The organism is Pseudomonas sp. MPR-R2A5 (assembly GCF_058793055.1).
Genome location: NZ_JBXAFK010000008.1, coordinates 56984 through 172326 on the forward strand (window position 1 = coordinate 56984; position 115343 = coordinate 172326).

The window sequence follows — 115343 nt, forward strand, 5'->3', positions numbered from 1 at the left end:
CGCTGTTAATGCGAATAGATCGCAGTTTCAAGCACTACACGGATGGGCTGTCGAAAAACCTCACATTTATTTGCAGATATTTTTTATTTATTGCGCCTGAATGCGGAAACCCATGCGTGGGAAATGCACATGCACGGTGCCAGCGCGTTCATCGGTACGCCGCAGGATCAGCTCTTCGCGCCCGACAAACCGCAGCTCGCCGGCCACCGGGTCAACGCCATAATCCGTGGCGCTGATCGTCACCGGCTGCCCGGCCTTGAAACCATTCAGGTCGTCGAACAGTTCATCGGGCAGCGCGGCTGGCGTGGCGTTTCGCGCCACCTCCAAGGCGTGCTCGGCAGTCATCTCACTGGCGGTGCCATGACCAACGCTCAGCACCCGCTCCAGCCAGGCCGCGACAGCGGGGTACGTATCCACCAGCGGCGCCGTCACCGTCGAGCCTTTGAGGAACCACAGCGGATGGGCCAGGGCGAAGTCGGCAATCGAAGGCTCACCGAACAGGAAATCCCCCACCGAGTGCTGCAACTGCTGCTCAATGCGACCGGCCAGCGCCGGCCATTGATGCAAGGCCACCTCCAAGGACACCCGCGCCGCACTGCCACCGCTGAACAGTTTGCTGCGGTCGTCCACCAGCACCTGGAGCAGGTGCGGCGGCACCTTGGCAAACTTGACCGCCAGGGATTCAGGCTGGAACACCAGCGCCACGGCATGGGCGAATACCACCGAATCCGCCCAGGCCGCAAAGCCCTGGGTGACCAGTTCCAGGCCCTGGGGAAACAGCGTCGGTGCCACTTTTTCCTGCTCCAGGCGGCGGGCGATCAAGGCGGTGTCGCAGTAAATATCGGCGCCGACCTGCAACACCGGCGTCTTGCGATAGCCCCCGGTCAAGGCGGTCAGATCAGGCTTGGGCATCACCGGCGAGATAAGCACCGAGCGCCACGACAACCCCTTGAACCCCAGGAGCAGGCGGGCTTTTTCAGCAAAGGGGGACTGCGGGTAGTGGTGCAGGATCAACTCAGACATGCCAGGCTCCGCTCAATGGAATGAACCGCTAGCTTAGCCCGCAAAACCGTACGTGGGGACGATGGGAACCCATCACTCAAATCAATGAACCACTCGCGGCCAGGCACTCCTTGGCACTTTTTTTCAGCTTCTTGATCAGCCGTTCCTGGCGCAGCGCCTCGCCCTTGCTCGCGCACTGCTCGGTGTAGACCAACGCCACGGCGGGGCTGGACAAAAAGAACCGCGCGCCCTTGCCGCTTTGATGAGAAGCAAAGCGGCGCACCGGGTCGTTGCTGATGCCGCAATAGAGTGAGCCATTGGCGGCACGCACCAGGTACACGAACCAGGGTTTGGCTTGAGTGGGAGTCATCATGAATCGATTTCGGCAAACCAGAAGAGCGCTGATCTTATCAACGACCGGCCTGGAATGCCTTCAAGCCTTTGAGCGCTTGGGCACGCACCGCGTTTTTCAATGCCGGCGACCAGCCCAGCAACAGCCCCTTGAGGCCCAGGGCCTGGCGCGACCAACGCCACAGGTCGAAATGGTCGTGGTGCTCGCAGATCTTGCCGTCGCGAAACACAAACCGCGCGCCGATGTCGTTGACCACGGTATTGCCGGTCGCGCTGAACAGGTAAGTCGCCACCCAATGCGCGCTGCCGGTGCGCTCATCGCTGCGCACATGGTCGAACGTCAGGGAAAAGTCCTTGGCCCGCGTGGTGAGCATGCGCCACATATCCCCGGCATCACGCCCGCGTAACTCGCCGAACGCCGGGTCGCTGAAGACCACATCGTCGGTGTAGCAGGCGGCCATGGCTTCGGCATCCAGGCGCTGGAAGGCGCTGTAGAACTCGGTGATCAGGGCGTTATGGGCATCACTCATGGGCGGGGTCCTTTGGCGTCAGAAGAGTTGACGCACGATAAGCCGGTCGCGCCGCCAAGGCTACTGTCATTCACTGTGCAAATGAGTGGGCTTGCTTAATGCCAGTCAGTCAAGGAGGAACACTGTAACTGTGGCGAGCGGGCTTGCCCTAATGCCGTTCAGTTAAGGCTTTTTTGTAGGAGCGAGCTTGCTCGCGAAGAACTCACAGGCGCCGCGTTGATTCAGGAAACACGCGTGATCGTTGACGTTTTTCGCGAGCAAGCTCGCTCCTACAAGAAGGCGATGTACGCTTAACTGAACGGCATTAGGGCTTGCCCCGCGTTGGGCTGCGCAGCAGCCCCAAAACCTCAGGCCGCAGTCCATCTGAAACAGCGCGGTGATCTTAGTGGGGCTGCTTCGCAGCCCAACGCGGGGCAAGCCCGCTCGCCACAGCTAGCCCGCTCGCCACGGGATTTGTCCGTTCTATCTCTTAACTGGCTGGCATCAGGGCACCATCCCACTGCTGCGGGCGTAGGCGAACAAATCCACGTCAGTGGAAATACACAACCGGTTCATCGCGGTGCTTTTCTGCTTGCTGATCGTCGAGATACTCCGGTTGACCCGCGCGGCGATCTGGCTGACGGTCATGCCGCTGGCGAGCATGCGCACCACCTCGCGCTCCTTGCCGGACAATTGCGGCACGGCTTGCTGATCCCCGGTACCCGCCTCCACCAGTTGCTGACGCAGGCATTCGCTGATGAACGTCTTGCCGGTGCTGATCGATTGAATGGCTTGAGGCAACTCCCTGGCCGATGCACTTTTAGCAATGATGGCCCGGGCGCCGTGGGCGAAGGACGTGCGCAATGTCGCGACGTTGGCGAACATGGTGACCAGAATCACCGGGAGCTCGGGGTGCTTGCGATGCATCAGGCTCAGCAGGCTATAACCATCGGCCTGCTGGTTACCCGGCATGGCGAAATCAGTCACCACGATATCGCAGGGTGTGCTGTCGATCAGCGCCAGCAATTGATCGGGCCCGTCGGCCTCGCCCACCACTTTGCAGCGACCGTTGGCTTCAATCACCACTTTTTGGCCGATACGTACAATCGGATGGTCGTCGGCAATAATTACTCGAAGCATTAGAACCACCATGATGGCAACTTGATTCGGGCAAAAATAGCGCCGGATGCAACCCGCAACAACCGGCAAAAACAGCAGTAGCAGCAGGTGGCCCAGCAATCTATGAGAGCAAGATTTTCACCTACAAAACAAAAAGAACACGGCTACAGAAAAAACCTACGCAAACCTTAATAAAAGTCCTACACATCAACACTAAAGAGCTTTCAGATATTCCACATAACGAACCAAGTCTTGCCGTAACCCAAACAACGCCCTGGCATGCAACGCCACCCCATCACGCGTCACGGCGCTGATCAACTGGATGCCGCGCGCCTCCAGCGGAGTGCCCCCCAGGAACGCCACGCTTCCGATCAGGCGGTGCAAGTGCTGTGCTGTCTGGTCCGCATCCACATGCGCCATGGCATGGGACAAGGCTTGCAAATCCTGGCGTACCTCCTGCACCAGGCTGGCCAGCATCCCATCCAGCACTTGCGCACTACCAAACAGTTGCACCAGCCTGGCGCGCGTCGGCCAATCCTCTTCTCGGGTGCGCGGCACGTCTGTCACCAGTGGGGTGCCGTCCGCCAACCAATACAGCAAGACATTGCGCAGTTGACCGAACGTCAGGGGCTTGATCAGCCAGGCATTGATGCCCGCGTCCAGGCATTGGTGGACTTCATTCGGCCCAAGGTTGGAGGTCAAGGCAACGATCGGTACGGGCTCGGCCATCGACTCACGCTCTCGACGGCGCACTTCATGGGCCAAGGCATAACCATTCATGACCGGCATCTGGCAGTCCGTGAGGATCAGGTCGAACGGTTGCCCATCGAGCGCGGCAAGCGCGGCCTGGCCATCACCGCAGGTCTCGCAGCCCAACCCCAACTGCTGCAGCATCGCGCTCATCATCATGCGATAGGCAGGATGGTCGTCGACTACCAGCACTGTGCAATCCTGCCAATGGGCAGGCGAGGCATTTGACGGCAGCGGATCATCCCCAGCGCCGTCGACTGGGCGAATGTCCGATGACATGACTACCTCGACTTACCGCAATGCGCGGGCCTGGATGGAACGCCCCTACAAAACAGGCATAGATCGGCGGCAGTGGCCCGCACGCCTATATCGGCAAGGCGAGCCATCCTGTTGAGAATCTTTTTTACTAATCAGAGGGAAGAAAATATTTGAAGCGAGGCGTGCCGGCGATACAACAACTACGAAAAGTTAATAAAACCTACACATAGACAAGCCCGTTCCGACATCAGTTATTGCACGTGCGCAAGATCCACTCACTCTCGTAATTGTTGTATTTGCGCCAACACCGACGACCGATAAATTGCGCCGCATCCCACGGAGAGGGACGACCAGCCATCACGCCGGTCGCTGAAAACCAGACGGCATCTCCTGTTTTCCTGCCGTCAGCAAGCCTTGCACCGGAACTTCAAAACATGAAAAAGCCCCTAGCAGCACTCGCCACTCTCGTCATGCTCGCCACCTCAGGTGCTGCGGTTGCCGCCAGCAGTGTGGACCTGACCGTCACTGGCCTGATCACCCCGACGGCGTGCACGCCATCCTTGTCCGCTAATGGCGTCGTCGATCACGGCAAGATTTCGGCCAAGGACCTCAGCCCGACCAATTGGACCCGTCTCCCTACATCCGTCTTGAAACTGACCATCGGCTGCGACGCCCATACCCTGTTCGCGGTCCAGGCAACCGATAACCGGGCAGGCTCGGCCACCTACTCGAATAGTTTCGGCCTGGGCTTCGTCAACGGTACGCAAAAACTCGGCCAGTACGATCTGGAGTATGGGAACCCTGTCAACGGCGACGGCGGCCCCCTCTACCCGATTCTCTCGAGGGATGGCGGCCTGACCTGGATGAACAATGAAGAAGCCATCACCAGTCCTTTGGAGCTGCTGGGGTTTCGTGACAGGCCAACCGGTCGAGAGGGCCCTATCCCCCTCAAAAACGTCACTGCAGACCTGATGGTCACTACCTTTATCAACGCCACCAACAGTTGGGACATGGGCCAGGAAGAGGTTGAAATCGACGGCCTCGCCACGCTTGAAGTCAAGTACCTGTAGCACGCAGGCATGAAGCATACCGCCCTCCTCCCTGCCCTGCATGGGAGCCCCCCTATCGACGGTTGCGCCACACTGCCAGCGGCCGGCTTGCAGATGGTTCCCGTCTTCAATCAGGACGATTACCCATGGATAGATTCACCTCAGGCCTCGTGGCCAGCCTGCTGATTGCCTGCGCACCCGCGACTTTCGCGGCCAGCAGCACCAGTTTGAGTGTCGGCGGGACCATCACGCCCAGTTCCTGCACACCGACGTTGTCCAGCGGCGGCATCGTCGACCACGGCAAGCTGACGGTAAAGGACCTCAACCCAGAGCAGCCCACCCGCCTGCCAACCGGCGAGTTGCTACTGGAAGTCAATTGCGAGGCGGCCACCTTCTTTACCCTGACCACCGTCGACAACCGCGCCGGTACGTCGGCCATTCACCCCGCCAGCCATGGCCTGGGCACCATCAACGACGACCAAATGCTGGGCAGCGCCGCCTTCAGCGTGTTCGACGCGGTGGCCGACACTCAACCGGTGCACGCCATCATATCCAGCAACGGCGGCAGCAGTTGGCGGATCTCGTCATACCTGGGCCACGCCGGTATCACAGCCTTTGCCGCCCCGGCAGACCTCTATACGCCCATCGCCATCAAGGTGCTGAACGCCCGCTTGAGCGCCTTCACCACCCTGGTACCGGCCAAGGACCTGCCCCTGGTGGACGAAGTGCCCATCGATGGCAGCGCCACCCTTCAAGTGAAGTACCTGTAATTCCCTGACCCTGATCCCTTCTACCAAGAATATTCCTCATCATGAAGACCACACTTAAAAGCCTGATCAGCTGTTGCTTGCTCGGCAGTCTTGCACCTGCATTCGCCGCCTCCACTGTCGACCTGAGCGTCAAGGGGTTGATCACCCCCAGCTCCTGCACACCCAGCCTATCGGCGGGTGGGCAGATCGATTACGGCAAGGTGGCGGCGAAAGACCTGAACCAGACCTCAACAACAAAGCTGGCAGAGAACCGGTTACTGCTGAAAATCGACTGCGAGGGCCCGACCGCCATGGCGTTCAAGCTCATCGACAATCAGCCGGATACCAGCAGTAATTATTGGTATCTGGGGCTGGGCCTGACACCGGCCCAAGAGAAGATCGGCCTGGTCCGTATCACCTTTGAAAACTCCACGACCGATAACCAAACCGTACACATCAGCGAGTCGGAAGACGGTGGCAAAACCTGGAGCCGTAACAATGGCCAAGGGTTTTACATCGGCGACTCACTGCATGCCCCCAGCAATCCGACTGACCCGACACAGCCTATCCCCAGCACGCACTTTGCGACCGACTTGAAGATCTATGCGGAGATTGCCCGTGCCGACGGCCTGACCCTGACAGAAGAAGTCGCCTTCCGGGCCAGCGGTACCGTTGAAGTCCATTACCTCTAAAACCCCCACAGGGATTTTGCCCGATGAATCGACCTATCCACTGTTTGGCACTTACCTTGCTCGCCTTGCACCTGACGCCCTCCTTCGCCAGATCCGCCGTGGACTTGGATATAGCCGGTCGCATCACGCCCCAGGCCTGCTCGGTTTCGCTGTCTGACAGCGGCCTGGTCGATTACGGCAAGATCCCGGCACGCACGCTGAACCTGACTGACTTCACCGTGCTGCCCAACCAGCAAATGGGGCTGAGCATCAGTTGCGAAGGCCCAACCCTGTTTGCCCTCACAGGCATCGACAACCAGGGCAATTCGTCCCCGGACCCGCAGGTGTTCTACGGCTTGGGCATGAACATCCATGCGCCGAGCGAACGCCTGGGGCACGTCAGTTTGTCACTGCGCGGCCCAGTGGGGGACAACGCCACCTTGCAGACCCTGACCTCGGCGGACAATGGCGCCACCTGGACACCCGAGCCCCACGCCTACCCACGCAAACTCATGGCATTCGCCCCGGCCGGCGTGCTGTTGCCCGGGCCCTTGCGCCAACTGGTGGCGAGCCTGCGGGTGGACACGTCCATCAGCCCGGCCAACACCCTGACCCTGAAAGAAGAAGTCCCCCTCGACGGTTCGATCACCCTGGACCTCAAGTACCTCTAATCCTCGCGAGTAATGACGATGTACAGCTCTTTATCAACCTGGCATTGGATCGGCCTTACCCTTGGCCTCTTGTGCGTTGCCACCGCCAGCCTGGCCGATGGCATGGTGCCGGACACGTCGGTGGTGCTCGTCTATGAAGCAGATGGCGAAGCCTCTGTGTCAGTGAGCAACACCGATAACAAAGTGGCCCTGATGCACGTGACCCTTGAGAACATCCCCGAGGACCCCGAAACCCTGTTGTTCGTCACCCCGCCCCTGAGCCGGGTCGAAGCGTCCAAAAGCCAGCTGGTGCGTTTCATCCTGCAAAGCCAGGAACCGTTGAAGACCCAGCGCCTCAAGCGGGTGATTTTCGAAGGCATGCCTGCCCAGCAGGACCGCAACCGGGCCGGGCGCGCCCAAGTGGGTGTGACCGTGCGCCAGAACCTGCCGGTGATCATTCACCCCAAAGGCCTGGCGCGTAACCGCGAGCCTTGGCTGGGCCTGACCTGGCATTTGGACAATGACCAACTGAGCGTGCGTAACCCCACGCCGTACGTGGTACGCCTGGCCCAGGAGCTGCAATTGCTGCCTGGTAACGGCTCGGCCATGTTGCCGCGCACCTACGTGTTGCCAGGCGAAACACTGACGGTGACGACCAATGGCGCGGCAGCCACCACCGTACGCCTGCAACCGGCCACGGTGTATGGCTTTGCAGTACCGGCTCACGACGCCGCGATCAGCCTGTAACTCAGCGCCGCCCAGGGACGTAACGGCGCCAATAAAAACGAAGTGGCCACCCCTAAGGCCACCAGGAAACGACCTGCAGCGATAGGAAATCGTGGCGGTTTTTCCATCCTATGAGTGCACTTGTGTGAACACAGTCATGAACATCCGTGACGGCAAAGCCGTGCCCGGCATTTCACCACGCCGGGCATTTATCCCATTGTTCCTGGGGCAGATACTGCTGTCGAACGCCGCCTGGGCGGACACCCCATCAACGGCCAGCGCCTTCGACCCGCAGACGTTGCGTCAGCGGGGAATCGACCCCGAGCTTGCCAGCCTGTTGATGCAGGCACCGCGGTTCGCCCCAGGGCGCCATGCGCTCAGCCTGAGCGTCAACGGCCAGCGCCGTGGCCGCGTGGACGTGAGCTTCGATCAGCACGGCGCGCTGTGCTTCGACCCACCGTTGCTCGACGCCGGCCAGTTGGTTATGCCGTCAACCGGCCCGGCAGAGGAAAGCAGCTGCTACGGCTTCCTCCAGGACTACCCACAAACCGTGATCGATGCGGACCCGGCCAGCCTGAGCCTGGCCCTGGTGGTACCGACCCAGGCGCTGCGTCCGCTGACGCAGGACATTTCCGGTTATTCAACCGGCGGTTTTGCCGCGCTGATCAATTACGACATCACCGGGCTATACAGCCAATACAGCGACGACACCAGCCGTTTTGCCTCGGCCAATACCGAGGTCGGTTTCAATGCGGGCGACTGGATCGTACGCAGTCGCCAGGTACAAACCTGGCAAGACCGTGCCTCGCGCACCACCCACCTGGACGCCTACGCCCAACGCACCTTCGCCAGTCAACAGGCGGTGCTGCAGGCCGGGCAGATCAACCTCTACAACCCGGTACTCGCCGGCGCGCAAATCACCGGCGTACAAGTGCTCAATGAACAGGCCCTGCAAGAGCAGAACCAGGGCGCGACGATCAACGGCATCGCCAATGGGCCGGCGCAGGTCGAAGTTCGCCAGAACGGCACCTTGATCCACTCCACCGTGGTGCCCGCCGGGCCCTTTTCGTTGAGCAATGTGCCGCGCCTGAACGGGCGCTCCGACGTTGAAGTGACCGTCAAGGAAGCCACCGGCGAGGAACGCCGCTTCACCGTACCCGCGGCCATGCTTGGCCTGGACCTGCCTGCGCCCGGCTACTCGGTGGCCGCCGGGCGGGTACGTAGCATAGGCGATGGCCAGGCCGCCGAGCCGTGGGTGGTGAGCGCCGGCTGGAGTGCATCACTCCATCCGCAAGTCAGCTTCGGCAGCGGCGTACTGGCGGCCGAAGATTATCGTTCGGCGGGCCTGAGCCTGGGGTTGTTGCCCTGGCAGGACAGCCAGGTGCAAGTGGCCGTGGTGGGCGCAGAGGCGACGCGCCGAATCCGCGAGCGCGGTGTGCAGACCGACCTGTCCTGGTCGCAGAAGTTGAACGAGCGCTGGGCGGTCAGCGCCGCCAACTCCTGGCGCACTGAGGGGTACCGCGACCTGACCGAGTCGACGTACGTCACCGACACCGAGCCACAGCAACGCTCACGCTACCGCGACCAGCAAAGCGCCACGGTTTCCTGGTCCCACCCAGGGTGGGGTGCGTTCAGTGCGGGCATGTCCCGGTCGTCTTCGTTCCAGGGCGACAGCAGCAGCCGTGCCCTGGCGTCGTGGGGCACCCAGGTACGCGGTGTGTCCGTTTCCGCCACGGCCGAATGGCAAGTCAGTGGCCGCCAGCACAATGACAACAGCCTGTACCTGAATCTCAGCGTGCCGCTTGGGGACAGTCGCCGTGGCCGGGCATGGGTGCGCAACTCGAGGGGTGAACACCGCACCGGGCTGGGCCTCAACGAACAGATCAATGAGCAGTTGGCTTACCGGGTCGCCGTGGAACACGACACCCGCGACCGTGAGGTGGAGTCGTCCCTCGGCCTTTCTGCCTTGCCGTATTACAGCCAGCTGGATTTCAACTACACCCGCTCCGATGCCGAGCGCTCAAGCTACCAGGGCGGTGCCCGTGGCGCAGTGGTCATGCATGGCGGTGGGGTGACGTTCTCGCCCTACCCGGTGCGCGACACCTTCGCCGTGGTGTCGGTGGGCGAGATGGCCGGCGTGCAGGTGAGTACCCCCAGTGGCCCGGTATGGACCGACTGGCAAGGCCACGCCGTGGCGTCCCAGCTCAGCCCCTATGGCCGTAGCCCGGTGGAAGTCCAAACCCGTTCATTGCCGCGCAATGCCGACATCAGCAATGGACTGGCCGTGGTATCGGCGGGGCGCGGCGCGGTAGACCGGGTTGAATTCGGCGTATCGCTGACCCGTCGCGCACTGCTGACCCTGGACCGACCCGTGCCCCGTGGCGCAGCGGTGACCACCGAAGACGGCGAGTTCATCACGCTGGTCCAGGAAAACAACCAGGTATTTATCCCCAACGTGCTCGACACCCGCACGCTGTGGATCAAGGCCCCCGGCCAGCCACGCTGCCACTTGCGCTTTGAACTGCCCGCCAAGGCCGACCCCCACGTGTACTACGAAACCGCCCCGGCGCGCTGCCAGACTCCTTGAGGACACCATCATGAACCTTCACTACGCCCTGGCCGCCTTGGCGCTCCTGGCCGGCACCGTCCACGCACAGGACGACTGCCGCCTGGACCTCAGCCAGTCGCGCCTGGATTTCGGCTTGATGAAACGCGCCAGCGGCCCCGCATCTGCGCCAGAGCGATTGCTCGGCGAACGCCGTCTGTCGCTGACCTTGAACTGCCCGCAACCCAGTGACATGCGCCTGTTTTACCGCGCCCTGGCCGCCGGTACCGAGCGCTTGCGCTTCACCGAAGGCGGCAGCTACCGCGTGCAGGTGCGGGACGGGGTGCTGGATGGCCGGGCCGTGGAACTCGGCCTGCTGCCAGCACAAGACCAGGCGCCAGCGGCGGTCGCCTCGACGCTGACGTGGCGGGCTGACCACGGCATCGTGCCGATGTACAACGGCCAGCCCGCAACCGGCAGCAGTTTTTCCGTGCAACTGGACGTCAGCGCCTGGGCCCTCGATGCAGCCACTCATGTGCGCGACGCCGTCACTTGGGAAACGGAGGGGCTGGTGGACGCGCCCGCATCGGGCCGTTCACGGGCGTTGCATCTGCAAGCCAGCTTCGCCCCGGCCGCCTGCACGCCAACCCTGTCCAACAGCGGGACAGTGGATTTTGGCAAGTTATCGATCGGCGACCTGCACAACGACAGGGATACGCCCCTGCCCTCCCGACCGCTGACCCTCACCGTCGCGTGTGACGGGCCTACGCCTTTTGCCTTGGTGATGCACGACAACCGCAGCGGCTCAGCCACCGGCGGCGTCGACGAGACCGCCTACGGCCTGGGCCATGACGCGCGCGGGCAGAAAATCGGCCGTTACGCGTTGACCGTCGACCCGGCCCTGGTCACCGCCGACAGCCTGCCCCAAATGTACCGTACCGACTCCACCACCAGCGGCAACGCCTGGAGCGGCGCCAGCGCCACCCCCATCGCCTTGGGTGCCCGCAGCTTGCTGGGCTTTACCGCGACCGCCGGCAGCACGGAGGGGCCCAACGCCCTGCAGAACCTGAGCGCGCTGCTGACCCTGAACGCCGTGATCGCGCCACTCGTAGACCTGGACCTCAGCGGCGAAATCGAACTCGACGGTTCAGCCACCCTGGAAATCATCTACTTCTAAGTGCCACAGGAATCCTCATGTTCAATCGCTATTTGCTCCTCACGACGCTATTGCTCAACTCACTGGCGCAGGCCGCCTCCACTGTTGACCTGGGCGTCAGCGGCCAGCTCACCCCCAGTGCCTGTGAACCCAGCCTGTCCAATGGTGGCGTGTATGACGTAGGCAAGATCGCCGCCAAGGACCTGAACGCCCATCAACCCACCCGGCTGCCGCCTCATAGCCTGAAATTGGCGATCGACTGCCAGGCGTCGACCCTGCTGGCCCTGGAACCCCGGGATAACCGACAGGGCTCCAGTTATTCCGGTGATCAAAGCCATTCGTTCGGCCTGGGCTTGATCAACGACAACCAAAGGCTGGGCGCCTTGAATTTGAGTTTCGATTCAGCCGTGGCCGACGGCGTCGAGATGTACACGCTCATCTCAAGCGGCCCTTCTACGTGGGCGCCGTCGGTAATTCTGTCACCGCACGCCCTGAGCGCGTTCACCCCCATCAGGAACGTGACCGTCCCGGCGCCGGTACAACAACTGAGCGCCCGCTTGTCGATCCAGCCGATCATCGCCCCGACCGACACGTTGCTGCTGATAAAAGAAGCGCCTATAGACGGCTCCGTGACCCTGACCGTGAAGTACTTATAGGAGTCAAACCATGAAAACGTTACTGCTCGCCCTAACCGCCGGTGCGTGGCTGGCCCCTGTATCGACAGCCCAGGCCGCCTCCACCGTCGACTTGCGCGTGACAGGCCTGATCACCCCCATGGCCTGCACCCCGGTGTTTTCCGGCGGTGGGTTGGTCGAATTCGGCAAGATATCCCAACAAGACCTCAACCAGGCCACAGGCACCCGGCTGCCGCTCAAATCCCTGACGTTGACCGTCAGTTGCAACGCACCGGGTCGCTACGCGTTGCGCATGCGCGACAACCGCGAAGGTTCGGCCCACGTCAACAGCGAGATCTATTACGGGTTGGGGTACGACAACAGTGGCAACAAGGTCGGGGTCTACTCACTCAAGTTCGACCCGAAGCAGACCGTGGCCAGCCCGTTGCCACAGGTGTTCGGCACCGAATCCACCACCGGCGGCGCGGCCTGGCGCACGGCCAATCAAAACCCGATCGACATCGGCGCCCGAAGCCTGCTGGGGTTCACCGACATCGAGGGCAGCACCGACGGCCCGGCCGCCATCCAAACCCTGACCAGCACGCTGACCCTGGAGGCGGTGATCAATGCCAAGCAGAACCTGGACCTGAGCACCGACATTCCCCTGGACGGTTCCGCGACCCTGGAGGTGGTGTATCTCTAGACGGCTTCGCTGCTGACACCCACGTATTTCGCCCGCCCCGCACCGAGACCGGCGACGACGGCGCCCAGGCCGAGGACCGCGAACACCCAGCCGGTGGCAGCCCAGCCGCCGGTCCAATCGTGTATCAGCCCCACCGCGAGCGGGCCGGCGGATGCCAGGGTGTAGCCGATGCCCTGGGCCATGCTCGACAGGTTCGCGGCCACATGGGAATCCCGTGAGCGCAGCACGATCAAGGTCAACGCCAGGCTGAACGTCCCGCCCTGGCCCAGCCCCAACAGAATGGCCCAGCCCCACAGCCCGTCGAGTGGCGCATACAGGCAGCCGAACAGGCCGCCGAGGGTCAGCAGCATCACCACCACAATGGCCAGGCGCTGATCCTTACCGCGCGTGGCCAGCCAGGGCGCGGCCAGTGAACTGAACAATTGCACGATGATGGAGCCGGACAGCGCCAACCCGGCTTCGGTGGCACTCAAGCCACGGCCGATCAGGATCGACGGCAGCCAGCCAAACACGATGTACGCCAGGGACGATTGCAGGCCCATGTACAAGGTCACCTGCCAGGCCAGCGGGTCGCGCAGCAAGCCTTTGACCTGATAGGCGACCTGGTGGGCACTCTGCTTCTGGCCGACCTGGGGCCACCAGAACAACGCCGCCACCAGCGCCGGCACAATCCAGAAGCCCAGGCCGAAGGTCCAGCGATCGCCGAAATAATGACTGAGGGGCACCGTTGCACCTGCCGCCAGCGCTGCCCCCAGGCACAGGGCCATGGTGTAGACCCCGGTCATGGCGCCGGCCTGCCTGGCGAAATCACGCTTGACGATGCCCGGCAGCAACACGCCGATGATGCCGATACTCGCGCCCGCGACCAGGCTGCCGACGAACAGACCCACTTCGCCAAAAGCACTGCGCAGGAGGATGCCGGCGGCCAAGGTCAGCAAAATCCCCAGCACCACGCGCTCGGCGCCAAAACGCCGGGCCAGGATCGGCGCCATGGGTGCGAACAGGCCCAGGCACAGCACCGGCAAGGTGGTAAGCAAACCGGCCCTGGCCGCCGACAACCCCAGGCTGCTGGAAACGTCTGCCAGCAACGGCGCCATGCTCGACAGCGCCGGGCGCAAGTTCAAGGCCACCAGGATCAGGCCCAACAGCAACAGCCACGGGCGATTCACCACCGGGTGGCGGTGTTGCACCACCTCGTCGTCGGCTTCGGCATCGATCAACAGTTCTTCGAGTTCGGGCGTGCGTTTGGCTTCAAGGCTCATTAATCAACTGCCGGCAGATGGATTTGGCGCGTTCCGGGTCCTGGTGTTCCACGGCGTCGAGCAGGGCGATATGCAGGTCGAACACCGCCTGGCGGCGCGGCGAAATGTTCAGGGTCTGGCGCAACTGGGCGCCGATGACCGCCGAAAAATACTGGTACAGCTCGCTCAAGGCGGGGTTGTGCGCGGCGTCCACCAGCCGTGCGTGGAACACCAGGTCAGCACTGATATAGGCCTCCAGGTCACCGTGGTACAGCTCGGCGCTGGCCTTGAGTGCCTCATGCAGGCCGTTGAGATCGTCCTCGGTACGGCGCGCGGCAGCGAGGCCGACGGCCTCCACTTCGAGAATCTGCCGCGTCTCCTGCGCCTGTCCCAGGGTGCAATGGGATAACGCCCGCATCGCCCCCAGCGGGTCAGTCATCGAACGCAGGTAACTGCCGTCGCCCTGGCGGATGTCGATCAACCCGCAGAACGCCAGCACGCGCATGGCTTCGCGCACGGTATTGCGGCTGATGCCCAACTCGGCCGACAGCTCCGGCTCGGTGGGCAGGCGCTCGCCGATGGCCCACTTGCCTTCGGTAATGCGCCAGCGCAACTGCTCCAGGGCCTGGTCCACCAGGGAGCGTTTGATCAGGGGGGCGATGTCTGTCATGGAATGTTGGCTTTCGTCCAATCATAGGATGAATTTTCCTACAGCCTATTCAGAGTTACCTACAAAGGCAACGCACTAGGGTTCTTAGGCAGGAAAAGGAGCAGTATTTTCGATTAGTAAAATTACCCTTAGAGGGTAATTATCCGGCTCAGGTGTCTTATGGAAAAGTACACACCTCATTACGATCTGGCGGTGATCAAGGCGGATGTCAGGCGGCTTAAGGAAAAAGCATTTACCTCAACGGCGAAGAGCGCAGGAAGGAAACTCGGCTTTGAGATCCATGAAATGCAAGAAGTCGTTTTTCAATTGCAAACCAGGATGTTGTACAAATCAATGACTACCTATGCAGACCATAAGGTCTGGCAGGACGTGTACCACATCAGTTCACACGGCATGGAGATTTACATAAAGGTCTCTTACCGCTCAGGCGGTAACCCACCGGTAATCTCCTTCAAGGAGTGCAACTCATGAAGACTCAACAGTGCTTTATATGCGGTACGCCCGACGGCATGACTCGGTTCGAGGGCCGTAGCGAGACCATCAGCGTCAAAGGGATGGAGCGTCGTGTCGATGACCTTTCTGGCTGGGAATGCCATGCATGCAGCGACGGCATGTATGACCCGGATAGTGCGGAACGCCACGCAAAAGCAGGGGATGAACTCGTCCACGCCGCACGGACAATGATCGGCAACGAGATGAAACGCATCCGTCGCAAGCTGCACCTTACGCAAAAAGAAACCGTGCAACTCTTGTCGGGTGGCGGCCACAACGCTTTTTCACGTTATGAACGCGGTGAGCTTCTGCCACCGAAGCCACTGGTTCTGTTGATGCGATTATTGGACCGTTACCCTCATTTGCTCGCCGACGCCAAGGTATTGGCCGAAGGCGCTGACCTGCGGGGGTTCACTGATACCGTGAACACAGAAGATGAGGCGCTCAAGGCCTCATGAACAGACAAAAATAAACCCGGCCAGGCCGGGTTTATTTTTTCAAACATCGATCAATGCAGGATCTGGCTCAAGAACAACTTGGTCCGGTCATTCTGCGGGTTGTCGAAGAAGTCATTCGGCGCCGCCTGCTCCACGATCTCGCCCTTGTCCATGAAGATCACGCGGTTGGCCACGGTACGGGCGAAGCCCATTTCGTGGGTCACGCACAACATGGTCATGCCGTCTTCGGCCAGGCCGATCATGGTGTCGAGTACTTCCTTGACCATTTCTGGGTCGAGGGCCGAGGTCGGTTCGTCGAACAGCATGATTTTCGGCTTCATGCACAGCGCACGGGCGATGGCCACCCGCTGTTGCTGGCCGCCCGAGAGCTGGCCCGGAAACTTGTGGGCCTGCTCTGGAATGCGCACGCGCTCCAGGTAGTGCATGGCAATTTCTTCAGCCTTGCGCTTGGGCATCTTGCGCACCCACATCGGCGCCAGCGTGCAGTTCTGCAGGATGGTCAGGTGCGGGAACAGGTTGAAATGCTGGAACACCATGCCGACTTCACGGCGGATCGCTTCGATCTGCTTGAGGTCGTTGGTCAGTTCCACGCCGTCGACCACGATGCGGCCCTGCTGGTGTTCTTCCAGGCGGTTGAGGCAGCGGATGGTGGTGGACTTGCCGGAACCCGACGGGCCGCACAGCACGATACGCTCGCCCTGCTTGACGTTGAGGTTGATGTCTTTCAACACGTGGAACTGGCCGTACCACTTGTTGACGCCCTGCATCTGGATAATGCCTTCAGGGCTCACAGGCTGTTTGATCGCTTCGCTCATAACAACAACTCCTAACGCTTGTGGCCTGTGTCGAGCTTGTGTTCCAAATGAATGGAATAGCGCGACATACCAAAACAGAAAATCCAGAACACCAGGGCGGCGAACACGTAGCCTTCGGTGGCCATGCCCAGCCATTTCGGGTCGGCGGCGGCTTGCTTGACGCTGTTGAGCAGGTCGAACAGGCCGATGATGATCACCAGGCTGGTGTCCTTGAACAGCGCAATAAACGTGTTGACGATGCCAGGGATCACCATCTTCAGGGCCTGCGGCAAAATCACCAGGCCCATGCTGCGCCAGTAGCCCAGGCCCATCGCCGCGGCCGCTTCGTACTGGCCCTTGGGAATCGCCTGCAAACCACCGCGCACCACTTCAGCCACATAGGCCGACTGGAACAGGATCACGCCGATCAACGCCCGCAGCAGCTTGTCGATGCCCATGCCTTCGGGCAGGAACAACGGCAACATCACCGAAGACATGAACAGCACGGTGATCAACGGCACGCCGCGCCAGAACTCGATAAAGGTCACGCAGACCACCCGGATCGCCGGCATGTTCGAGCGCCGCCCCAAGGCCAGCACAATGCCCAGCGGCAACGCGCCGGCGATACCGACGGTGGCGATGACCAGAGTCAGCATCAGGCCGCCCCATTGGCTGGTCGCCACGTTGCTCAGGCCAAAGATGCCGCCGTGCAACAGGAAGTAGGCAATGATCGGGTACAGCACCAGGAAGCCCAGGCCATAGATCGCCTTGCGCGGGAAACGCGAGATGAACAACGGTGCCACGCCGACGATGGCCAGCCACACGGTCAGGTCCACGCGCCAGCGCAGGTCGCCGGGGTAGTAGCCGTACATGAACTGCCCGAAGCGCTGTTGGATAAACACCCAGCACGCGCCCTCTTTCGTGCAATCGGCGCGCGTGGTGCCGACCCAGTTGGCATCGAGGATGGCCCAGTGCAGGATTGGCGGCACCACCAGGTAGATCAGGTAAAACGCCAACAGCGTCAGCAGGGTATTGAGCCAGCTGGAGAACAGGTTGGCGCGCATCCATGCCATCGGCCCGAAGACTTTGCTCGGCGGCGGCATATCAGGTTTGAACGTATGCGAACTCATGTGCGTTTCCTCACCGCTCGATCAGCGCAATGCGCTTGTTGTACCAGTTCATCAGCAGGGAAATGCTGATGCTGATCGCCAGGTACACGCTCATGGTGATGGCAATGACTTCGATGGCCTGGCCGGTCTGGTTGAGCACCGTGCCGGCAAACAGCGAAACCATTTCCGGATAACCGATACCAGCGGCCAGCGAAGAGTTTTTCGCCAGGTTCAGGTATTGGCTGGTCAGCGGCGGAATGATCACCCGCAAGGCTTGCGGGATGATGACCTTGCGCAGCGTCGGCCCCGGGCGCAGGCCCAGGGAGCGCGCGGCTTCGGTCTGGCCGTGGCTGACGGACTTGATGCCCGAGCGCACGATCTCGGCGATAAACGCCGCCGTGTACACCGTCAACGCCAGGGTCAGCGCCAGCAGTTCAGGGATCAGTACCCAGCCGCCGACGAAGTTGAAGCCCTGCAGCTTGGGCATTTCCCAGTGCAGCGGCGCGCCGAAGACCAAGGCGCACAACGCCGGGATCAGGATGAACAGCGCCAGGCCCGCCCAGAACTTGTGGAACGGTACGCCGGTGGCTTCAAAGCGTTTGTTGGCCCAACGCGCCATCAGCACGATCGCCACGATGGCAAGCACCACACTGGCCACAAACGGCCAGAAACCATCAGCGGTCAGCGCGGCCGGCATATTCAGGCCACGGCTGCTGACAAAGAAGGTATCGCCGAAGTTGTGGCTGTTACGCGGCCCCGGCATGGTCAGGAACACCGCGAAGTACCAGAACAGGATCTGCAGCAGCGGCGGGATGTTGCGGAACACTTCCACATACACGGTCGCCAGCTTGTTGATCATCCAGTTGGGCGACAAACGCGCCACGCCGATGATGAAGCCGAGCAGGGTCGCCAGGACCACACCGATCACGGTCACCAGCAAGGTGTTGAGCAGGCCGATGACAAACACCCGGGCATAGCTGTCCGATTCGGTGTAGTCGATCAGGTGCTGAGCGATGCCGAAGCCGGCACTGCGCTCAAGAAAGTCGAAACCCGAGGTAATGCCCCGGTGTTGAAGGTTGGTCTGGGTATTGTTGAACAGGTACCAGCCCAGCGAGACCACCGCCACAATCGTGACGATCTGGAATAGCCACGCACGCACCTTGGGATCGCTGAAGCTGAGCTTCTGCTTGTGTGCGCCGATTTGATTTTGCATGGAGTGCCCCGGAAATAATGGAACAGAACATCACCCGGCGGTTGGCCCACCGGGTGATAGAACCATCAGCGATCAGCGCACAGGTGGTGCGTATTGAATGCCGCCGTTGTTCCACAGCGCGTTCAGGCCACGGTCGATTTCCAACGGGGTGCTCTTGCCCAGGTTGCGCTCGAACACTTCGCCGTAGTTACCAACTTGCTTGACGATCTGTACGACCCAGTCTTTCTTCACTTTCAAGTCTTTGCCGTATTCGCCGTCAGCACCGAGCAGACGCGCGACGTCCGGGTTCTTGGTGGACTTGGCTTCAGCTTCGACGTTCTTCGAGGTGATACCGGCTTCTTCAGCGTTGAGCATGGCGTAGCCAACCCAGCGCACGATAGCCAGCCACTCGTCGTCGCCGTTACGCACGACCGGGCCCAGCGGTTCCTTGGAGATGGTTTCCGGCAGAACCACGTAGTCCTTCGGCGAGGCCAGCTTGCTGCGCTGGGCGAACAGTTGGGACTTGTCGGAGGTCAGCACGTCGCAACGACCCGATTCCAGCGACTTGGCGCTTTCGTCGGAGGTGTCGAAGGTGATGGGGGTGTATTTCAGGTTGTTACCACGGAAGTAGTCGGAAACGTTCAGCTCAGTGGTGGTACCGGCCTGGATGCAGATGGTTGCACCGTCCAGTTCCTTGGCACTTTTAACGCCCAGCTTGTTGTTCACCAGGAAGCCGATGCCATCGTAGTAGGTGATGAAGCCTGGGAATTTCAGGCCCATGCCCGCATCGCGGGAGCTGGTCATGGTGGTGTTACGCGACAGGATGTCGACTTCGCCGGACTGAAGCGCGGTGAAACGCTCCTTGGCGTTCAACTGGCTGAATTTGACCTTGGTGGCGTCGCCAAACACGGCAGCGGCCACAGCGCGGCAATAGTCAGCATCGATCCCGAGGATCTTGCCGCTGGCATCCGGTACCGAGAAACCCGGCAGGCCGTCACTCACGCCACATTGCACAAAGCCTTTCTTCTGTACGGCGTCCAGGGTGGCGCCGGCTTGGGCAAAACCACTGACACCCAGTACAGCGGCCGCGGTTACGATGGCCAGGGTGGATTTCAATACCTTCATTCAAACCTCCAGTTGCTCTTGTTGTGTCGGAGCTAAAACTTCAGCGCACCCTTGTGAGGCGATATTGACCCGTGTTGGCTTTTTTTGGGGCCAAGCAGCATGAAGTTGTCGCAGTAATTCCAGTTGCTATCCCACAGGCGGCAGTCACTGATAGTGTTACCGCCCTAGGAAAGTTCTGACATCGACCTACACATAGCAAGGCGCGTACCAGAGTACCGGCTGAGTCGTTTCAGCCCATGGTCAATAGCAAAACATTCAACCTTGCGACATTCTCTTAACAGATCAACCTGTCGCGCACCGTTCCGATGCACTCAATCGGAGCGCACGCACATAGATGGAGCAACCATGACCGAACCCCTGATTATTCAGCCCGCCAAGCCCGCAGACGCCTGCGTAATCTGGTTGCATGGCCTGGGTGCCGATCGCTACGACTTTTTGCCGGTGGCCGAGGCACTCCAGGAAACCTTGTCGTCGACCCGCTTTGTATTGCCCCAGGCGCCCACTCGCCCGGTGACCATCAACGGTGGTTACGAAATGCCAAGCTGGTACGACATCAAGGCCATGAGCCCGGCCCGTTCGATCAGCCTGGAAGAGCTGGACGAATCAGCCAACATGCTCATGGGCTTGATCGAAACGCAGAAGAGAGGCGGAATAGACGCTTCGCGGGTTTTCCTCGCAGGTTTTTCCCAAGGCGGTGCGGTGGTATTCCACACGGCGTTCAAGCAATGGCAGGGGCCATTGGGCGGCGTAATAGCACTCTCCACCTATGCTCCAACCTTTGGGGATGAGCTGGAGTTATCCGCCAGCCAGCAGCGCATTCCCACCCTGTGCCTGCACGGCCAGTACGACGACGTCGTACAGAACGCCATGGGCCGCAGCGCTTATGAGCATTTGAAAAGCCGTGGTGTCACCGTGACATGGCAGGAATACCCAATGGGCCACGAAGTGTTACCTGAGGAGATACACGACATCGGCACCTGGTTGACCGCCCGCCTGGGCTGAAAGCCAGCGTTTATGTAGCCGTATGACAGACGCACTACGCCGCGCCCGATTCTTGCATTACACTGGCCGGCGTACATTCCTTAACCAATTAATGAGATGACCGTGCTCAAAGCACTTAAGAAGATGTTCGGCAAAAGCGAGGCTGAGCCGCTCGCGCCTGTTCCCAGTGCTCCTGTCCCCACGCCCGGCAGCCGCCATGACGGTCAACAGCCAGGCCGGCCCGCACCTGTCGCCTCGCAAAAAAAGCCAGCGGTGACGCCGCCTGAACAGGCAAAACCTGCCGAGGCCGCCCCCGAGCCGGCGCCCCAGCCAAAAGCACCCCGCCGCGAACGCGCGCCAAAACCGCCTGTCACCCCTTGGAAACTCGAAGACTTCGTCGTCGAACCCCAGGAAGGCAAGACCCGCTTCCACGATTTCAAACTCGCCCCGGAACTGATGCACGCCATCCAGGACCTGGGTTTCCCGTACTGCACGCCGATCCAGGCAGAGGTGCTGGGCTTCACCCTGGCGGGCAAAGACGCCATCGGTCGCGCCCAGACCGGTACCGGCAAGACCGCCGCGTTCCTGATCTCGATCATCACCCAGCTGCTGCAAACCCCGCCGCCGAAAGAGCGCTACATGGGTGAACCGCGCGCACTGATCATCGCCCCGACCCGGGAGCTGGTGGTGCAGATCGCCAAGGACGCCGCCGACCTGACCAAGTACACCGGCCTCAATGTCATGACGTTCGTCGGTGGCATGGACTTCGACAAGCAGCTCAAGCACCTCGAAGCCCGCCATTGCGACATCCTGGTCGCCACTCCGGGCCGCCTGCTGGACTTCAACCAGCGCGGCGACGTGCACCTGGACATGGTCGAAGTGATGGTGCTCGACGAAGCCGACCGCATGCTCGACATGGGTTTTATCCCGCAAGTACGCCAGATCATTCGCCAGACCCCGCCGAAAAACGAGCGCCAGACCCTGCTGTTCTCCGCGACCTTCACCGAAGACGTGATGAACCTCGCCAAGCAGTGGACCACCGACCCGTCCATCGTCGAGATCGAAGCGCTGAACGTGGCCAGCGAAAACGTCGAACAGCACATCTATGCCGTGGCCGGTGCCGACAAGTACAAGCTGCTCTATAACCTGGTCAACGACAACGGCTGGGAGCGCGTGATGGTGTTCGCCAACCGCAAGGACGAAGTGCGCCGCATCGAAGAGCGCCTGGTGCGCGATGGTGTCAACGCCGCGCAACTGTCGGGCGATGTGCCACAGCACAAGCGCATCAAGACCCTGGAAGGCTTTCGCGAAGGCAAGATTCGCGTGCTGGTGGCCACCGACGTGGCGGGGCGCGGGATTCACATCGATGGCATCAGCCACGTGATCAACTTCACCCTGCCGGAAGTGCCGGACGACTACGTGCACCGTATCGGCCGTACCGGTCGCGCAGGCGCGGCGGGTGTGTCGATCAGCTTTGCCGGCGAAGATGACTCGTATCAGTTGCCGTCGATCGAGGCGCTGCTGGGTCGCAAGATCAGCTGTGAGACACCGCCGACGCACTTGCTGCGGGCTGTAGAGCGCAAACGCCCTTAAGCTGAAATGCAATAAAAAATGTGGGAGGGGGCTTGCCCCCTCCCACATTTGCATCTGTGTTCGGCTGGTTATTTCCAGCGATCGGCAGCAGCGTGATCACTGCTGCGCCCTTCCACCCAGCGCGCGCCTTCAGGGGTGCTTTCCTTCTTCCAGAACGGCGCACGGGTCTTCAGGTAATCCATCACAAACGCACAGGCATCGAACGCGGCCTGGCGGTGGGCGCTGGCGGCCGCCACAAACACAATCGGTTCGCCCGGCTCCAGCGCGCCGATGCGGTGCAGCACTTCGAGCTTGAGCAGCGGCCAGCGTTGTTCGGCTTCGACGGCGATCTTGGCCAGGGCTTTCTCGGTCATGCCGGGATAATGCTCCAGGAACATCCCCGCCACCTCGCGCCCATCGTTGAAGTCGCGTACATAGCCGACAAAACTCACCACTGCGCCCACGCCGACATTCGCCGCATGCATCGCGTTGACTTCGGCACCCGGATCAAACGGCTCGGGCTGCACACGAATGGCCATGCTCAGCCTCCGGTCACGGGCGGGAAGAACGCGACTTCATCCCCGGCGTGCAGCGGTTCGTCGAGATTGCACAGCTCCTGGTTACGGGCACACATCAAGCTGGCTTCGTTGAGCACTTCAAAGCCCGGATCACTGGCCAACGCCTGGCGCACAGCGTCGACGGTGGCGAAGTCGCCCTCCATCTCCAGCGAGTCCAGGCCCACCGCTTCGCTGTAGCGCGCAAAAAACAGTACGTTGATGCTCATGCCTGATCCGCCTTGAAATGCCCGCTTTTACCGCCAAGTTTTTCCAGCAGGCGAATGTTTTCGATGGTCATGCCGCGGTCCACGGCCTTGCACATGTCGTAGATCGTCAGCGCGGCGACACTGGCGGCTGTCAGCGCTTCCATCTCCACGCCGGTCTGCCCGGAGAGTTTGCAGCGCGCCACGATATGCACCGAGTCTGCGCCATCGGCGCTCAGTTCGACCTTGACGCCAGTCAACATCAACGGGTGGCACAGGGGGATCAAGTCACTGGTTTTTTTCGCGGCCTGGATCCCGGCGATGCGGGCCACGGCGAACACGTCGCCCTTGGGATGGGCGCCGTCGACAATCATTTGCAGGGTCTCGGGCAGCATGCGCACCCGCGCTTCGGCCACCGCTTCACGGAACGTCACGGACTTGTCAGTGACGTCGACCATATGGGCGCGACCTTGGGAATCGAGATGAGTCAGCACAGGGATACTCCTGATCAGGAGCACCGATTGTAAACCCAATGCATAACAAATGTGGGAGGGAGCAAGCCCCCTCCCACACTGACCACGTTTACAAATGCGATTCGGCGTATTCGGCCAGAATCGAGCGAGGCACCCCTTGCAGCGCGATATGCACGCCGTTGGGGAAGTCTTTGAAGCGTTCCGTCAGGTAAGTCAGCCCGGAGCTGGTCGCGGACAGGTAGGGGGTGTCGATCTGTGCCAGGTTACCCAGGCACACCACTTTGGAACCGGCGCCGGCACGGGTGATGATGGTTTTCATCTGGTGCGGCGTAAGGTTCTGGCATTCATCGATCAGTATCAGGCTTTGTTGGAAGCTGCGGCCTCGGATGTAGTTGAGGGATTTGAACTGCAACGGCACTTTGCTGAGGATGTAGTCGACGCTGCCATGGGTGTTTTCGTCATCCATGTGCAAGGCTTCGAGGTTGTCGGTGATCGCCCCCAGCCATGGCTCCATTTTTTCCGCTTCGGTGCCCGGCAGGAAGCCGATTTCCTGGTCCAGGCCCTGCACACTGCGGGTGGCGATGATGCGCCGATAGCGCTTGGTCACCATGGTCTGCTCGATGGCGGCCGCCAGGGCAAGGATGGTTTTGCCCGAGCCCGCGGCGCCGGTCAGGTTGACCAGGTGGATGTCCGGATCGAGCAGCGCATACAGTGCCAGGCTCTGGTAGATGTCACGCGGTTTCAGGCCCCAGGCTTCCTGGTGCAACAGGGGCTCCTGATGCAGGTCGAGGATCAGCAGCTTGTCGACCTGGATCTCTTTGATCCAGCCCACGAAGCCCTGTTCGTCGATGATGAATTCATTGATGTGCACGGCCGGCAGGTTGTCGATCAGTTGCACCTGGTGCCAGGTGCGGCCATGGTCCTGACGGGTTTCGACCTTGCTGACACGGTCCCAGAACGAGCCGGTCATGGTGTGATAACCACGGGACAGCATCGACACGTCGTCGACCAGTTGGTCGGTACTGTAGTCCTCGGCAGCGATCCCACACGCTCGTGCCTTGAGGCGCATATTGATGTCTTTGGTCACCAGCACCAGGCGCAAGTCCTTGTCGCGTGCGTGCAGGTCGATCAGTTGGTTGATGATCTTGTTGTCGTTCAGGTTTTCCGGCAGCAGGCTGTTGGGCTCGCTGCGCTTGCTCATCAGGATCGACAGCAAGCCCTTGGGTCCGCTTTTGCCGCGCTGGATCGGCACGCCGACTTCAACATCCTCGGGTGACGCTTCGCCCAGGGTCTTGTCGATCAGGCGGATGGCCTGGCGGCATTCGGCAGCCACGCTGTGGTGCCCGCTTTTGAGTTTGTCGAGCTCCTCAAGCACGATCATCGGGATGGCGACGTGGTGTTCTTCGAAGTTGAGCAGTGCGTTTGGATCGTGGATCAATACATTGGTATCAAGCACATAAAGGATTGGCTGGTCGGAAGAAGGGTTACGTCCATGATCATCCATACTCGGTCACCTTTGTGGGAGCCAGTCGACGCAATACCACAACAGTGCTGCGCCTCGATTCGACCACCGACCGCACCTTGAGTGACATCAAGGGCAGTGCCCACATGAGGAGTCTTGGAAGACGCCACCTGTGTTGCAGGTTTCGGCGATCTGACTTCGTAATACCGCAAAACCCATGACAGGAAAAAGCACTTTGACGGTTTTTTGAAGTTTATTTTTCAGGATGACGAATAGCACTAGCCGAGTGCCAGCTACCCCGTTAAAGTCGGAAGTCCGCCTGCATCGAAATGTCGCACAAAATCTCCCCGTAAACGCCTCATCCCCAACAGGGCCGGGCACTTCATCTTTTCAGCGAAACGCCTCGTGGCAGTCCTGCCAGCCCAGGCCACTTTGCGCCGTTGCCTGCAGCAACAGCGGCAATGCCACCCGCGCCTTGTCCTGGGTGTCGTGAAACACAATCACCCCTTTGCGCCACAACAGCATCAGCGTCAGTACCCGTTGCGCCGACTCATCGGCCTTGAGTTTGCCCGGCTCGTCCTGGGAGTCGATGTCCCACAACGCCACCTGCAGGCCCTGGGCCTGGAAGAAGCCCTGGCTGTCCGCACGCCGCTGAGCGTAGGGCGGGCGAAACAGCGGCACGTAGTTTTCCGGCATCAGGTTCTGCGCCAGCGATGCACTGCGGGTGATCGAACTCTGCCAGTCGACCCAATGGCTGTGGGAACGGTACTGCCAACCCTGGATGCCGACGCACTGGCCCTGGTACAGCGCCTGCACATCGGCAGCCGAACTACGCTCCACACGGTTTTGCAGGCTGCTGCCGAGCACGAAGAAGGTGGCATTCATCTTCTGCTTGCGCAGGTACTCGGTAAGCCAGTCGGTATTGCCACTGACCGGTGCCGGCCCGCCGTCGAAGGTCAGCAGGAACAGGCGGTCGTTGAGTTCATCGCCATTGCGCTCGTGATCGCCGAAACGCGCGACTTCGCTGCTGATCTGCGGGAACAGCGCGGCCTTGCGCAGCAGCTCGTCCAGATAACGCTCATGGAAAACATGGCTCGGGCCGGCCCAGCCTATATAGAAGGAGTTTTCGCCGACTTCGAACTTGCCCGCCTGCTCGCGCAGATCGTCCATGTTTTCCACCAGGTAGCAGAACGAGGCATCTTCCTCACAGCTCTGCTGGGCGAAGGTGTAGTTCTCCAGCAAGCGCCGCCAGAGCTGGCGACGCAGGTCATCGATGGCCGCCAGGTTGATGATCTTCAGCCCCAGGCGCTGCTTGAGCGCCGCGTCATCCTGGGCTTCGCTGGCGATCAGGCTATGGGCAAACATCAGGATTTCCGCACGCGAAGCCACATCGAACAGCGCCGGGCTGCTGAGCTTTTCGGGCCAGGTGCCACGGTCCAGGCTGGCTACATCCACCGGCGCCGCTTGGGCGCTCATGCAGAACAGGCAAGCGGATAATAAAAGCGCAATTCGCACCAGGGTCTCCTTCTCCAGAGTCGTCGCGCACTATAGCCGATCATTGCAGGAGCGAGCTTGCTCGCGAAATACGTTAACGCTGACGCGGGCATCCTGAATCAACGCGGTGTCTTTTCGTTTTTCGCGAGCAAGCTTGCTCCTACAGAAATCGAGGCATCTATGGGTTTCATAGGTGGAGTCAAAACGCCGCAACCCCTAGAATCCGCGCACGATTACAGGAGACGACTTCATGCTGATGGTGATTTCCCCCGCCAAGACCCTCGATTTCGAGGCCCCGCCCGCGACCCAGCGCTTTACCCAGCCGCAGTACCTGGATCATTCCCAGGAACTGATCGAGCAACTGCGCCAGCTGAGCCCGGCGCAGATCAGCGAATTGATGCACGTGTCCGACAAGATCGGCGGCCTCAACGCCGCCCGCTTCGGCAGCTGGACCCCGGCCTTCACCCCAGAGAATGCCAAGCAGGCCTTATTGGCGTTCAAGGGCGACGTGTACACCGGCCTCAACGCCGACACCTTCAGCGATGCCGACTTCAGCTACGCCCAGGACCACCTGCGCATGCTCTCGGGCCTGTACGGCCTGCTGCGCCCCCTGGACCTGATGATGCCGTACCGCCTGGAGATGGGCACCAAGCTCGCCAACGCCCGTGGCAAGGACCTGTACGCCTTCTGGGGCACGCGCATCAGCGAGTGGCTCAACCAGGCGCTGGCCGAACAAGGCGATGACGTGCTGCTCAACCTGGCATCCAACGAGTATTTTTCGGCGGTCAAGCGCACGGCCCTGAACGCGCGGATCATCAATACCGAGTTCAAGGACCTGAAGAACGGCCAGTACAAGATCATCAGCTTCTACGCGAAAAAGGCCCGGGGCATGATGAGCCGTTTCGTGATCCAAGAGCGCATCAATGACCCGGCCCAGCTCAAGCAGTTCGAGGTGCAGGGCTACCGCTTCAATGCAGAGCAGTCCAAGCCGGACAAGCTGGTGTTTTTGCGCGATCACGCACCGGAATAAGGCTTTCGGGCAATGAAATCCACATGTGGGAGGGGCTTGCCCCCTCACACATTTTGGGTGCATTTCAGATCAGGAATAGCCAATTTTTTGGCGTCAAAAAATATTCTGACACTTCTCTAAAATTTCTTTCACTCGACATTCGTCATTTTTTTTCGTAGTGGCACCTCACTTTTTAATTACTAGTGGCAAAAAACTATCCCCGCGCGCCAACTCCCCGTAACTACTGGCCCAAATAGCAAGTGCTATCAATATAGTACCAGTGCCATCTTTGCCAATATTTCAAGAAATTTCCGGAAACAGGATGAGTGGCCCGGAACTTCGTCCTAAAGCACCGCTCATACCACCGGTAACGAAATTCTCTGTTTCTGTAAGAGATGACTTACATGGCCGACCAACGGAAGTAGCGAAGTTGTCACATTGAACTTTGACTCAGGGGTCACTTTACCAACCGATTAGTTAAGAGCGGCGACAAGGATGAATTGCCACGCACTATAGGCCAAGGCTGTGCTTACCCTAATGGGTCAGTGAGATAACCCAAGGCATTGATATTTAAAGGCTTGCAGCCTTTATCAAAGCCCTGCGGCACTGACGCCAGGCCCTTCTCCCAGGAAGGCTGGCTGCATTTGAGGGCAGGCCCCAATAACAAGGCCAAGTTGCGCACAACTTGAGTGCAATAGTTAGTCACTCGTTATTCAACATGCCTGTACGCGGCAAGTCGGCGTCTATTCGCCCAACTTTCGCGGCATTTGTGACGCTTGCAAACATGAACTCCGGCCATCTAATGGCATGTTTTAAATACCGTCTTCAATGACAAAGAGGTAATTGCGATGCGCATCAGCATATTTGGTTTGGGTTACGTCGGCGCAGTCTGTGCCGGTTGCCTGTCTGCCCGTGGCCACGAAGTGGTGGGCGTAGACATCTCCAAGGAAAAGATCGACCTGATCAATGCCGGTAAATCGCCGATCGTTGAGCCGGGTCTGGGCGAACTGTTGAGCCAAGGCATCGCAAACGGTCGCCTGCGCGGTACGACCAACTTCGCCGAAGCGATTCGCGATACGGACCTGTCGATGATTTGCGTCGGCACGCCCAGCAAGAAAAACGGCGACCTGGAACTCAACTACATCGAATCGGTATGCCGCGAGATCGGTTTTGTCCTGCGTGACAAGACCACCCGCCACACCATCGTGGTGCGCAGCACCGTATTGCCGGGCACCGTCGCCAACGTGGTGATCCCGATCCTCGAAGACTGCTCCGGCAAGAAAGCCGGCATCGACTTCGGTGTCGCGGTCAACCCGGAATTCCTGCGTGAATCCACCGCCATCGCCGACTACGACCTGCCACCGATGACCGTTATCGGCGAGTTCGACAAAGCTTCCGGCGACGTCCTGCAGTCGCTGTACGAAGAACTCGACGCTCCGATCATCCGCAAGGACATCGCCGTCGCCGAGATGATCAAGTACACCTGCAACGTGTGGCACGCCACCAAGGTGACCTTCGCCAACGAGATCGGCAACATCGCCAAGGCCGTCGGCGTCGATGGTCGCGAAGTGATGGAAGTGGTCTGCCAGGACAAGACCCTCAACCTGTCCCAGTACTACATGCGCCCAGGCTTCGCGTTCGGCGGCTCCTGCCTGCCCAAAGACGTGCGTGCCCTGACTTACCGCGCCAGCTCCCTGGACGTCGACGCGCCACTGCTCAACTCGCTGATGCGCAGCAACGAATCCCAGGTACAGAACGCCTTCGACATCGTCGCCGGCCACGACAAACGCAAAGTCGCCCTGCTGGGCCTGAGCTTCAAGGCCGGTACCGACGACCTGCGCGAAAGCCCGCTGGTAGAACTGGCCGAGATGCTGATCGGCAAGGGTTACGACCTGAGCATCTACGACAGCAACGTCGAATACGCCCGTGTGCACGGTGCGAACAAAGATTACATCGAAGGCAAGATCCCGCACGTGTCGTCCCTGCTCAATTCGGACTTCGACGACGTGATCAACAACTCCGACGTGATCATCCTCGGCAACCGTGACGAGAAGTTCCGTGCCTTGGCGCATAACGCGCCGGATGGCAAGCAAGTGGTCGACCTGGTGGGCTTCATGTCCAAAGCCACCAGTGTGAGCGGCCGCACCGAAGGTATTTGCTGGTAACAGCGACGGCAAGTTCCGGGCTGCAAGCGTCTTCATCCCCAGCGCTTGCAGCCGGGAACCTCCTTCCCTTCCGGATGACGCTTATGTCCAAGTTAAAACATGTACTACTGCAATCCGCCGGCTGGCTGCTGTTCCTCAGCCTGCTGATGGGACTCGCCCTGCTGCTGCCGGCGAGTACATTCGACTCGGAGTCGAAGAATTTTATTTTCCTGATTGGCGCCGTCGGTATCTGGCGCTACTCGATGGGTGCGACGCATTTCTTTCGCGGCATGCTGTTCCTGTACGTGGTCTACCCCCACCTGCGCCGCAAAGTGCGCAAGCTGGGCAAAGCCGCAGACCCGTCCCATGTGTTCCTGATGGTCACCAGCTTCCGTATCGACGCGCTGACCACAGCCCAGGTGTACAGCTCGGTGATTCGCGAGGCCATCGAGTGCGGCTTCCCCACCACCGTGGTCTGCTCGCTGGTGGAAATGTCCGATGAGCTGCTGGTAAAGAGCCTGTGGGAACGCATGAACCCACCTGACCACGTCAAGCTCGACTTCGTGCGCATCGCCGGTACCGGCAAGCGCGACGGCCTGGCCTTCGGCTTTCGCGCGATCTCCCGCCACCTGCCGGACGAACGTGCCGTGGTCGCCGTGATCGATGGCGACACCGTGCTTGCCGAAGGCGTCGTGCGCAAGACCGTGCCGTGGTTCCAGCTGTTCGACAATGTCGGCGGCCTGACCACCAACGAGTTCTGCGAAGTCCGTGGCGGCTACATCATGAGCGAGTGGCACAAACTGCGCTTCGCCCAACGTCACATCAACATGTGCTCCATGGCCCTGTCCAAGCGCGTACTGACCATGACCGGGCGCATGTCGGTGTTCCGTGCCAGCGTCGTCACTGACCCAGGCTTTATCGCCGATGTGGAAAGCGACTCGCTGCAACACTGGCGCCTGGGCCGCTTCAAGTTTTTGACCGGCGATGACAAGTCCAGTTGGTTCAGCCTGATGCGCCTGGGCTACGACACGTTCTACGTGCCGGACGCCGCGATCAATACGGTGGAACACCCGCCGGAAAAGAGCTTTATCAAGGCCAGCCGCAAGCTGATGTTCCGCTGGTACGGCAACAACCTGCGCCAGAACTCCCGTGCCCTGGGCCTGGGCGTACGTCGGTTGGGCCTGTTCACCAGCGTGGTGCTGTTCGACCAGCGCGTGTCGATGTGGACCTCCCTGCTCGGCCTGACCGTGGCGATCATCGCCACCTTCAAGTACGGCGGCGCGTTCATCCTCGCCTACCTGCTGTGGATCGGCATCACCCGCCTGATCCTCACCCTGCTGCTGTCGTGCTCCGGCCACAAGATCGGCCCGGCCTACCCGGTGATTCTCTATTACAACCAGATCATGGGCGCGCTGGTGAAGATCTATGTGTTCTTCCGCCTTGATCAACAGTCCTGGACCCGCCAGGACACCAAACTGACCCGCGATTTGGCCAGCTTTCAACGTTGGTTCAACACCTGGTCGTCTCGGACCATGACCTTCTCCGCCGGCAGCATCTTCGTCGCCGTGTTGCTGATGATGGTCTGACCCTGCCAAGCCTGAATTAACTCTAGGAAATTGCCCTGATGAACAGCCAAGTAAACGCCAACGTTGTCCACGAATCCGAAGCCCAGCGCCAACATGCCCGGGTCAAAATCCCGGCCAAGCTGCGCTTCTTCAACACTGACCGCACCCAGACCGAAGCACGCGTGATCGACCTGTCCGCCGGCGGCCTGGCGTTCACCGCCACCCAGCCATTGACCGTGGGTGAAGTGCACAAGGGCCGCCTGCAATTCGTCATCGATAACCTCGGCCTGGCCATGGATGTGGAGTTGCAGATTCGCTCCTACGACCGCCAGAGCGGCCGTACCGGTTGCCAGTTCCAGAACCTCGACGCCCAGGATATTTCCACCCTGCGCCACCTGATCACCTCGCACTTGTCCGGCGACATCGTGACCATGGGTGATGTGCTCGCCACCCTGCAACGCGACAACTTCACCAAGGCCCGCAAGGTCAAGGATGGCGGCAGCAACATGAGCGCCTTCGGCCGCCTGCGCGCCGTGACGTTCAGCCTGGCGATCTTCCTCGTGGGCCTGGCGGCGTTCGGGTTTGTCTTCAAGTCGCTGTACGGCATGTACTTCGTTACCCACGCCCAGGCGGGCCTGGTCAGCGTACCCGGCATGAACGTGACCATGCCGCGCGACGGTACCGTGCAAAGCCTGCTCAAAGGTGATGCGGTTGCGGCCAAGGGCGCACCACTGGCCACCTTCAGCACCAGCATGCTCGACGTACTCAAGGGCCACCTCGACGAAGACCAGCTGCAACCGGCCAAGGTCGAAGAACTGTTCGGCAAGCAAATGACCGGCACCCTGACCTCCCCATGCGACTGCGTCGTGGCCCAGCAACTGGTGGCCGACGGTCAGTACGCCAGCAAGGGCGATGTGATCTTCCAACTGGTGCCACGCGGCAGCCTGGCCAATGTGGAAGCACGCTTCACCTATCGCCAGTTCGCCGACGTACGCCCTGGTACCCCGGTGAGCTTCCAGGTCGCCGACGAAGAGCAGGTCCGCACCGGCACCATCGTCAGCAGCACCAGCCTGAACAGCGCCGACCTGTCCTCCGACATTCGTGTGCAGATCAAGCCGGATGCTCCCCTGGACAGCACCTACGCCGGCCGCCCGGTAGAAGTGACCAGCGACCGTGGCCCCTCCCTGAACTGGCTGATCGATAAAGCCATGGCAGCAGGTCTTTAATCATGAGCGCCCTTCGAACCCTACCGGTGCCCCTGGCGCTGGCCATCGCCCTCGCCGGTTGCGCCGGCCTGCCCGACCAACGCCTGGCCAATGAAGCGCTCAAGCGTGGCGATACCGTCACCGCGCAGCAGAATTACCAGCAACTGGCAGACCTGGGTTACAGCGAGGCCCAGGTGGGCCTGGCCGACATCCAGGTAGGCACCCGCGATCCGGCGCAAATCAAACAGGCCGAAGCCACCTACCGCGCAGCGGCGGATACCTCGCCGCGTGCCCAGGCCCGTCTCGGTCGCCTGCTGGTGGCCAAGCCAGGCTCTACCGAGGCCGAACACCATGAAGCCGAAGGCCTGTTGAAAAAAGCCTTTGCCAATGGCGAAGGCAACACCCTGATCCCGCTGGCGATGCTGTACCTGCAATACCCGCACAGTTTCCCCAACGTGAATGCCCAGCAGCAGATCAACAAATGGCAGGCGGCCGGTTACCCGGAAGCCGGTCTGGCCCAGGTGCTGCTGTATCGCACCCAGGACACCTACGACCAGCACCTGGATGACGTAGAGCGCATCTGCAAAGCCGCGCTGAACACCACCGACATCTGCTACGTCGAACTGGCCACGGTCTACCAGAAAAAAGCCGAGCCGGAAAAACAAGCCGAGCTGCTCAAGCAAATGGAAGCCGGCTACAGCCGTGGCACCGTCACCGCACAGCGCGTCGACAGCGTCGCCCGCGTGCTGGGCGATGCAACCCTGGGCAAGACCGACGAGAAGACCGCCCAGGCCCTGCTGGAAAAAATCGCCCCCGGCTACCCCGCTTCCTGGGTCAGCCTGGCGCAACTGCTCTACGACTTCCCGGAACTGGGCGACGTCGACCAGATGATGAAGTACCTGAACAACGGCCGCGCCGCCGACCAGCCGCGCGCCGAGCTGTTGCTGGGCAAGCTCTACTACGAAGGCAAGTGGGTGCCGGCGGACGCCAAGGCGGCCGAAGCGCATTTCGAAAAAGCCGTAGGCAAGGAAGTGGCCGCCGATTACTACCTCGGCCAGATCTACCGCCGTGGCTACCTGGGCAAGGTGTACTCGCAAAAAGCCCTGGACCATTTGCTCACCGCCGCGCGTAACGGCCAGAACAGCGCCGACTTCGCCATCGCCCAATTGTTTTCCCAAGGCAAGGGCACCAAGCCCGACCCACTGAACGCCTATGTCTTCAGCCAGTTGGCTAAAGCCCAGGACACGCCAGAGGCCAATGAGTTGGCGAAGCAGCTCGAAGCCCCGCTGACGCCGGAACAACGCGCCGAAGGCCAACGCCTGGTGCAACAGGAACTGGCCGCGCGCGGCACCCTGGCCCAAAGCACGCTGCAACTGCACGCCCTGCAAGAAGAAGACGGCGAGGAATCCCTATGAAGCTCAATCCATTCGTGCAGGCCGGCATCGGCCTGACCTTTGCCCTGCTGTGGTCGTGCCCGACCCTGGCCGCACTGACTGAAACCAAGAATTTCGGCATGGACGTTAAAATCACCGGCCAGTCCGAAGACGACCGCGACCTGGGCACCCAGAAAGGCGGCGACGTCAACGGCATCGGCCTCGACCTGCGCCCGTGGATCTACGGCGAAAGCGGCAACTGGAGCGCCTATGCCATGGGCCAGGCGGTTGCTTCGAGCGACATTATCGAGACCGACACCCTGCAACAGTCGGCGGATGACGAAAACCAGCAAACCACCAACGACGACCGCAAGACCAAGAAAAACTACTTGGCCATGCGCGAATTCTGGGTCGGCTACAGCGGCTTCACGCCCTACCCTGGCGAGATCCTCAAGCTCGGTCGCCAACGCCTGCACAATGACGACGGCCAATGGCGCGACACCAATATCGAAGCGCTGAACTGGACCTTCGACACCACCTTGCTCAAGGCCAATGTCGGCGCAGCCGAACGCTTCAGCGAATACCGCACCGACCTCAAGGAACTGTCGCCCGAGGACAAGGACCGCCAGCACTTCTACGCCGACGCGTCCTACCAGTGGACGCCGGGGCAGTGGATCGGCCTGCGCGGTCACCATACCCATGACGACGGCAAGCTCGACTATCCCGAGCCGGGCGTGCCCACCGACTCGTTGGACAAGCGCGAAAACGGCGACCTGACCTGGCTTGGCATCGAAGCCAACAGCGACGCCTACAACTGGCGTAACACCAACACCGTCAACTACTGGGCCAGCGTCACCGGCATGCAGGGCAACCGCGACACGGTCAATGCCTTGAACGCCGACGGCACCCGCCCGACCAACGCCAAGCGCAGCGATGACCTGAATGGCTGGGCCACCGACCTGGGTGTGCGCCTGCGCCTTGACCCGCAGTGGCAAGTGGGCGCCGCCTATTCGCGTGCCAGTGCCGAATACGAGCAGAACGGCCTGCAAAGCAACCGTTCGAACTGGACCGGTACCCAGTCCCGCGTCCACCGTTTCGGCGAAGCATTCCGCGGCGAAATGAACAACATGCAGTCCATGAGCCTGTTCGGTTCCTGGCAGCTGCGCGAGGACTATGACGCCAGCCTGGTGTACCACAAGTTCTGGCGCGTCGACGGCAACAAGCCGGTCGGCAGCAACGGCATCGACGCCGTGCAGAACAACACCGATGACGTGACCGGCGCGATCCTGTCCAGCACGTCCCTGCCCCTGGAAGACGGCAAGAAAGACCTGGGCCAGGAGATGGACCTGGTGGTCACCAAGTACTTCAAGACCGGCCTGCTGCCGGCTGGGCTCAGCCATTCGATCGACGAACCGTCGGCCCTGGTGCGCTTGCGTGCAGGTGTGTTCAAACCGGGCGACGCCTATGGCAGCCAAGTCGACTCGTACATGCATCGCGCCTTTGTCGACGTGATTTGGAAGTTCTGATGGGAGCCCGCGCAATGATTGCTCACCCCTTCACAGGCAGATGCCTGCTGGTGACCGCGATGCTGATGGCCAGTGCCACAGCGTTCGCCGATACCGCGCAGCCGGTCAAGGCGCCGACCATCGCCAAAGAACTGCAACAGGCCAAGACCTACACCATCTCCAGCCCGCCGACCGCGCCGCTGGAAATGGCCAAGCCTGCCCTGCCGGACCTGTCGGGCTACACCGCCGCGGCGATGGAAAAGAAAATCGTCAGAACCAAGCCGGGCAAGATCAGCATCCGCCGCATGATGCAGGAAGACGCCCTGAAGGACTTCATCGGCGGCGACAACAAGATGGCCGAATGGGTGGTGCGCCAGCACGGCATTCCCCAGGCCATTTTTGTCGACGACGGCTACATGAACCTCAAGGACCTGCTGGGTAAAGTGCCCAAGCAGTACCTGAGCGAAACCTCGCCGGGCGTGTTCCTGGCCAAGCTGCCGATCGTGGTCGGGCGCAAGGGCATCCTGGAAATCGACAAGAAGACCCAGGAGCTGCGCCTGTCCCAGGAAGCCGGCTCGTTCCTGATCAACGACGGCCAACTGTTTGTGCGCGATACCAAGGTCACCGGCTGGAGCGAAAAAGCCAATGGCCCGGCGCTGTTCACGTCGCCCAAGGCGTTCCGCCCGTTCCTGCTGTCCTGGGGCGGCACCGAGACCTACATCTCCAACACCAAGATGGCCAGCTTCGGCTACGCCAACAGTAAGTCGTACGGGGTGAGTATTTCCCAATACACGCCGAACATGGCCAAGGTACTCAAGCGTCCTGAGCCGACCGGCTGGATCATCGACTCCGAGTTCTCGGACATGTGGTACGGCTTCTACTGCTACGAGACCACGGGCTTTGTGCTCAAAGGCAACACCTATAAAGACAACATCGTCTACGGCATTGACCCCCATGACCGTTCCCACGGCCTGATCATCGCGGACAACACCGTCTACGGCACCAAGAAGAAGCACGGCATCATCATTTCCCGGGAAGTGAACGACAGCTTCATCTTCAATAACCGCAGCTACGACAACAAGCTGTCGGGGCTGGTGATCGACCGTAACAGCGTGAACAACCTGATCGCCGACAACGAGATCTACCGCAACCACACCGACGGCATCACCCTCTATGAGAGCGGCGACAACCTGCTGTGGGGCAACAAGGTGATCAGCAACCGTCGTCACGGCATCCGGGTCCGTAACAGCGTGAACATCAACCTGTACGAAAACACCTCGATGGCCAACGGCCTGACCGGCGTGTACGGCCACATCAAGGATTTGACCGACACCGACCGCGACATCGCCCTCGACCCGTTCGATGCCAAGGTCTCGCTGATCGTGGTCGGCGGTGAGCTGGCCGGTAACGGCAGCGGACCGCTGTCGATCGACTCGCCGTTGAGTATCGAGCTGTATCGCGTGTCGATGCTGGCGCCGACCAAATCCAGCGGCATCAGCTTCTCCGGCGTGCTGGGCGATCGTCAGGAAGAAATTCTCGACCTGCTGGTGCGCCAGCAGAAAGCCGTGCTGATCGACCCTGTCGAACGCCAGACCGAAATGCAGGACTGAGGATGACCCTTATGCACCCACACATGATCAAACTGCTGAGCCTCTCGGGTCTGACCCTCGGCCTGCTCGCGGCCAGCCAGGGCGTACGCGCCGATGAAATCAAGGCGCCGACCTTTACCGCCGAACCGTGCTGCAGCCTGTGCCCGGCCGCCCATGACGCGAAGAACTACACCACGCGCTACCAGCAGAACTTCACCACCCTGGTACAAGCCCAGGGCGACTGGCTGTTCCGTACCCAGGAAGACCTGCGCACCGAATTCGACACCAGCCCCGCCGGCTACAAACGCATGCAACAACTGCACGATGCGTTCAAGGCCAAAGGCGTGGAACTGGTGGTGGTCTACCAGCCGACCCGTGGCCTGGTGAACCGCAACAAGCTCAACCCGGCAGAAAAAGCCTCGTTCGATTTCGACAAGGCCCTGAGCAACTACAAGACCATGCTCGGCCGCTTCGCCAAGATGGGCTACGTGGTGCCGGACTTGTCGCCGTTGACCAACGAGCAACTGCCGGACGAATTGCCGGCCCACGATTTCTACTTCCGTGGCGACCAGCACTGGACCCCCTATGGCGCCCAGCGCACCGCGAAAATCGTCGGTGCCAAAGTGCGCGCGATGCCGGAGTTCGCCGATATTCCCAAGCGTGAGTTCGAGACCAAGCGCTCCGGACGCATGGGCAAGACCGGTACCCTGCACAACATGGCCGGGCAACTGTGCGGCACCAGCTACGCGATCCAGTACATGGACCAGTTCACCACCGAGCCCAAGGGCGAAGCGGGCGACGGCGACCTGTTCAGCGATTCGGGCAACCCGCAGATCACCCTGGTCGGCACCAGCCACAGCGGCAAGAACTACAACTTCGCCGGCTTCCTCGAAGAGGAAATCGGTGCCGACATCCTCAACGTCGCCTTCCCCGGCGGTGGTTTGGAAGGTTCGATGATCCAGTACCTGGGCAGCGATGAATTCCAGAAAACCCCACCGAAAATCTTGATCTGGGAATTCTCGCCGCTGTATCGCCTCGACCAGGAAACCATCTACCGCCAGATGATGGCGCTGCTGGACAACGGCTGTGAAGGCAAGACCGCGCAGATGAGCGCCAGCACCACCTTGAAACCCGGCAAGAACGAATTGCTGGTTAACAGTTCGAACAAAGACCTGCGCAATGCCAACCATCAGGTCGATATCCGCTTCGCCGATCCCTCGGTGAAAACCTTGCAAGCCACCCTCTGGTACATGAACGGGCGCCACGAGGACATCAAGATCGAGAAACCCGAAACATCCGATACAGACGGGCGTTTCGCCTTTGAACTGCGCACCGATGAAGACTGGGCCTCGCAGAACTTGCTGGCCGTGGAAGTGCAGGGCCCCGAAGCGGGCGCTGCCGCGCAGAAGGTCGAAGCGAAAATTTGCACACGCAACGTATTCCCAAGCGGCGGTCAGAAGACTGCCTCACTCGGGCAATGAGGTTACCTATGCAGAAGTTACTGATTCCATCGTTACTGGGCCTGGCGATCTTCGCCGGCGCGGCCAGCGCCGCCGCGCCACTGCGTCCACCCCAGGGCTACTTCGCACCGATTGAAGCGTTCAAGACCGGCGATTTCAAGAATGACTGCGATGCCATGCCCACGCCGTACACCGGCCCGCTGCAATTTCGCAGCAAGTACGAAGGCTCCGACAAGGCCCGCTCCACGCTGAATGTGCAGTCGGAAAAAGCCTTTCGCGACAGCACCGCCGACATCACCAAGCTGGAAAAAGACACCAGCAAGCGCGTGATGCAGTTCATGCGCGACGGTCGTCCGGAGCAGTTGGAATGCACGCTCAACTGGTTGACCAGCTGGGCCAAGGCTGACGCGTTGATGTCCAAGGACTTCAACCACACCGGCAAGTCCATGCGCAAATGGGCACTGGGCAGCATGGCCTCGGCCTATGTCCGCCTGAAGTTCTCCGACTCGCATCCGCTGGCCAACCACCAGCAGGAATCGCAACTGATCGAAGCCTGGTTCAACAAGCTGGCGGACCAGGTGGTCAGCGACTGGGACAACCTGCCGCTGGAAAAAACCAACAACCACTCCTACTGGGCCGCCTGGTCGGTGATGGCAACCTCCATCGCCACCAACCGTCGCGACCTGTTTGATTGGGCCGTGAAGGAATACAAGGTCGGCGTCAACCAGGTCGATGACCAGGGCTTTTTGCCCAACGAGTTGAAGCGTCAGCAACGCGCCCTGTCGTACCACAACTACGCGCTGCCGCCGCTGTCGATGATCGCCAGTTTTGCCCTGGTCAACGGGGTTGACCTGCGCCAGGAAAACAACGGCGCGCTCAAGCGCCTGGGCGACAAGGTGCTGGCCGGGGTCAAGGATCCAGAGATCTTCGAACAGAAGAACGGCAAGGAACAGGACATGAAGGATCTCAAGGAAGACATGAAATTCGCCTGGCTCGAACCCTTCTGCACCCTCTACACCTGCGCGCCGGATGTACTCGAACGCAAGCACGGGATGCAACCGTTCAAGACCTTCCGCCTCGGCGGCGACCTGACCAAGGTCTACGACCCAGCACATGAGAAAGGCAACAAAGGTTCCTGAGTGAACTCGGTAAAAATGTGGGAGGGGGCTTGCCCCCGATAGCGGTGTATCAGTTGATGCATCCGGTGACTGACTCACCACCATCGGGGGCAAGCCCCCTCCCACATTTGACGCCGGTTTCGACAGTGAGATTGCAATACAACCTCCCCCGACATCGTGGGGGGGTTTGGGGGGGCTCTGGCCCTTGACTGTTGGTTAAACATGGAGAGATCGGGATGGTTTTCTCGTCCAATGTGTTCCTGTTTCTGTTCTTGCCGATCTTTCTCGGCTTGTACTACTTGAGCGGGCAACGCTATCGCAATCTGCTGCTGCTGATTGCCAGCTACGTGTTCTACGCCTGGTGGCGAGTGGACTTCCTGGCGCTGTTCGCGGCCGTCACGCTGTGGAACTACTGGATCGGCCTCAAGGTTGGTGCAGCCGGCGTGCGTACCAAGCCGGCCCAACGTTGGCTGCTGCTTGGCGTGGCCGTCGACCTGTGCATCCTCGGCTACTTCAAGTACGCCAACTTCGGTGTCGACAGCATCAACGTGATGATGAAGTCGGTGGGTCTCGAGCCGTTCATCCTCACCCACGTGCTGCTGCCGATCGGGATCTCGTTCTACATCTTCGAGTCCATCAGCTACATCATCGACGTGTACCGTGGCGATACCCCGGCGACGCGCAACCTCATCGACTTTGCGGCGTTCGTGGCGATCTTCCCGCACCTGATCGCCGGCCCGGTGTTGCGTTTCCGCGACCTGGCCGACCAGTTCAATAACCGCACCCATACCCTCGACAAGTTCTCCGAGGGCTGCACGCGGTTCATGCAGGGTTTCATCAAGAAGGTGTTTATCGCCGACACCCTGGCGGTGGTGGCGGACCATTGCTTTGCCCTGCAAAACCCCACCACCGGCGACGCCTGGCTTGGCGCGCTGGCCTATACCGCGCAGCTGTACTTCGACTTCTCCGGCTACAGCGACATGGCCATCGGCCTGGGCTTGATGATGGGTTTCCGCTTCATGGAAAACTTCAAGCAGCCGTACATCAGCCAGTCGATCACCGAGTTCTGGCGGCGCTGGCACATCAGCCTGTCGACCTGGCTGCGTGACTACCTGTACATCACCCTGGGCGGCAACCGCAAAGGCACGCTGACCACTTACCGCAACCTGTTCCTGACCATGCTGCTCGGTGGCCTGTGGCACGGTGCGAACATCACCTACATCGTGTGGGGTGCCTGGCACGGCATGTGGCTGGCGATTGAGAAAGCCATCGGCCTCAACACCGCACCACGCAGTTTCAATGTTGTCCGTTGGGCCTTCACCTTCCTGCTGGTGGTGATGGGCTGGGTCATCTTCCGCTCCGAAAACCTGCATGTGGCCGGCCGTATGTACGGCGCGATGTTCAGCTTTGGCGAGTGGTCGCTCTCGGAACTCAACCGCGCCAACCTCACGGGCCTGCAAGTGGCAACCCTGGTGGTGGCGTACGCAACCCTGGCGTTCTTCGGCCTGCGCGACTTCTACACCAACCGCCCCGCCGAAAAAACCAAGCCGGCAGACCCAAGCCTGATCAAGGCCGTGCCTGGCGATGACCCGGGCAGCATCCACCAGCCTGGTTTCACCGTGGGTAAAGACGCCGCTGTGCAACCGGCCTACTGGACCGCTGACTGGCCACGCTACGCCATGCGCGCCGCGGTGCTGCTGCTGTTCGTGGCATCGATCCTGAAACTATCGGCGCAGAGCTTCTCGCCGTTCCTTTACTTCCAATTCTGAGGGAGCCGACCATGACCCGTTCATTCCGCGTCCTCTATATCGCACTGTTCCTGCTGGTGCTGCTGGCCCTGGGCGCCTGGTCGATGCGCAGTTTCTTCGGCTTCAGCACCAACGCTGATGCGACCGTGCTCAACGGTCGCTGGACCAAGGCCGTCGAGACGCACTACGACGACCAGTTCCCGATCAAGCGCATCGGCACCAACCTCTGGGCCGCGCTGGACTACAAGCTGTTCAATGAAGGCCGCCCTGGCGTGGTGCTGGGTCGCGATCACTGGCTGTACAGCGACGAGGAGTTCAACCCCGCCGTCAACGAAGACCAGAACCTGGAAGGCAACTACGCCCTGGTCGAGGGCGTGCGCCAGAAACTCAAGGCCCAAGGCATTGAGCTGGTGATGGCGATCATTCCGGCCAAGGTACGCCTGTACCCGGAACACCTGGGCGAAGTGAAACCGGCGAGTATCCACGCCAACCTGTACCAGGACTTCCACGCCCGTGTCGCCGCCGACCACATCATCGCCCCCGACCTGCTGGGCCCGCTGCAACAGGCCAAGCTGGGCGGCAAGCAAGTGTTCCTGCGTACCGACACCCACTGGACCCCGGACGGCGCCGAAATCGCCGCCAAGCAGTTGGCTAAAACCATTGCCGACAAAACCCCACTGAACGGCGAACCGCAGCGCTTTGTCACCGAAGCCGAAAAGACCGAACCGCATAAAGGCGACCTGCGTCTGTTCCTGCCCCTGGACCCACTGTTCGAAAACCTGATGCCACCGAAGGAGCCGTTGGAAAAACGCGTGACGCACCTGGCCGAAACCAAGGGCGACGACGCGCTGTTCACCGACAGCGAAACCCCGGTAGCACTGGTGGGCACCAGCTACAGCGCCAACCCCAACTGGAACTTCGTCGGTGCGCTCAAGCAAGCCCTGGGCAGCGACGTGGTCAGCTACGCCGAAGACGGCCACGGCCCGATCCTGCCGATGCTCAGTTACCTGAAAAGTGACGACTTCAAGAACAGCCCGCCACAAGTGCTGATCTGGGAGTTTCCTGAACGTTATCTGCCCGTGAACAACGAAATCGGTGATGCCGACCCATCGTGGGTTGCGCAACTTAAACAAGCCGGTTCGCGCCAACAAAACATGGCACTGAACACCCCAGTTAAACACCAAAAATCCGAGACGCCCGACCGGGCGCAAAACTGAAAGAGAGGTAACTCACATGACTTTCACTACTACTCCGCGTCGTCTCGCCAAGACCCTGGCACTGGTTGCCGGCATGAGCGTTGTATCGATGTCTGCCTTCGCCGGTGGTGACGCCGCCCTGTACGGCCCTGTCGCACCGAAAGGCTCCAGCTTCGTGCGCGTCTATAACGCCTCCAACCAGGAAGTCAGCGCGACAGTTGGCAGCACCAACCTCAACGAAGTGGCCCCACTGGCCAGCAGCGACTTCAGCTTCATGCCCGGCGGCGACTACAGCGCCAAGGTCGGCAGCCAGACCGTACCGGTCAAGCTCGCCGCCGATCACTACTACACCCTGGTCAACAACAGCAGCGGCCAGCCTCAGCTGATCGAAGAACCGCCGTTCAAGAACAAGCAGAAATCCCTGGTGCGCGTACAGAACCTCAGCGACAAGGCCCTGACCCTGAAAACTGCTGACGGCAAGACCGAAGTGGTCAAGTCCGTGGCGGCCAAGGGCCGTGGCGAGCGTGAAATCAACCCGGTGAAGGTGAGCCTGGCGTTGTATGACGGTGACAAGAAAGTCGGCGATGTGAAGCCGGTTGCGTTGGAGCGCGGTGAGGCAGCGGTGCTGTACGTCACCGGCTCCGGCAGCAGCCTGTCGCCAGTGTGGGTGAAACGCCCTGTGTCGACCCGCTAACTATTTCCCGGACTGACGCCCCCCCACTGTTGGAGCGAGCTTGCTCGCGAAAATCGCCAATGATGACGCGGAAATTCTGGATGTACGCGGTGTCTGGGAGTTCTTCGCGAGCAAGCTCGCTCCTACAGAGGACAGAGGCGTCAGTTCGGACCGAGACAAAAACAAGAGTGAAACGACAAACCTTCGTAGCTCTGACCCAAATTGATTCAAGGAGAAACACATGATCCCAGTAATCCTTTCCGGTGGTAGCGGCTCACGTCTTTGGCCGCTTTCCCGTAAACAGTTCCCGAAACAATTCCTGGCTCTGACCGGCGAGCACACGCTGTTCCAGCAAACCCTGGAACGCCTGGTATTCGAAGGCATGGACGCGCCGATCGTGGTCTGCAACAAAGACCACCGTTTCATCGTCAACGAGCAACTGAGCGCGCGCAAGCTGGAAAGCCAGCGCATCCTGATGGAACCCTTCGGCCGCAACACCGCGCCGGCCGTGGCCCTGACCGCGATGATGCTGGTCAACGAAGGCCGCGACGAATTGATGCTGGTCCTGCCCGCCGACCACGTGATCGACGACCAGAAAGCCCTGCAACGCGCCCTGGCCCTGGCCACCGTGGCTGCCGAGCGAGGCGAGATGGTGCTGTTCGGCGTGCCGGCGACCCGCCCGGAAACCGGCTATGGCTACATCAAGTCCACCAACGATTCGCTGCTGCCCGAAGGCGTGAGCCGCGTGCAACAGTTCGTGGAAAAACCCGATGAAAAACGCGCCATCGAGTTCGTCAAAAGCGGCGGTTACTTCTGGAACAGCGGCATGTTCCTGTTCCGCGCCAGCCGTTTCCTCGAAGAGCTGAAAAAACACGATCCGGACATCTACGACACCTGCGTGCTGACCCTGGAACGCAGCGAGCAGACCGCCGATACCGTGACCTTCGACGAAGCCACCTTCGCCTGCTGCCCGGACAACTCCATCGACTACGCCGTGATGGAAAAAACCCAACGCGCCTGCGTGGTACCGCTGAGTGCCGGCTGGAGCGACGTGGGTTGCTGGGCCTCGCTGTGGGCGGTCAACGATAAAGACATCAACGGCAACGTCACCAAGGGCGACGTCGTGATCCAGGACAGCAAGAACTGCATGATCCATGGCAACGGCAAGCTGGTATCGGTGATCGGCCTGGACAACATCGTGGTAGTGGAAACCAAGGACGCGATGATGATTGCCCACAAGGACAAGGTCCAGGGCGTCAAGCAGATGGTCGCGACCCTCAACGAACAGGGCCGCAGCGAAACCCAGAACCACTGCGAAGTCTACCGTCCGTGGGGCTCCTACGACTCGGTGGACATGGGCGGGCGCTTCCAGGTCAAGCACATCTCGGTCAAGCCGGGCGCATGCCTGTCGCTGCAGATGCACCACCACCGCGCCGAACACTGGATCGTGGTCAGCGGCACGGCCGAAGTGACCTGTGACGAGAACGTGTTCCTGCTCACCGAGAACCAATCCACCTACATCCCGATCGCCTCGGTGCACCGCTTGCGCAACCCGGGCAAGATCCCGCTGGAGATCATCGAAGTGCAATCGGGCAGCTATCTGGGCGAAGACGATATCGAGCGGTTTGAAGATATCTACGGTCGCTCGACGCCGGTTGAACGTGGCGTGTCGGTGAAAACTATCGCGCAGTAAAACAGTCGTACAAGAAGCCCTCGCCCAACCCATTGCGTCCCCTATCCGCAGTGGGTTGGGTGGGGGCTTTTTGTTTGGGATTTGTGCTGGCTGTGAGGGCCTCATCGGGGGCAAGCCCCCTCCCACATTTGAATGTATTCACAGATCAAAGGTGGGAGGGGGCTTGCCCCCGATGAGGCCCACCCGGCCACCACAGCACTCAAGGTAGCCAATCCCACCTACGCTTAAGTTAGGATGCTCGTTCCCTATTCGAGGTGGTCTCCATGTTCTTCGGCGTTCTCCTGATCATCACCTGGTTGATCCTCCTGCTGCGCTACCCGGCCAAGGCGCTGCCGGTATCGCTTGCCGCCGCTGCCGGCCTGGGCCTTGTCGCGGTCTGGGTGGTCTGGCTGGACAACCGCGAAGCCTCGCAACTGGCGCGCCTGGAGTTGCGCATCAGCTACGCCCCGCAGGAATGCCCCGCCGACCGCCCACTGAAACTGACCCTGAACAACGGCAACGACGTACCGCTGACCGAACTGCGCTGGCGCGTCGCCGCCTATGCGCCGGGTGACACGGTCAACCTGGCCGATAACGTCTACGCGGCCCCCCGCTATCGTGGCCCCGGCGAGTTGCAGGCCGGCGCCACCTGGGACGACTGCCTGCCCACCCCGCCCCTGCGCCCCGGCTATCGCCCGCAAACCCTGGAATTTCGCGCCGAGCACCTGCAAGGCAGTTTCTCGGACTGACAAAGGACTGATCCATGCCCAACGTACTGATCACCGGTTGCTCCAGCGGTATTGGCCGCGCCCTGGCCGATGCCTTCAAATCCGCCGGCTTCAACGTGTGGGCCAGCGCCCGCCGCCCGGAAGACGTCACCGCCCTCGCCGCCGCGGGTTTTAATGCCGTCGAACTCGACGTCAACGACAGCGCCGCATTGCAGCGCCTGGCCGAACAACTGGGCGAGCTGGATGTGCTGGTCAACAACGCCGGCTACGGCGCCATGGGCCCGCTGCTCGACGGCGGTACCGAGGCGATGCAGCGCCAGTTCGAGACCAATGTATTTGCCCTCGTCGGCGTGACCCAGGCGCTGTTCCCGGCCCTGCGCCGCAGCAAAGGCCTGGTGGTGAATATCGGCAGCGTTTCCGGCGTATTGGTCACGCCGTTCGCTGGCGCCTACTGCGCCTCCAAGGCGGCGGTGCATGCGCTGAGCGATGCATTGCGCATGGAACTGGCGCCGTTTGGCATCCGCGTGATGGAAGTGCAGCCCGGCGCCATTAATACAAGCTTTGCAAAAAACGCCGGGGCCCAGGCTGAGCTGTTGATCAACGAACAATCGCCGTGGTGGCCGTTGCGCGAGGGTATCCGGGCACGCAGCCAGGCCTCCCAGGACAAGCCCACCCCGGCCAGCGTGTTTGCAGCGGATGTGCTCAAGGCCGTGCAACAACCACAGCCGCCGCGCCTGTTGCGCGCGGGCAATGGCAGTCGGGCGTTGCCGTTGATGGCGGCGTTGTTGCCCAAAGGATTATTGGAAACCGTGTTGAAAAAACGCTTTGGTTTGAATAGGAGTTTGTAAATGATCGACTACAGCGACTTTTTCGAGGAAGTGATCCAGACCCATGTCGAGATCGAACAATGGTTTGCCGGCGTGGCGCCTGAAGACACCCTGCCGAGGCTGCTCGCGCGCTTCTCGCCGGAGTTCAGCATGATTGCGCCCTCCACCGGCACACGCATGAACGCGGCAGGGGTCAAGTACCTGTTCACCCGCCTGGGCGGGCAGCGGCCAGGGTTGAAGATCACCTTGAGCGAACTGATCGGCATTGACCGGCATGCACGCGGCGCCGTCGTCAGTTACCGCGAACATCAGATCGACGACAGCGGCACCCAGACCGATCGCCGGGCCACGGTGGTATTCGAGAAACAGGCCAGCGGCGCGCTGTTGTGGCGTCATTTGCACGAGACGTACTGCCAGGCCTGAACCCACAGGCAACACCCCGCCAATACGTGCGTAAGCTCCCCACGCTTGCGCGCGCAGCCCATCGCCCTGAGCCCCCCTCATGGGTGTCAATACAATTTCGCTACAGAACTGAACGGACACTCTCGCTAGAGTCACGCGCTGACTTCTGACGCAACGCGCTCAGACCTCATGCCCGCTTGTCGTTGATCGCTGTCCGCATCGATTCAGCACAGCCGTTCCGGTACCTCTTGGGTGACCCCTATCAAGCCTTCAAACACATCGCGCGCCTGTCGGACGCTGCTCACACTGTCACTGGGGTTAACTGCGGTGACAGGCTGTTCGGTCGCGCCTCTGCCCGCGTTGAAACCGCCCGCGCCCGAGGCATGGCGCAACGCACCGTCCCCTCTGGCGCCGGCCAGGCCCGACCTCAATCGGTGGTGGCAGGCATTCAATGATCCTGAACTCGATACCCTGGTGGATCAGGCACTGCAAAACAACCTCGACGTCGCCGCCGCAGTCGAGCGCCTGCGGGCTGCGCGTGTGTTGAGCCAACATTCTCAAGCCCCCTATCTGCCCTCGCTCGGGATCAAGACCCACGACGCGATAAGCCCGGACACCAGCAGTTCGTACTTCTTGATCGGCTTCGATGCGCAGTGGGAACTGCCACTGTTCGGGGCCAGGCAGAGCGCGGATCGCATCGCTGAGGGTAACCAGGCGCTGGTGGCCGCCGACTTGCGCAGCGTCCAGGTGTCGCTGGTCGCCGAGGTCACCCGGCAGTGGGTTGAGCTGCGTTCGGCGCAACAAACCGAACGCGCGCTGACGGCCATTCGTGACGCGCAGCAGGAAAAACTGGCGCTGCTGCGTGTGCGCGAGCAACTTGGCCTGGCGCCGCACGCTGACGTGGCGGACGCCGAGGCTGACCTGGCGCGCGCCGAGAGGCAACTGAGCGCACCACAACAACAGATCCAACGCCATGTGCAGCAGTTGGCGCTGTTGGCCGGTCGCCCCGGGCCCGACCCTCGCTGGCTGAAGCCCGGACCACAGCCCGCACTCGGCCAATGGCAACTCAACAGCGTGCCCGCGGACCTGCTGCGCACACGCCCGGAAATTACCAACGCCGAGGCCGAGGTGCTCGTGGCCGCCGGGGAGTTGGGGATGAGCCGTGCCGATATCTACCCGCACCTCAGCCTGGGCGCCTCATTGCAGTGGTCGCTGAACATTGCCAGCAACCGCAAGCACACGCCCAACGGCAACAGCATTTTCTCCGCCGGGCCGGGGATCAGTATCCCGTTGTTCGACTGGGGCCAACGTGTAGCCACCGCGCGCGCCAAAGGCCACCTGTTGCAGGCCGCGGTTCTGGCTTATCGCCAGGCGGTGTTGCAAGGCGTCGCCGAAGCCGAAATCGCCCTGAGTGACCTCGAACAAACGCGCCTGCGCGAGCACGCCTCGCGCCAGGCCCAGAGGGCGACACAGACCCACCTGGAGGCCTTGCAACACCGGGCACGCCTGGGGCTCATGAGCCCACTGGAGCTGACGACCGCCAACGTGCAGGCGCTCCAAACCATGCAACAGGCCGACAGCGCAAGCACCGAACGGGACATCGCCTACATCGCGCTTTATAAAGCCCTGGGCGGCGCGCCGTTACCGAACCCGACCTTGAAGGATGCTGACTGATGGTGGCGCTTGCCCGTCTGACACTGGTCCACGAATGGCGGCGCTTCCTGCCCGCGATGATTGCCGTGGGCTTCGCGGGGTTGCTGCAGTTGCTCCAGGCCGCGCTGGTGCTGGGTATTTTCGGCAGTGCCAGCGTCTATATCACCGGCTCTACGGCTGACCTCTGGGTCGGTTACCCCGGCACGCAAAGCGTCAACCTCGGGAGACCGATCGATGCGGGCGTGGAAATGCGCCTGCGCATGGACGCCGACGTACTGCGCGTCGAGTCGTTTCGCTGGGTCGACGCCGATTGGCGCGGTGCGCGAGATACCGGTGGCGTGTCGGTGTTTGTCAGCGGCATCGACGCCGGGCCAGACGGCCTGATGTTTGCGCGCGCCCTGCCGACGGCACTGCGCGCCCGCCTGGCCGAGCCCGGCGCGGTGATCGTTGACCGCGCCGACCTGAGCACCCTCGGCGTGAACCTGGGGGACGCCGCGACCATCAACGGGCAACGTGTGCGCGTGGTGGGCGTCACCAGCGGCCTGCGCGCGCTGGGCGGGGTCAACGTGCTGGCGTCGCTGGCCACTGCCCGACAGCTCGACACCACCACGGCAGCGGACCGCATTACCTACCTGGTGGCCAAAGTGCGCGATCCCGCTCAGGCAGGCGCTGTTGCCGCGCGCCTGAGCGACGGCCGCGCGTTCGGCAACTACGCGGTATGGACCGCAAAACAGTTCGCCCAACGCTCGCAGATGTATTGGATGTTCGACACCGGTGCCGGGGCCGGCGTGCTGTTTCTGGCCGCGATTGTGTTCCTGGTGGGCGCGGTCATCACCAGCCAGACGCTGGTCGCCGCCGTCGTGGGTTCCATCCGCGAGTACGCCACCTTGAACGCCCTTGGCGTCGGCGTGAACGCCCTGCGCAAAGTGGTCATGGAGCAGGCTTTCTGGGTCGGGGCACTGGGGCTGCTGGGCAGTTCGGTGCTCGCCGGCCTGTTCTTCGCCCTGGCGGCGCACTACAACGTGCCGGTGCAGCTCTCGCCCGTCGCGGCCGTAGCCTGCCTGTTCCTGAGCATGCTCCTGGCACTTGTGTCGGGCCTGGCGGCCATCCGCACCTTACGCCATGCCGACCCGGCCAGCCTTCTGAGATAGCACTGCCATGAGCCTCCTGACATGCGCCCCACCCTTCACCCTGCAAGCCAGCAATATCAGTAAATCATTCACCTCGGGGCGGGTCGTAACCCCAGTGCTGCATGACATTAGCTTGGCGATACGACCCGGCGAGCTGACCCTGATCTCAGGTCCGTCCGGTTGTGGCAAAAGCACGCTACTGGCGATTCTCAGCGGCTTGCAGCAGCCCGACCGTGGCAGCGCATCGGCCCTGGGGCACGACCTTTCAAGCCTCGACACGCGGGCCCTGGAGTATTTTCGCCTGCGGCACACCGGCTTCATATTCCAGGGGTTCAACCTGTTTCCAGCCTTGACGGCGCAGCAACAGGTCGAACTGCCCTTGAGCTACCTGGGGCTGCCGAGCACGGAAGTCCGAGCACGCGCCATCGAGGCGCTGGAGGATGTCGGGCTGGGCCCGCGCATGAAACTGCGCCCGGCCGAATTGTCCGGCGGCGAAAAGCAGCGCGTAGCCATTGCACGCGCCGTGGCGAAGGCCCCCGAGTTGTTGTTCGCCGACGAACCGACCAGCGCCCTCGATGCGGCCAACGGCCAAATCGTGATCGATATTTTGCACCGCATCGCTCGCACACGCGGGACCACGGTGCTGTGCGTCAGCCACGATCCGCGCCTGATCAGTAACTCCGACCGCGTGTTGACCATCGAGGACGGCCGCATTTTGAACGATCAATCCCTTCCCTTCCCACCGGCCGCTACGGTCGGTACCCAGGAACATTCTGTATGAACGCGCGTTCGCTTCGCTCTTGGCTGCTTCTGAATACCGCACTTGTATTGCTGAGCGCCTGCTCCCGTGAAGATGCGCCCCCTCAGCCGACGTCATCGGCCCCCGCCTACCTGGCCGTCGCTCGCGGCCGTATCGATGTGGAAGGCGGTTTGCTCAAGCTCGGCGTGAGCCGCGACGGCGTGGTCGCCGAGATCAAGGTGGCGGAGGGCGAGCAGGTCAAGAAAGGCCAATTGCTCGCCACGTTGGACAGCGAACTGGCACAGCTGGCGGTCAGCGCCGCGCTGACCGAGCAACGACAGGTGCAGACTCAAGCCAAACAGTTGGCAAGGCAGCTTAAGTTTGCCGAGCAGCAGGCCAGCCGCCTGACCGCCGCCGCCAAGGCAGGCGCCGGCGACAGCCAGAGTGCCGATGAGGCCCACGAGGCCGCCGAGCGCTTGCGCGACGAGATTGAAAAGACCCAGACAGACGCTGAAGTCGCGGCGAACAAGCTGACTGCAGCACGCTACGAACTGGCGAAACACAGTCTGCGTGCGCCGGTCGACGCCGAAGTGGTTCGTCGCCTGATTCAACCCGGCGCCGCGGTCTCCGCACAGTCCGGGCCGGCCTTCGTGTTGCTGCCGAACCAGGCGCGTATCGTCAGGGCCGAGCTCAATGAGTCCTTCACCGGCGTGGTGCTCCCCGGGATGAAGGCCGAAGTCACCGATGACAGCGCCGCAGGCTCCGTTGTGCTGTCCGCCCATGTGGTGCGGATCAGCGCGGTACTGGGCAACAGCACCCTGGAAGACGACGCCTTGGTCAGGGCCAATACACGTACGGTTGAATGCATATTGGCATTCGATCAGCCGGCGCCGCAGTCGCTGCGGGTGGGGCAGCGCATGCTGGTACGGTTTGGGCCGTAGGTCATGGTCACGACCCGGCAACCCCGGCAGATGTTCAGTGCTGGAGAGGGTCGACAATCACCGTGCAGGTGATCCCCGCCGCCAACAACACGCCTTCGGGCACTTCATCGATATGAATCCGCACCGGCACGCGCTGGGCCAGGCGCACCCAGTTGAAGGTCGGGTTCACATCGGCGATCAACTCGCGACTCTCCGGGTTGTCGCGGTCGTAGATGCCGCGCGAGATGCTTTCTACGTGGCCCTTCAACGTCTCGCCGCTCATCAGTTGCATATCGGCTTTGTCACCGACTTTCACGTGGGGCAGCTTGGTTTCTTCGAAGAAGCCGTAGACCCAGAACGAATTCATATCGACCACGGCCATCTTCGCTTCGCCGATGCGCGCGTAGTCGCCGCGATGCACATTGAGGTTGGTGACGTAACCGTCGACGGCCGCCACCACTTGCGTGCGCTTCAAGTTCAGTTCGGCGGCTTCCAGTTGCGCCAGCGCATGCTGGTAGTCGGCCAGGGCTGAGTCGGCGATGTTGCTGGCGTCGTCGCGGTTTTCCTTGGAGATCACCAGAGCGTCGAGGTCGGCACGGCGGTGAGCGTTGACCTTGCGCATTTCCCAGGTGGCTTTGCGGGACGCCACCAGGGACTGCGCCTGCTTGACGGCGATGCGGTAGTGCTCGGGGTCGATCTGCATCAGCAGGTCGCCCTTTTTCACCAACTGGTTGTCGCGCACCGGCACGTCGACCACTTCGCCGGTGACGTCGGCCGCGACGTTGATGATGTCGGCGCGCACACGGCCGTCGCGGGTCCAGGGTGTCTCCATGTAATGCACCCACAGCGTGCGGCCAATCCAGATTGCCAAAGCCAGTACCAGCAAGGTCGCAAGCAGGCTGAAAAACTTTTTCATCGGGGCATTCTCAACGGTAGACGGTCAGCGCCAGGGCGCCGAACAGGCAAACGAACAGGCTCAGGCGCAGCAACGCCGGGTGCCAGAAAAAACGGTACAGGTCGAACCCGGCCAGGAAGCGATCAAGCGCCCAGGCCAGGCCCGCCGCGATCAAGAACATCAGGGTCATGGTCGGCATATAGACGCCGTGGAAGGCGATTTCACGAGGCATGCGGGGATCCTTTGAGGGCCGCCAACGGCGATTGCGGGTCCAGCAACGAGGTGCGGATAAAGTGCAGGTAGCTCTTCACCCGGCGCAGGGCAGATGTGTCGAAGTGCGGGGCGAAGGGTTCGTCGGTGGCCTGTACACGGCTGATCGCGTGGTCGACGGCAATCAGCCCGCGCTCCAGGTTGCTCGCGCTGGGTTGCAGGAACAGTCGCACCAGCGAGCGCCCCATTACCCGGATCGCCTGGCGCCACGGCTGGGATTCGGCATAGGCCGGGTGCACCGGCAGGATCGCCTGTTCCTTGCGCAACTCGATGATCGCGTGGCCGACTTCCAGCACCACGAACATCCAGCGCAGCAAATCGCGCTGCACCTGCGGCTGGCCGACGGCGAGGCCGTAGGCCTGGTGAAGCAGGTCGCGGGTACGGCTTTCGAAACTCGACGCCAGGCCCTTGAGCTTGCCGCTGATCGCATACACCACTTGCTCGCGCAGGTCCTGCTCCAGGCGGCGCCACAGCCAGCGGCTGTTGGGCGGCAGGATGATCGCCCCCGCCGCCGCGCACACCAGCATGCCGAGGATCATGGCGATGTAGTCATTGATAAAGCTGTAGGGGTTGTAGACCGTGAGGTTATCCGGCACCGAACCGGTGCTGAAAAAGATCAGCAGGCCCACGCCCACCCCGGCGTATTGCGGACGTGAAGCGAGGAAGGCGCCGAGGATGATCACCGGCGCGAGCATCACGCACAGCAACGGGAAGCCATCGATCCAGGGGAACACGAAGAACATTTCGACAAAGCCGACCAGCGCGCCGATGAACGTGCCGCAGGCCATCTGGAACGCCATGCGCTTGGGGTTGGGCGTGGCGGCGGACAGGCCGACGGTGGCGGCGGCGATCATGGTCATGGTGGCGCCGCTGGGCCAGGCGGTGGCAACCCAGTAACTGCCGAGCACGATCAGGATGAACGATGCGCGAATGCCCGAGGCGGCGCAGGCCAGCCAGTTGGTTTTCGGGCTGAAGGTTTCGTCCCACTGTTCGCGCGCATGGCTGTGGTCGGCCAGGGAGGCGTGGGTCTGCGCGTAGTTGTGCAGGTCGTCGACAAAGCGGTAGAGCAGCTCGTAGGCGGTGTGGAAATCCAGCTGCTCGGCCTCGCTCGGGTGCCCCTCCTGGAAGATCGCGCGCAGGCTGCGCACCTTGGCGGGCAGGCCATCCTTGTAGGCGCTCAGCTGGTTGACCAGGCGCGCGGCGTCGGGGCTGGTCAGGGCACGCCCGGAGAAACCGTCGAGCACTTCGGCAAGGTCCTGCAACCCCGGCTTGATCGCCGCGACAACGTGATCGGCAGCGTCGGCGCGCAGGCGTTCGAGCAACTGGTGCAAGGCATTGAAGCGCGTGGTGATGCTCATGAACTCGCTGTTGAGACGACTGAGCCGGCCGTTGCGTCGACGCATGTGCGGGTCTTCGAATACGGTGAGGCTGCGCAACCCTTCCAGGCCCACGGCTTCGGCGATAAAGCGCACATTGGCGGCCTCGAACCCTTCACGCTGGCTGCGCCCGCGCAGGCCATCGGTGACGAACAGCGCGAACACGCCGAAGCGTTGGTACAACGCATTGCGCATCGCGGCGCTGGAGGTCTGCGGCAGGATCGCGGCGCTGACCAGCGTGGAACAGAGAATCCCCAAGGAGATTTCCAACACCCGCCATACCGCCGCCATAAAGGCGCCATCGGGATGGGCCAGGGCCGGCAAGCCGACCATCGCCGCTGTATAGCCCGCGAGCACAAACCCGTAGGCGCGAAAGTTGCGATTGCGTGTCGCGCCAGCGGTGCAAATGCCGACCCAGATCGCCAGCGCCCCCAGGAACAACTCGGTGTTCTGCGCAAACAACGCAATCAACAACACCATCACCGCCGACCCCGCGAGGGTGCCGAGGAAACGATAGAAGCTCTTGGCGAACACCTGCCCGCTCTGCGGTTGCATCACGATAAACACGGTGATCATCGCGGTGCGCGGTTGCGGCAGTTCCAGACGCATGGCCAGCCACAGCGTGAGGAAGGCAGCGATCAGCACCTTGAAGATGTACACCCAAGTCACGCCATCACTGCGTGCCCAGTCGAAAAAGCCACGGCGCCACTCAAGGGAGTGCAACCAGCGCAGCGGTGCAGGCAAGGGAGTCATGAACGCCTACTCAGTGATCAAACACGGCAAGCGCCGCAGGGGTTTTGCTCGGGAGGGTCCTGGTGTCCTGCGGAACGTCGTCGCCGGCTCTGACGCCGCCGCCCAGGGCGGTCACCAGTTCGGCATGCGCGCTCAAGCGGGCCGCCTGCACTTGCTGCTCGACTTGCTGCTGGCGGAACAACAGGGTCTGGGCGTTCAGCACATTGAGGTAGTCGGTAAGGCCACGCTGGTAGGCGATCATCGCGATGTCGTAGGTTTTCTGCGCCGAGGCCACCGACTGCGCGGCAAAACCCGCCTGCTTGTCCATGGATTCGCGGCGGATCAACTGGTCGCTGATGCCCTTGAGCGCATTGACCAGGGTCTGGTTGTAGCGCGCCACGGCAATGTCATAGCCGGCGCTGGCCTCGCCCAACTCTGCCCGCAGGCGGCCGCCATCGAAAATGGGCAAGGTGATCGCCGGGCCGACGTTGTAATTGAATTTCTTGCCGGCGAGAAAGCCCAGCAGGCCACCGCCGGTGGCCATGTAGCCGAGGCTGCCGACCAGGTCGACATTGGGATAGAAACCGGCATGCGCCACATCGATGCCACGGGCTTGCGCCGCGACCTGCCAACGGCTGGCGACCACGTCGGGACGCTGGCCAAGCAGTTGCACCGGCAGGCTCGATGGCAACTTCAGGGGTGCCGCAAGGGACAACGTGGGGCGTTGCAACTGCGCGCCCTCCCCCGGCCCCTTGCCCGCCAACGCGGCCAACTGGTTACGGCTCAGGGCGATTTCTTCGTCCAGCGCATCCAATTGACGGTGGGTTTCCGGCAGCGGGGTTTCGGCCTGGCTGACATCGAAATGGGTGCCGATCCCGGCGTTCAGGCGCTTATTGGCCAGGTCGAGAATCTGCTGTTGCTGGGCCAACGTCGCCGCGACGATATCGCGGTTGGCGTAGTGCAACGACAGCTGGATATAGGCGCGTACCACGTTGTTCTGCAATTCCAGCTGAGCCTGGCGGGCTTCCGCCGCGCTCATGTGCGCCAGGTCGACGGCACGTTCGGTGGCATTGCTTTCACGGCCCCACAGGTCGAGTGCATAGCTGAAGCCCAGGGACGTATTGTTGTCCCAGGTGTTGGAACCGCTCAATGCACCCGGGCCGTAGAACTGATCGTTCGGCCAGTTGTGGCGTTTGAGGGTGGTGTCACTGTTGATCTGCAACGACTCGGCCGACTCGGCAATCCCGGCCATGGCCCGCGCTTCGCGCACCCGAGCAGCGGCGATGGCCATGCTTGGGCTGTCACGCGTAGCGAGGTCGACCCAGCGGTTCAATTGCGGGTCGCCGTAGGCTTGCCACCATTGGGCGGTGGGCCAGTGGGCGTCGCGGGCGGCGCTCTGGATCGCCTCGTCGGTGGCCAATTGATTGGCGTCGAGGGCCTGGCCTTGGGGGGCGATTCCTCCGGTTCCGATGCAGCCGCTGATTGCTAACGATAAGGCGCAAACACTGAGAGCCTTCAGCTCCCTGTAAATGAGAGTCTTCAGCTCTCTGCTGATGCGACGCGGCACGGCGAACGAATTCCTGAGGTGGGTGTTGCGGGGAAGGTGGCGCAATTCTAGGCGGCCAGGGGAATGGCGATAAGCTGGTATTCCTGTGAATCTTTGTTACCGTTCAGGCGATAATCCGTTGGTAGGGATCACTGGACGGCGTAACTTTCTGTCACAATTTGTTATCTCCCCTGAGAACACTCCATGGACACTTTGCAAAACATGCGCGCTTTCAGTTGCGTGGCCGAAGCCGGCAGCTTCACCGCCGCCGCCGCCCAACTGGACACCACCACTGCCAACGTCTCGCGCGCAGTCTCCAACCTGGAGGCCCATCTGCAAACCCGCTTGCTCAACCGCACCACCCGACGCATCGCACTGACAGAAGCCGGCAAACGTTATTTGCTGCGCTGCGAACAGATCCTGGCCTATGTCGAGGAAGCCGAGGCCGAGGCCAGTGACGCCCATGCACGCCCGGCCGGGCAGTTGAAAGTGCATACCATGACCGGTATCGGCCAGCATTTCGTCATCGATGCGATTGCGCGCTACCGCCGGACTCATCCCGACGTGACCTTCGACCTGACCCTGGCCAACCGCGTGCCAGACCTGCTCGACGAGGGCTACGACGTGTCCATCGTGCTGGCCAGCGAGCTGCCGGATTCGGGTTTCGTGTCCCAGCGCCTGGGCATTACCTACAGCATCGCCTGTGCCTCGCCGGATTACGTCAAGGCCAAGGGCTGCGCGCAACGCCCCCATGACTTGCTCAACCACGCGTGCCTGCGCCTGGTCAGCCCGGTGATCCAACTGGACAAATGGACCTTCAACGGCCCCGAAGGCCAGGAAAGCGTAGCGATCAACACCTCGCCGTTCCTGGTGAACTCGGCCGACGCGATGAAAACCGCGATCACCAGCGGCATGGGCGTCGGCCTGCTGCCGGTGTACGCCGCCATCGAAGGCTTGCGCAACGGCACGCTGGTGCGGGTCATGCCCAACTACCGGTCCCAGGAATTGAACCTGTACGCCATCTACCCGTCGCGCCAGTACCTGGATGCGAAGATCAAGACGTGGGTGGAATACCTGCGCGGCTCGCTGCCGGAGATTCTGGCGGCGCACCAGGCGGAACTGGTGGCGTATGAGGTGAGCGGCAGCCTGGGCAGCGTGCGGATGGCGAACTGATATTAAACGACCCCACTTGTGTAGTGAGCGGGCTGTTGTGGCGAGCGGGTTTGCCATAATGCCGTTCAGTTAAGCGTACATCGCCTTCTGTAGGAGCGAGCTTGCTCGCGAAAAACGTCAACGATCACGCGTGTTTCCTGAATCAACGCGGCGCCTGTGAGTTCTTCGCGAGCAAGCTCGCTCCTACAAAAAAGCCTTAACTGAACGGCATTAGGGCTTGCCACAACAGCCCGCTCGCCACAGGCGTTGCTGTGCGGCAGCGCTGAGTCGGAGATTCAGCGGGATCTCCCACAGCGGTGCATGTCCTGACAATCGTAACCAGGAATGTTAGCGTGCTTGGCATTCTTCCGTAGTCGATGAGCCCGCCTGCAATGAAAAAGACTGTCCTCGCCTTCAGCCGTATCACCCCGCCCATGATCGAACGCCTGCAACAGGATTTCGAGGTGATCGCGCCCAACCCCAAGCTGGGTGACATCAATGCACAGTTCAACGAAGCCCTGCCCCATGCCCATGGCCTGATCGGCGTGGGCCGCAAGCTGGGCCGCGAACAGCTCGAAGGGGCGAGCAGGCTGGAAGTGGTCTCCAGCGTGTCGGTGGGCTACGACAACTATGACGTGCCGTACTTCAACGAGCGCGGGATCATGCTCACCAACACCCCTGACGTACTTACCGAAAGCACCGCCGACCTGGCCTTCGCCCTGTTGATGAGCAGCGCGCGCCGCGTGGCCGAACTGGATGCGTGGACCAAGGCCGGCCAGTGGAAAGCCAGTGTTGGCGCACCGCTGTTTGGCTGCGATGTGCATGGCAAGACCCTCGGTATCGTCGGCATGGGCAATATCGGCGCGGCCGTGGCCCGTCGCGGGCGCCTGGGGTTCAACATGCCGATCCTGTACAGCGGCAACAGCCGCAAGACCGCGTTGGAACAGGAACTGGGCGCACAGTTTCGCAGCCTGGACCAATTGCTGGCCGAGGCGGATTTCGTCTGCCTGGTCGTGCCGTTGAGCGACAAGACCCGTCACCTGATCAGCACCCGCGAACTGGGGCTGATGAAATCCAGCGCCATCCTGATCAACATTTCCCGTGGCCCGGTGGTGGATGAACCGGCACTGATCCAGGCCCTGCAAAACCACACCATTCGCGGCGCCGGCCTGGATGTGTACGAGAAAGAACCGCTGAGCGAATCGCCGCTGTTTCAACTGAGCAACGCGGTGACCCTGCCGCATATCGGCTCGGCCACCGACGAAACCCGCGAAGCCATGGCCAACCGCGCGCTGGACAACCTGCGCGCGGCCCTGCTGGGCCAACGCCCGCAGGACCTGGTTAACCCACACGTCTGGAAAGGCTGACAGGAATCCGATGTGGGCGGGGGGCTTACCTAACGCCAGTCAGTTAAGGCTTTTTTTGTAGGAGCGAGCTTGCTCGCGAAAAACTCACAGGCGCCGCGTTCATTCAGGAAGCACGCGTTATCGTTGAGGTTTTTCGCGAGCAAGCTCGCTCCTACAAAAGAGAAAGCAATGTACGCTTGACTGACTGACTTTAGGGTTGATCCGCCCACATGGATTCACCCCAGCACAAAATCCGGTTAAAGCCTGGCCCGCCCAAGTCGATAACCCTCAATAGAAGTTCGTCATCCTTGATTCACAGAAGGTTTTTATGTCCACCACTAAAGCCCGCGCAGACTCACTCTCGCTTCTGCTCTTTACCTTGCGTAGCGGCAAGCTGATGGCTATCAACCTGCTGAAAGTCAGTGAAATCATCCCCTGCCCGCCGCTGACCAAGCTGCCGGAGTCCCACCCCCATGTGAAGGGTATCGCCACCTTGCGCGGGGCCTCGCTGTCGGTGATCGACCTGAGCCGTGCCCTGGGGGAAATGCCCCTGGCCGACCCGGACGGTGGTTGCCTGATCGTCACAGACGTCAGCCGTTCCAAACAGGGCCTGCATGTGCAGGCGGTAAGCAAGATCGTGCATTGCCTGACCACCGATATCCGCCCGCCACCCTACGGTTCGGGCGGCAACCGCTCGTTTATCACCGGGGTCACGCAGGTGGAAGGCGGGCTGGTGCAGGTGCTGGACATCGAAAAAGTCATCCACGCCATCGCGCCGGCGCCGATTGAAGTGGCACCGACCGACTTGACCATGGAAGAGGCCGAAGTGCTCGGTAACGCGCGGATTCTGGTGGTCGATGACAGCCAAGTGGCATTGCAACAATCGGTGCACACCCTGCGCAACCTCGGCCTGACCTGCCATACCGCACGCAGTGCCAAGGAAGCCATCGACGTGTTGCTGGAGCTGCAAGGCACGGTCGAACAGATCAATGTGGTGGTCTCGGACATCGAGATGTCCGAGATGGACGGCTACGCCCTCACCCGCACGTTGCGCGAAACCCCGGACTTCCAGGACCTCTATGTGCTGTTGCACACCTCCCTGGACAGTGCGATGAACAGCGAAAAGGCCCGCCTGGCCGGAGCCAACGCAGTGCTGACCAAATTCTCCTCGCCGGAACTGACCAAGTGCCTGGTCGTCGCCGCCAAGGCCGTGGCCGAAAAAGGCCTGTAGGCGGTGGCCGAGTATTTCCAACTGCTGCGCCGCGACCTCACCGGCAGCCTGCCCGCGCCGCAATGGCCGGCCGGGACGGTGTTGGATCATTATCGCGACGACCTGGCCCCGGCCATTCATGCGGTATTGCGCATGACCCAGGCCCAGGGCGGTGGCCGCGTCGCCCAGCTGGAAACCTGGCGGCACCAATTCATTACCGATGCCGAATTCGACCCCACGCTCTGCCTGGTCGCCAGTAACGGCGAAGGCGTTCTCGGCGTGGCCCAATGCTGGACCAGCGCCTTCATCAAGAACCTTTCAGTTCACCCTTGCGCCCAGGGCCAAGGGCTGGGCCGGGCCCTGTTGCTGCATGCCTTCCAAGTGTTCAAGCAGCGCGGTGAACCCTATGTGGATCTCAAGGTACTGGAAAGCAACCTGCGCGCGCGCAAGCTGTATGAAAGTACGGGCATGGTCTTCGTACTGCGGGATGTGGTCGTCGAGGACTGACAGAGGCTGGCGCATAACTTGCTTCCAGAGTCATTGAATGGTGGAAAGAGGTCATAACCCGTCGCCGTTCGAGCGTGCCTTCTGACCTTGCCTGGTGACAGTTCCGCCATGAACACTCATTTTTCCTGCGTCGGTTGCGGCAAATGCTGCACCGACCACCACGTCCCCCTGACCCTCGAAGAAGCCCGACAGTGGGCGGCTGACGGCGGTAATGTCATCGTTCTGGTGGAGGGTTTTCTCGGCAATGGCCTGGGCCTGCCCCAGCCACAACGTGAACACGCAGAACGCCGATCAGTGGTGGTGCCCAGCGGCAATACCGAAGCGTTCGTGGCCATCACATTTGCCGCCTACAACGCTGGACGCTGCCGGAATCTTGACGAAGACAACCTGTGTCGCATCTATGAGCGCCGGCCACTGGTGTGCCGCATCTACCCGATGGAGATCAACCCGCATATCCCGCTGAACCCGGCTGCCAAGGATTGCCCGCCGGAATCCTGGGAACAGGGCCCGGCGCTGATCGTCGGCGGTGAGTTGATGGACCTGGAACTGGCGGAACTGATCCGCCGCTCGCGCCAGGCCGACCGTGACGATGTGCGGACCAAGGAGGCGGTGTGCGCCTTGCTGGGTATTCGGACCACGGCGCTCAAGGGCGATGGGTTTACCGCATACCTGCCGGACATGGGCGCGTTTGCCCAGGCGATCGAGCGGGCGGCGGACCAGCCGAGCGTGGCCAATGAGTGGGTGTTTCATGTGTCGGGAATGGACATCGCCGAACAGCTGCTCGACGCCGGGGCGCAGATTGCCACCGAGGTGCCGGCCAATTATGCGTTCATCCCGTTGCGAGCGGCTTAGCCTTTCAGGCCCGCTCACGATAGCGGGCGACATTCCCAGCGCATGTTCCGCGCAATTATTAGCCATCACGGCGAGGGGAATGGGGCGTCCAGGCGGTAAGGCTGGATGATCCGCTGGTATTCGCCGTTGTGCATCAGTTGCTCCAACGCGCCGTTCAGCTCATTGCGCAACGCGGTGTCAGGCTTGCGCACGGCGATCGCCACACCGCTGCCCAGCAATTCCCCGGAAACCGCGGGCCCGAGGAAATCGAAATCCTGGCCCTCGGCGCTGTCGAGCAAGGCTTCGCGAATTTCCACGGTGCCTTGCAGCGTGGCATCGATATCGCCTGCCACCAGGCTGCGTACCAGCTCATCATTGCGCCAGAAGCCCTTGACGATAACGCCTTTCGGCGCCCACTGCGCCAGGGCAAAGGCTTCGCGGTTGCTCCCCACCAATACGCCGACACACTTGCCTTTCAAGGACCGCACGCTGGGCAGCAGGCCCGATGATTTTCGGGCCACCAGGCGTGTGGTGAACGGATAGAGGTCTTCGGTGAAGTTCGCCCATTGCCGCCGTTTCGACGTCTGGGCTATGCCCATGATCGCATCGAATTGGTGGGCATCCAGGGCCGGAAAGTTCTCCACAAGCACCTGGTCGACCCAGGTACAGCGCACATTCAGTTGCAGGCATAAAGCGTTGCCCAGTTCGATATTCAGCCCGACCAGTTGGCCTTGCTGATTGCGGCTTTGGAACGGGGGAAATTGTGCGGCGACGGCGAAGCGAATTTCATGACGGGGTGGGTCACCCGCCGCTGCCGTGCAGAACACCACACTCAACAGCCATAAGGTATGCGCCACACAGCGGTGTCTCAGGGTCACGGGGACGTCCTTTTCCGGAAAACCAGCCTCACCACGCCCCGCCCCCCGGTAAAAGCCGACCGGGGTGGAGCAAATGTCGTGCAAGCTTTCAAGAAATAGACGCGGACCTACAAGCAGAAATATCAGCACGCGCTGTAGGCAATAGTCGACACAGCGTGCGACTTGTTAGTCTCAGCGTTTACCCATTGAACGACGCGTCCCCGGTGGCGCCATGCCCGGCGACTTGGTGTGGCCGTTCTTGGCGCCGTTCTTGTACCAAGGCTGGGCCGCATTTTTCGCCCCGGCCAGTTCACCCGGCTTGAACGGAAACTTGAACGCCGGGATCTCGGTCTTCTCAACGCTTTCGGCGCTGGCCGGATCGACGATGTCGGCCGCTTCAACAGGGGGTTGTGTCGGGGAATTCATGGAAGCTCCGGAGCGTGCAAAAAATGATGCGGGGCCGACTTGCGGGCCACACTGGCGCGCAGTATACCTGCGCCCTTCGGATCTTTAACCACCACCTGTACGAATGGTCGGAGTTTACTGACAGCGCTGTCAGTTAGCAGTCACCTTGCTGACCGGGTTGGCGCGCTATAAAGCCCCTACACTCTTCCCACTCTTTGCCCTGGCGCGCCACTCCATGCAAATTCAACGTAAAACTGCCCTGATCGTCGGTGTCCTGGTGGTGCTGGCCATTGCCGCCTGGGCCCTGGGCCGGCCGGCCAAGACCAGGCTGGCTGCGCCAACGGCGATCCCGGTGCGGGTGGTGAAGGTGGTGCAACAGGACGTCCCGCGCTTTGTCAGTGGGATCGGCACGGTATTGTCATTGCACAGTGTGGTGATCCGTCCCCAGGTCGACGGCATCCTCACCCAATTACTGGTCAAGGAAGGCCAACGGGTGAAGGCAGGTGATCTGCTCGCCACCATTGATGACCGCTCGATCCGTGCCAGCCTCGACCAGGCCAAGGCGCAGTTGGGGGAAAACCAGGCGCAACTGCAAGTGGCGCTGATCAACCTCAAGCGCTACAAGGAACTGAGCATCGACGACGGCGTGTCCAAGCAGACCTACGACCAGCAACAAGCCCTGGTCAACCAGCTCAAGGCCACCGCGCAGGGAAACCAGGCTGCAATTGACGCGGCGAAAGTTCAGCTTTCCTACACCCAGATCCGCTCGCCAGTCAGCGGTCGCGTGGGTATCCGCACGGTAGATGAAGGTAACTTCCTGCGCACAAGCGATGCCCAGGGCTTGTTCTCGGTCACTCAGATCGACCCGATTGCCGTCGAGTTTTCCCTGCCGCAACAGATGCTGCCCACCCTGCAAGGCCTGATCGCCGCGCCGACCCAGGCCAGCGTCGACGCCTACCTGGGCGCCGACACCGACGGCCAGGCCGGCGACCTGCTCGGCGAAGGCCACTTGAGCCTGATCGACAACCAGATCAGCTCCACCACCGGCACCCTGCGGGCCAAGGCCGAGTTCAACAACCCCTCGCAACGCTTGTGGCCCGGGCAACTGGTGACCATCAAGATCCAGACCGCCCTCGACAAGAACGCGCTGGTGGTGCCGCCCACCGTGGTGCAACGCGGCCTGGACTCGCACTTCGTGTACCGGGTCAACGGCAACAAGGTCGAGATCGTGCCGGTGCAAGTGACCTACCAGAACAGCGACGTCAACCTCATCACGGGCGTGCAGGCCGGTGATGTGCTGGTCAGTGATGGCCAGTCGCGCCTCAAGGCCGGCGCCCAGGTGGAGGTGCTCAAAGACCCGCCACAAACGATCCAGACCGTCGACGCCAAGGTGCAGCCATGAACGGCAGCCGTTCACCTTCGGCCTGGTGCGTCGATCACCCCGTCGCCACCCTGCTGCTGACGTTTGCCCTGGTGCTGCTCGGGATCATAGCCTTCCCGCGCCTGGCCATCGCGCCGTTGCCGGAAGCGGAATTCCCGACGATCCAAGTCACCGCGCAACTGCCCGGCGCCAGCCCGGACACCATGGCCTCGTCCGTGGCCACGCCCTTGGAGGTGCAATTCAGCGCCATCCCCGGCATGACCCAGATGACCTCCAGCAGTGCCCTGGGCTCCAGCCTCCTGACCCTGCAATTCACGCTCAACAAGAGCATCGACACCGCCGCCCAGGAAGTGCAGGCGGCGATCAATACCGCGTCCGGCAAACTGCCCAGCGATATGCCGAGCCTGCCGACCTGGAAAAAGGTCAACCCGGCCGACAGCCCGGTGCTGATCCTCAGCGTCAGCTCCGACAGCATGCCCAGCACCGAGCTGAGCGACTACGTGGAAACCCTGCTGGCGCGCCAGATCAGCCAGATCGACGGCGTCGGCCAGATCAACATCACCGGCCAACAACGTCCGGCAATTCGCGTGCAGGCCTCACCGGATAAACTGGCCGCGATTGGCCTGACCCTGGCCGACATCCGCGTGGCCATCCAGCAATCGAGCCTGAACCTGGCCAAAGGCGCGATCTACGGGAAAAACAGCGTGTCGACCCTGTCGGCCAACGACCAGTTGTTCCACCCCGAGGACTACGCCCAACTGATCGTGTCCTACAAGGACGGCGCGCCGGTACAACTGCGCGATATCGCCAAAGTCATCAACGGTTCGGAAAACGCCTACGTGCAGGCCTGGTCCGGCGACACGCCGGGGGTCAACCTGGTGATCTCGCGCCAGCCTGGCGCGAATATCGTCGAGACCGTCGACCGCATCCAATCGGAACTGCCGCGCCTGCAAGCCATGTTGCCGGCATCCGTGCAGGTCAGTGTATTGAGCGACCGCACCAAGACCATCCGTGCGTCCTTGCATGAGGTGGAAGTCACCCTGTTGATCGCCATCTTGCTGGTGGTGGCGGTGATGGCGCTGTTCCTGCGCCAGTTGTCCGCCACAATGATTGTGTCCAGCGTGCTCGGCGTGTCACTGATCGCCAGTTTTGCGCTGATGTACCTGATGGGCTTCAGCCTGAACAACCTGACCCTGGTGGCGATCGTGATCGCCGTGGGCTTTGTGGTGGACGATGCCATCGTGGTGGTGGAAAACATTCACCGCCACCTCGAAGCCGGGCTGGACAAGCGCGAAGCAGCGATCAAGGGCGCCGGCGAGATTGGCTTTACCGTGGTGTCCATCAGCTTCTCGCTGGTGGCGGCGTTTATCCCGCTGCTGTTCATGGGCGGCGTGGTCGGACGGTTGTTCAAGGAGTTCGCGCTGACGGCGACCTCGACCATCCTGATTTCGGTGGTGGTCTCGTTGACGCTGGCGCCTACCCTGGCGGCGCTGTTCATGCGCGCCCCAACCCATCCTGCCCACGACAAACCCAGCTTCAGTGAACGCCTGCTGGCCGGCTATGCACGCACCCTGCGCCGCGCCCTGGCCCATCAACGCACGATGGGCGTCATTTTCGTGGTGACCCTGGCCCTGGCCGTGGTCGGCTATGTGTTTATTCCCAAGGGTTTCTTTCCGGTGCAAGACACCGGCTTCGTGCTCGGCACCAGCGAAGCGGCAGCCGACGTGTCGTACCCGGACATGGTCGCCAAGCACAAGGCCCTGGCCGAGATCGTCAAGGACGACCCGGCGGTCGAGGCGTTTTCCCACTCGGTGGGGGTGACCGGCAGCAACCAGACCATTGCCAACGGGCGGTTCTGGATCGCCTTGAAAGACCGCGGTGATCGCGATGTGTCCGCCAGCCAGTTCATCGACCGCATCCGCCCGAAACTGGCCAAGGTGCCCGGCATCGTGCTGTACCTGCGCGCCGGCCAGGACATCAACCTCAGCTCCGGCCCGAGCCGCGCCCAATACCAGTACGTGCTCAAGAGCAACGACGGCCCGACGCTGAATACCTGGACCCAACGCCTCACCGAAAAACTGCGCGCCAACCCGGCGTTTCGCGACCTGTCCAACGACCTGCAACTGGGTGGCAGCATTACCCACATCAGCATCGACCGTCAGGCCGCCGCACGGTTCGGACTGACCGCCACCGATGTCGACCAGGCGCTGTACGACGCCTTCGGCCAACGTCAGATCAAAGAGTTCCAGACCGAGATCAACCAGTACCAGGTGGTGCTGGAGTTGGACACCCAGCAACGCGGCAAGGCCGAAAGCCTGAACTACTTCTACCTGCGCTCGCCGCTGACCAATGAGATGGTGCCGTTGGCGGCAGTGGCCAAGGTCGACCCGCCGACCGTAGGGCCCTTGTCCATCAGCCACGACGGCATGTTCCCGGCCGCCAACCTGTCGTTCAACCTCGCCCCCGGCGTGGCGCTGGGGGATGCGGTGATCATGCTCAACCAGGCCAAGAATGAAATCGGCATGCCGGCCACCATCATTGGTAACTTCCAGGGCGCGGCCCAGGCGTTCCAGAGTTCGCTGGCCAGCCAACCGTGGCTGATCCTGGCGGCACTGGTGGCGGTCTACATCATTCTCGGCGTGCTGTACGAGAGCTTCGTGCATCCGCTGACGATTATCTCGACCTTGCCGTCGGCGGGGTTGGGCGCACTGATCATGCTGTCGCTGATGGGCCAGGACTTTTCGATCATGGCCCTGATCGGCCTGGTACTGCTGATCGGGATCGTGAAGAAGAACGGCATCCTGATGATCGACTTCGCCCTGGAAGCCCAGCGCGTACGCGGGCTATCGCCAGAGGAGGCGATCTATGAAGCCTGTGTCACACGGTTCCGGCCCATCATCATGACCACCCTCGCCGCCCTGCTCGGCGCCGTGCCGTTGATGCTCGGTGCCGGCCCTGGCGCGGAAATGCGCCAGCCGCTGGGCATCGCGGTGGTCGGCGGGTTGCTGGTGAGCCAGGCGCTGACGTTGTTCACCACACCGGTCATATACTTGTACCTCGAAAAGTTTTTCCACCGGCCCAAACCAGCTGCCGAGCTGGCGACCACACACTGAGGCCAAGGCACCGCCCTGGAGCAAAAGGCTCATGCGCGTATTGATTGTTGAAGATGAAGAAAAAACCGCCGACTACCTGCACCGCGGCCTGACGGAGCAAGGCTACACCGTCGACGTGGCCCGCGAAGGCGTCGAGGGTTTGCACTTGGCGCTGGAAAACGATTACGCGGTGATCGTGCTCGACGTGATGCTGCCTGGCCTCGACGGCTTTGGCGTGTTGCGGGCGTTGCGCGCGCGCAAGCAGACACCGGTGATCATGCTGACCGCCCGTGAACGCGTGGAAGACCGTATCCGCGGGCTACGCGAAGGTGCCGACGATTACCTCGGCAAACCGTTTTCATTCCTCGAACTGGTGGCGCGCCTGCAAGCCCTGACCCGCCGCAGCGGCGGCCACGAGCCGGTGCAGGTGACGGTCGCCGACCTGTGGATCGACCTGATCAGCCGCAAAGCCAGCCGCAACGGCGTGCGCCTGGACCTGACCGCCAAGGAGTTCTCGCTGCTCAGTGTGTTAGCGCGGCGCCAGGGCGAGATCCTCTCCAAGACATCGATTGCAGAAATGGTCTGGGACATCAATTTCGACAGCGACGCCAACGTGGTGGAAGTGGCGATCAAGCGCCTGCGCGCCAAACTCGACGGGCCGTTCGAACACAAGCTGCTGCACACCATTCGCGGCATGGGCTATGTGCTGGAGAATCGCAGTGTCGGCTAACTCCATTGCCCTGCGTCTGAGCAGCCTGTTCACCCTCGTGGCGGCGCTGATCTTCCTGTTGATCGGCGGCGCGCTGTATCAGCAGGTGGACCGCAGCCTGGGCCTGCTACCCGGGGCGGAGCTGGACGCGCGCTACAGCGTGTTGGAATCCTCTGTGAACCGCTTCGGTACACCGGACCATTGGGCGAAGATTCAAGCCAAGCTCAAATTATTGGGTGAGGAAGACAAACGTATCCGTTTTTGGGTCGTCAGCAGCGATCCGAACTACGAGTATGGCAACCCCGATGCGCAGATCCGCGCCTTCGCCGAAGGCCCGACGGGTAAGCGCGATCTGCGCCTGCCGGGGCGCGAATACCCGTTCAAGGTACTGGTGAGCCAATTCCCGGCCAAGGACCAACGCCCGCCGCTGCGTTTCATGATCGCCATCGACACCGATAACTTCCGTGCCACCCAGCACCATCTGCTGGTGGCGTTGGTGAGCCTGGCACTGGTCGGCGTGGTGCTGGCGTCGCTGCTGGGGTTCTGGGTGTCGCGCATTGGCCTCAAGCCGCTGAGCAAACTCTCGGATGAAGCACAGAAGCTGGCGCCGCCGAAGCTCTCCGGGCGCCTGCAACTGTCGCCTCTGCCGCCGGAACTGAGTCAGTTCGTCAACTCGTTCAACGCCACCCTCGACCGCGTAGAGCAGGCTTACTCACGCCTGGAGTCGTTCAACGCCGACGTCGCCCACGAGCTGCGTTCGCCGCTGACCAACCTGATCGGCCAGACCCAGGTTGCCCTGACACGCGGACGTTCGGCCGAACATTATTTCGAGGTACTGCAATCCAACCTCGAAGAATTGGAACGCCTGCGTTCGATCATCAACGACATGCTGTTCCTCGCCAGCGCCGACCAGGGCAGCAAGGCCACCAAGCTGATTGAAAGCTCATTGGCCGACGAGGTTGCCACCACCCTCGACTACCTGGACTTCATCCTCGAAGACGCTCAGGTCCAGGTGCAGGTCCACGGCGACGCCCAGGTGCAGATCGAAAAAGCCCACCTGCGCCGAGCGCTGATCAACCTGCTGAGCAATGCAGTGCAGCACACCGCGCCTGGGCAGGTGATCGACGTGAACATCGAAGTGCTGGAACATCAGGTGACGATCGGCGTGACCAACCCCGGCGAAGTGATTGCCAGCGAACACCTGCCACGGCTGTTCGAACGCTTCTATCGGGTGGACGCGTCGCGCAGCAACAGCGGGGCGAATCACGGGTTGGGCCTGGCCATCGTCAAGGCGATTGCGCTGATGCATGGCGGCGATGTGTTCGTACGCAGCGAGCCCGGTGGCAATACCTTTGGCATCACCCTGCCAATCTAAATCTTGAAAACACCTCGGTCACATGTGGGAGGGGGCTTGCCCTAATGCCAGTCAGTCAAGGAGGAACACTGTAACTGTAACTGTAACTGTAACTGTAACTGTGGCGAGCGGGCTTGCCCCGCGTTGGGCTGCGAAGCAGCCCCATTACAGGCGATGTGTTTTTAACTGACACACCGCGGTGCCTGGTTTTGGGGCTGCTACACAGCCCAACGCGGGGCAAGCCCGCTCGCCACAGGTGACTGTTTGCTCGTTCTATCTTTTAACTGACAAGTATTAGGGCTTGGCCCTCACTACTGTTGCGATTTCGGCAACAGTCATTATCTTGTTACACTCTGTATCGGACCGCTCGCCTGCGTTAATTTGACGCATCGATGAGCGCGACGGCAAAGACAGCTGACCCGCTTACCCGAATTTCCCTCGACATATTTCCAGGGCTCTACACTGGGAATCTGTCTTAAAGCCGCTGACTTCAGCGGCTTTTTTTTGCCGTAAAAAAAGGCCAGGCACACCCCCACGACATTGGCCGTTTCCGATTGACCCAAGGAGCTCCACCGGTGAAGAACTCGCTGACGTTCACCCCGTTATTTCTCGCGATTACCGCAACGATCGTCCCTCTGGCCCATGCAGCAGACGCGCCTCCCGCCGACGGTTTTGTCGAAGGCGCCCACCTCAATATCAACACCCGCAACTACTACATGAACCGCGACCGTCGCGATATTCATACCGATGACAGCAAGGAGTGGGGCCAGGGCTTTCTGGGCACCTTCGAATCCGGCTACACCCAGGGCACCGTTGGTTTCGGCCTGGACGCCCACGCCATGCTCGGCCTCAAGCTCGACGGGGGTGGCGGCACCGACGGTTCCAGCATCCTTCCGTATGGCAGCGGCAACGGCAAGGCACCCGGCTCGTTCTCCACGGCGGGCGGTACCTTGAAGATGCGGGCGTTCGACACCGAGGTGAAAGCGGGCGACCTGTTCCTCAACAACCCGGTGATTGCCGGCGGCATGACCCGCATGCTGCCGCAGACCTTCCGTGGCGTGAGCCTGGTCAACCACAGCTTCGACGGCTGGATGCTCGAAGGCGGCCAGGCCAGTTTCACCAAGCTCTACAACCAGAGCGGCCATCAGCGCATCGGCACCAGCTACGGCGCACTGCCGGACCATGCCGACAACCAGCACCTGGATTGGGCCGGTGTGTCGTTCAGCGCCATCCCGGGTCTGACCAGCAATCTCTACGCCTCTGAACTCAAGGACGTGTGGCACCAGTACTACTACGACCTGGACTACACCTACGCGTTGAACGACCTGATTAGCCTCAACCCGGGCCTGCACTATTACCACACCCAGGACACCGGCCAGTCGCTGCTCGGTGCCATCGACAACAACACCTACAGCCTGCATTTCACCGTGGGCGTGGGCAACCACAGCGTCACCGCCGCCTACCAGCGGGTCAACGGCAACACGCCGTTCGACTACATCACCCAGGGCGACAGCGTGTACCTGGACAACTCCCAGCAGTACTCGGACTTCAACGGCCCCAACGAACGCTCGTGGAAGCTCAAGTACGCCTATGACTTCGTCGGCCTCGGCATGCCGGGCCTGACCTCGGCGGTGTCCTACATCAGCGGCAAGACCGACCTGACCAAGGTCGACCCGCAAAGTCGTGGCTACAGCGCCTGGTACAGCGCAGACGGCAAAGACGCCAGGCACTGGGAACGGGATGTCGACCTGAAGTATGTGGTGCAAGGCGGCAAGGCCAAGGACCTGGCGGTGCGCCTGCAATGGGCGACCAACCGTGGCGGCCGGGGTTACTCGACGGTGGATCGGGATGTGGATGAGTACCGGGTGATCGTCGACTATCCGATCAACGTGTTTTGACGCGCACAGTTTCTTTTTAACCAAGTATTTAATTTTCATCGGGTAGAACTAAACTGCCAGCATCGTCACCGCTGAAGTCTGCCCGATGAGCCCACGCCCTACTCGCACCTCACCTGCACACCCCGAACTATTGCTGATGCTGGGCAGCGGCCTCACCGTCGTCCTGATTGTGATCATCGTCGCCGCACTGTTGATCCGCGAACACGCCAGCACCTTGCAGGCGGCCAAGCGTTCAACCACCAACATTGCCCAACTGATCAATGCCGATGTACTGCGAAACGTCGAGTTGTACGACCTGGCCCTCAAGGGACTGATTACCGCCACGCAACGCGAGGACCTGTCACAGGTTGCCGCGAATATCCGACACCTGGTGCAGTTTGACTTGTCCATGGCGGCACCTTTCAAGGGTGAGGTGCTGTTGTTGGATGCCACCGGAGCGGTGATCGCCGACTCCTCGACCCTGCAGCCCACTCCGCGCAATTTTGCCAACCGTGATTATTTCCAGGTGCATGCCAAGGACGCCCAGGCGGGCTTGTTTATCAGCCGACCGTTCAAGATCCATTGCGACTGCGACCAGGTCTGGCGCATCGCATTCAGCCGGCGCGTGTCGGGGCCCAATGGTGAGTTCGCCGGCGTCGCGGTCGCCACCATGCGCCTGGCGTATTTCGACCAGTTGTTCAGCACCCTGACGATCGGCAACGGCAGCAGCGTCAACCTGCTGAACAACAAAGGCATCCTGCTGGCCCAGCAACCTTTGCTTGAACGCGACATGATCGACAAAGACCTGAGCGAGCGACCGAACTTCAAACGCATGCTGCGCGATGGAAGCGGCAGCTTCCAGGCCATCTCCGCCATCAGCGGCAAGGAGCGCCTGTTCACGTTCACCAATGTCGGCGAACTGCCGCTGATCGTGGTGGTGGCGCTCCCCAGTGAAGACGTATTCGCCCCCTGGAAACGTGTCGCGCTGCTCACCAGCGGCGCCACGGGCATCCTGTGTATCGGCCTGTTGTGGCTCACCTGGATGCTGCGCCGGGAACTGCGCCGGCGCTATCGTGCGGAGAGAGTGCTGTCAGAACAAGCAGCCACCGATGCCCTGACGGGCCTGCCCAACCGCCGCGTCCTTGACGAGCGCCTGCGTCTGGAATGGGATCGCGCCCAACGCTCCACAGAACCGCTGACACTGCTGATGATCGACGTGGACCACTTCAAGGCGTTCAACGACCGCCATGGCCACAGTGGCGGCGACGAAGCGTTGCGCACCGTGGCCCAGGTGATCGGCAACAATATCCGCCGCCCGGCTGACCTGGCGGCGCGCTATGGCGGGGAGGAATTCGCGGTGGTGCTGCCCGACACCGACGCCAAGGGCGCCTGGCTGATCGCCGAGCATATCCGCAGCAGCGTCGAGCACTTGCCACGGGTGGCGGAAGATGAACGGCCGATTACCGTCAGCATCGGCATGAGCACTTGGGACAAACGCAGCCGCATGTCATTGGAGGCGTTGATGCTGAGTGCGGACCAGGCGCTGTATGAAGCCAAGCACAGTGGCCGAAACTGCATTGTCGATGCCGCAACCCAGCCCCTGTAGGAGCGAGCTTGCTCGCGAAGAACGTCAACGATAACGCGGGCACCAGGTTTATTGCGGCGCACTCAGGTTTTTCGCGAGCAAGCTCGCTCCTGCAGGGGGCGGCGCTGTTGCAACGGACATAAAAAAAGGCCACCCGAAGGCAGCCTTTCAAAACTAAAGAAAGAGAGTTGTTACTTACACCGCCGCAACGGGACGCATGTAAGAGATCGGTGCGGTGCTGGCATCTTCGAAGGTCACGACTTCCCAAGCGTCTGTCTGCTCAATCAACTTGCGCAGCAGCTGGTTGTTAAGGGCGTGGCCCGACTTGAAGCCTTTGAACTCGCCTATCAGGCTATTGCCCAGCAGGTAGAGGTCACCGATTGCATCGAGGATCTTGTGCTTCACGAATTCGTCTTCATAGCGAAGGCCGTCTTCGTTCAGTACACCATCCGCGTCGACCACAATGGCGTTTTCAACGCTGCCGCCGAGTGCGAGGTTGTGCTTGCGCAGGTACTCGATGTCACTCATGAAACCAAAGGTACGGGCGCGGCTGACTTCTTTTACGAACGAAGTGCTGGAAAAATCCACGCTTGCACTTTGGGTGCGGTCACGGAATACCGGGTGGTCGAAATCGATCTCAAAGCTCACTTTAAAGCCTTCGAACGGGACGAAGGTGGCGCGCTTGTCGCCGTCTTCTACTGTCACTTCCCGCAGAATGCGTATGAACTTCTTGGCTGCGTCCTGTTCTTCCAGGCCGGCAGATTGAATCAAGAATACGAAGGGTCCAGCGCTGCCATCCATGATCGGGACTTCGGACGCGGAGAGCTCGACGTAGGCGTTATCGATGCCCAAACCGGCCATGGCCGAGAGCAAGTGCTCCACCGTGTCCACTTTGACGTCACCGTTGACCAACGTGGTCGACATCGTGGTTTCGCCAACATTTTCCGCGCGAGCAGGAATCTGCACCACAGGGTCCAGGTCGGCACGCACAAACACGATGCCGGTGTCGACAGGTGCAGGCTTGAGGGTCAGGTATACCTTCTCCCCGGAGTGCAGACCTACACCTGTGGCACGAATAATATTCTTCAGGGTGCGTTGTTTAATCATGGCTTGGACCGCTTCAGCGCAAATTGCGAACTGGTATCAACAAAGGCTGGCGATAATAGCAGACCAGACCTTTGCTGAACACCAATCACCTTCATAGCCCTGATACATTCCATTAATCGGCCTGACGACGCAGGAAAGCCGGGATGTCCAGGTAGTCCAGGTCATCTTGCGGATTCGGGCTACGGGACGCCGCAGCACCGGCCTGAGCCTGGTTGCGCATCACGGTCGGACGATCCAGGTCACGGTAGTTCACCGACGGCAGTTCCTGGCGCGAAGGCGCTGGAGCGGCAGCCGACTGGCTGGCGTGGCTGGTATGAACGGTATTGTCGATGACCTTCACAGGCTTCTCGATTTTCGCGCCCAGGCCAGTTGCAACCACGGTCACGTGCAGTTCATCGCGCATGTCCGGATCGATAACGGTACCGACCTTGACCATTGCGTGCTCGGAAGCGAAGGCTTCGATGATGCTACCCACGTCGGAGTACTCACCCAGGGACAGGTCAGGACCGGCGGTGATGTTCACCAGGATGCCGCGTGCGCCTTGCAGGTTCACGTCTTCCAGCAGTGGGTTGCGGATGGCCGCTTCAGTGGCTTCGCGTGCACGGTTCGGACCGCTGGCGCAGCCAGTGCCCATCATCGCCATGCCCATTTCGCTCATGACAGTACGTACGTCGGCAAAGTCGACGTTGATCATGCCCGGGCGCTTGATGATGTCGGAAATACCGCGAACGGCACCGGCCAGTACATCGTCAGCCTTGGCAAACGCGGACAGCAGGCTCGCGTCCTTGCCCAGGATGGTCAGCAATTTCTCGTTGGGGATGGTGATCAACGAGTCAACACTTTCAGACAGCAGACGGATACCTTCGTCGGCGATCTGCATGCGCTTGCGGCCTTCGAACGGGAACGGACGGGTCACGACGGCAACCGTCAGGATCCCCATTTCCTTGGCCACTTCGGCAATGATTGGCGCCGCACCGGTACCGGTACCGCCGCCCATGCCAGTGGTGATGAACACCATGTTGGTGCCTTGCAGCACTTCAGCAATACGCTCGCGGTCTTCCAGGGCGGCTTGACGGCCGACTTCCGGATTGGCGCCAGCGCCGAGGCCCTTGGTCACGGCTGTGCCCAATTGCAGGATGGTCCGCGCGCCGATGCTTTTCAGCGCCTGGGCATCAGTGTTGGCGCAGATGAATTCAACGCCTTCAATGTTGCTCTTGACCATATGGTTGACAGCGTTGCCGCCGCCACCGCCGACACCGATCACTTTGATGACCGGGCTGGCGGGGATGTTGTCTACGAGTTCGAACATGTTCCCTCTCCTTTCGTTTTCTCTAGTTTTTTCGCCTACTGCTTTTTTGCCGTGTTGCGGTGTTGCGGTAATTCGTTAGAAATTGCCTTTGATCCAAGCCTGCAACCGCTCGAACAACGGCGCTTTGGCTTCGTCGTCGCTGCGGTAGCTGTCTCGGTTGCTCGGGCCCGACAGGGAAATGCCATCGGTCTGCTTTTGCAGCCCGTACAACAGCAAGCCCACACCGGTGGAATAAATCGGGTTGCGCACAACATCGCCCAAGCCCTTGACGCCATGGGGCACGCCCAGGCGCACCGGCATATGGAAGATTTCCTCGGCCAGTTCGACCGCGCCTTCCATCTTCGAGGTACCACCGGTCAGCACGATGCCGGCCGGGATCAAATCTTCGTAGCCGCTGCGGCGCAGTTCAGCCTGGATCAGGGTGAAGAGCTCGTCGTAGCGTGGTTCGACCACTTCGGCCAAGGCCTGGCGCGACAGTTCGCGCGGTGGACGGTCGCCCACGCTTGGCACCTTGATGGTCTCACCGGCACCCGCCAGCTTGGCCAGGGCGCAGGCGTAGCGAATCTTGATTTCTTCGGCGTACTGGGTCGGTGTACGCAGCGCCATGGCGATGTCGTTGGTGACCTGGTCGCCAGCAATCGGGATCACAGCGGTGTGACGGATCGCACCCTCGGTGAAGATCGCGATGTCGGTGGTGCCGCCGCCGATGTCCACCAGGCATACGCCCAGTTCTTTTTCGTCGTCGGTCAGTACCGAGTAGGCCGAAGCCAGTTGCTCAAGGATGATGTCGTCGATTTCCAGGCCGCAGCGGCGCACGCACTTCTCAATGTTCTGCGCGGCGTTGACGGCGCAGGTCACCACGTGGACCTTGGCCTCCAGGCGTACGCCCGACATGCCCAGGGGCTCGCGCACGCCTTCCTGGTTGTCGATCACGTAGTCCTGCGGCAGGGTGTGCAACACGCGCTGGTCAGCCGGGATCGCCACGGCCTGGGCGGCGTCGAGCACGCGCTCGAGGTCGGCCGAGCTGACTTCACGGTCGCGGATCGCCACGATGCCGTGGGAGTTCAGGCTGCGGATATGGTTGCCGGCCACGCCGACGAACGCCGAGTGAATCCGGCAACCGGCCATCAGCTGCGCTTCTTCAATGGCGCGCTGGATCGATTGCACGGTGGACTCGATGTTCACCACCACGCCCTTCTTCAGGCCCCGGGACGGATGCGTGCCAATACCGACGATTTCGATCGTGCCGTCTTCCCCGACCTCGCCCACCAGCGCCACCACCTTGGAGGTGCCGATATCGAGACCGACGATCATTTTGCCGCTTTGCACGTTTGCCATGGGTCCTGCCTCTTCTTAATTCTTCGCGACAGCGGGTTGCGCTGCCGTGGGCGCAGCCGGTTCACGCCAGCCGACGGCAAGGCCGTTGGCGTAACGCAGGTCGACGCTCGCAATGTTCGTAATCTGTTCTTTCAAGGTCTTGTCATAGATGGCGATGAAGCGGCGCATCTTTTCCACCAGGTGGTCGCGTCCCAGCAACAACTCGATGCCCGGGCCGGAACTGCCTGCCCCGGTCGTCAAAAACCAGCTGCCCCGCTCACGCAGTTCCAGGCGTGCAATGGAGAAGCCCAATGGCCGCAGCATCTGGCTCAAGGCCTGGTACTGCTGCATCACTTGCTGTTGCGCCCGCTGCGGCCCGAACAACTGCGGCAGGTGCTCGTAGTTGGCCAGCTCACGCGGCGTGAACGCCTGGCCCTGGTTGTTCAACAGCGCTTCGTCACCCCAACGGGCCACGGGCAGTTGTTCTTCCAGGCGGATCGTCACCTGGTCCGGCCAGACGCGACGGACTTCGGCATGGGCGATCCACGGCATCTGTTCCAGCTCCCGGCGCATGCCGGCCAGGTCGATGGTGAAGAAGCTCGCGGCGAGGAACGGCCCGATGCGCTGCTGCACCGCTTGCTGGCTGATGTAGCTCAAGTCGCCCTGCACGCTGATCTTGGTGATCGGCCGGTCGGCATACGGCAATAGACGCTGTGCGCCTTCGTAAGTGCCGAAGCCCAGCACCACCAGCAGCACCGGCCAGAACAGCGCCTTGATAAAACCAAAGTTGGCTTTCGGCAGGCGCGCCGACATCGGCTCTTTAGCCACCATTCGACTGGCACCCCGTGGCACCGGCTTGCGGCCGGGTGCGGGGGGCTGATGACGAAGCGATGCGCCTTTCATGTCTTAGCCTCGAGCCTCAATGCTTGCTGCGAGAATGGCCAGCACCAACTGCTGGAAATCCAGACCGGCGGCGCGAGCGGCCATAGGGACCAGGCTGTGGTCGGTCATACCCGGTGCGGTGTTGACTTCCAGGAACCAGAAATTCCCTTGGTCATCCTGCATCACGTCTGCCCGCGCCCAACCGGCGATACCCAGCGCCTCACAGGCTTTCGCCGTGAGGTCCATCAATTCCTGTTCTTTGGTTGCGTCAAGGCCGCACGGGATCCGGTACTGGGTATCGGAAGCCAGGTACTTGGCGTCGTAGTCGTAAAAGGTGTGGGGCGTGCCCAATGCGATGGGCGGCAATACCTGGCCACGCAGGGTGGCGATGGTGAACTCGGGACCCTGGATCCACTGTTCCACCAACACTTGCGAATCGTAGGTACTTGCCGCTTTCCATGCGTCGATCAATTCGGCGGCCGAGTTCACTTTGGCCATGCCGATACTGGAGCCTTCATGGGCTGGTTTGACGATCAAAGGCAGGCCCAGTTCCTTGGCTGCGGAAATACAATCGTCTTCGCTGCACAGGACACTGTGGCGCGGGGTTGGAATACCCAGGCTGTGCCACACCTGCTTGGTGCGCAACTTGTCCATCGCCAGCGCGGAAGCCAGGATACCGCTGCCGGTGTAAGGAATGCCTGCGCACTCCAGCAGGCCCTGCATGCTGCCATCTTCACCGCCACGACCGTGCAGGATGATAAAGGCGCGGTCGATCTTCTCGGCCTGCAGGCGGGCGAGGAAGTCATCGCCCACGTCGATACCGAACGCATTCACGCCAGCGCTTTGCAGGGCTTCAAGCACGGCATTGCCGGACTTGAGCGACACTTCGCGCTCGGCGCTCTTGCCGCCGAACAATACCGCCACGCGGCCGAAGTCGGCAGGCGCGATGGTAGAGAACAGGGCGTCGTAATTCACGGTCATTTCGACTTCCCCTGCGCGGCTGCAAACAGCGGGCTGGCGAGCAATTTCGGCGCAAGGCCGCCAATATCACCGGCACCCTGGCACAGCAGGATATCGCCGGCACGCAGCAACGGCTTGACGATCGGCGCCAGGTCCACGCCGCGCTCGATGTAGATCGGGTCCAACTGGCCACGCTGACGGATGCTGTTGCACAGCTTGCGGCTGTCGGCACCCGGGATCGGCTCTTCACCGGCTGGGTAGACTTCCATCAAGAGCAGCACGTTGGCATCGGCCAATACATTGACGAAATCGTCGTACAGGTCGCGGGTACGGCTGTAGCGGTGCGGCTGGTAGACCATCACCAGGCGACGCTCCGGCCAGCCACCACGCACGGCCTTGATCACGGCGGCGACTTCGGTCGGGTGGTGGCCGTAGTCGTCCACCAGCATCACGTCGCCACCTTCCACCGGCAACTGGCCGTAGACCTGGAAGCGACGGCCCACGCCGGCAAAGCACGACAGGCCTTCGACGATGGCCTCATCGCTGACGCCCTCGTCAGAAGCGATGCAGATGGTCGCCAGGGAATTGAGCACGTTGTGGTTGCCCGGCATGTTCACCGACACGTCCAGTGGCTCGCGGTCGGGACGCAGCACGGTAAAGAAGGTTTGCATGCCTTCCTGGCGCACATTGATCGCGCGCACGTCGGCGTCTTCGCTGAAGCCGTAGGTCACGGTCGGGCGCTTGACCAGGGGCAGGATTTCACGCACCACCGGATCATCCAGGCACACCACCGCCAGCCCATAGAACGGCAGGTTGTGCAGGAACTCGACGAAGGTTTTCTTCAACTTGTTGAAGTCACCGTCGTAGGTCGCCATGTGGTCGGCGTCGATATTGGTGACCACGGCCACCAGCGGTTGCAGGTGCAGGAAGCTGGCATCGCTCTCGTCGGCTTCGGCGATCAGGTAGCGGCTGGTGCCGAGCTGGGCATTGGTGCCGGCTGCATTCAGGCGGCCACCGATGACGAAGGTCGGGTCCAGGCCACCGGCCGCGAACACCGAGGCAATGAGGCTGGTGGTGGTGGTCTTGCCGTGGGTGCCGGCAACGGCGATGCCGTGGCGATAGCGCATCAGCTCGGCCAGCATCTCGGCGCGTGGTACCACGGGAATGCGGCGCTCAAGGGCGGTGGCCACTTCCGGGTTGGACGTGTTCACAGCGCTGGACACTACCAGCACGTCAGCCTCGGTGGCGTTCTCGGCGCGGTGGCCGATAAAAATCTGTGCGCCAAAGGACTTCAGGCGATCGGTGACCGGCGACTCTTTCAAGTCGGAGCCCGACACCTGGTAGCCGAGGTTCAGCAACACCTCGGCAATACCGCACATGCCCACGCCGCCGATACCGACGAAGTGGATGCGGCGGATGCGGCGCATCTCTGGTTGCGGCATGGCTTTCTGATTCTCAACCATGGGCCACCTCCAGGCAGATATCGACCACGGTGCGGGTTGCGTCAGGCTTGGCCAGGCGGCTTGCGGTGCTCGCCATGCTGTTGAGTCGTTCCGGTTGCATCAAAACCTCGGTCAGGCGTGCGGCCAAATCGGCGGCGCCAGTCGTTCTTTGCGGCAGCAGGAAGGCAGCGCCCTCCCCGGCCAAATATTCGGCGTTGCGGGTCTGGTGATCGTCGATCGCATGGGGCAAAGGCACCAGTAACGACGGCAGCCCGGCAGCGGCCAGTTCACTGACGGTCAGCGCACCAGCGCGACAGACCACCAGGTCGGCCCAGCCATAGGCATGGGCCATGTCCTTGATGAAGGGCTGCACATTGGCCTCCACACCTGCCTCGCGATAACGCGCGGCGGTCACTTCATCGTGATGCTTGCCCGCCTGGTGGAAGATTTCCGGGCGCAATTGCACAGGCAATTGCGCCACCGCTTCCGGCAGCAATTTGTTCAGCGGCTCGGCACCCAGGCTTCCGCCCAGGACCAGCAGGTGCGCCTTGCGCCCGGCCAATGCTTCACGGGCGATGGCCATGAACAGCTCGGTGCGCACCGGGTTACCGGTGGTGCGACGTTTGTCCGAGGCACTGAAGGTGTTGGGGAACGCTTCACACACCCGCGCCGCCAAAGGCACGAGCAAACGGTTGGCCGTGCCGGCCACGGCGTTCTGCTCATGCACGATCACCGGCACTCCCGCGAGCTTCGCGGCAACACCGCCAGGGCCTGTCACATAGCCGCCAAAGCCAAGCACACACACCGGCTTCAATTCACGAATGACCTTGCGCGCCTGCCACACCGCCTTGAGCAACACGAACGGCGCCTTGAGCAAAGACAACTTGCCCTTGCCACGCAGGCCGCTGACGTTGATCAGGTGCAGCGGCAGCCCGGCATTCGGCACCAGTTCGTTTTCAATGCCACGCGGCGTCCCCAGCCAGTGCACGGTGTAGCCACGGTTCTGGAATTCGCGGGCACAAGCCAGGGCCGGGAACACGTGGCCCCCGGTGCCGCCTGCCATGATCAGCACGTTAGCGCCCATGGGTCGGCTCCTCGGCGAAGTCGCTTTCGCTGAACTCCATCTCTTCGCTGCCCAGGTGGGTTCGACTCTCCCACTCGATGCGCAGCAATAACCCCAGGCAGGCGCAGCAAATCACCAACGAACTGCCGCCATAACTGAGGAACGGCAAGGTCAGGCCCTTGGTCGGCAACAGGCCGACGTTCACACCGATATTGATCAGGAACTGGCCGATCCACAGGAACGACAAGCCATATGCCACATAAGCGGCAAAATACTGTTTGGCCTTCTCGGCCCACAGGCCGATGTACATGCCGCGCACACACACGAACACGAACAGCGCGACGGTACACAGCGAACCGACCACGCCAAGCTCTTCGGCGAGCACCGAGAACACGAAGTCGGTGTGCGCTTCCGGCAGGTAGAACTGCTTCTGCACGCTGTTGCCCAGGCCCACGCCCAGCCACTCGCCGCGCCCGAAGGCGATCAGCGCCTGGGTCAACTGGTAGCCGGAACCGAACTGGTCGGACCATGGGTCGGTGAAGGTGATCAGGCGCGCCATCCGGTAAGGTTGCGCTTGTACCAGCACGGTCACCGCAGCGACCGCCAGCACCACCATCAAGGTGAAGCGGAACAGGCCCACGCCGCCGAGGAACAGCATGGCCGCCGCGGCCCCCATCATCACGACGGTGGCACCGAAGTCAGGTTCCATCAGCAACAGGCCGGCCATGGGCAGCAGCACGATGAATGGCTTGAAGAAGCCCATCCAGCTTTCGCGCACTTCTTTCTGGCGACGCACCAGGTAACCGGCGAGGTAGATCACCACGAACACCTTGGCGATCTCGGACGGCTGCACGTTGAATGCACCAAAGCCGATCCAGCGCATCGAACCGTTCACCTCACGGCCAATGCCGGGCAGGATCACCATGACCAGCAAGCCGAAGGCACCGATCAGCATCAGCCAACCCAGGCGCTGCCAGGTGGCGATGGGGATCATCATGGTGACAATGCACGCGCCGAGGCCGATCACCAGGTACACCAGGTGACGGATCATCATGTACAGGGTGTTGCCCGACTGCACGGCGGCCACTTCGGAAGACGCCGAGGTGATCATCACCAGGCCCAGTCCGAGCAGCGCCAGGCAACCGGCGAGCATCGGGAAATCCAGGTCGATACCGCGCCCGGTAATAATCGGCGAAGGGTACGGCTTGATGATGTTGCGCAAGTTGATATTCATGCCAAGGCCTCCACGGCGCGAGCGAACAACTGGCCGCGCTCTTCGTAGTTCTTGAACATGTCGAGACTCGCACAGGCCGGCGACAGCAACACCGCATCGCCCGGCTGGGCCAAGGCCTTGCACTGGGCGATAGCGTCGTCCAGGGAAGTGGCGCGCACTTGCGGCACGGCGTCCCCCAGGGCGGCGGCGATCAGGTCGGCGTCGCGGCCCATCAGCACCACGGCACGGCAATGGGCGGCCACCGGACCTTTAAGGTCCTTGAAGTCGGCACCCTTGCCGTCACCACCGGCAATCAGCACCAGCTTGCCCTTGATATCGGCCCCCAGGCCTTCGATGGCCGCCAGTGCGGCGCCGACGTTGGTGGCCTTGGAATCGTTGTAATAGCTGACGCCATCGAGGTCACGCACCCATTGGCAGCGATGCTCAAGGCCGGCAAAGGAACGCAGGCTCGACAGCATGGCGTCGAACGGCAGGCCAACGGCATGCCCGAGCGCCAAGGCCGCGAGGGCATTGGACTGGTTATGCGCACCACGGATTTTCAGTTCGCGCACGGGCATCAGGTTCTGGAATTCGAAGGCCAGGTATTTCTCGCCGTTCTCTTCGCGGATGCCAAAGGCCTTGAAGTCGGGTTTGCCAAGGCCGAAGGTCCAGCACGGCAAGCCCTCGCCCATCAGCGGACGGCTCAGGGCATCCTGACGGTTGACCACCACTTGCCTGGCACCGCGGAAAATCCGGTGCTTGGCCAGGTGATAGGCCGGCAGGCCGCTGTAGCGGTCCATGTGGTCTTCGCTGACATTCAATACGGTGGCGACTTCGGCACCCAGGTCGTGGGTGGTCTCCAGCTGGAAGCTCGACAGCTCCATGACGTACAGCTCGACGTCGTCGCTGAGCAGGTCCAGCGCCGGTGTCCCGAGGTTGCCGCCCACCGCCACGCGCTTGCCGGCCGCAGCCGCCATTTCGCCGACCAGGGTGGTCACGGTGCTTTTCGCGTTGGAACCGCTGATGGCCACGATCGGCGCCTTGGCGTGACGCGCGAACAGGTCGATGTCACCGGACAGCTTCACGCCACGCGCGGCTGCAGCTTGCAGGGCCGGTGTCGCCAAGGCCAGGCCGGGGCTTACATAGAGCTCATCGGCACGGCACAGAAACTCCACATCCAACTCGCCACAACGCACTTCCACGTGCGGGTAGTCACGGCGCAGCGTGACCAGCTCCGGTGGATTTTCCCGCGTATCGGACACGGCAAACGGCTTGCCCCGGTTCGCCAGGAAGCGAACCAGGGACATGCCGCTCTTGCCGAGGCCGACAACGATGCGGAAGTGGTCTGAAGCGATCAGGGACACTCGTTTCTACCTCAGTTTCAGGGTGGCAAGGCCGACCAGGACCAGAATCACGGTGATGATCCAGAAACGGACAATCACGCGCGGCTCAGGCCAGCCCTTGAGTTCAAAGTGGTGGTGAATCGGCGCCATGCGGAACACACGGCGCCCGGTCAATTTGAAGGAGGCCACCTGGATGACCACCGACAGGGTTTCCATCACGAACACACCGCCCATGATGAACAGCACGATTTCCTGGCGAACGATCACCGCGATGGTGCCCAGGGCCGCGCCCAGCGCCAGTGCGCCGACGTCACCCATGAAGACTTGTGCGGGATAGGTGTTAAACCACAGGAAGCCCAGGCCCGCACCAATCAATGCGCCGCAGAACACAATCAGTTCACCGGCACCCGGCACATAGGGGATCAGCAGGTATTCGGCGAATTTCACGTTACCCGACAGGTAGCAGAAGATGCCGAGCGCACCGCCGACCATCACCGTCGGCATGATCGCCAGGCCATCGAGGCCGTCGGTCAGGTTCACCGCGTTGCTGGAGCCGACGATGACGAAGTACGTCAGTACGACAAAGCCAATGCCCAGTGGAATGCTGGCGTCCTTGAGCATCGGGATGATCAAGGTGGTTTCCACGGCGCTTGGCGCGGTGGTGTAGAGGAAGATCGCAGCGGCAAGGCCGAACACCGACTGCCAGAAATACTTCCAGCGGCTTGGCAGCCCTTTGGAGTTTTTCTCGATGACCTTGCGGTAGTCATCGACCCAGCCGATAGCGCCGAACAACAGGGTCACCAGCAACACCACCCACACGTAGCGGTTGTGCAGGTCAGCCCAGAGCAAGGTGCTGATGCCGATGGACGACAGGATCAATGCACCGCCCATGGTCGGGGTGCCAGATTTGGACAGGTGCGACTGCGGGCCGTCATTACGAACCGATTGACCAATTTGCAGGTTCTGCAGGGTGCGGATCATCCACGGCCCCAGGAACAGCGACAAAGACAGCGCAGTCAGCACACCCAGGATCCCGCGCAGGGTCAGGTACTGAAAGACCGCGAAGCCTTTGTGGAACTGTTGCAGATACTCAGCCAGCAGCAGCAGCATTAATGTTTCTCCGTACTTGAGCCACACAAGGCCGCGACGACGTTTTCCATCACCGCGCTGCGCGATCCCTTGATCAAAATGGTTGTGTGTTTGTCGTGTTCAGCCACGCCCAGCGCCTGGATCAACTCGGCCTGGGTCGCGAAATGCCGCGCGCCAGGGCCGAAGGCCGCGACGGCGTGAGCCATGTGCGGGCCAACGGCGTAGAGGGCGTCGACTTTGTCGCTGGCGTAGACACCGACTTCGCGATGGGACTGTTCGGCCCAATCGCCCAGTTCGGCGATGTCGCCCAGCACCAGCACCTTGCGCCCGTCGAAGCCTTTGAGCAGGTCAATGGCGGCGCAGACCGAGGACTGGTTGGCGTTATAGGTGTCATCGATCACGCGCATGCCGTTGGTCGCCAGTTGCGCCACCGTGCGGCCCTTGACCGGCTGTACCGCGCCCAGACCGGTGGCGATACCGAACAGCGAAACGCCCAGGGCGTAAGCAGCAGCGGCGGCAGCCAAGGCATTGGCGACGTTGTGGTTGCCCAGCAGATTCAACTGCACATGCTCACGCCCTTGCGGGGTGTGCAAGGTAAAGGATGGGCAGCCACGGGCATCGACGGTGATGTCGGATGCATGGAAATCGGCCGTGGCGTTCAGCACGGCAAACGTCAGGACCTTGCGACCGGCGGCACGTACACGCCAGGTCTCGAAGGCCTTGTCGTCCAGATTCAATACAGCGGTGCCCGAGGCATCCAGGCCTTCGAGGATTTCACCCTTGGCCTCGACGATTTTCTCCGGGCCGCCGAACTCGCCCACATGGGCAGTTCCGGCGTTGTTGATGATCGCGACGTGGGGTTTGGTCAGCGCCACGGTGTAGGCGATTTCGCCGATGCGCGAAGCGCCCAGTTCGATCACCGCCGCCGTGTGTTCCGGGGCCAGTTCGAGCAGGGTCAACGGTGCGCCGAAATCATTGTTCAGGTTGCCACGTGTAGCGAGCACCGGCCCGCGCGTACGCAGGACACCGGCGAGCAGCTCCTTGACCGTGGTCTTGCCGCTGGAACCGGTGATGGCGGCCACGGGTTTATCGAAGGCAGCACGGTTCAGCGCCCCGAGCTGGCCCAGGGCCAGGCGTGTATCGGCCACCAGCAATTGCGGCAAGGTCGAATCCGCCACTTCGCGCTGCACCAAAGCACCGACGGCGCCTTTGGCGGCGACTTCATTCAGGTAGTCGTGACCGTCGAAACGCGGCCCGGCCAGGGCGACGAACAATTGGCCCGGCTTGATTGCGCGGCTGTCGATGCTGACACCATTGAAACTGCAATCACCGGACAGCACACGGCCCGACAGGGGCTGGGTCAGTTCGCTGAACTTCATGGCTTTAAGCATGGGCGACCTCCCAGGCAGTCAAGGCGTGATCAGCCTCGACCAGATCGGAGAAGGCATGGCGTTGGCCGTTGATTTCCTGGTAATCCTCGTGGCCTTTACCGGCCAGGACCACCACGTCGTCAGCGCTGGCGCTGGCGATCAATTGGGCAATGGCCGCGCCACGACCGGCGACGAAGGCAACCTTGGACACGTCCTGGAAGCCTGCGCGGATGTCAGCGAAAATCTGGCTCGGGTCTTCACTGCGCGGATTGTCGTCGGTGACGAGCACACCATCGGCCAGACGCTCGACGATTTCAGCCATCAACGGGCGTTTGCCACGGTCACGGTCACCGCCACAGCCAAACAGGCAGAGCAACTTGCCCTTGGCGTGGGGGCGCAGGGCCAGCAGGACCTTTTCCAGCGCATCCGGGGTGTGAGCGTAATCGACCACCACCAGCGGCTGCGTGCCCCCACCCAGACGCTGCATGCGCCCAGCGGGGCCTTCCAGCTTCGGCAGCACGCGCAGGATTTCATCCAGGGCGTAATCCAGGCCAAGCAATGCGCCGACAGCGGCGAGGAGATTGCTCAGGTTGAAGCGCCCGAGCAGAGTGCTGCGCAAATGGTGTTCGCCTTGTGGCGTCACCAGCGTGGCACGCACGCCTTCGTCATTGAACTGGGCTTCGCGGCAATACAGGTACGCGCTGGCGTCTTCCAGGCTGTAGCTGATCAGGCGAGCTTCGTGGTCCTCGGCAGCGAGTCGGCGGCCAAAGGCATCGTCCAGGTTGACCACCCGGCACTTGAGGTCATTCCAGGCAAACAGCCTGGCCTTCTCGGCGGCGTAGGCCTCCATGGTGCCGTGGTAGTCCAGGTGATCGCGGGACAGGTTGGTCATCACTGCCACATCAAAGGCCAGGGCCGTCACACGCCCCTGATGCAGGCCGTGGGACGAGACTTCCATGGCGACCGCCTTGGCTCCGGCCTTTTTCAGGTCAGCCAGGGTCGCTTGCACGGCAATCGGGTTTGGCGTGGTGTGCAGGCCGCTTTGCAGCGCGCCATAGAAGCCCGTGCCGAGGGTGCCGACGATGCCGCAATGCTGGCCCAACAGGTCGAGGGCCTGGGCGACCAATTGGGTCACGCTGGTCTTGCCGTTGGTACCGGTCACGCCAATCAGGTTCAAGTGGCGGCTCGGGTCACCATAGAAGCGCCCGGCGATGTCCGACAGCTGCGCGGCCAGGCCCTTGACCGGAATCAACGGCACGTCAGTGATCGGCAGCACGGTCGCGCCTTCCACTTCATAGGCCACGGCCGCCGCACCGCGTTGCAAGGCATCGGCGATATGCGCACGGCCATCGTACTTGCCGCCCGGCACCGCCAGGAACAGGTCCCCGGCGCGTACGTTGCGGCTGTCCAGGCTCAACTCGCGAATCAGCAGATCGCGACCGGCGTGGGCAAAAATCTTGTTCAGGCTCAAGGACATCAGCCGCGCCCTCCATTGGCTTTGGCAGCAGCGGCCGGTGGTCCGGCGTTCGCTTGTTGGGTCGGCGGCAGGTTATCCGGCGTGATGTTCATCAGGCGCAGGGTGCCCGACATCACTTTGCTGAACACCGGCGCCGATACCAGGCCACCGAAGTAACCGGCTTTGCTTGGTTCATCGATCACAACCACGATGGCGTAGCGCGGGTCGCTCATCGGGCCGAAGCCGGCGAACAGCGAGCGGTAGGAGTTCTCGGCGTAACCCTTGGTACCCACCGACGTCTTACGTGCCGTACCGGACTTGCCTGCCACGTGATACGCCGGCACCTGGGCGCGGAAGACACCGCGCGGCGCTTCGATCACTTGTTGCAGCATGCCTTGCATGGTCTTGGCGACGTTTTCCGGGATCACCTGGGTGGCTTTCGGCGCTTCGTCAACGTGGATCAGGCTCAGCGGCACCATGCGGCCATTGTTGGCCAGCACCGAGAAGGCGTGGGCCAGTTGGATGGCGGTGACGGACAGGCCGTAGCCGTAGGAAAGCGTGGCCGTCTCGGCTTTTTTCCAGTCGCGATAGTTCGGCAGGTTGCCGACGCGCTCACCCGGGAAGTCGAGGCCGGTGGGTTGGCCCAGGCCGATTTTTTGCGCCAGGTGGTAGATGGTTTCGCCGCCAATATCGAAGGCCACCTTACTCATGCCCACGTTACTGGAGTTGATCAGGATACCTGTCAAATCCAGCACCGGCCCTTCGGTACGGGACACGTCACGAATGGTGTATTTGCCCAACTGCAGGGTGCCTGGATACACCTCGACCTTGTCGCTGGGCTTCCAGCGGCCGGTTTCCAGGGCAGCACTCATGGAGATGGCTTTCATGGTCGAACCCGGCTCGAACACGTCGATCATTGCACGATTGCGCATCATCGCCGGTTGCAGGTTGCGACGGTTGTTCGGGTTGTAGGTCGGCTGGTTGACCATGGCGAGGATCTCGCCGGTCTTCACGTCCATGATCACCAGGCTGCCGGCCTTGGCGCCGTTCTCGATGATCGCGTTGCGCAGCTCGCGGTTGGCCAGGTATTGCAGGCGCAGGTCAATCGACAACGCCAAGGGCTTACCGGCCTTGGCGTTTTTGGTGACCTGGACATCCTTGATCAGTCTGCCGCGCCGATCCTTGATGACCTGTCGTTTGCCGGGGACCCCGGCCAGCCATTCATCGTAGGCCAGCTCCACACCTTCGCGGCCATGGTCATCGATGTCGGTAAAACCCACCATATGGGCGGTGGTTTCACCGGCCGGATAGAAACGACGGAATTCCTCGATGCCGTAGACACCGGGGACTTTAAGGTCGAGCACCTGCTGGCCCTGCTCGGGGGTCAGGCCGCGCACCAGGTAGATGAACTCTTTATTGGCCTGGGCTTCCAGGCGCTCGGCCAAGGCCTTCGGGTCCTGGCCCAGGGCGGCGGCGAGTTGCGGCCATTTGTCCTTGGCCACCTGCAGTTCCTTGGCGTTGGCCCACAGGGTAGTCACCGGGGTACTGACAGCCAGTGGTTCGCCGTTACGGTCAGTGATCAGGCCACGGTGCGCAGGTATCGGAATATGCCGCAGGCTGCGGGCATCGCCCTGGCCAATCAGGAAGTCGCGGTCAACCACTTGCAGGTCGATGATGCGCCAGGCGATCGCGCCGACCATCAGGGCCAACAAGCCCAGCACCAGACGGAAGCGCCACGGGTAAAGTGCACCTTCGAGCTTCATCATGGCGCCACCATGCGAACTTCGGCCGCGCCCGGGATGTGCATTTTCAGTTGCTCGGTCGCCAGCACTTCAATACGGCTGTGGGCCGTCCAGGTGCTCTGCTCCAGAATCAGCCGGCCCCACTCCGCCTGGGCTTTATCACGCACACTCAATTCCCCGTACAGGGTGTTGAGCAGTTGACGATTCCAGTGGGCGCTGTAGGACACCGCAATCGCGGACACCAGCACGCCGATAAACAGCAGCAGCATAAAAAAGCTGCCGCCCGGAAGGGGCTTGGCGAAAAGCTTGCTCACCGCAACTTCTCCGCGACACGCATGACAGCGCTACGGGAACGTGGGTTGGCCTTGAGTTCGGCTTCGGAAGCGAACTGCGCTTTGCCATGGATTTTGATTTTTGGCACGAAGGCTTCGAAACGCACCGGCAGGTTGCGCGGCAGGTTGTCGGACTCGCCCTTGACCAGGCGGCGCATGAACAGTTTGACGATACGGTCTTCCAGGGAGTGGAAGCTGATCACCACCAGGCGACCACCCACTTCCAAGGCTTCCAGTGCGGCTTCGAGGCCGGCTTCCAGATCGCCCAATTCGTTGTTGACGTGAATACGCAGGCCCTGGAATGCGCGGGTAGCCGGGTTCTTGCCCTTTTCCCAGGCAGGATTGGCGACTTTCAGCACTTCGGCCAGGTCGGCGGTGCGCTCGAACGGCTGGACTTCCCGACGCTCGACCACGGCACGGGCCATGCGCCCGGCGAAGCGCTCTTCACCGTATTCCTTGAACACGCGGGCGATTTCTTCCACTGGCGCGGTGGCGATGAACTGGGCAGCACTGACACCACGGGTCGGGTCCATGCGCATGTCGAGCGGGCCGTCGTTCATGAAGCTGAAGCCGCGCTCCGGATCATCGAGCTGCGGCGAAGACACGCCCAGGTCGAGCAAAACCCCGGCCACCTTGCCCGCCATGCCGCGCTCGGCAACTTCCGCGCCCAGCTCGGCAAAGCTGCGCTGCACAACGACAAAGCGGCCGTCTTCGGCCGCTAGCGCTTGCCCGGTGGCAATCGCTTGGGGGTCTTTATCGAATCCGAGGAGCTTGCCGTCGGGCCCGAGCTGGCTGAGTATCAACCGGCTGTGCCCGCCTCTGCCGAAGGTGCCATCCAAATAGCAGCCATCCGCGCGTACGGCGAGAGCCTCAACGGCTTCGTCAAGCAGTACGGTGATGTGGTTAAAGCCGCTATCAATAGTCACAGGATCAAATCACGCAGTTCATCAGGCATGGCGCCCGGTTGTTGAATAGCAGCCAGGTCCGCTGCAGAAACAGCGTCCCAGGCATCTTCGTCCCACAATTGGAACTTGTTCAGTTGGCCCACCAGCATTGCGCGCTTATCCAGCTTGGCGTACTCGCGCAGACGCGGAGGCACCAGGAAACGACCGCTGCCATCGAGCTCGAGGTCGACGGCATTACCAATCAGCAAACGCTGCAGGCGGCGGTTCTCTTCACGCAATGAAGGCAAAGCGCGCAACTTGGTTTCAATCAACTCCCACTCATCGAGCGGGTAAACACACAAACAAGGGTCAACGGCATCGATGGTGATAATCAACTGCCCGGAACTTCGCGAAATGAGCTCGTCACGATACCGGCTCGGCATGGCGAGACGGCCTTTTGCATCGAGACTGATAGCGTTAGCTCCGCGAAACACAGATGCGTTTCTCCAAATTTTAGCGTTTTACGTTCAAAAAACCCACTTTGTGCCACTTTCCGCCACTTGCGCACACTATAGGAATGCGGCCACCACACCGTCAAGGCGCGGATTCAAGGAAAAGCCTTACAGAACGGAGATTTAGGAGCGTAAAGGGAGGAGAAACCAGAGTTCGGCGATGTTTTGGGCCCAACAAGCACAAATAGCTCAAAGAGCTATGGCTCATAGTTAATGTAATTTATTAAGAGTAAGATTTTTTTGGTATTACGAAGATGCATCTGCCAATGATTCAGCAGGGAGGGATTCTTGCGTTACTACCGGTTTTCTGCCCGAGATTCGGACAGAAGGAAAAAGGTGGAGAGTCGATCTATAAGCCGGGTTCTGTCTTGAACAGTCATTCGTCTACGATGGCCATCACTGGACATCTTTAGCAACCTACCCGGTCCCAGCGCGGGCCACGCCTTGGGACCCTATTTGGTCTTGCTCCAAGTGGGGTTTACCTAGCCACGAACTGTTGCCAGTCGTGCGGTGCGCTCTTACCGCACCTTTTCACCCTTACCGGCACCGAAGTGCTTAGGCGGTTATTTTCTGTGGCACTTTCCGTAGGCTCACGCCTCCCAGGCATTACCTGGCACTTCGCCCTATGGAGCCCGGACTTTCCTCCCCCTCCTAATTTTCATAGAAGGCAGCGACTGTCCAATCGACTCTCCGCCGCGCAGATTAACGGCACGAGGGACTTAGGACAAGTACTAAAAGCATAGCAGTGCCATCACCTTCAGACGAAATACCGGCTTACCCCCGGAACTATTCGGTTTTCTGTTTATCCAGCGCAACTTGATACAACACATTCTTGCGCACCCCGGTAATTTCCGCCGCCAGGGCTGCCGCGCGCTTAAGGGGCATTTCCTTGAGTAACAGATCAAGGATGCGCATGGCTTCGCTGCCCACCGCGTCTTCGGACTCTGGCGCACTCCAGCCCGCCACCAGCACCACGCATTCGCCTCGTTGCTGATTGCTGTCACCCTCGACAAACGCGCGCAACGCTTCCAGCGGCAGGCCCTTGAGGGTCTCGAAGGTCTTGGTAATCTCCCGCGCCAACAGTGCAAGGCGTTCACCACCGAACACCAGCTCCATATCCTGCAGACATTCCAGAATACGGTGGGGAGCCTCATAGAAGATCAATGTACGCGGCTCTTCCTTTAACGCTTGGAGCCGAGCACGACGCCCGACCGCCTTGGCCGGCAGGAAGCCCTCGAAAATAAAACGATCGGAGGGCAATCCAGCTGCCGATAAAGCGGCAATCAGCGCGCATGCGCCCGGAACAGGCACTACATTGATACCCGCAGCACGCGCCTGGCGAACCAGGTGATAACCCGGATCAGAGATCAGCGGGGTACCGGCATCGGAGATCAGCGCCACGTCATCACCTGCCAGCAGGCGCGTGATAAAACGACTGCCTTCTTCGCGCTCGTTATGCTCATGGCACGCAGCCAATGGCGTGCTGATACCAAAATGCTGCATCAGACGCTGGGAGTGCCGGGTGTCTTCCGCTGCGATCAATTTAACGTCGCGCAACACTTTCAGCGCCCGCGCACTGATATCGTCCAGGTTGCCAATGGGCGTCGCCACGACAAAAAGCGAGCCTGCAGTGGAATTCAAAGGACCTGGAGCAGTCAAAACGCACACCTCGATGGTTGGCAAAAGCCACATTGTAGCGCGTAGACGCCTTGAAAATATGCCATCGAAGCCGATGCCTTTTCAGCCGTGCACAGCCAATCGCAACATTTACACGACCTAAATCGACAGTTTCACGCCAGTAACATCGCGCCTGGGCCAGTGCTTGGGTACAATTCCACGCTAATTTGATCGGTATCAGGACACTTACATGATCGCTTGCCTGCGGCTGCTCTCCGCCCTTTGCCTCGCTGCCTTGTTGGCCGCTTGCGCCAGCTCGCCCTCGTCCAGCCTTGGCGACCTTCCACGGACCCCGGATGCCAGTATCGAGCAACTGCTCGAACAGGCGACCACCGCCAAGACGCCAGAAAAGGCGGCCTTGCTGCGCCTGAGTGCGGCTGACATGGCCTACCGCCAGAACAACCCCGGCCGCTCGTCGCAGATCCTTGCGCAGGTGCCGCTGGATGTTCTCAAACCCGCCGCACAAATCTTTGCCAGCACCCTGGCCGCCGAACTGGCGATGACGCGCAACCAGCCCAAGGCTGCGTTGACCGCCCTGAACCACCCTAGCCTGCAAAGCCTGAAGGATCTGCCGCCCGAGCAGCAGATCCGCACCGGCACCGTGCACGCTCGCGCCTATGAAGCCGATGGCCAGACCCTGGCCGCGGCTCGCGAGCGTGTGGCCATGGCGCCATTGCTCAGCGGTGATGCCGCCAAGAGCAACCACGAAGCCATCTGGACGTTGATTGCCGCACTCCCGGCCGAGCAACTGCAAGCCAGCGGCAACCCGACAATGGACGGCTGGATCACCCTGGCCCAGGCCGTCAAGGGCGCTGGCACCCTGGAGCAACAACAGGCGGCGATCGACACCTGGCGCGCGCAGAACCCAGGGCACCCGGCGGCCGTGCAACTGCCAACCCCGCTGACCAAGCTCAAGGAACTCGCCAGCCAGCCCCTGAACAAGATCGCCCTGCTGCTGCCACAGGAAGGCCCGCTGGCGTCCGTCGGCAAGGCGCTGCGTGAAGGTTTCATGGCTGCGCATTACCAGGCCGAGCAAGCCGGCCAGCGACCGCCGGTGATCGAGTTCTACGACAGCTCGCGCCTGACCTCCCTCGACGACTTCTACGCCAAGGCCCAGGCTGCCGGCGTGCAACTGGTCGTCGGTCCGCTGGAAAAACCACTGGTCAAACAGCTCAGCGCACGTCCGCAATTACCGATCACCACCCTGGCACTGAACTACAGCGAGACCGATCAAAGCCCGGCCCAGCTGTTCCAGTTCGGCCTGGCCGCTGAAGACGAAGCCCGCGAAGTCTCACGTCGCGCCCGTGCCGATGGCCTGCACCGCGCCGCTGCCATGGTGCCGCGTGGCGAATGGGGCGAGCGCGTCTACAAAGCCTTCCGCCAGGATTGGGAAGCCAATGGCGGCACCGTCGTAGGCGTCGAGTACGTCGACCAGCCGGTCGCCCTTGCACAGCAGATCGCCGACTTGTTCCAACTGCGCAAAAGCGAAGGCCGCGCCAAGAGCCTGCAAAGCACCGTCGGCACCGACGTGGCCGCGCAACCTTCGCGTCGCCAGGACATCGAGTTCATCTTCCTGGCCGTGACCCCGCAACTGGCCCAGCAGATCAAGCCGACCCTTAACTTCCAATACGCCGGTGATGTACCGGTGTACGCCACGTCCCACGTATTCAGTGCCAGCGGCGACAAGAACCAGTACCTGGACATGACCAACGTGATGTTCTGCGAAACCCCTTGGCTGCTCAACACCACCGACCCGCTGCGCAACCAGGTCGCCGCGCAATGGCCACAAGCCAATGGCAGCCTCGGCCGCCTGTATGCAATGGGTGTCGATGCCTACCGCCTGGCGCCACGCCTGGGTCAGCTCAAGGCCCTGCCGGATACACGGGTTGATGGCCTTTCGGGCAGCCTGGGTATCAGCCCCAACCAGCGCGTCGACCGCCAGATGCCATGGGCGAAATTCGTCGGCGGCGAGGTCCAGCGCCTGCCTGATACCCCACGCTGATGCCTGAGCGGTCCAGCGCAAAAAGCGGCAAGGATGCCGAACTTCAAGCTCTGAAATACCTGCAACAACAGGGTCTGCGCCTTCTGGCGCAGAACTGGTTGTGTAAACGCGGCGAGCTTGATCTGGTCATGCTTGACGGCGATACAGTAGTATTCGTCGAAGTCCGCTACAGAAAACACGCACAATGGGGTGGCGCGCTCGCCAGTATTGACGGGCGCAAGCGTCAGAAGCTGATACTCGCCGCGCAGTACTTCCTACTCAAGGAGCACCGCTGGTCTGACTCCCCCTGCCGTTTCGATGTGGTTGCCATGGAAAGCACACCGGCAGGCCTTGCTGATCTGACCTGGCTCAAAGACGCCTTCGACAGCTGATTCGCCGGACATTTTCACCACACACTTTTGCTCTTTGCTTTGCGGGCTGCACATACCTGTGCCAAACAGCCGCGCTACTTAAGGTCACACAGATGGACATGCAATCCCGAATTCGCCAGCTTTTCCAGGCCAGCATCGACACCAAGCAACAGGCGATGGACGTACTTGCACCGCACATCGAGCAAGCCAGTCAGGTCATGGTCAATGCCTTGCTCAACGAGGGCAAAATGCTTTCGTGCGGCAACGGCGGTTCGGCCGGCGATGCCCAGCATTTCTCGTCCGAACTGCTCAACCGCTTCGAGCGCGAGCGGCCGAGCCTGCCGGCCATTGCCTTGACCACAGATTCGTCGACGATCACCTCGATCGCCAACGACTACAGCTACAACGAAATCTTCTCCAAGCAAATCCGTGCCCTGGGCCAACCGGGTGATGTGTTGCTGGCGATTTCCACCAGCGGCAACTCGGCGAATATTATTCAGGCGATCCAGGCCGCACATGATCGTGAAATGATTGTCGTAGCATTGACCGGACGCGATGGCGGCGGCATGGCGTCGCTGCTGTTGCCCGAGGATGTGGAGATTCGCGTCCCGGCCACTGTCACCGCACGTATTCAGGAAGTCCATCTGCTGGCGATCCACTGCCTGTGCGATCTGATCGACAGCCAACTGTTCGGGAGTGAAGAATGACCGTTAAACGCCTCAGCCTATTGGCCATCACGCTATGCCTCAGCATCAGCGGGTGCAGCACGGCAATCACTGCGACACGTGACACCCCCATCCAGGACGACAAGGGCACCCGTACCTTTGGCAGCAAGATCGACGACTCGTTGATCGAAACAAAGGTCGAAGTCAACATCGCCAAGGCCGCGCCAGACCTGGGCAACGGCGCGTCGCGTATCGTCGTGACCAGCTTCAACGGCGTGGTACTGCTTGCCGGGCAAACACCGCGCGCCGACCTGAAAGCCCAGGCCGAACAAGCGGCCTCGGCCGTTCAACGGGTCAAGAAGGTGCACAATGAATTGCAGGTGATGGACCCGATCACCCTGCTGGCTATCAGCAACGATGCCTTGCTGACCACCAAGATCAAGGCGCAGATGCTGACCGATAACGCGATTCCTGGCTCGCGCATCAAAGTCGTCACCGACAACGGTATCGTTTACCTGATGGGCTTGCTGACCCAGGCGGAAGCGACCCGCGCGGCCAACCTGGTGCAAGGTGTGTCAGGCGTGCAGAAAATTGTGAAGGTGTTTGAATACATCGACTGATCTGAACGCAATAAAAAGGGCGCTGTGCATTGACTGCACAGCGCCCTTTTTAGTGGCCGGCGTTTATTGGTACTGCTGGTACGGATTGCCCTGGAATTGATTGTTCTGCTGGGGCGCTTGTTGCTGGCCTGCAGGCTGGCCGTACTGCTGGCCAGGGATCGGACCGAGGTTCACTTCGACACGACGGTTCTGCGCACGGCCGTTAACGTCGGCGTTGCTGGCAATCGGATTATCCGGACCGGCACCGCGTGCGCTCAGGTTGGCACCGTTGACGCCTTGCGAGGTCAGGTAGTTGGCCACGCTCTGCGCGCGACGCTGGGACAGGTCCATATTCAGCTGACGGCTGCCGGTACTGTCGGTGTAACCGACAATCTGGATGGTGTTCTGATTGAATTGCTTGAGGGAGTTGGCCAGGTTGTTCAGCGGCTGGTAGAAGCTGCTGGAGATCGCGTCCGAGTTGGTGGCAAATGTGATATTGCCCGGCATGATCAGCTTGATCTGGTCGCCCTGGCGCTGAACTTCAACCCCGGTATTGGCCATGCTTTCGCGCAGTTTCTTTTCCTGCTGGTCGGCATAGTAGCCATAGCCAGCCGCACCTGCACCGGCAACCACCGCGCCGATCAGCGCGCCCTTGCCACGGTTGTTATGGTCGATGGCCGCACCGGCCAGTGCGCCGGCCAGGGCACCAAGGCCGCCGTACTTGGCGGTTTTACTCATGCCGCCTTGCGATCCATTATTTGCCTGTCCCTGGCTGCCGTCATATGGATTAGGTGAAGCGCAGCCAGACAACAGGGCTACGGCAGTAGCGACAACAAGCAGACGACGCGGAGTGAACATGAAGGAAGCTCCTACTTTTGCATTCTGTGGTGCAGAGGACATAGGCAATGGACCTGTGCCGAGTTTGGAACGCGACAAACGGTAAAAATTCCGCAACCGCATCCAGAGCTGTAACAAAAAACTGGCCAGGATTACCGCTACAGAAACCGTAGCAGAAGCAGGCTGAACGCGACCTGTGTTTTTGCTACAGCAATTCTCCAGACACCACAGCGCCGAAAGCTGGACTACCGACGTGCCCTGCCCCATTACGCGCGCACAAAGGGATTCTCACGCATCTCATCCCCCAACCGCGTATCCGGGCCGTGACCGGTTACCACCGTCGCGCCCTCATCCAACGTATAGAGCCGCTGCTTGATCGAACGCACGATCGCCGCCTGGTCGCCGCCCCACAAATCCGTTCGCCCTACGCCGCGTCGAAACAAGGTGTCGCCAGCAATCAGGAGCTTGGCATCGGCAAACCAGAAACTCATCGAACCGGGTGTGTGCCCCGGCGTATGCAGCGCCACGCCACAGCCGCAGGCCAACGCTTCATCATCGACCAGCCATTGGTCTGGCGAAGGCACCGGAGTGTAGGGCACACCGAACATCTGGCACTGCATTTCCAGGTTGTCCCAGAGAAACTGATCATCCTTGTGCAGGTGCAGGGTGGCACCGGTTTTCTCCTTCAACTGGCCGGAGGCGAGGAAGTGATCGAGATGGGCGTGGGTGTGGATGATGCTCACCACCTTCAAGCCCAGTGCATCGAGGCGCGCCAGGATCAATTCGTGGTTGCCACCGGGGTCGACCACGATGGCTTTTTTAGTGATGGGGTCACCGATGATGGTGCAGTTGCACTGCAACGGGCCGACGGGAAAGGTTTCACGGATGAGAGTCGGCTTGGCGGTGGTCATGGGCGGTCCTCCAGTGCAAATGAATTATCGTTTTCCGGCGAGCATCGCCAAAATAATTGCACTATTAAACCAGACTGGGTGCGCTTCGCAGCCCAACGCGGGCAAGCTCGCCCGCCGTAAGGTTTACGTTTCAGCCAATCAACCTCAACTCTTGCGCCCGCGCCACCGCCTGGGTTCGTCGCTCCACCCCCAACTTGCTGTTGATATGGCTGGCGTGGGTCTTGACCGTATGCAGGGAGATGAACAGGCGGTTGCTGATTTCCTGGTTCGAGCACCCCTGGGCGATCAATTGCAGCACCGCCAATTCACGGGCGCTCAGGACTTCATGACCAGGCGACGGCTCCGCGACCGCAACGGCCGGCAGCAGCGCCAAGAGGCTCTGGTTCAGCAAGCCGTGAGGGTCCTTGCCAAGCTGTTCGCGCATCCACTGCGGGTAACCTTCGAGCAAACGCTGGAACGGCTGCAATGCCCCTCCCGAGCCGGCCTCCAGCGCCCGCGCCAACACCGGCCGTGCCTTGGCTTCCTGGCCGTTTTCCAGCAGCAGTTGCGCCTGCTGGGTCAACGCCATCAGCGCAATCATTTGTCGCCCACTGTTGTGCGCCTGTTGCGCCAGGTCTTCAAGACGCTCCAACGCCGCATCCGCTTGATGGCGAATCGCATCGAGGGCGGCCTGTTGCAGCCCGATATGTTGCGGCAGGTGCGGATGAAACTCCGGCGCGGCAGCCGCGTGTTGACCATTATAGGTTTGCCCCAACCGCGTCAGCCAGGCGTCAGCCAGGTCGGTGCGGCCCTGGGCCAGCCACAATTCGCATTTGATCAGGGTGATCATCGCCAGGTAGTAGATCGGCGGCACGTCCCAGATGTGCATCAAGCGCTCGGCCTCGGCCAGTTCGGCGAAGGCTTTGGGGAAGTCGTTACGGCGCCCTTCGAAGTTGGCGATCACACAATGGCCGATTAGTACGCTGATGTCGCGACAGGCGCGCGCTTCAACCAGCCCGGCCCGCAGACGAGCAAGGCCGGCCTCAGGCTGATAGCGCGCCAGCAGCAAATAACCTTCATAGAGCGACAATCGCGCACGCACGGCGTACAACCGCTGCGGCGCCAGGCCCTGCAGGCGTTGCAGGCCCTGGCGAACCTCATCGAGGGAACGCAGGATTTCGCCGCGCGCCTGCAACACTCGCGCACGGTCGTAATGGGCCAGCGCTTCGAACAGCGGGTTTCCGACCCGCTGCGCCAATTCCAGGGACTCGCGGTTCAGGCCGCGGGCGCGCCACAGGTCGGCGTCGACAATGGCCAGGTTGGACAAGGTCGACAGGCACATCAGACGCTGGCCATAGCGACGCTGCGGCAAACTTTCCAAGGCTTCGCTGCAATAACGCTGGGTCAATTCGCGGTCACCGCGACCACGCGCGATAATCCCGCTGAGCGCCAGCCACTGGGCCAGCATCGACTTCTGCGCCGTGGCCGACGGTGCCGGCAGGAAGCGACTGAGGTAACTGGACAACTCTTCCGCCGCATCCAACTGGCACGCCAGCCCCAGGGCCCAGCTATAGAGCACGATCAACCGGGGTGTACTGATCAGCAGGCTATCGGGCAAGTCCATTTTCCAGCGCAGCAGCATGCCGACGTTCTGTTCGGCCAGCAGTTGCTCTTCGGACAGGTTCTGTACCAGGTTGGCGGCCACATCCAGATGGCCGGCACGCAATGCCTGTTCCACCGCCTCATCGATCAAGCCTTGCGCGTTGAACCAGCGGCAGGCCCGCAGGTGCAGGCTGGCTGCCGGTAACAGCGCGGTGCTGGTGGCGCGGCGCGTGCGCAGCAGGTCCGAAAACAGATGGTGGTAACGGTACCAGTGACCCTGCTCGTCCAGAGGTACCAGAAAAACCTGGTGGGCTTGCAGGTAGCGCAGGATTTCCGCGCTGTCATGGGCTTCGCGCACGGCGTCGCACAGCTCGCTGCAAAAGCGTTCCTGAGGGGCAGTATCGAACAGAAAGGCCTGCACTTCGGGCGGCAGGCAATCGATCACCTCTTCGAGCAGGTAATCACGGATCAGCCCTTCCCCGCCGTGCAGGCTTTGCGGCAAAGAGCCTTCGTTACCGGCCTCGGAGGCGGCGAGCAGCCAGAAACGCAGCCCGGCGACCCAACCCTCGCTGCGGCGGATCAGGTTATCCAGCGCCTCGCCACGCAATGAACTGCTGTGGCGATCCAGCACGGCCAGGGATTCGTCGTGAGTCAGGCGCAGATCCTGCTCATGCAGCTCCAGTAGATGGCGTGACAAGCGCAGGCGCGCCAGGTGCCAGTCCGGGCGCTGGCGGCTGGTGACCAGCACCACCAGGCCATCGGGTAAATGATTGAGGAAAAATTGCAGGCAGCGATCCAGTACCGGGCCCTGGGCCAGATGGTAGTCATCCAGTACCAGCAACAGCGGCGTGCGCGTGGACAAATGCACGGTCAGCTCATCGAGCAGGCCATCGAGCCATTCTTCAAAGGCAAAGGGTTGATGACGCTGGCGCATTTTCAGCAGCCCCAGGGACTGGGCGCCGATTTGCGGGAAGTATTGTTGCAGCCCGTCGAGCAGGCGCTCGAGGAAACGGCCAGGGTCGTTGTCCCGGGGGCTCAGGCCCAGCCACAGGCTTTGCCAATGGGCCGGCAAGCCCTGGCAGAACTCCACCGCCAATGAGCTCTTGCCGAACCCCGCGGGTGCACTGACCAGCAACAGTCGCCCGTCCAGCCCTGCACTCAGCCGTTCGCACAGACGGGGGCGCAGCACGTAGCCGTCAGGCAGCGGCGGCCTGTAGAAGCGACCTTCCAGGGACGGGACGACCGCGCTGGAAGGCCCCTGGATTCGAGACAGATCAGTCATCGCCGGGCTCTTGTAGAAGGCTGTTATCGGCATTGCAGATGTCCGCAGACTAGCGGTAAAAGCGGAGGGTTTGTAGATCTTTGCAACAATTGACTGAAAATAACTGCGACAAGAAATATCGGCACAACCCAAAAGTGAGAGGGGGCTTGCTCCCGATAGCGGCGGACCAGTCAATGCATGCGCTGACTGCCACATCACTATCGGGAGCAAGCCCCCTCCCACATTGAGGCACTAGTGCAATTTAGCGAACACCGTCCTGGCGCAGGGCCGCGGGGGTGAAATCGCTGGTGGTGGCGGTGAAGCCGAAATCATAGGCCTGCTTCTCTTCGTTCTTCATGCCCAGGGCCAGGTAGCGGCCGGACTGCAGGTCGTAGAGCGTTTCCAGGGCGTACCACGGCACTTGCTTGTCGTAGTAGTTCTCGGCATGGGCTTCGGCGACACGCCACAGTTGGCCGCGACCGTCATAGTGATCGATCACGGCCGCTTGCCAGGTGTCTTCGTCGATGAAGAAGTCACGCTTGGCATAGATGTGGCGCTGGCCTTCCTTCAGGGTCGCGACCACGTGCCAGACGCGGCGCAGCTCATAGCGTGCGAGGTCCTGGTTGATGTGGCCGGCCTTGATGATGTCGACGTACTTGAGCTTAGGATCGTCGATTTTGTAGCTGTTGGAGGCGATGTAGATTTCTTTCTTGCCTTCCAGCTTCCAGTCGTAGCGGTCCGGTGCACCGTTGTACATATCGAGGTTGTCGGAGGTACGCAGGCCATCGGCAGCGGTACCCGGCCCGTCATACGACACCTGCGGCGCGCGGCGCACACGACGCTGGCCGGCGTTGTAGACCCACGCCGAGCGCGGCTCCTTCACCTGGTCCAGGGTTTCATGCACCAACAGCACACCCCCGGCCAGTCGGGCCGGCGCGGTCACTTGCTGCTTGAAGTAGAACAGCACGTTGCCTGGGTTTTTCGGGTCGAAGTCCTTCATTTTGTCGCGGAACACGAACTGGTCTTTGAAATACACCAGGCTGAACGAGCCGTTGGTTTGCGGCGTGGCCTGGGTCACCAGGCGGGTCACGCTGCCGCCGCGATAACGGGTGATGTGGTTCCAGATCACCTCGACGCCGCTTTTCGGGATCGGGAACGGCACGGCGGTTTCAAAGTTTTCCAGGCCGTTACCGCCAGACACCAGGTTGGTGTTGGTGGCGTTCTTCTTGATGGCGGCAAACACATCGGCCGGCACGGTGGCGCCGCGATGGGTCGGGTAGACCGGCATCTTGAAGGTGTCCGGGTAGCGCTTGAACATCGCGTACTGCCCAGGGGCCAGCTTGTCTTTGTACTGCTCGACGTTCTGCGCGGTGATGGTGAATTGCGGTTGTTCACTGGCGTACGGGTTGGCCAGGAAACCACGGGCATCGACCGCGCCGGCATTGGTCGGCAGCGGCGACCACTTAGGAATGGTGCCTGCCGCGTTACCGGCCATTTCGGCGCCCATCGGAGTCAGGGTCGTGCCCAGCTTGGCAGCTTCATCCGCCGAGACTGCCGCCATGACGTTGCTCGCCAGGATCGACAGCCCGAGCACACCGACGTGCAACAGACTTTTAGTTATTTTCATGTTCTGGTCTTCCTGAAATGCAGTGTGCTTAGAAGTTCACGCCGAGGCTCAGAGCAACGAAGTCGCGATCATTCACCGTTGAGAAATCACCGCCGAAGAAGTTGGTGTAGTTCAGGCTGGCGGTGTAGGTGTTCTGGTATTCGGCATCCAGGCCCAAGCTGACGGCTTTGCGGCCCTCTTCGAAGTTGGCGCCCGGACCAGGGGAGTAACCCTTGACGTCATGGGACCACGCCACGTTTGGCTTGAGGTTCACGCCTGCGAAGACGTCCGGGTATTCCCAGATGGCACGTGCGCGGTAGCCCCAGGACGTGGCAGTGGTGAAGCCATCGTTATTGCAGTTGGTATTGAGGCTGGAGGCGTTAGCCAGCCCCCCACCCTGAGCAGTCGAGTTGTTCAGCGTAGTACAGAAACCGCCAGGCAACGTACCAGGGCCGAAGACCGGATCACGCCCGTAACGAGCCTCGGATTTGCTTTCCAATCCCCCCACGTGTGTCACACCGATTTCAGCGACGGTGGTCAAGCGGCTGGCGCCCATCACTTGGTCGAAGAAGTGCGTGAACGTGGTCTGGAACTGGGTGACCTCCTTACGGTTGTAGCCATGCAGATCCTGGCCTGGACTGCCTTTCAACACAGAAGCATTCCCGTAGCCTGGCAGCGGCGTGACACCGGCGTAGAGAATGTCGGTGGTGCTCAATTGCACAGGGGCATTAGGGCGATAGCTCAACTCACCGCTCCATGCTGTGCCTGTCGGCAAGGTGGTGGAGAAGCTCAAACCATAAAGGCGAATGTCTTCAGGGTACTCGATGAAATAGTTGGAATTACCCGCGACAACCAGCGGACGCAACGTGCCTGGAAGCCCGATAGGCCCCGTGTAAGCAGACTGTGGCGCGCCCTGCGCACTGAAAATCGGCGCACGGCTGTGGTAGTTCATGAAGTACGCACCGAACTCCGTGTCCAGCGGCTCGAAGTTGTAATGGAAGGCAACACCGAATTGGCCGCTATCGCGCGCGTCACGATCGGCACCACGACGAACGAGGACGCCCTCGTTATTGACATCCACACCATTGGCGGCAAGACCTGGAAGGACAGCCCCCGGCAAGAAGCGTCGACTGTTGAGTACCCGCAGGTTGTCACTGCAGCCATCGGAAACGACGTCCGGCTGCGAAAAGAACGTACCGCAGTTGTCCGTGACAGTCTGGTCCCACTCCAACTGATAGAACGCTTCCGCCGACAGGTTATCGGTCAAGGTTTGCGACACATAGAACATGTTGACCGGAATCAAGCCTTCCTTGATTTCGGCGCCCGGACGACGGAATGCAGACACATCGATCGGGTTGATGGAGTTGATGCCACCGCCGATGAAGGTGCTTTCCCCCCAGCTCACCACCTGCTTACCGAAGCGCACCGCCCCTGGCTGATCTGCAATCGAATAGTTGTGATAAACGAACGCATCGAGAATCTGGCCGCCAGAAGACTTGGCGCCCTCTTTGCGGTTGTTGTCGCTGATGTCCTTGAACTCCCGGCTTTCATCCTTGAGTTCAAAGTCATACCAGTACTTGCCACGCACAAACACACCGGTATCGCCGTACTTCAGTTCCAGGTCATGAATGCCCTTGAAGATCTTCGAGAACGTCTCGCCGCGCTTGAAGTTCAAGTGGCCGTCATCGGAGGTCTGGGACAAGCCCTTGCCGCCGTTGTTGACGCCGATCAGATCGCGGTTGGGCTTGGCTGTCGACCAACTCGCCCCCACCGACAGCGACGAGTCAAAGCTCCCTTCGATTTCACCGATATTGAAACTGACGCCGAATGCGGGCCCGGCGAGCGTAGAGGCGAGACTGACGGCCAGGGGCAGTCGCGCCCGGCGCCAGAACTGGTTTACTGAGGTCATCGACGCTACTCCATGTGCATTATTGTTATGGCAGTGAGTTCTTTCTGTGATGCATGTAACGGCCGGAATACAACGATTCCAATGCCGCCCGGCAACCGGGCCCCCATGGCCCGAAGCGCAACATCCTTGAAAAACTCTGAAGGGGACTATAGCCAGCAGGGGGTACCGCTTGATCCCTCTAAAGTGTGATTTGCACCACCAACCCGTCTACCACAGCCCTTTCGCCACGCCGACGAAGGCCGGCGCGGAAAGGATGGCTGAAAATGGGCAAATCACAAGTGAAGCGTTGAGATAGAGCGCTGCCGTGCCCCGAGGGCACGGCAAATCACCTCAAAGGGTGGACAGGAACGTACTGTTGTTGGCTTGCCATTCGATGATGTCAATGCGGATACGTTTTTTGTCGAGCTTGCCGACACTGGTCTTGGGAATTTCCGTAACAACGGCGATCTGGCTTGGAATCGCCCACTTGCTCAAATGGCCCAATTCGACAAAAGGCTTGAGGTGTTCCTTGAGCTCGCGGGCCCCTATAACATGGCCATCACGCACCACCAACAGGGCAAACGGGCGCTCGCCCCACTGCGGGTCGGCGATGCCCACCACCGCTACTTCGCGTACCGCCGGGTGGCGGCTGACCAGGTCTTCGAGCGCCAGGGAGGAGATCCACTCGCCGCCCGTCTTGATCACGTCCTTGATGCGGTCGCGGATGTCGATCACGCCAAACGCGTCGAGGGTGGCTACGTCGCCGGTGTGCATCCAGCCACCGTCCCACAGCTCAGCGCCCTTTTGCGGTTCGTTGTAATAACCCTCGGTCAGCCACGGCGCGCGCAGCACCAGTTCGCCCTGGGACTCGCCGTCGGCGGGCAGGAAATTCCCCTCAGCGTCCATGATCGCCGCGTCCACCAAGGGCCCGGGCACGCCGGCCTTGATGCGGTAGGTAGTGCGCTCGTCCTCGGTGCCGGCCATCAGCTCGTCATTGAGGTGGGCACAGGACACCAACGGCCCGGTCTCGGACATGCCGTACGCAGCGGTCAGCTGAATCCCACGGGCCTTGGCCGCTTCATACAGCGTGCGGTTGAGGGCACTGCCGCCGATGACGATTTTCCAGCCGCCAAAATCAACGCCCTGGGCCGCCTTGGCGTTGAGCACCATTTGCAGGATGGTCGGCACACAGTGGGAAAAGGTGACCTTTTCCTTGCGCCACAGCTCCACCAGGTATTCCGGGTCATAGCGGCCGGGGTAGACCTGCTTCAGGCCGAGCATGGTCGCCACATACGGCAGGCCCCAGGCATGCACATGGAACATCGGCGTGATCGGCATATACACATCGTTGGTGCCCAGCAGACGCACGCTGTCGACACAGCCCATGATGGTCGCCACGCCGATGGTGTGCAGCACCAGTTGGCGATGGGTGAAGTACACACCCTTGGGATTGCCGGTGGTACCGGTGGTGTAGAAGGTGGTGGCGACGGAATGTTCGTCGAAATCCTGGAAATCGTACTTCGGGCTGGCAGCGGCCAACAGGGTTTCGTACTCGCCCACCAGGTTGGGCAGCTCGGCGGTTTTTTCGGCCGCGTCAGTCAGCAGCAACGTCTTGTCGACCGTGGTGAGCTGCCCGGCAATGGCCTGGTAGAGCCCCACGAACTCGCTGTTGACCAGTACGAAGCGGTCCTCGGCGTGGTTCACGGTGTAGAGAATCTGCTCCGGCGACAGGCGCACGTTGATGGTGTGGATCACCGCGCCGATCATCGGGATGGCGAACATGCACTCCAGGTAACGGTGACTGTCCCAATCCATCACCGCCACGGTGTCACCGGCCTTGACCCCGGCTTCCGTGAGCACATTGGCCAGGCGCGCGACCCGTTCGATCAGCGTGGGGTAGGTATAGCGCAGCTTGTCGCGATAGATGATTTCCCGGGTCTTCTCGTAGCGGGTACCGGACATCAACAGGCGCTTGATCAACAGCGGATATTGGTAGGCGCCTTCGGCGGGCGGGATAACACGGGTCTGCAACATACGAATCCCTTTTTATGACTGCACGGTCTTGGCTTGAAGACCTGCACTGTAGAGAGGTTATGTTTCAGCCAAATCAGCCAAAGGAATGATTTGTAGAGGCAGGGGAATGCTAGCTTTGAGCCATTATTCAGGAGCGATGGAGGTCCAGTGTGGGAGGGGGCTTGCTCCCACACTGGATGGTGTTTACTCGAGTACAGCGTTTATTTCGCGCTGGTGAACGCCAGTTTTACCCCAATCGCAATCAACACCGCCCCCATCGTCCGATCAAACCAATGCCCCATCCGCGCAAACCCGGCGCGTACACGCTGCTGGCTGAACAACATGGCCACCAGGCAGAACCACAACGCCGTCGCCACCGCCAGGTACACGCCGTAACCGGCCTGGATCGCCAGCGGCGTGTGCGGGTTGATCACTACGGTGAACAGCGACAGGAAGAACAGCGTGGCCTTGGGGTTCAAGCCGTTGGTGACGAAGCCTGCGGTAAATGCGCCGCGCGGGGTGCGCTCGCCCGCTTCGCGGTGCAACTCGCCCTCGGCGGCAGGCTTGGCCGGCTGCGCGCGCAGGGCCTTGAAGCCGATGTACAGCAGGTACGCGGCCGCGGCCCATTTCAGTGCGTTGAACAACACGATGGACTGGGACACGATCAGGCCGATGCCGAGCAACGAGTAACCCACATGCAGGAAAATCGCCGAGCCCACGCCCAGCGCGGTCCAAGTCCCGGCGCGACGGCCGTGGGTCACGCTCTCACGTACCACCACCGCAAAATCCGGGCCGGGGCTGGCCACCGCCAGCAAGTGAATCAGGGCTACGGTCAAGAACTCGGCGGCGTACATACTCACTCCATTAAGTAACGGATTATTTCATCTGATAGGCTCGGCAGATTACGCCTTCGAACCCTGTCGCAAAAGGTACAGTTGATGACGAACAATCGCCGCGCCGTCTTCCTTGATCACCCCTCCCTGGACCTGGGAGATCTTGACCTCAGTGAGCTGCGCAGTCGTTTCAGCGACTTGCAGCTGTTGACGGGCACTACGCCGCAAAATGTGATCGAACGCCTGCAAGGCGCTCAAGTCGCCATCAGCAACAAAATCCCGCTCAACAGCGAAACCCTCGCGGCCTGCCCGGAGCTCAAGTTGATCCTGGTGTCGGCCACCGGCACCAACAACGTTGACCTGGAGGCCGCCCGCGCCCATGGCGTCACCGTGAGCAACTGCCAGGGCTACGGCACTCCGTCGGTGGCGCAGCACACGATCATGCTGCTGCTCAACCTGGCGACGCGCTTGAAGGACTATCAGCAGGATGTGAGCGCGGGCAAATGGCAGCACGCCAAGCAGTTCTGCCTGCTGGACCACCCTATCGTCGAACTGGAAGGCAAAACCCTTGGCCTGCTGGGCCATGGCGAACTGGGCAGTGCCGTGGCGCGCCTGGCCGAAGCCTTTGGCATGCGCGTGCTACTCGGCGCGATTCCCGGGCGCCCTGCCCGTGCTGATCGCGTGCCGTTGGATGAATTGCTGGCGCAGGTCGATGCGCTGACCTTGCACTGCCCGCTCAATGAACATACCCGCGACTTTATCGGCACCCGCGAACTGGCGCTGCTCAAGCCCGGAGCGTTTGTGGTCAATACCGCACGCGGTGGCTTGATCAACGAACAGGCCCTGGCCGATGCCTTGCGCAGCGGCCACCTGGGTGGCGCGGCGACCGACGTGCTGAGTGTCGAGCCACCGGTCGCCGGCAACCCGCTGCTGGCCAGTGATATCCCACGCTTGATCGTCACGCCGCATAACGCCTGGGGCAGTCGCGAGGCGCGGCAGCGCATCGTTGGCCAATTGGCGGAAAACGCCAGGGGCTTTTTCAGCGGCGCCCCGCTGCGCGTCGTCAGTTGATAAACTGCGCCCCTTTTCAAGGAGCAGACCATGGATCCGCGCAGTGAAGTACTGCTTCGTCAGGCCGAACTTTTTCAAGGCAACCTGTTGCTGGTGGGCTTGCCCGCCGATGACCTGCTCGGTCGCCTGCCCAACGCCCACGGCTGGTGCTGGCATGCCGGCGACCAGGCGGCGCTCGACGCACGCTTCCCGGAGCGCAGCCAGTTTGGCGTGAATGCGCCCGAGCGCGGGTTCGATGCCGCGGTGATCTTCCTGCCCAAGTCCAAGGACCTCACCGACTACCTGCTCAATGCCGTGGCCGCACGCCTGCCCGGCGCCGAGCTGTTTCTGGTGGGCGAGAAAAAAGCCGGTATCGAAAGCGCCGCCAAGCAGATGGCGCCCTTTGGCAAACCGCGCAAGCTCGACAACGCACGGCATTGCCAGCTGTGGCAAGTCACCGTGGCCAATGCGCCCCAGGCGCTCGAGCTGGAGAGCCTGGCACAGGTGTTCGAAGTACCGCTGGCCGAAGGGCCGCTCAAGGTGGTGAGCCTGCCGGGTGTGTTCAGCCACGGCCGTCTGGATCGTGGCACCGAGCTGTTGCTGGAGCATCTGGACAAGCTGCCCAGCGGCCATTTGCTGGACTTCGGTTGCGGCGCCGGTGTGTTAGGGGCGGCGGTAAAGCGTCGCTACCCACACAACACCGTAACGATGCTGGATGTGGACGCCTTCGCCGCCGCCAGCAGTCGCCTCACCCTGGCCGCCAATGGGTTGGAGGCCGAGGTGTTGACCGGTGATGGCATCGACGCCGCACCGATGGGGTTGAACGCCATCTTGAGCAACCCGCCGTTCCATGTCGGGGTGCACACCGATTATTTCGCCACTGAAAACCTGCTGCGAAAAGCGGCAAAACACCTGGCAAAAGGTGGCGAACTTCGCCTGGTTGCGAATAGCTTCCTGAAGTACCAACCGTTGATCGAAGAGCACCTGGGCGTGTGTGCGGTCAAGGCCGAGGGCAATGGTTTTCGCATCTACCGCGCCAAGCGCCCCTGATGGGCATTTGAAAAAGAAGGCTTGCCGAATGGATTTTGCCTAGGCAGAATCCGCTCCGTCCTAGGGGAGTAGTCTCCCACGAGCGCCACGCTCGTCCGGCATACGTCAACATACTTGGTCAACAGGCCATGGCGTATGCGACCCAGGAGTCCGCACAGACGGACCGGGGTTTGACAAGACCTATGACACGCACACCTTACCCGGGGCGGGAAGGCTGTACGTGTCATAGCCGTGTCGACCCGCCCCCTGGAAACTACCTGATGCTGGATTCACTACTCGTTCCTACCGCAATCGTTGCCTTGGCCGAAATCGGCGACAAGACGCAACTGCTCGCACTCATCCTTGCCGCGCGCTTTCGCAAACCCTGGCCGATCATCGCCGGCATCATCGCCGCGACCCTGGCCAACCATGCGGCTGCGGGTGCCGTGGGTGCCTGGTTTGGCAGTTTCTTCTCGGATGCGGTGTTGCACTGGATCCTGGCGGCAAGCTTCTGTGCCACGGCGCTGTGGACCCTGGTGCCGGACAAACTCGATGATGACGAAGCCAGTACCACGCGCAAATTCGGGCCATTCCTGACCACGCTGATTGCGTTTTTCCTTGCAGAAATCGGTGACAAGACACAGATCGCCACAGTGATGCTGGCGGCCCAGTATCCGGAGTTGTGGCTGGTGATCATCGGCACCACCCTGGGCATGTTGATTGCCAACGTCCCGGTGGTTCTGGCGGGGAATTTCGCAGCGGAGAAACTGCCGCTGACGTTGATTCGTCGACTGGCGGCTACGGCGTTCTTTGTCCTGGCGATTGTGGCGGTGTACAAGGCCATGCAGAGCAGCGGCTGGATTTAAGCGATCCACTGTGAAAAGGGGCTTGCCCTAATGCCTGCCAGTGAAGGAGAAGCACTGTAACTGTGGCGAGCGGGCTTGCCCACCATTGCGGTGCGCCAGTCGATATCTCCACTGGCTTTACACCGCTATCGGGGGCAAGCCCCCTCCCACATTTAGACCTTCACAGGATCAAGATTTTTTGGCCTGCTGGTAGAGCGGCATCACCTTCGGAATCGCTGCCTGCAACGAGGCGATCCGGCTGTCGGAGGCCGGGTGAGTGCTCATGAATTCCGGTGGCGCGCCTTCCGAAGCCTTGGCCATCTTGTTCCATAGCGTGATGGCCGCATTCGGGTTGTAGCCCGCGCGGGCCGCCAGTTCCAGGCCGATCAGGTCTGCTTCGTTCTCATTGCTGCGGCTGTTAGGCAAGGTCATGCCGTAGTTGGCCACGGTGTCGGCCAGCGCCAGGCTGTCCTGGCCCAGGCCGAACAACGCACCGGCGCCCTGCTTGGCCATTTCGATGCCGTAGGCCTTGGACATGGCTTCACGTCCATGCTCGCGCAAGGCGTGGGCGATTTCATGGCCCATCACTGCGGCCAACTCGTCATCGGTGAGCTTGAGGTTGTCGATCAAGGCGCTGTACACGAAGATCTTGCCGCCAGGCCCGCAATTGGCGTTCATTTCATCGCTCTTGATCAGGTTGACTTCCCACTTCCACTGCGCCGCATCCGGGCGGAAGGTGGGCGCCTGGGCGATCAGGCGGTTGGCGATAGCCTGCACGCGCTTGGCGTTGGCGCTGGTCTTGTCCAACTGGCCTTTGCTACTGGCTTCGCCCAGGGTCTGCTGATAGGACTGCGCATACATCTGGTCGACTTCCTGGCTCGACAGCATGCTGAACATATATTGCTTGCGCTCAACCCCAACGGCGCCACCGCTGGTGGTGTTGACCGATTGACACCCGGCCAGCAGTACCGCTGCTGCCAACACACTTACGGCCAATGATTTCTTCATCAACATACTCTCCCTGAAAAAAAGCCCTGAAAACATGGCGCGTATCGTAGGCGGTGAATTGTATCGACGCCAGATACACCAGACGTGTAGCCGCTAAATTTCAGATACATCCCACACCCCGACAACGGCGGCAAGCATTCCATTTGCGACAACTCGCATTAATTCGTGGAGCAAACCCTCATGCCTCCCGCGTCCATGGCCGATATAAACAAGCAGCCCTTCCCCCCCTGCGCCTGGAGCCTTCATGAAGTTCAAGTCGATTCAGTTTTCCGTCGCCGCACTGGCCGGGGCCATTGTGCTGAGTGTGGTCGCCGTGCTGGTGCTCTACGCCTTGTTTGCCGGCGCCCGCACACAGGAGATGGTGCAGGCCCGCACCCAGGCACAGTTCGAGCAGATCATCGAACATCGCCTCACTGCATTGGCGCAAACCCAGGCCACATTGATCCAGCGAGAACTGGAGGCGCCCCTGGTGACAGCAAGAAGCCTGGCCACCACCAACGCCCTGCTCGGCATGAAAGACGCCAAGGGCGATGCCGCCTTGCAAATTGGCCGCGAACAACTGATCAACCTGCTGCACGAAACCGTGGTGCGCAACCCGAAAATCCTCGGCGCCTATATCGGCTGGGAACCCAATGCGATCGATCACAACGACGCTGCCTACGTGAAAAGCCCCATCGTCGGCATGGGTGTCGACGGCCGCTTCATTCCTTGGTGGTATCGCAACGCGGATGGCAGCCTCGGCCTGGACAAGCTCGCCGATGTCGCCGATCAGAAGATGCTGTCCACGGGCGTGCGCGCCAGCGAGTACTACCTGTGCTCCAAGGAAAGCAAAAAGCCCTGCGCCATCGACCCCGCACCTTACAAGGTGGGCAACGCCATGGTGATGCTGGCTTCGTTTATCGAACCGATCATGATTGACGGCGCCTTCCAGGGCATCGTCGGTGCCGACCTGTCGGTGAACTTCATCCAGGACATGCTCACCAGCGCGGATCAAAAACTCTACAACGGAGCCGGTGAACTGGCACTGATCTCCAGCAACGGGCGCCTGGTGGCGTCTACCAAGGACCCCAGCAAGCTCGGTGAAAAAGCCTCCGACCTGCTCGACGGCAACGAACTGGCCAATCTCAATCAACTGAAAGTCGGCGAAGTGCGGTACGACATCGACCATGAGCACGGGCATATCGAACTGTTCCTGCCGTTCAACATCGGTCAGACCGACGCGCGCTGGACCCTGATGATGCAGTTACCCCTGAGCGCCGTCATGGCCGAACTGCAAACACTGCAAAGCGACCTGGATACCCAGCGCAAGACCGATATCTTCGGCATGACCATGGTCGGCCTGTTGATCGCTGGCATTGGCTTGCTGGTGATCTGGCTGGTAGGTCACGGCATCGCTCGCCCACTCAAGCAAATGGTGGCGATGCTCAACGACATCGCCCAGGGCGAAGGCGACCTCACGCGGCGCCTGACCAGTGATCGCGCCGATGAACTGGGCGCGATTGCCACCGGCTTCAATACTTTCCTGATCAAGCTGCAGGGCATGATCACCCAGGTGGTGAGTTCGGTGCAGAAGGTCAGCGACTCTTCGGAACACACTGCCGACATCGCGATTCGCACCAACCAGGGCGTGCATAAACAGATGGTCGAGATCGACCAGGTCGCCACCGCGGTGCACGAAATGACCGCCACCGCCCAGGACGTAGCGCGTAACGCGACCCAGGCTGCGCAAGCGGCCAACCACGCTGACCAGGCCGCGAGCCAAGGCATGCGCATTGTGCGCGACACCTCGAGCTCGATCGGCGCACTCGCCCAGGAAATCGGCAAGGCCGTGGGCGTGGTGCAAACCCTGGCCAAGGACAGCGAGAACATCAACGCGATCCTCACAGCCATTCGTGGGATTGCCGAACAGACCAATCTGCTGGCGCTCAATGCGGCGATTGAAGCGGCACGGGCGGGCGAGCAAGGCCGTGGGTTTGCCGTCGTGGCAGATGAAGTGCGTAACCTGGCGCAAAAGACCCAGAAGGCCACCGAAGAAATCCAGGCCATGATCCAGCAGTTGCAGCAAGGTACGCGAGAAGTGGTGCGCGTGATGGAAGACAGCCAGAACCGTACCGACGAAAGCGTGCAGCACGCCGCCAAGGCCGCCGAAGCACTGGAGACCATTACCCAGGCGGTGTCGGTGATCAACGACATGAACACCCAGATCGCCAGCGCTGCCGAAGAGCAGAGCGCGGTGGCCGAGGACATCAATCGCAATGTGATCAATATTGGCCAAGTGGCCAATGAAGTGGCGGGCGGTGCGGATGAGTCGAGTGCGGCCAGTGCGGATTTGACCAAACTGGCGGAGCAGCAGCGGCGCTTGATCAATCAGTTCAAGGTTTAAGCTTTTCGGCGATCTTGAGCGGCCTATCGCGGGCATTGCTCGCGATGAGGCCGCAGATCACTCACAGGCTCAACCCGGCGTCAGGCACTCCGGGCCATTGAGCTTCGGATCGTTCACCATATTGGCCAGTACCCGCTCGCGCAACGCGGTCGGCTCACTGGCCAACAAGCCCTGCAACACATGCAACGGTGTTTCAGGATCGAGCCAGGCCTCCTGCCCCGCCGCATCCAGAATCAACGGCCGGCGCTGGCTCTGCGCCGCCTGGGTCACCACTGCCGTGCTCAGCCACACCTGTTCCTGCACCGGATAGGCTTCCCAGATCGCCGCAAAAAACAGCGTCGAACCCTCGCCCGGTGTCAGCCAGTACGGGCGCTTGCGCTGGGTGCCGCGCCATTCGTAGAAACCGTTGGCCGGCAGCAGGCAACGACGCTGGCGAAAGGCCTCGCGAAACATCGGTTGCTCGGCCAGGGTTTCGGCACGGGCATGGGCCGGGGTGCGGGAAAGGTCGGTCAGCCACGCTGGGGTCAGGCCCCAGCGGGCGCGGGCCAGGGTGCGCTGGCCGTCGGTGGCGCGCTGGATCAGCACCGAATCATTCGGGGAGATGTTCCACTGGGCCTGCTGGTCTGCCGGAAAACCCGGCAAGGCAGCAAAGGAGGGGTTCCAGCGAAACAGGGCATAACGTCCACACATGGGGCAACACGACTCTTGGGGTAAACCGACCGACAGCCTAACAGACCAACACGTCGGGGAAGCTGTCGGGTTCATCGCCGGGCAGCGGTTGCGCGCCGTTATAAGCGGTGATCAGCTCGCGAGCATACGCGGCCTGGTCATTATCCACTTCCAAACCCAACAGCCCGAAAATCGGCAATTCGCCGGTGCCGCCGAGCAAATGCCGCCCCACCAGGTGCGCCTCGACGCCCTCGCTGGCGAGCATCTGTTGCAGCAGCTCGCCTTCCATCAGGTTTTCCGGTTCATAGATTCGCTGCATGGGCGCCCCCGTTATTCGTTTTCGCTGCGCGTTTCCAGCATCCATTCGTCACCATGGACCTGCAGATTGAAAGTGACCGGGCGGCAGCACACCTGGCAGTCTTCGATATAGGTCTGATCACCCCCCGACAGATCCACCGTTGTCTCGACCTCTTCACCACAATAAGGACAATCGTACGTCGCATCTTCCAGCATCGCGGTCTCCCAAGTGACTTGTGCGTATAATCGCCGGTCTATTTACAGGGCTATTCACGGCAGAGCCAATATTGCGGCCGCACCCTGGTATTTCCTCTACTTACCCTAGCCGTTTCTAACAAGAGAGCATGATGGGCGAATTCGATACCATCCGACCTTACAACGACAGCGAAGTCCCGGCAGTACTGGACCGGCTGTTCAGTGACAAGGCCTTTCTGGACATCCTGACCCACTTCCGCTTCCCGCGCTTTGCCGGCGCCCTGGGCTGGCTGCTCAAGCCGATGATCGCCCGCAAGCTGCGCCGCGAATTCGCCGGTGTGACCACCGTGGCCACGCTGCAGGACAAAGTCGAGTACTACGTCGACCACACCATTGACCGGGCGACCGACGGCGTGACCTACACCGGCGTCGAGCAACTCAAGTCGGGCACCGCCTACGTATTCCTGGCCAACCACCGCGATATCGTGATGGACCCGGCCTTCGTCAACTACGCCGTGTACCACGCCGGCCTGCCGACACCGCGCATCGCCATCGGCGACAACCTGCTGCAAAAGCCATTTGTCAGCGACCTGATGCGCTTGAACAAGAGCTTTATCGTGCACCGCTCGATCACTGGGCGAAAAGAAAAAATGGCGGCCTATCAGCTGCTGTCGGCGTACATCAACCATTCGATCCGCAACGACTGCCAGTCGATCTGGATCGCCCAGGCCGAAGGCCGCGCCAAGGATGGGGATGACCGCACCGAATCGGCGATCCTGAAGATGTTCCACGTCAGCCGCAAGGACGAGCCGTTTGCCGAGGTGATCCAGTCGTTGAACCTGACGCCGGTGTCGATCAGCTACGAATACGACCCCTGCGATGCTGCCAAGGCCCGCGAACTGTACATCCGCGCCACCACCGGCACCTACTGCAAGGCGCCGGGCGAGGACGATGTGAGCATTGCGCTGGGCATCACCGGCTACAAGGGTCGTGTGCATGTGAACTTCGCGGCGCCGATCACCGAGCGTTTCGAAGATACCAAGCTGCTCGCGGCGGAAATGGACCGGCAGATCCTCGGGGGCTATCGCTTGTTCCCGGTGCACTACCTGGCGTACGCCCAGTGGAGCGACGCCGACCCACAATTGCAGGTGCCCACGGCGGCAGATG

Annotated in this window: 102 protein-coding genes, 1 other RNA gene, 2 pseudogenes and 1 riboswitch (1 of these 106 cut by a window edge); of the genes and pseudogenes, 54 read left to right on the forward strand and 51 right to left on the reverse strand. The window is 61.3% G+C overall.

Annotation, left to right across the window (positions count from 1 at the left end; translation table 11 throughout):
• Positions 1-87: 87 nt before the first annotated feature.
• The 5 genes from AC1Q6I_RS08555 to AC1Q6I_RS08575 form a co-directional block, all read right to left on the reverse strand.
• Positions 88-1023, reverse strand: a complete 936-nt coding sequence (locus AC1Q6I_RS08555) for a glutathione S-transferase family protein (protein ID WP_102625762.1) — start codon at positions 1021-1023, stop codon at positions 88-90.
• A 76-nt stretch (positions 1024-1099) separates the two neighbouring features.
• The gene (locus AC1Q6I_RS08560) at positions 1100-1375 is read right to left on the reverse strand and encodes a GIY-YIG nuclease family protein (protein ID WP_102625761.1); all 276 of its coding nucleotides are present in this window, start codon (positions 1373-1375) and stop codon (positions 1100-1102) included.
• Positions 1376-1412: 37 nt separating this feature from the next.
• Positions 1413-1883, reverse strand: coding sequence for a nuclear transport factor 2 family protein (locus AC1Q6I_RS08565; protein ID WP_069075309.1), 471 nt, complete (start codon positions 1881-1883; stop codon positions 1413-1415).
• Positions 1884-2366: 483 nt separating this feature from the next.
• Positions 2367-3002, reverse strand: coding sequence for a response regulator (locus AC1Q6I_RS08570; RefSeq protein WP_024073586.1), 636 nt, complete (start codon positions 3000-3002; stop codon positions 2367-2369).
• Between the two features lie 192 nt (positions 3003-3194).
• On the reverse strand, positions 3195-4010 hold the full coding sequence (locus tag AC1Q6I_RS08575) for a response regulator (protein ID WP_102625657.1): 816 nt from the start codon (positions 4008-4010) through the stop codon (positions 3195-3197).
• 413 nt (positions 4011-4423) lie between these two features.
• On the opposite strand from AC1Q6I_RS08575, the gene AC1Q6I_RS08580 reads away from it, so the two are divergent.
• The 9 genes from AC1Q6I_RS08580 (at position 4424) to AC1Q6I_RS08620 (ending at position 12852) form a co-directional block, all read left to right on the forward strand.
• Complete coding sequence (locus AC1Q6I_RS08580) at positions 4424-5059, forward strand: DUF1120 domain-containing protein (RefSeq protein ID WP_024073583.1); 636 nt, start codon at positions 4424-4426, stop codon at positions 5057-5059.
• 125 nt (positions 5060-5184) lie between these two features.
• The gene (locus tag AC1Q6I_RS08585; protein ID WP_102625658.1) at positions 5185-5808 is read left to right on the forward strand and encodes a DUF1120 domain-containing protein; all 624 of its coding nucleotides are present in this window, start codon (positions 5185-5187) and stop codon (positions 5806-5808) included.
• Positions 5809-5849: 41 nt separating this feature from the next.
• The gene (locus AC1Q6I_RS08590; RefSeq protein ID WP_024073581.1) at positions 5850-6479 is read left to right on the forward strand and encodes a DUF1120 domain-containing protein; all 630 of its coding nucleotides are present in this window, start codon (positions 5850-5852) and stop codon (positions 6477-6479) included.
• A gap of 23 nt (positions 6480-6502) precedes the next feature.
• Positions 6503-7129 carry a DUF1120 domain-containing protein gene (locus AC1Q6I_RS08595; protein WP_024073580.1) on the forward strand — a complete coding sequence of 209 codons (627 nt, stop codon included), beginning with the start codon at positions 6503-6505 and terminating at the stop codon, positions 7127-7129.
• 12 nt (positions 7130-7141) lie between these two features.
• Positions 7142-7855 (forward strand): fimbria/pilus chaperone family protein, encoded by a 714-nt coding sequence (locus AC1Q6I_RS08600; RefSeq protein WP_102625659.1) that lies wholly within the window; start codon positions 7142-7144, stop codon positions 7853-7855.
• 136 nt (positions 7856-7991) lie between these two features.
• A complete protein-coding gene (locus AC1Q6I_RS08605; protein WP_102625660.1) occupies positions 7992-10421 on the forward strand; it encodes a fimbria/pilus outer membrane usher protein in 2430 nt (809 codons plus the stop codon).
• A 10-nt stretch (positions 10422-10431) separates the two neighbouring features.
• On the forward strand, positions 10432-11556 hold the full coding sequence (locus AC1Q6I_RS08610; RefSeq protein WP_102625661.1) for a DUF1120 domain-containing protein: 1125 nt from the start codon (positions 10432-10434) through the stop codon (positions 11554-11556).
• Between the two features lie 17 nt (positions 11557-11573).
• Entirely contained in the window at positions 11574-12191 is a 618-nt protein-coding gene (locus AC1Q6I_RS08615) for a DUF1120 domain-containing protein (protein WP_102625662.1), read from the forward strand.
• A 10-nt stretch (positions 12192-12201) separates the two neighbouring features.
• The gene (locus AC1Q6I_RS08620) at positions 12202-12852 is read left to right on the forward strand and encodes a DUF1120 domain-containing protein (protein ID WP_102625663.1); all 651 of its coding nucleotides are present in this window, start codon (positions 12202-12204) and stop codon (positions 12850-12852) included.
• On the opposite strand, the gene AC1Q6I_RS08625 is transcribed toward AC1Q6I_RS08620, so the two are convergent.
• Together AC1Q6I_RS08625 and AC1Q6I_RS08630 are read right to left on the reverse strand one after the other, a co-directional pair.
• Positions 12849-14114, reverse strand: coding sequence for a CynX/NimT family MFS transporter (locus tag AC1Q6I_RS08625; protein WP_102642542.1), 1266 nt, complete (start codon positions 14112-14114; stop codon positions 12849-12851). The genes AC1Q6I_RS08620 and AC1Q6I_RS08625 overlap by 4 nt on opposite strands.
• Entirely contained in the window at positions 14104-14763 is a 660-nt protein-coding gene (locus AC1Q6I_RS08630) for a FadR/GntR family transcriptional regulator (protein ID WP_069077368.1), read from the reverse strand. The genes AC1Q6I_RS08625 and AC1Q6I_RS08630 overlap by 11 nt, the downstream gene beginning before the upstream one ends.
• 159 nt (positions 14764-14922) lie before the next feature.
• Here AC1Q6I_RS08630 and AC1Q6I_RS08635 point away from each other — a divergent pair, with 159 nt between their 5' ends.
• Together AC1Q6I_RS08635 and AC1Q6I_RS08640 are read left to right on the forward strand one after the other, a co-directional pair.
• A complete protein-coding gene (locus AC1Q6I_RS08635) occupies positions 14923-15234 on the forward strand; it encodes a type II toxin-antitoxin system MqsR family toxin (protein ID WP_102625051.1) in 312 nt (103 codons plus the stop codon).
• Positions 15231-15713: a type II toxin-antitoxin system MqsA family antitoxin gene (locus AC1Q6I_RS08640; protein WP_102625052.1), complete on the forward strand. Its 483-nt coding sequence runs from the start codon at positions 15231-15233 to the stop codon at positions 15711-15713. Before AC1Q6I_RS08635 ends, AC1Q6I_RS08640 begins: the two co-directional genes overlap by 4 nt.
• A gap of 50 nt (positions 15714-15763) precedes the next feature.
• Here the strand turns inward: AC1Q6I_RS08640 and AC1Q6I_RS08645 are convergent, their stop codons facing one another.
• The 4 genes from AC1Q6I_RS08645 to AC1Q6I_RS08660 all read right to left on the reverse strand — a co-directional run bounded on the left by AC1Q6I_RS08645 (position 15764) and on the right by AC1Q6I_RS08660 (position 19933).
• A complete protein-coding gene (locus tag AC1Q6I_RS08645) occupies positions 15764-16528 on the reverse strand; it encodes an amino acid ABC transporter ATP-binding protein (protein WP_003171943.1) in 765 nt (254 codons plus the stop codon).
• Positions 16529-16539: 11 nt separating this feature from the next.
• Positions 16540-17637 carry an amino acid ABC transporter permease gene (locus AC1Q6I_RS08650; RefSeq protein ID WP_024073570.1) on the reverse strand — a complete coding sequence of 366 codons (1098 nt, stop codon included), beginning with the start codon at positions 17635-17637 and terminating at the stop codon, positions 16540-16542.
• Between the two features lie 10 nt (positions 17638-17647).
• Positions 17648-18829 (reverse strand): amino acid ABC transporter permease, encoded by a 1182-nt coding sequence (locus AC1Q6I_RS08655; RefSeq protein ID WP_102625053.1) that lies wholly within the window; start codon positions 18827-18829, stop codon positions 17648-17650.
• Between the two features lie 72 nt (positions 18830-18901).
• A complete protein-coding gene (locus AC1Q6I_RS08660; RefSeq protein ID WP_024073568.1) occupies positions 18902-19933 on the reverse strand; it encodes an amino acid ABC transporter substrate-binding protein in 1032 nt (343 codons plus the stop codon).
• Between the two features lie 345 nt (positions 19934-20278).
• Here AC1Q6I_RS08660 and AC1Q6I_RS08665 point away from each other — a divergent pair, with 345 nt between their 5' ends.
• Positions 20279-20935 (forward strand): alpha/beta hydrolase, encoded by a 657-nt coding sequence (locus AC1Q6I_RS08665; protein ID WP_024073567.1) that lies wholly within the window; start codon positions 20279-20281, stop codon positions 20933-20935.
• 96 nt (positions 20936-21031) lie between these two features.
• Positions 21032-22507 carry an ATP-dependent RNA helicase RhlB gene (gene rhlB, locus AC1Q6I_RS08670; RefSeq protein ID WP_024073566.1) on the forward strand — a complete coding sequence of 492 codons (1476 nt, stop codon included), beginning with the start codon at positions 21032-21034 and terminating at the stop codon, positions 22505-22507.
• 68 nt (positions 22508-22575) lie between these two features.
• On the opposite strand, the gene moaE is transcribed toward rhlB, so the two are convergent.
• The 5 genes from moaE to AC1Q6I_RS08695 form a co-directional block, all read right to left on the reverse strand.
• Positions 22576-23025 carry a molybdopterin synthase catalytic subunit MoaE gene (gene moaE, locus AC1Q6I_RS08675; RefSeq protein ID WP_024073565.1) on the reverse strand — a complete coding sequence of 150 codons (450 nt, stop codon included), beginning with the start codon at positions 23023-23025 and terminating at the stop codon, positions 22576-22578.
• 2 nt (positions 23026-23027) lie between these two features.
• On the reverse strand, positions 23028-23270 hold the full coding sequence (gene moaD, locus AC1Q6I_RS08680; RefSeq protein ID WP_024073564.1) for a molybdopterin converting factor subunit 1: 243 nt from the start codon (positions 23268-23270) through the stop codon (positions 23028-23030).
• Positions 23267-23740: a cyclic pyranopterin monophosphate synthase MoaC gene (gene moaC / locus AC1Q6I_RS08685; RefSeq protein WP_024073563.1), complete on the reverse strand. Its 474-nt coding sequence runs from the start codon at positions 23738-23740 to the stop codon at positions 23267-23269. The genes moaD and moaC overlap by 4 nt, the downstream gene beginning before the upstream one ends.
• Positions 23741-23828: 88 nt before the next feature.
• Complete coding sequence (locus AC1Q6I_RS08690; protein WP_024073562.1) at positions 23829-25223, reverse strand: PhoH family protein; 1395 nt, start codon at positions 25221-25223, stop codon at positions 23829-23831.
• A gap of 348 nt (positions 25224-25571) precedes the next feature.
• Complete coding sequence (locus AC1Q6I_RS08695) at positions 25572-26696, reverse strand: polysaccharide deacetylase family protein (RefSeq protein WP_024073561.1); 1125 nt, start codon at positions 26694-26696, stop codon at positions 25572-25574.
• Positions 26697-26925: 229 nt separating this feature from the next.
• On the opposite strand from AC1Q6I_RS08695, the gene yaaA reads away from it, so the two are divergent.
• From yaaA to AC1Q6I_RS08795, 20 genes and pseudogenes are all read left to right on the forward strand, one after another.
• The gene (gene yaaA, locus AC1Q6I_RS08700) at positions 26926-27705 is read left to right on the forward strand and encodes a peroxide stress protein YaaA (RefSeq protein WP_102625054.1); all 780 of its coding nucleotides are present in this window, start codon (positions 26926-26928) and stop codon (positions 27703-27705) included.
• A gap of 827 nt (positions 27706-28532) precedes the next feature.
• Positions 28533-29849: a nucleotide sugar dehydrogenase gene (locus AC1Q6I_RS08705; protein WP_024073559.1), complete on the forward strand. Its 1317-nt coding sequence runs from the start codon at positions 28533-28535 to the stop codon at positions 29847-29849.
• 83 nt (positions 29850-29932) lie between these two features.
• Entirely contained in the window at positions 29933-31414 is a 1482-nt protein-coding gene (gene alg8 / locus AC1Q6I_RS08710; protein ID WP_162163588.1) for a mannuronan synthase, read from the forward strand.
• Between the two features lie 38 nt (positions 31415-31452).
• Positions 31453-32619 (forward strand): alginate biosynthesis protein Alg44, encoded by a 1167-nt coding sequence (locus AC1Q6I_RS08715; RefSeq protein ID WP_024073557.1) that lies wholly within the window; start codon positions 31453-31455, stop codon positions 32617-32619.
• A gap of 2 nt (positions 32620-32621) precedes the next feature.
• Positions 32622-34013: an alginate biosynthesis TPR repeat lipoprotein AlgK gene (gene algK / locus AC1Q6I_RS08720; RefSeq protein ID WP_102625055.1), complete on the forward strand. Its 1392-nt coding sequence runs from the start codon at positions 32622-32624 to the stop codon at positions 34011-34013.
• A complete protein-coding gene (locus AC1Q6I_RS08725) occupies positions 34010-35497 on the forward strand; it encodes an alginate export family protein (RefSeq protein ID WP_024073555.1) in 1488 nt (495 codons plus the stop codon). The genes algK and AC1Q6I_RS08725 overlap by 4 nt, the downstream gene beginning before the upstream one ends.
• On the forward strand, positions 35497-37086 hold the full coding sequence (gene algG, locus AC1Q6I_RS08730; RefSeq protein WP_102625056.1) for a mannuronan 5-epimerase AlgG: 1590 nt from the start codon (positions 35497-35499) through the stop codon (positions 37084-37086). Before AC1Q6I_RS08725 ends, algG begins: the two co-directional genes overlap by 1 nt.
• An 11-nt stretch (positions 37087-37097) precedes the next feature.
• Complete coding sequence (locus AC1Q6I_RS08735) at positions 37098-38546, forward strand: alginate O-acetyltransferase (RefSeq protein ID WP_041161102.1); 1449 nt, start codon at positions 37098-37100, stop codon at positions 38544-38546.
• Positions 38547-38554: 8 nt separating this feature from the next.
• The gene (locus tag AC1Q6I_RS08740; RefSeq protein WP_102625057.1) at positions 38555-39664 is read left to right on the forward strand and encodes a mannuronate-specific alginate lyase; all 1110 of its coding nucleotides are present in this window, start codon (positions 38555-38557) and stop codon (positions 39662-39664) included.
• A 215-nt stretch (positions 39665-39879) separates the two neighbouring features.
• Positions 39880-41412 carry an MBOAT family O-acyltransferase gene (locus AC1Q6I_RS08745; RefSeq protein WP_024073551.1) on the forward strand — a complete coding sequence of 511 codons (1533 nt, stop codon included), beginning with the start codon at positions 39880-39882 and terminating at the stop codon, positions 41410-41412.
• Between the two features lie 11 nt (positions 41413-41423).
• The gene (locus AC1Q6I_RS08750; RefSeq protein WP_024073550.1) at positions 41424-42608 is read left to right on the forward strand and encodes an alginate O-acetyltransferase; all 1185 of its coding nucleotides are present in this window, start codon (positions 41424-41426) and stop codon (positions 42606-42608) included.
• Positions 42609-42624: 16 nt separating this feature from the next.
• The gene (locus tag AC1Q6I_RS08755) at positions 42625-43281 is read left to right on the forward strand and encodes an alginate O-acetyltransferase AlgF (protein ID WP_024073549.1); all 657 of its coding nucleotides are present in this window, start codon (positions 42625-42627) and stop codon (positions 43279-43281) included.
• A 220-nt stretch (positions 43282-43501) separates the two neighbouring features.
• Positions 43502-44953 carry a mannose-1-phosphate guanylyltransferase/mannose-6-phosphate isomerase gene (locus AC1Q6I_RS08760; RefSeq protein WP_024073547.1) on the forward strand — a complete coding sequence of 484 codons (1452 nt, stop codon included), beginning with the start codon at positions 43502-43504 and terminating at the stop codon, positions 44951-44953.
• A 263-nt stretch (positions 44954-45216) separates the two neighbouring features.
• Positions 45217-45681 (forward strand): hypothetical protein, encoded by a 465-nt coding sequence (locus tag AC1Q6I_RS08765; protein ID WP_024073546.1) that lies wholly within the window; start codon positions 45217-45219, stop codon positions 45679-45681.
• A gap of 14 nt (positions 45682-45695) precedes the next feature.
• Positions 45696-46508, forward strand: a complete 813-nt coding sequence (locus AC1Q6I_RS08770; protein ID WP_024073545.1) for an SDR family oxidoreductase — start codon at positions 45696-45698, stop codon at positions 46506-46508.
• The gene (locus AC1Q6I_RS08775; protein WP_102625642.1) at positions 46509-46910 is read left to right on the forward strand and encodes a DUF4440 domain-containing protein; all 402 of its coding nucleotides are present in this window, start codon (positions 46509-46511) and stop codon (positions 46908-46910) included.
• 306 nt (positions 46911-47216) lie between these two features.
• A complete protein-coding gene (locus AC1Q6I_RS08780) occupies positions 47217-48563 on the forward strand; it encodes an efflux transporter outer membrane subunit (protein WP_256581277.1) in 1347 nt (448 codons plus the stop codon).
• A complete protein-coding gene (locus AC1Q6I_RS08785; protein ID WP_024073542.1) occupies positions 48563-49693 on the forward strand; it encodes an ABC transporter permease in 1131 nt (376 codons plus the stop codon). Before AC1Q6I_RS08780 ends, AC1Q6I_RS08785 begins: the two co-directional genes overlap by 1 nt.
• Positions 49694-49802: 109 nt before the next feature.
• Positions 49803-50453, forward strand: a pseudogene (locus AC1Q6I_RS08790) (ABC transporter ATP-binding protein); the annotation flags it as partial.
• A complete protein-coding gene (locus AC1Q6I_RS08795; protein ID WP_024073540.1) occupies positions 50450-51352 on the forward strand; it encodes an HlyD family secretion protein in 903 nt (300 codons plus the stop codon). The pseudogene AC1Q6I_RS08790 and the gene AC1Q6I_RS08795, both read left to right, overlap by 4 nt.
• A gap of 34 nt (positions 51353-51386) precedes the next feature.
• On the opposite strand, the gene AC1Q6I_RS08800 is transcribed toward AC1Q6I_RS08795, so the two are convergent.
• From AC1Q6I_RS08800 to AC1Q6I_RS08815, 4 genes are read right to left on the reverse strand one after another with little or no spacing between them, the layout of a single operon-like run.
• Positions 51387-52247 (reverse strand): efflux RND transporter periplasmic adaptor subunit, encoded by an 861-nt coding sequence (locus tag AC1Q6I_RS08800; RefSeq protein WP_024073539.1) that lies wholly within the window; start codon positions 52245-52247, stop codon positions 51387-51389.
• Between the two features lie 10 nt (positions 52248-52257).
• Complete coding sequence (locus tag AC1Q6I_RS08805) at positions 52258-52458, reverse strand: DUF1656 domain-containing protein (RefSeq protein ID WP_010565658.1); 201 nt, start codon at positions 52456-52458, stop codon at positions 52258-52260.
• Positions 52448-54625 carry an FUSC family protein gene (locus AC1Q6I_RS08810; protein ID WP_024073538.1) on the reverse strand — a complete coding sequence of 726 codons (2178 nt, stop codon included), beginning with the start codon at positions 54623-54625 and terminating at the stop codon, positions 52448-52450. The genes AC1Q6I_RS08805 and AC1Q6I_RS08810 overlap by 11 nt, the downstream gene beginning before the upstream one ends.
• Positions 54626-54635: 10 nt before the next feature.
• Complete coding sequence (locus AC1Q6I_RS08815; RefSeq protein ID WP_024073537.1) at positions 54636-56171, reverse strand: efflux transporter outer membrane subunit; 1536 nt, start codon at positions 56169-56171, stop codon at positions 54636-54638.
• Between the two features lie 183 nt (positions 56172-56354).
• On the opposite strand from AC1Q6I_RS08815, the gene AC1Q6I_RS08820 reads away from it, so the two are divergent.
• From AC1Q6I_RS08820 to AC1Q6I_RS08840, 5 genes are all read left to right on the forward strand, one after another.
• Positions 56355-57323: a LysR family transcriptional regulator gene (locus tag AC1Q6I_RS08820; protein ID WP_024073536.1), complete on the forward strand. Its 969-nt coding sequence runs from the start codon at positions 56355-56357 to the stop codon at positions 57321-57323.
• 371 nt (positions 57324-57694) lie between these two features.
• Positions 57695-58669, forward strand: a complete 975-nt coding sequence (locus AC1Q6I_RS08825) for a 2-hydroxyacid dehydrogenase (protein ID WP_024073535.1) — start codon at positions 57695-57697, stop codon at positions 58667-58669.
• 307 nt (positions 58670-58976) lie between these two features.
• Positions 58977-59879, forward strand: coding sequence for a chemotaxis protein CheV (locus tag AC1Q6I_RS08830; RefSeq protein ID WP_024073534.1), 903 nt, complete (start codon positions 58977-58979; stop codon positions 59877-59879).
• A 3-nt stretch (positions 59880-59882) separates the two neighbouring features.
• On the forward strand, positions 59883-60365 hold the full coding sequence (locus AC1Q6I_RS08835) for a GNAT family N-acetyltransferase (RefSeq protein ID WP_024073533.1): 483 nt from the start codon (positions 59883-59885) through the stop codon (positions 60363-60365).
• Between the two features lie 108 nt (positions 60366-60473).
• Positions 60474-61217 carry a YkgJ family cysteine cluster protein gene (locus AC1Q6I_RS08840; protein ID WP_102624391.1) on the forward strand — a complete coding sequence of 248 codons (744 nt, stop codon included), beginning with the start codon at positions 60474-60476 and terminating at the stop codon, positions 61215-61217.
• Between the two features lie 65 nt (positions 61218-61282).
• On the opposite strand, the gene AC1Q6I_RS08845 is transcribed toward AC1Q6I_RS08840, so the two are convergent.
• Complete coding sequence (locus AC1Q6I_RS08845) at positions 61283-62068, reverse strand: transporter substrate-binding domain-containing protein (protein WP_219730539.1); 786 nt, start codon at positions 62066-62068, stop codon at positions 61283-61285.
• Positions 62069-62245: 177 nt separating this feature from the next.
• A complete protein-coding gene (locus tag AC1Q6I_RS08850; RefSeq protein ID WP_069075288.1) occupies positions 62246-62479 on the reverse strand; it encodes a hypothetical protein in 234 nt (77 codons plus the stop codon).
• 214 nt (positions 62480-62693) lie between these two features.
• On the opposite strand from AC1Q6I_RS08850, the gene AC1Q6I_RS08855 reads away from it, so the two are divergent.
• The 6 genes from AC1Q6I_RS08855 to AC1Q6I_RS08880 all read left to right on the forward strand — a co-directional run bounded on the left by AC1Q6I_RS08855 (position 62694) and on the right by AC1Q6I_RS08880 (position 72477).
• Positions 62694-63860 carry an efflux RND transporter periplasmic adaptor subunit gene (locus AC1Q6I_RS08855; RefSeq protein ID WP_102624392.1) on the forward strand — a complete coding sequence of 389 codons (1167 nt, stop codon included), beginning with the start codon at positions 62694-62696 and terminating at the stop codon, positions 63858-63860.
• Positions 63857-66952: a multidrug efflux RND transporter permease subunit gene (locus tag AC1Q6I_RS08860; protein ID WP_102624393.1), complete on the forward strand. Its 3096-nt coding sequence runs from the start codon at positions 63857-63859 to the stop codon at positions 66950-66952. The genes AC1Q6I_RS08855 and AC1Q6I_RS08860 overlap by 4 nt, the downstream gene beginning before the upstream one ends.
• 31 nt (positions 66953-66983) lie before the next feature.
• The gene (locus AC1Q6I_RS08865) at positions 66984-67661 is read left to right on the forward strand and encodes a heavy metal response regulator transcription factor (RefSeq protein WP_024073527.1); all 678 of its coding nucleotides are present in this window, start codon (positions 66984-66986) and stop codon (positions 67659-67661) included.
• Positions 67651-69015 (forward strand): heavy metal sensor histidine kinase, encoded by a 1365-nt coding sequence (locus AC1Q6I_RS08870; RefSeq protein ID WP_102624394.1) that lies wholly within the window; start codon positions 67651-67653, stop codon positions 69013-69015. Before AC1Q6I_RS08865 ends, AC1Q6I_RS08870 begins: the two co-directional genes overlap by 11 nt.
• A gap of 554 nt (positions 69016-69569) precedes the next feature.
• Positions 69570-70892 (forward strand): OprD family porin, encoded by a 1323-nt coding sequence (locus tag AC1Q6I_RS08875; RefSeq protein WP_102624395.1) that lies wholly within the window; start codon positions 69570-69572, stop codon positions 70890-70892.
• Positions 70893-70977: 85 nt separating this feature from the next.
• Complete coding sequence (locus AC1Q6I_RS08880; protein WP_102624396.1) at positions 70978-72477, forward strand: GGDEF domain-containing protein; 1500 nt, start codon at positions 70978-70980, stop codon at positions 72475-72477.
• A gap of 174 nt (positions 72478-72651) precedes the next feature.
• Here the strand turns inward: AC1Q6I_RS08880 and lpxC are convergent, their stop codons facing one another.
• The 18 genes from lpxC to rsmI all read right to left on the reverse strand — a co-directional run bounded on the left by lpxC (position 72652) and on the right by rsmI (position 92169).
• The gene (lpxC, locus tag AC1Q6I_RS08885) at positions 72652-73563 is read right to left on the reverse strand and encodes a UDP-3-O-acyl-N-acetylglucosamine deacetylase (protein ID WP_003171886.1); all 912 of its coding nucleotides are present in this window, start codon (positions 73561-73563) and stop codon (positions 72652-72654) included.
• Positions 73564-73675: 112 nt separating this feature from the next.
• Positions 73676-74872, reverse strand: coding sequence for a cell division protein FtsZ (gene ftsZ / locus AC1Q6I_RS08890; RefSeq protein WP_024073523.1), 1197 nt, complete (start codon positions 74870-74872; stop codon positions 73676-73678).
• A 75-nt stretch (positions 74873-74947) separates the two neighbouring features.
• Positions 74948-76210, reverse strand: coding sequence for a cell division protein FtsA (ftsA, locus tag AC1Q6I_RS08895; RefSeq protein WP_024073522.1), 1263 nt, complete (start codon positions 76208-76210; stop codon positions 74948-74950).
• Between the two features lie 15 nt (positions 76211-76225).
• Positions 76226-77092, reverse strand: coding sequence for a cell division protein FtsQ/DivIB (locus AC1Q6I_RS08900; protein ID WP_069075283.1), 867 nt, complete (start codon positions 77090-77092; stop codon positions 76226-76228).
• 3 nt (positions 77093-77095) lie between these two features.
• Positions 77096-78052, reverse strand: a complete 957-nt coding sequence (locus AC1Q6I_RS08905) for a D-alanine--D-alanine ligase (protein WP_069075282.1) — start codon at positions 78050-78052, stop codon at positions 77096-77098.
• Positions 78049-79494, reverse strand: a complete 1446-nt coding sequence (gene murC, locus AC1Q6I_RS08910; protein ID WP_024073519.1) for a UDP-N-acetylmuramate--L-alanine ligase — start codon at positions 79492-79494, stop codon at positions 78049-78051. Before murC ends, AC1Q6I_RS08905 begins: the two co-directional genes overlap by 4 nt.
• Positions 79487-80557, reverse strand: coding sequence for an undecaprenyldiphospho-muramoylpentapeptide beta-N-acetylglucosaminyltransferase (murG, locus tag AC1Q6I_RS08915; RefSeq protein WP_024073518.1), 1071 nt, complete (start codon positions 80555-80557; stop codon positions 79487-79489). The genes murC and murG overlap by 8 nt, the downstream gene beginning before the upstream one ends.
• Positions 80547-81770, reverse strand: coding sequence for a putative lipid II flippase FtsW (gene ftsW / locus AC1Q6I_RS08920; protein ID WP_024073517.1), 1224 nt, complete (start codon positions 81768-81770; stop codon positions 80547-80549). The genes murG and ftsW overlap by 11 nt, the downstream gene beginning before the upstream one ends.
• Entirely contained in the window at positions 81767-83113 is a 1347-nt protein-coding gene (murD, locus tag AC1Q6I_RS08925; RefSeq protein WP_102624397.1) for a UDP-N-acetylmuramoyl-L-alanine--D-glutamate ligase, read from the reverse strand. The genes ftsW and murD overlap by 4 nt, the downstream gene beginning before the upstream one ends.
• Positions 83114-83119: 6 nt before the next feature.
• The gene (gene mraY / locus AC1Q6I_RS08930) at positions 83120-84202 is read right to left on the reverse strand and encodes a phospho-N-acetylmuramoyl-pentapeptide-transferase (RefSeq protein WP_003171875.1); all 1083 of its coding nucleotides are present in this window, start codon (positions 84200-84202) and stop codon (positions 83120-83122) included.
• A complete protein-coding gene (locus tag AC1Q6I_RS08935) occupies positions 84202-85572 on the reverse strand; it encodes a UDP-N-acetylmuramoyl-tripeptide--D-alanyl-D-alanine ligase (RefSeq protein ID WP_102624398.1) in 1371 nt (456 codons plus the stop codon). Before AC1Q6I_RS08935 ends, mraY begins: the two co-directional genes overlap by 1 nt.
• Positions 85565-87028 (reverse strand): UDP-N-acetylmuramoyl-L-alanyl-D-glutamate--2,6-diaminopimelate ligase, encoded by a 1464-nt coding sequence (locus AC1Q6I_RS08940; protein ID WP_024073514.1) that lies wholly within the window; start codon positions 87026-87028, stop codon positions 85565-85567. The genes AC1Q6I_RS08935 and AC1Q6I_RS08940 overlap by 8 nt, the downstream gene beginning before the upstream one ends.
• Positions 87028-88770 (reverse strand): peptidoglycan D,D-transpeptidase FtsI family protein, encoded by a 1743-nt coding sequence (locus AC1Q6I_RS08945; protein WP_168232483.1) that lies wholly within the window; start codon positions 88768-88770, stop codon positions 87028-87030. Before AC1Q6I_RS08945 ends, AC1Q6I_RS08940 begins: the two co-directional genes overlap by 1 nt.
• The gene (gene ftsL, locus AC1Q6I_RS08950) at positions 88770-89063 is read right to left on the reverse strand and encodes a cell division protein FtsL (RefSeq protein WP_003171871.1); all 294 of its coding nucleotides are present in this window, start codon (positions 89061-89063) and stop codon (positions 88770-88772) included. Before ftsL ends, AC1Q6I_RS08945 begins: the two co-directional genes overlap by 1 nt.
• Positions 89060-90007, reverse strand: a complete 948-nt coding sequence (rsmH, locus tag AC1Q6I_RS08955; RefSeq protein ID WP_371858343.1) for a 16S rRNA (cytosine(1402)-N(4))-methyltransferase RsmH — start codon at positions 90005-90007, stop codon at positions 89060-89062. Before rsmH ends, ftsL begins: the two co-directional genes overlap by 4 nt.
• The gene (mraZ, locus tag AC1Q6I_RS08960; RefSeq protein ID WP_003171868.1) at positions 90004-90459 is read right to left on the reverse strand and encodes a division/cell wall cluster transcriptional repressor MraZ; all 456 of its coding nucleotides are present in this window, start codon (positions 90457-90459) and stop codon (positions 90004-90006) included. Before mraZ ends, rsmH begins: the two co-directional genes overlap by 4 nt.
• Positions 90460-90813: 354 nt before the next feature.
• Positions 90814-91167, reverse strand: an RNA gene (gene rnpB / locus AC1Q6I_RS08965) — RNase P RNA component class A.
• Between the two features lie 96 nt (positions 91168-91263).
• Positions 91264-92169, reverse strand: coding sequence for a 16S rRNA (cytidine(1402)-2'-O)-methyltransferase (rsmI, locus tag AC1Q6I_RS08970; RefSeq protein WP_024073512.1), 906 nt, complete (start codon positions 92167-92169; stop codon positions 91264-91266).
• 175 nt (positions 92170-92344) lie between these two features.
• Between rsmI and AC1Q6I_RS08975 the strand changes: the two genes are divergently transcribed.
• The 4 genes from AC1Q6I_RS08975 to AC1Q6I_RS08990 all read left to right on the forward strand — a co-directional run bounded on the left by AC1Q6I_RS08975 (position 92345) and on the right by AC1Q6I_RS08990 (position 95791).
• Positions 92345-94156: a penicillin-binding protein activator gene (locus AC1Q6I_RS08975; protein ID WP_102624399.1), complete on the forward strand. Its 1812-nt coding sequence runs from the start codon at positions 92345-92347 to the stop codon at positions 94154-94156.
• On the forward strand, positions 94156-94527 hold the full coding sequence (locus AC1Q6I_RS08980; protein WP_024073510.1) for a YraN family protein: 372 nt from the start codon (positions 94156-94158) through the stop codon (positions 94525-94527). The genes AC1Q6I_RS08975 and AC1Q6I_RS08980 overlap by 1 nt, the downstream gene beginning before the upstream one ends.
• Before the next feature lie 92 nt (positions 94528-94619).
• Positions 94620-95213 (forward strand): phosphoheptose isomerase, encoded by a 594-nt coding sequence (locus AC1Q6I_RS08985; protein WP_024073509.1) that lies wholly within the window; start codon positions 94620-94622, stop codon positions 95211-95213.
• Positions 95210-95791, forward strand: coding sequence for a BON domain-containing protein (locus tag AC1Q6I_RS08990; protein ID WP_102624400.1), 582 nt, complete (start codon positions 95210-95212; stop codon positions 95789-95791). Before AC1Q6I_RS08985 ends, AC1Q6I_RS08990 begins: the two co-directional genes overlap by 4 nt.
• 63 nt (positions 95792-95854) lie before the next feature.
• Here the strand turns inward: AC1Q6I_RS08990 and AC1Q6I_RS08995 are convergent, their stop codons facing one another.
• The 7 genes from AC1Q6I_RS08995 to AC1Q6I_RS09025 form a co-directional block, all read right to left on the reverse strand.
• Positions 95855-96628 (reverse strand): YiaD family glycine zipper/OmpA-like lipoprotein, encoded by a 774-nt coding sequence (locus AC1Q6I_RS08995; RefSeq protein WP_024073507.1) that lies wholly within the window; start codon positions 96626-96628, stop codon positions 95855-95857.
• Between the two features lie 245 nt (positions 96629-96873).
• Positions 96874-97518 (reverse strand): MBL fold metallo-hydrolase, encoded by a 645-nt coding sequence (locus AC1Q6I_RS09000; protein ID WP_024073506.1) that lies wholly within the window; start codon positions 97516-97518, stop codon positions 96874-96876.
• Positions 97519-97648: 130 nt separating this feature from the next.
• Complete coding sequence (locus AC1Q6I_RS09005; RefSeq protein ID WP_024073505.1) at positions 97649-100381, reverse strand: winged helix-turn-helix domain-containing protein; 2733 nt, start codon at positions 100379-100381, stop codon at positions 97649-97651.
• Between the two features lie 241 nt (positions 100382-100622).
• Complete coding sequence (locus tag AC1Q6I_RS09010) at positions 100623-101987, reverse strand: DUF1329 domain-containing protein (protein WP_024073504.1); 1365 nt, start codon at positions 101985-101987, stop codon at positions 100623-100625.
• Positions 101988-102015: 28 nt separating this feature from the next.
• Positions 102016-103875, reverse strand: a complete 1860-nt coding sequence (locus AC1Q6I_RS09015; RefSeq protein WP_024073503.1) for a DUF1302 domain-containing protein — start codon at positions 103873-103875, stop codon at positions 102016-102018.
• A gap of 330 nt (positions 103876-104205) precedes the next feature.
• A complete protein-coding gene (locus AC1Q6I_RS09020; RefSeq protein WP_102624401.1) occupies positions 104206-105888 on the reverse strand; it encodes a fatty acid--CoA ligase in 1683 nt (560 codons plus the stop codon).
• Positions 105889-106088: 200 nt separating this feature from the next.
• Positions 106089-106721, reverse strand: coding sequence for a LysE family translocator (locus tag AC1Q6I_RS09025; protein ID WP_069075274.1), 633 nt, complete (start codon positions 106719-106721; stop codon positions 106089-106091).
• 84 nt (positions 106722-106805) lie between these two features.
• On the opposite strand from AC1Q6I_RS09025, the gene AC1Q6I_RS09030 reads away from it, so the two are divergent.
• The 3 genes from AC1Q6I_RS09030 (at position 106806) to AC1Q6I_RS09040 (ending at position 109645) form a co-directional block, all read left to right on the forward strand.
• Positions 106806-107771: a 2-hydroxyacid dehydrogenase gene (locus tag AC1Q6I_RS09030; protein ID WP_024073500.1), complete on the forward strand. Its 966-nt coding sequence runs from the start codon at positions 106806-106808 to the stop codon at positions 107769-107771.
• A gap of 30 nt (positions 107772-107801) precedes the next feature.
• A complete protein-coding gene (locus AC1Q6I_RS09035; protein ID WP_024073499.1) occupies positions 107802-108800 on the forward strand; it encodes a methyltransferase in 999 nt (332 codons plus the stop codon).
• 50 nt (positions 108801-108850) lie between these two features.
• Positions 108851-108972: riboswitch (yybP-ykoY riboswitch) on the forward strand.
• 88 nt (positions 108973-109060) lie between these two features.
• Positions 109061-109645 carry a TMEM165/GDT1 family protein gene (locus tag AC1Q6I_RS09040; protein WP_041160844.1) on the forward strand — a complete coding sequence of 195 codons (585 nt, stop codon included), beginning with the start codon at positions 109061-109063 and terminating at the stop codon, positions 109643-109645.
• A gap of 168 nt (positions 109646-109813) precedes the next feature.
• On the opposite strand, the gene AC1Q6I_RS09045 is transcribed toward AC1Q6I_RS09040, so the two are convergent.
• Positions 109814-110632 carry a M48 family metallopeptidase gene (locus AC1Q6I_RS09045; RefSeq protein ID WP_041160843.1) on the reverse strand — a complete coding sequence of 273 codons (819 nt, stop codon included), beginning with the start codon at positions 110630-110632 and terminating at the stop codon, positions 109814-109816.
• Between the two features lie 1330 nt (positions 110633-111962).
• Between AC1Q6I_RS09045 and AC1Q6I_RS09050 the strand changes: the two are divergent.
• Both AC1Q6I_RS09050 and AC1Q6I_RS09055 read left to right on the forward strand, forming a co-directional pair.
• A pseudogene (locus tag AC1Q6I_RS09050) lies at positions 111963-112157 on the forward strand (HAMP domain-containing protein); the annotation flags it as partial.
• A 114-nt stretch (positions 112158-112271) separates the two neighbouring features.
• Entirely contained in the window at positions 112272-113015 is a 744-nt protein-coding gene (locus tag AC1Q6I_RS09055; RefSeq protein WP_370531112.1) for a methyl-accepting chemotaxis protein, read from the forward strand.
• A 69-nt stretch (positions 113016-113084) separates the two neighbouring features.
• Here AC1Q6I_RS09055 and AC1Q6I_RS09060 read toward each other — a convergent pair whose 3' ends face one another.
• The 3 genes from AC1Q6I_RS09060 to AC1Q6I_RS09070 are packed head-to-tail and all read right to left on the reverse strand — an operon-like array spanning position 113085 to position 114197.
• Positions 113085-113705 (reverse strand): SOS response-associated peptidase, encoded by a 621-nt coding sequence (locus AC1Q6I_RS09060; RefSeq protein ID WP_024073495.1) that lies wholly within the window; start codon positions 113703-113705, stop codon positions 113085-113087.
• 37 nt (positions 113706-113742) lie between these two features.
• Complete coding sequence (locus AC1Q6I_RS09065) at positions 113743-114003, reverse strand: putative signal transducing protein (RefSeq protein ID WP_024073494.1); 261 nt, start codon at positions 114001-114003, stop codon at positions 113743-113745.
• Positions 114004-114014: 11 nt separating this feature from the next.
• Complete coding sequence (locus AC1Q6I_RS09070) at positions 114015-114197, reverse strand: CPXCG motif-containing cysteine-rich protein (protein ID WP_069075273.1); 183 nt, start codon at positions 114195-114197, stop codon at positions 114015-114017.
• Positions 114198-114328: 131 nt separating this feature from the next.
• Here AC1Q6I_RS09070 and AC1Q6I_RS09075 point away from each other — a divergent pair, with 131 nt between their 5' ends.
• Positions 114329-115343, forward strand: partial view of a 1-acyl-sn-glycerol-3-phosphate acyltransferase gene (locus tag AC1Q6I_RS09075; protein WP_173903818.1) — the 5' portion only. It continues 149 nt past the right edge of the window; 1015 of the gene's 1164 nt are visible here — the first part of the coding sequence; it begins with the start codon at positions 114329-114331; the stop codon falls past the right edge of the window.

What these genes read in the sequence shown, in the direction of transcription:
- AC1Q6I_RS08555 (WP_102625762.1), bottom strand. Translation starts at nt 1,023, where the DNA reads ATGTCTGAGTTGATCCTGCACCACTACCCGCAGTCCCCCTTTGCTGAA.
- AC1Q6I_RS08560 (WP_102625761.1), bottom strand. Translation starts at nt 1,375, where the DNA reads ATGATGACTCCCACTCAAGCCAAACCCTGGTTCGTGTACCTGGTGCGT.
- AC1Q6I_RS08565 (WP_069075309.1), bottom strand. Translation starts at nt 1,883, where the DNA reads ATGAGTGATGCCCATAACGCCCTGATCACCGAGTTCTACAGCGCCTTC.
- AC1Q6I_RS08570 (WP_024073586.1), bottom strand. Translation starts at nt 3,002, where the DNA reads ATGCTTCGAGTAATTATTGCCGACGACCATCCGATTGTACGTATCGGC.
- AC1Q6I_RS08575 (WP_102625657.1), bottom strand. Translation starts at nt 4,010, where the DNA reads ATGTCATCGGACATTCGCCCAGTCGACGGCGCTGGGGATGATCCGCTG.
- AC1Q6I_RS08580 (WP_024073583.1), top strand. Translation starts at nt 4,424, where the DNA reads ATGAAAAAGCCCCTAGCAGCACTCGCCACTCTCGTCATGCTCGCCACC.
- AC1Q6I_RS08585 (WP_102625658.1), top strand. Translation starts at nt 5,185, where the DNA reads ATGGATAGATTCACCTCAGGCCTCGTGGCCAGCCTGCTGATTGCCTGC.
- AC1Q6I_RS08590 (WP_024073581.1), top strand. Translation starts at nt 5,850, where the DNA reads ATGAAGACCACACTTAAAAGCCTGATCAGCTGTTGCTTGCTCGGCAGT.
- AC1Q6I_RS08595 (WP_024073580.1), top strand. Translation starts at nt 6,503, where the DNA reads ATGAATCGACCTATCCACTGTTTGGCACTTACCTTGCTCGCCTTGCAC.
- AC1Q6I_RS08600 (WP_102625659.1), top strand. Translation starts at nt 7,142, where the DNA reads ATGACGATGTACAGCTCTTTATCAACCTGGCATTGGATCGGCCTTACC.
- AC1Q6I_RS08605 (WP_102625660.1), top strand. Translation starts at nt 7,992, where the DNA reads ATGAACATCCGTGACGGCAAAGCCGTGCCCGGCATTTCACCACGCCGG.
- AC1Q6I_RS08610 (WP_102625661.1), top strand. Translation starts at nt 10,432, where the DNA reads ATGAACCTTCACTACGCCCTGGCCGCCTTGGCGCTCCTGGCCGGCACC.
- AC1Q6I_RS08615 (WP_102625662.1), top strand. Translation starts at nt 11,574, where the DNA reads ATGTTCAATCGCTATTTGCTCCTCACGACGCTATTGCTCAACTCACTG.
- AC1Q6I_RS08620 (WP_102625663.1), top strand. Translation starts at nt 12,202, where the DNA reads ATGAAAACGTTACTGCTCGCCCTAACCGCCGGTGCGTGGCTGGCCCCT.
- AC1Q6I_RS08625 (WP_102642542.1), bottom strand. Translation starts at nt 14,114, where the DNA reads ATGAGCCTTGAAGCCAAACGCACGCCCGAACTCGAAGAACTGTTGATC.
- AC1Q6I_RS08630 (WP_069077368.1), bottom strand. Translation starts at nt 14,763, where the DNA reads ATGACAGACATCGCCCCCCTGATCAAACGCTCCCTGGTGGACCAGGCC.
- AC1Q6I_RS08635 (WP_102625051.1), top strand. Translation starts at nt 14,923, where the DNA reads ATGGAAAAGTACACACCTCATTACGATCTGGCGGTGATCAAGGCGGAT.
- AC1Q6I_RS08640 (WP_102625052.1), top strand. Translation starts at nt 15,231, where the DNA reads ATGAAGACTCAACAGTGCTTTATATGCGGTACGCCCGACGGCATGACT.
- AC1Q6I_RS08645 (WP_003171943.1), bottom strand. Translation starts at nt 16,528, where the DNA reads ATGAGCGAAGCGATCAAACAGCCTGTGAGCCCTGAAGGCATTATCCAG.
- AC1Q6I_RS08650 (WP_024073570.1), bottom strand. Translation starts at nt 17,637, where the DNA reads ATGAGTTCGCATACGTTCAAACCTGATATGCCGCCGCCGAGCAAAGTC.
- AC1Q6I_RS08655 (WP_102625053.1), bottom strand. Translation starts at nt 18,829, where the DNA reads ATGCAAAATCAAATCGGCGCACACAAGCAGAAGCTCAGCTTCAGCGAT.
- AC1Q6I_RS08660 (WP_024073568.1), bottom strand. Translation starts at nt 19,933, where the DNA reads ATGAAGGTATTGAAATCCACCCTGGCCATCGTAACCGCGGCCGCTGTA.
- AC1Q6I_RS08665 (WP_024073567.1), top strand. Translation starts at nt 20,279, where the DNA reads ATGACCGAACCCCTGATTATTCAGCCCGCCAAGCCCGCAGACGCCTGC.
- rhlB (WP_024073566.1), top strand. Translation starts at nt 21,032, where the DNA reads ATGACCGTGCTCAAAGCACTTAAGAAGATGTTCGGCAAAAGCGAGGCT.
- moaE (WP_024073565.1), bottom strand. Translation starts at nt 23,025, where the DNA reads ATGGCCATTCGTGTGCAGCCCGAGCCGTTTGATCCGGGTGCCGAAGTC.
- moaD (WP_024073564.1), bottom strand. Translation starts at nt 23,270, where the DNA reads ATGAGCATCAACGTACTGTTTTTTGCGCGCTACAGCGAAGCGGTGGGC.
- AC1Q6I_RS08690 (WP_024073562.1), bottom strand. Translation starts at nt 25,223, where the DNA reads ATGGATGATCATGGACGTAACCCTTCTTCCGACCAGCCAATCCTTTAT.
- yaaA (WP_102625054.1), top strand. Translation starts at nt 26,926, where the DNA reads ATGCTGATGGTGATTTCCCCCGCCAAGACCCTCGATTTCGAGGCCCCG.
- AC1Q6I_RS08705 (WP_024073559.1), top strand. Translation starts at nt 28,533, where the DNA reads ATGCGCATCAGCATATTTGGTTTGGGTTACGTCGGCGCAGTCTGTGCC.
- alg8 (WP_162163588.1), top strand. Translation starts at nt 29,933, where the DNA reads ATGTCCAAGTTAAAACATGTACTACTGCAATCCGCCGGCTGGCTGCTG.
- AC1Q6I_RS08715 (WP_024073557.1), top strand. Translation starts at nt 31,453, where the DNA reads ATGAACAGCCAAGTAAACGCCAACGTTGTCCACGAATCCGAAGCCCAG.
- algK (WP_102625055.1), top strand. Translation starts at nt 32,622, where the DNA reads ATGAGCGCCCTTCGAACCCTACCGGTGCCCCTGGCGCTGGCCATCGCC.
- AC1Q6I_RS08725 (WP_024073555.1), top strand. Translation starts at nt 34,010, where the DNA reads ATGAAGCTCAATCCATTCGTGCAGGCCGGCATCGGCCTGACCTTTGCC.
- algG (WP_102625056.1), top strand. Translation starts at nt 35,497, where the DNA reads ATGGGAGCCCGCGCAATGATTGCTCACCCCTTCACAGGCAGATGCCTG.
- AC1Q6I_RS08735 (WP_041161102.1), top strand. Translation starts at nt 37,098, where the DNA reads ATGCACCCACACATGATCAAACTGCTGAGCCTCTCGGGTCTGACCCTC.
- AC1Q6I_RS08740 (WP_102625057.1), top strand. Translation starts at nt 38,555, where the DNA reads ATGCAGAAGTTACTGATTCCATCGTTACTGGGCCTGGCGATCTTCGCC.
- AC1Q6I_RS08745 (WP_024073551.1), top strand. Translation starts at nt 39,880, where the DNA reads ATGGTTTTCTCGTCCAATGTGTTCCTGTTTCTGTTCTTGCCGATCTTT.
- AC1Q6I_RS08750 (WP_024073550.1), top strand. Translation starts at nt 41,424, where the DNA reads ATGACCCGTTCATTCCGCGTCCTCTATATCGCACTGTTCCTGCTGGTG.
- AC1Q6I_RS08755 (WP_024073549.1), top strand. Translation starts at nt 42,625, where the DNA reads ATGACTTTCACTACTACTCCGCGTCGTCTCGCCAAGACCCTGGCACTG.
- AC1Q6I_RS08760 (WP_024073547.1), top strand. Translation starts at nt 43,502, where the DNA reads ATGATCCCAGTAATCCTTTCCGGTGGTAGCGGCTCACGTCTTTGGCCG.
- AC1Q6I_RS08765 (WP_024073546.1), top strand. Translation starts at nt 45,217, where the DNA reads ATGTTCTTCGGCGTTCTCCTGATCATCACCTGGTTGATCCTCCTGCTG.
- AC1Q6I_RS08770 (WP_024073545.1), top strand. Translation starts at nt 45,696, where the DNA reads ATGCCCAACGTACTGATCACCGGTTGCTCCAGCGGTATTGGCCGCGCC.
- AC1Q6I_RS08775 (WP_102625642.1), top strand. Translation starts at nt 46,509, where the DNA reads ATGATCGACTACAGCGACTTTTTCGAGGAAGTGATCCAGACCCATGTC.
- AC1Q6I_RS08785 (WP_024073542.1), top strand. Translation starts at nt 48,563, where the DNA reads ATGGTGGCGCTTGCCCGTCTGACACTGGTCCACGAATGGCGGCGCTTC.
- AC1Q6I_RS08795 (WP_024073540.1), top strand. Translation starts at nt 50,450, where the DNA reads ATGAACGCGCGTTCGCTTCGCTCTTGGCTGCTTCTGAATACCGCACTT.
- AC1Q6I_RS08800 (WP_024073539.1), bottom strand. Translation starts at nt 52,247, where the DNA reads ATGAAAAAGTTTTTCAGCCTGCTTGCGACCTTGCTGGTACTGGCTTTG.
- AC1Q6I_RS08805 (WP_010565658.1), bottom strand. Translation starts at nt 52,458, where the DNA reads ATGCCTCGTGAAATCGCCTTCCACGGCGTCTATATGCCGACCATGACC.
- AC1Q6I_RS08810 (WP_024073538.1), bottom strand. Translation starts at nt 54,625, where the DNA reads ATGACTCCCTTGCCTGCACCGCTGCGCTGGTTGCACTCCCTTGAGTGG.
- AC1Q6I_RS08820 (WP_024073536.1), top strand. Translation starts at nt 56,355, where the DNA reads ATGGACACTTTGCAAAACATGCGCGCTTTCAGTTGCGTGGCCGAAGCC.
- AC1Q6I_RS08825 (WP_024073535.1), top strand. Translation starts at nt 57,695, where the DNA reads ATGAAAAAGACTGTCCTCGCCTTCAGCCGTATCACCCCGCCCATGATC.
- AC1Q6I_RS08830 (WP_024073534.1), top strand. Translation starts at nt 58,977, where the DNA reads ATGTCCACCACTAAAGCCCGCGCAGACTCACTCTCGCTTCTGCTCTTT.
- AC1Q6I_RS08840 (WP_102624391.1), top strand. Translation starts at nt 60,474, where the DNA reads ATGAACACTCATTTTTCCTGCGTCGGTTGCGGCAAATGCTGCACCGAC.
- AC1Q6I_RS08850 (WP_069075288.1), bottom strand. Translation starts at nt 62,479, where the DNA reads ATGAATTCCCCGACACAACCCCCTGTTGAAGCGGCCGACATCGTCGAT.
- AC1Q6I_RS08855 (WP_102624392.1), top strand. Translation starts at nt 62,694, where the DNA reads ATGCAAATTCAACGTAAAACTGCCCTGATCGTCGGTGTCCTGGTGGTG.
- AC1Q6I_RS08860 (WP_102624393.1), top strand. Translation starts at nt 63,857, where the DNA reads ATGAACGGCAGCCGTTCACCTTCGGCCTGGTGCGTCGATCACCCCGTC.
- AC1Q6I_RS08865 (WP_024073527.1), top strand. Translation starts at nt 66,984, where the DNA reads ATGCGCGTATTGATTGTTGAAGATGAAGAAAAAACCGCCGACTACCTG.
- AC1Q6I_RS08880 (WP_102624396.1), top strand. Translation starts at nt 70,978, where the DNA reads ATGAGCCCACGCCCTACTCGCACCTCACCTGCACACCCCGAACTATTG.
- lpxC (WP_003171886.1), bottom strand. Translation starts at nt 73,563, where the DNA reads ATGATTAAACAACGCACCCTGAAGAATATTATTCGTGCCACAGGTGTA.
- ftsZ (WP_024073523.1), bottom strand. Translation starts at nt 74,872, where the DNA reads ATGTTCGAACTCGTAGACAACATCCCCGCCAGCCCGGTCATCAAAGTG.
- ftsA (WP_024073522.1), bottom strand. Translation starts at nt 76,210, where the DNA reads ATGGCAAACGTGCAAAGCGGCAAAATGATCGTCGGTCTCGATATCGGC.
- AC1Q6I_RS08900 (WP_069075283.1), bottom strand. Translation starts at nt 77,092, where the DNA reads ATGAAAGGCGCATCGCTTCGTCATCAGCCCCCCGCACCCGGCCGCAAG.
- AC1Q6I_RS08905 (WP_069075282.1), bottom strand. Translation starts at nt 78,052, where the DNA reads ATGACCGTGAATTACGACGCCCTGTTCTCTACCATCGCGCCTGCCGAC.
- murC (WP_024073519.1), bottom strand. Translation starts at nt 79,494, where the DNA reads ATGGTTGAGAATCAGAAAGCCATGCCGCAACCAGAGATGCGCCGCATC.
- murG (WP_024073518.1), bottom strand. Translation starts at nt 80,557, where the DNA reads ATGGGCGCTAACGTGCTGATCATGGCAGGCGGCACCGGGGGCCACGTG.
- ftsW (WP_024073517.1), bottom strand. Translation starts at nt 81,770, where the DNA reads ATGAATATCAACTTGCGCAACATCATCAAGCCGTACCCTTCGCCGATT.
- mraY (WP_003171875.1), bottom strand. Translation starts at nt 84,202, where the DNA reads ATGCTGCTGCTGCTGGCTGAGTATCTGCAACAGTTCCACAAAGGCTTC.
- AC1Q6I_RS08935 (WP_102624398.1), bottom strand. Translation starts at nt 85,572, where the DNA reads ATGCTTAAAGCCATGAAGTTCAGCGAACTGACCCAGCCCCTGTCGGGC.
- AC1Q6I_RS08940 (WP_024073514.1), bottom strand. Translation starts at nt 87,028, where the DNA reads ATGTCCTTGAGCCTGAACAAGATTTTTGCCCACGCCGGTCGCGATCTG.
- AC1Q6I_RS08945 (WP_168232483.1), bottom strand. Translation starts at nt 88,770, where the DNA reads ATGAAGCTCGAAGGTGCACTTTACCCGTGGCGCTTCCGTCTGGTGCTG.
- rsmI (WP_024073512.1), bottom strand. Translation starts at nt 92,169, where the DNA reads ATGTGGCTTTTGCCAACCATCGAGGTGTGCGTTTTGACTGCTCCAGGT.
- AC1Q6I_RS08975 (WP_102624399.1), top strand. Translation starts at nt 92,345, where the DNA reads ATGATCGCTTGCCTGCGGCTGCTCTCCGCCCTTTGCCTCGCTGCCTTG.
- AC1Q6I_RS08980 (WP_024073510.1), top strand. Translation starts at nt 94,156, where the DNA reads ATGCCTGAGCGGTCCAGCGCAAAAAGCGGCAAGGATGCCGAACTTCAA.
- AC1Q6I_RS08985 (WP_024073509.1), top strand. Translation starts at nt 94,620, where the DNA reads ATGGACATGCAATCCCGAATTCGCCAGCTTTTCCAGGCCAGCATCGAC.
- AC1Q6I_RS08990 (WP_102624400.1), top strand. Translation starts at nt 95,210, where the DNA reads ATGACCGTTAAACGCCTCAGCCTATTGGCCATCACGCTATGCCTCAGC.
- AC1Q6I_RS08995 (WP_024073507.1), bottom strand. Translation starts at nt 96,628, where the DNA reads ATGTTCACTCCGCGTCGTCTGCTTGTTGTCGCTACTGCCGTAGCCCTG.
- AC1Q6I_RS09000 (WP_024073506.1), bottom strand. Translation starts at nt 97,518, where the DNA reads ATGACCACCGCCAAGCCGACTCTCATCCGTGAAACCTTTCCCGTCGGC.
- AC1Q6I_RS09005 (WP_024073505.1), bottom strand. Translation starts at nt 100,381, where the DNA reads ATGACTGATCTGTCTCGAATCCAGGGGCCTTCCAGCGCGGTCGTCCCG.
- AC1Q6I_RS09010 (WP_024073504.1), bottom strand. Translation starts at nt 101,987, where the DNA reads ATGAAAATAACTAAAAGTCTGTTGCACGTCGGTGTGCTCGGGCTGTCG.
- AC1Q6I_RS09015 (WP_024073503.1), bottom strand. Translation starts at nt 103,875, where the DNA reads ATGACCTCAGTAAACCAGTTCTGGCGCCGGGCGCGACTGCCCCTGGCC.
- AC1Q6I_RS09020 (WP_102624401.1), bottom strand. Translation starts at nt 105,888, where the DNA reads ATGTTGCAGACCCGTGTTATCCCGCCCGCCGAAGGCGCCTACCAATAT.
- AC1Q6I_RS09025 (WP_069075274.1), bottom strand. Translation starts at nt 106,721, where the DNA reads ATGTACGCCGCCGAGTTCTTGACCGTAGCCCTGATTCACTTGCTGGCG.
- AC1Q6I_RS09030 (WP_024073500.1), top strand. Translation starts at nt 106,806, where the DNA reads ATGACGAACAATCGCCGCGCCGTCTTCCTTGATCACCCCTCCCTGGAC.
- AC1Q6I_RS09035 (WP_024073499.1), top strand. Translation starts at nt 107,802, where the DNA reads ATGGATCCGCGCAGTGAAGTACTGCTTCGTCAGGCCGAACTTTTTCAA.
- AC1Q6I_RS09040 (WP_041160844.1), top strand. Translation starts at nt 109,061, where the DNA reads ATGCTGGATTCACTACTCGTTCCTACCGCAATCGTTGCCTTGGCCGAA.
- AC1Q6I_RS09045 (WP_041160843.1), bottom strand. Translation starts at nt 110,632, where the DNA reads ATGAAGAAATCATTGGCCGTAAGTGTGTTGGCAGCAGCGGTACTGCTG.
- AC1Q6I_RS09055 (WP_370531112.1), top strand. Translation starts at nt 112,272, where the DNA reads ATGGTCGAGATCGACCAGGTCGCCACCGCGGTGCACGAAATGACCGCC.
- AC1Q6I_RS09060 (WP_024073495.1), bottom strand. Translation starts at nt 113,705, where the DNA reads ATGTGTGGACGTTATGCCCTGTTTCGCTGGAACCCCTCCTTTGCTGCC.
- AC1Q6I_RS09065 (WP_024073494.1), bottom strand. Translation starts at nt 114,003, where the DNA reads ATGCAGCGAATCTATGAACCGGAAAACCTGATGGAAGGCGAGCTGCTG.
- AC1Q6I_RS09070 (WP_069075273.1), bottom strand. Translation starts at nt 114,197, where the DNA reads ATGCTGGAAGATGCGACGTACGATTGTCCTTATTGTGGTGAAGAGGTC.